Origin of the sequence: Pseudomonas sp. C5pp (genome assembly GCF_000814065.1) — a bacterium.
Lineage (GTDB): Bacteria > Pseudomonadota > Gammaproteobacteria > Pseudomonadales > Pseudomonadaceae > Aquipseudomonas > Aquipseudomonas asiatica.
Genome location: NZ_JWLN01000011.1, coordinates 56,120 through 170,547, shown reverse-complemented (window position 1 = coordinate 170,547; position 114,428 = coordinate 56,120). Strand labels below are relative to the sequence as shown.

Genomic DNA, 114,428 nt, shown 5'->3' with positions numbered 1-114,428 from the left:
AACAAGCAGCTGTCCAATATCCACCGTTACAAGTAACGGCACGGGGGGTGCTGCGCAGCCCATCGCGACACAAGGCCGCTCCCACAGGGATTGCACCGACCTGCGGCACAACGCAATCCCTGTGGGAGCGGCCTTGTGTCGCGAAAGGGCCGCAAAGCGGTCCCAGCGATCTCAAACGGTCTAGCGGCGCACCTTGACCGGAACCGGCTGGGCCACCAGCACGATGCCGGAAAAGCCCAGCACCAGGAAACAGAGCAGCTGCCAACGCTCGCCAACGGAAATACCGTAGCGCAAGGTGTAATACCCCACGCAGGCACCGAAGCCGAGCAGCAGCATCTGGCCGCGGAACTGCCGCCACCAGGCCGACAGGCCGTCCACCCTTGCCAGCACCGCCAGCTGGGTCAACAAGCCAAGCAGCGCCACGCCGATCAACCAGCGGTCGATCTGCCCGGCGACATCCTGCACCAGCAGCGGCGCCAGGCCACTGACCTTGAGCGCGGGCACCAACCCCACGTGAAACACCCACAAGCCGCCGACCCAGAAAACCTGGGCCAGTTGCCAGAGGATCCCCTCGAGGGATGGCGCCCGCAGGCGCCGGTCAGATGTGCTTGACTTCGACAATCTCGTACTCGACCGTACCGTTCGGCGTCTTGACGACAACGGTATCCCCTTCTTCCTTGCCAATGATGGCGCGGGCGATCGGCGCACTGTTCGACAGTTTGCCCTTCTTCACGTCGGCCTCATCCTCGCCAACGATCTGGTAGGTCACCTGGTCACCGGTTTCGGTGTTTTCCAGGTCCACGGTGGTGCCGAAGATGACCTTGCCGGTGTGGGCAATGGTAGTCACATCGATCACCACCGAGTTCTGCAGACGACCTTCGATATCGCGGATACGCGCCTCGACCATGCCCTGCTCTTCACGAGCAGCGTGGTATTCGGCATTTTCCTTCAGGTCACCCAGTTCGCGCGCTTCACCAATGGCCTGGCTCAGGCGCGGGCGCTCGGTCTTGCTCAGGAAGAGCAGCTCCTCTTCCAGGGCGCGAGCGCCCTGGACGGTCATCGGGTACTTGGTAATGCTCATGCTTTCAGTCCTGCATGCAGATCCTGCAGGCGGCGAACGGTCTTTTCCGGACCAAATTTCAGCGCCTCGCAGATGGCTTCACCGGCCGCAATGGTGGTGGTGCAGTAAATTTTGTGCTGCAGCGCATTGCGACGAATCGAGTAGGAATCGGCGATCGACTGGCGGCCTTCGGTGGTGTTGATGATCAGCGACACTTCGTCGTTCTTGATCATGTCGACCACGTGCGGGCGACCTTCGGTCACCTTGTTCACACGGCGCACTTTCAGGCCAGCCGCTTCGATAACCTTGGCAGTGCCGGCAGTTGCAACCACTTCGAAGCCCAGGGCGATCAGGTCGCGGGCAACGCCAGCCACTTGCGGCTTGTCGTCGTCACGCACGCTGATGAATGCGGTACCGCCGGTCGGCAGTACTTCGCTGGCACCCATCTGGGCCTTGGCGAAGGCTTCACCGAAGCTGTCACCGACACCCATGACTTCACCGGTCGATTTCATCTCAGGGCCGAGGATCGGGTCAACCCCCGGGAACTTGGCGAACGGGAAGACGGCTTCCTTGACGCTGTAGAAATTCGGGATGATTTCCTGGGTGAAGCCCAGCTCTTTCAGGGTTTTGCCGGCCATGACGCGGGCCGCGATCATCGCCAGGGAGGTGCCGATGCACTTGGAGACGAACGGCACGGTACGCGAAGCGCGCGGGTTGACTTCGATCACGTAGATCTTGTCGCCCTGCAGGGCCAGCTGCACGTTCATCAGGCCGACCACGCCCAGCTCCAGGGCCATTTTCTTGACCTGTACGCGGACTTCGTCCTGCACTTCCTTGCTCAGCGAATACGGTGGCAGGGAGCATGCCGAGTCGCCGGAGTGAACGCCGGCCTGCTCGATGTGCTGCATGATGGCGCCGATTACCACATCGGTGCCGTCGCACACCGCATCCACGTCCATCTCGATGGCGCAGTTGAGGAAGTGGTCGAGCAGTACCGGGCTGTCGTTGGACACCTGCACGGCTTCGCGCAGGTAGCGCTTGAGCTCGTCCAGCTCGTAGACGATTTCCATGGCACGGCCGCCCAGTACGTAGGACGGGCGCACTACCAGCGGATAGCCGATGCCGCCAGCAGCGCTGATGGCTTCTTCTTCGCTGCGCACGGTGGCGTTTGGCGGCTGCAGCAGGTTCAGGCGCTGAACCATCTGCTGGAAGCGCTCGCGGTCTTCAGCGCGGTCGATGGCATCCGGGCTGGTACCGATGATCGGTACGCCAGCTTCTTCCAGGGCGCGGGCCAGTTTCAGCGGGGTCTGGCCACCGTAGTGGACGATCACGCCTTTCGGCTTCTCGACACGGCACACTTCCAGCACGTCTTCCAGTGTCAGCGGCTCGAAGTACAGGCGGTCGGAAGTGTCGTAGTCGGTGGAGACGGTTTCCGGGTTGCAGTTGACCATGATGGTCTCGTAACCGTCTTCACGCAGCGCCAGTGCGGCGTGTACGCAGCAGTAGTCGAACTCGATACCCTGGCCGATACGGTTAGGGCCGCCACCCAGGATCATGATCTTGTCGCGGGTCGACGGGTTGGCCTCGCACTCTTCCTCATAGGTGGAGTACAGGTAGGCGGTGTCGGTAGCGAATTCGGCAGCGCAGGTGTCGACGCGCTTGTACACCGGGAACACTTCCAGCTTGTGGCGGTGACGGCGCAGGTTCTTGTCGGTGATACCCAACAGCTTGGCCAGACGCTGGTCAGAGAAGCCCTTGCGCTTGAGGCGCAGCATGTAGTCCTTGTCGATCGACGACAGGGCCAGGGTCTTGACCTTCTCTTCTTCCTTGATCAGGTCTTCCATCTGCACCAGGAACCACATGTCGATGCCGGTCAGGTCGAAGATCTGCTCGCAGGTCATGCCGGCACGCATGGCGTCAGCCACGTACCAGATACGCTCGGCGCCCGGTACGGTCAGCTCGCGCTTGAGGATGCTGCTGGCTTCAGGGTTGGCCAGGTCGACTTTCGGGTCGAGGCCGCAGGCGCCGACTTCCAGGCCGCGCAGAGCTTTCTGCAGAGACTCCTGGAAGGTACGGCCGATGGCCATGACTTCACCCACGGACTTCATCTGGGTGGTCAGGCGGGCGTCGGCTTTCGGGAATTTCTCGAAGGCGAAGCGCGGCAGCTTGGTGACGACGTAGTCGATCGACGGCTCGAAGGAGGCCGGGGTGCGGCCGCCGGTGATGTCGTTCTGCAGTTCGTCGAGGGTGTAACCGACAGCCAGCTTGGCAGCGATCTTGGCGATCGGGAAGCCGGTGGCCTTGGAGGCCAGCGCCGAGGAACGCGAAACGCGCGGGTTCATCTCGATCACGACCATGCGGCCTGTGTTCGGGCAGATACCGAACTGAACGTTGGAACCGCCGGTTTCAACACCGATTTCACGCAGCACCGCCAGCGAGGCGTTGCGCATGATCTGGTATTCCTTGTCGGTCAGGGTCTGTGCCGGGGCGACAGTGATCGAGTCACCGGTGTGCACGCCCATCGGATCGAAGTTCTCGATCGAGCAGACGATGATGCAGTTGTCCTTCTTGTCGCGGACAACCTCCATCTCGTATTCCTTCCAGCCGATCAGCGATTCGTCGATCAGCAGTTCCTTGGTCGGCGACAGGTCCAGGCCACGGGCGCAGATTTCTTCGAATTCTTCCCGGTTGTAGGCGATACCACCACCGGTGCCGCCCATGGTGAACGACGGACGGATGATGCACGGGAAGCCCAGGCGCTCGAGGACGGCGTTGGCTTCTTCCATGCTGTGGGCGATACCGGAGCGCGGGCACTCCAGGCCGATGTCCTTCATGGCCTTGTCGAAGCGCGAGCGGTCTTCGGCCTTGTCGATGGTGTCGGCATTGGCACCGATCATTTCCACGCCGAACTTTTCCAGAACGCCGTGGCGCTCCAGGTCCAGGGCGCAGTTCAGTGCAGTCTGGCCACCCATGGTCGGCAGCAGTGCGTCCGGGCGCTCTTTCTCGATGATCTTGGCCACCGACTGCCACTTGATCGGCTCGATGTAGGTGGCGTCGGCCATGGCCGGGTCGGTCATGATGGTGGCCGGGTTGGAGTTCACCAGGATGACGCGGAAACCTTCCTCGCGCAGGGCTTTACAGGCCTGGGCGCCGGAGTAGTCGAATTCGCAGGCCTGGCCGATCACGATCGGGCCAGCGCCGAGAATCAGGATGCTTTTGATGTCTGTACGTTTTGGCATGGTTGTCACTCAAATCCGGGGTCAGTCGGCAAGCCGCTTTGAACAATCTGGGTCAGGCGCTTCCGGGCGCGGCGCAAGCCGGCCCGGGGCCTTGAAGCAGGATGCTCAGCGGCGCTTGGCCATGGCATCGATGAAACGATCGAACAGTGGCGCGACGTCGGTCGGGCCTGGGCTCGCTTCAGGGTGGCCCTGGAAGCTGAACGCGCTCTTGTCGGTGCGCTCGATACCCTGCAGGGTGCCGTCGAACAGCGACTTGTGGATGGCGCGGACGTTACCCGGCAGGGTGGCCTCGTCCACGGCAAAGCCGTGGTTCTGGCTGGTGATCATGACCACACCGGTGTCCAGATCCTGGACCGGGTGGTTGGCACCGTGGTGGCCATGGCCCATTTTCACGGTCTTGGCGCCCGAAGCCAGGGCCAGCAGCTGGTGGCCCAGGCAGATGCCGAATACCGGGATCTCGGTCTCGAGGATTTCCTTGATCGCCTGGATGGCGTAGTCGCAAGGCTCGGGGTCACCAGGGCCGTTGGACAGGAACACGCCGTCCGGGTTGAGTGCCAGCACTTCGCTGGCCGGAGTCTGGGCCGGCACCACGGTCACGCGGCAGCCACGGGCAACCAGCATGCGCAGGATGTTCAGCTTGACGCCGTAGTCGAAGGCGACCACGTGGTAAGGCAGATCAGCGGCTTCGATGGTCGGATGGCTGTCGGTCTTCAGTTCCCACACGCTGGAGCGCCACTCGTAGCGTTCCTTGGTGGAAACGACCTTGGCCAGGTCCATGCCCTTCAGGCCCGGGAAGGCGCGGGCAGCGGCGATGGCGGCCTCTTCGCTGATGTTGTCACCGGCGAGGATGCAACCGTTCTGAGCGCCCTTTTCACGCAGGATTCGGGTCAGGCGACGGGTGTCGATGCCGGCGATGGCGACGACGTTGTTGGCCTTGAGGTACTCAGGCAGCGACTGGGTGTTACGCCAGTTGCTGGCCAGCAGCGGCAGGTCACGAATGACCAGGCCAGCGGACCAGACGCGGTTCGACTCGGCGTCTTCCGGGGTAGTACCGGTATTGCCGATGTGCGGGTAGGTCAGGGTAACGATTTGCTGCGCATAGGAAGGGTCTGTAAGGATTTCCTGGTAGCCGGTCATAGCGGTGTTGAATACCACCTCACCAACGGTCTGACCGTCGGCACCGATAGCTTCACCGCGGAAAATACTGCCGTCGGCAAGGGCGAGTATGGCTGGCTTTGTCAAGAAGACCTCCCGTAAATCAAGCATGAAAGGGCGATCGCAGGTTGCAAAAAAGCGGAGTGACGTATGGACACGTCACCCCGCTTTCATGTGCTGAATTCAATTCGCTGCGCGCTTTTAGTGGACACACTAAAGCTGTAGCTTACAGAAAAGTGCGTTTTCGGTCTACCGCGGATGTGTCTCTAAAACACATCAATGCGACAGGCTGACATCTGTGCCGGCTTCTTCGCGGGTAAACCCGCTCCTACAGGTACAGCGTTGCCCTCAGGCATGGCGCTATCCCTGTAGGAGCGGGTTTACCCGCGAAGAAGCCAACACAGTTCAAACTGCTTAACGCAGCTCGAGCACATCCTGCATGTCGTACAGGCCAGGCTCGCGCCCGTCCAGCCACAGCGCCGCACGCACGGCGCCCTTGGCAAAGGTCATGCGGCTGGAAGCCTTGTGGGTAATCTCGACGCGCTCGCCTTCAGCGGCGAACAGCACGGTATGGTCACCCACCACATCACCGGCACGCACGGTGGCGAAGCCGATGGTCTGACGCTCACGTGCACCGGTCTGCCCTTCACGGCCATACACGGCCACTTCCTGCAGGTTGCGACCCAGCGCCTGGGCAACCACTTCACCCATGCGCAGCGCGGTGCCCGATGGCGCATCGACCTTGTGCCGGTGGTGCGCTTCGAGGATTTCGATATCCACATCGTCACCCAGCACGCGCGCTGCGGTATCCAGCAGCTTAAGGCACAGGTTGACGCCGACGCTGAAGTTGGCGGCAAAAACGATCGGGATTTCCTTGCCGGCCTCGGCCAGCAGCTGTTTCTCTTCCGGCGTGAAGCCAGTAGTGCCAATGACCATGGCCTTGCCCGCCTTGCGGCAGAACGCCAGGTTCTTCAGGGTCACCGAAGGGTGAGTGAAATCGATCAGCACGTCGAACTCGTCGACCACCTTGGACAGGTCGTCGGAAATCGGCACACCAATACGGCCCAGGGCCGCCAACTCACCGGCATCAGCCCCAACCAGCGAGCTGTCCGGGCGGTCTATCGCCGCCGTCAGGCCCGCCTGGGGAGCCTGTTGCTGCACGGCCTCGACGAGGGTCTTGCCCATCCGCCCTGCCGCACCCATCACTGCAATACGTCGCATAGCCATTTCCTTGTCAGAGATCGCCGAAGAAGCGCTTCACGCCATCGAACCAGCCACTGGCCTTGGGCGAGTGAGAGCTATCGCCTTCCAGCGAATCACGCAGTTCTTCGAGCAACTCGCGCTGGCGGCGGCTGAGGTTGACGGGGGTTTCCACCGCCACGCGGCACAGCAGGTCACCCGCACCACCACCGCGCACCGGGGCAACACCCTTGCCGCGCAGGCGGAACTGCTTGCCGGTCTGGGTACCTTCCGGGATCTTCAGCTTCACCCGCCCATCGAGGGTCGGCACTTCCAGCTCGCCACCCAAGGCGGCATCGGTGTAGCTGATCGGTACTTCGCAGTACAGGTGCTTGCCATCTCGCTGGAAGATCTCGTGCTCACGCACGTTGATCACCACATACAGGTCGCCGGTCGGGCCACCATGGGTACCGGCCTCGCCCTCGCCCGACAGACGGATGCGGTCGCCGGTATCGACACCTGCCGGCACCTTGACCGACAGCGTCTTGTATTCCTCGACACGGCCTTCGCCGTGGCACGAGGTGCATGGGTCGGTAATGATCTTGCCCTGGCCATGGCAGCGCGGGCAGGTCTGCTGTACCGAGAAGAAGCCTTGCTGCATGCGCACCTGGCCGATACCGCCACAAGTCGGGCAGGTAGATGGGGTCGAGCCCTTCTTGGCACCAGAGCCGTCGCACGGCTGGCAGTTGACCAGCGTGGGCACACGGATGCTGACCGTGGTGCCACGTACCGCTTCTTCCAGGTTCAGTTCCAGGGTGTAGCGCAGGTCACTGCCGCGCTGAGCACCACCACGCGAGCCGCCACGGCCGCCCCCGAAGAAGTCGCTGAACACATCACCGAAGATGTCGGAGAAGTTGGCACCACCGAAACCGGCGCCACCACCACCCATGCTCGGGTCCACACCCGCATGACCGTACTGGTCGAACGCAGCACGCTTGCTGGCGTCAGACAGCACTTCGTAGGCCTCGTTGGCCTCCTTGAACTTGTCTTCCGACTCTTTGTCGCCCGGGTTGCGGTCCGGATGGTACTTCATCGCCAGGCGACGGTAAGCCTTCTTGAGGTCTGATTCGCTGGCGCCGCGCTCGACACCCAATACCTCATAATAATCACGCTTGGACATAGGTCATTTGCACCTTGTTGGGCGTCTGGCATCTGCGCCACGCCATCAGCACCCGCCCTTTGCCCACCAGGGCCACCGACAGATGCTGTAAAAATTCTCGAATTCCAGATACGCCAACGCGGGAGCAAGCCCCCGCGCGGCGACATCCTACCAGCTCACCACCAAACGGCGGTGAACTGGCCGACAACATGCAGGGATTACTGCTTGTTGTTGTCTTTCACTTCTTCGAACTCAGCGTCAACCACGTCATCGTGCTTGGCTTCCGGCTCGGCCTGCTGCGCGCCGCCCTGAGGCTGTTCGGCCGACTGCTCGGCGTACATCTTCTGGGCAACCGGCGCCGAAACCTTGGACAGCTCCTCGACCTTGGCGTCGATGGCAGCCTTGTCGTCGCCTTTGACAGCGGCTTCCAGGGCAACAACCGCAGCCTCGATGGCGGCTTTCTCTTCAGCGGTAACCTTGTCACCAGCGTCAGCGACCATCTTGCGGGTCGAGTGAACCAGCGCATCACCCTGGTTACGGGCAGCGGCCAGCTCTTCGAACTTGCGGTCTTCCTCGGCGTTGGCCTCGGCGTCACGCACCATGCGCTCGATCTCTTCGTCCGACAGGCCGGAGTTGGCCTTGATCACGATCGACTGCGACTTGCCGGTAGCCTTGTCCTTGGCACTGACGTGCAGAATGCCGTTGGCGTCGATGTCGAAGGTTACTTCGATCTGTGGAACGCCACGTGGAGCCGGCGGAATGTCAGCCAGGTCGAACTTGCCCAGCGACTTGTTCTGTGCAGCCTGCTTGCGCTCACCCTGCAGCACGTGAATGGTCACGGCACCCTGGTTGTCGTCGGCAGTCGAGAACACCTGCGACTTCTTGGTCGGGATGGTGGTGTTCTTCTCGATCAGCGAAGTCATCACGCCACCCATGGTTTCGATACCAAGGGTCAGCGGGCTGACGTCCAGCAGCAGTACGTCCTTGACGTCACCAGCCAGCACCGCGCCCTGGATGGCTGCACCCATGGCCACGGCTTCGTCCGGGTTGACGTCCTTGCGCGCTTCTTTACCGAAGAAGTCGGCAACGGCTTTCTGCACCAGCGGCATACGGGTCTGGCCACCGACCAGGATCACGTCGTCGATCTTGCTTGCATCGATACCGGCGTCCTTCAGGGCGATACGGCAAGGCTCGATGGTACGGGCAACCAGGTCTTCGACCAGCGATTCCAGCTTGGCGCGGGAAATCTTCACGTTCAGGTGCTTCGGACCGGTAGCGTCTGCAGTGATGTACGGCAGGTTTACGTCGGTCGACTGAGCGGAGGACAGTTCGATCTTGGCCTTTTCAGCGGCTTCTTTCAGGCGCTGCAGTGCCAGCGGATCGTTCTTCAGGTCCATGCCGGACTCTTTCTTGAACTCGTCGACGAGGTAGTCGATCAGGCGCATGTCGAAGTCTTCGCCACCCAGGAAGGTGTCGCCGTTGGTAGCCAGTACTTCGAACTGGTGCTCACCGTCGACTTCGGCAATCTCGATGACCGAAACGTCGAAGGTACCACCACCCAGGTCATAAACGATGACGGTGTGGTCGCCCTTGGCTTTGTCCATGCCGTAAGCCAGTGCAGCGGCAGTTGGCTCGTTGATGATGCGTTTTACATCCAGGCCAGCGATGCGACCGGCATCCTTGGTGGCCTGACGCTGGCTGTCATTGAAGTAGGCCGGAACGGTGATGACCGCTTCGGTAACTGGCTCGCCGAGGTAGTCTTCGGCGGTTTTCTTCATTTTCTTCAGGACTTCGGCGCTGATCTGCGGCGGAGCCATGTCCTTGCCACTGGCCTGTACCCAGGCGTCGCCATTGCTGGCCTTGACGATCTTGTAAGGCACCAGCTTGATGTCTTTCTGTACAACATCTTCTTCGAAGCGGCGGCCGATCAGGCGCTTCACTGCGAACAGAGTGTTGTGCGGGTTGGTGACCGCCTGACGCTTGGCCGACTGACCAACCAGGATTTCGCCGTCATTGGCGTAGGCCACGATCGAAGGGGTGGTACGCGCACCTTCGGCGTTTTCGATGACCTTGACGTTACCGTTTTCCAGAACAGAGACGCACGAGTTGGTGGTCCCCAGGTCGATACCGATGATTTTACCCATGTTAACTCTCCCGAAACTTGAATTTGGTAGCAGCGACTACTTTGGCCAACTGCGGTAATACTTGAAGGCTTGACACCTAGATGGGGATGCCCGGATGGATTTCAAGCCTTTTCATTGATCGAGGGTTGCGCCGCGCTTGGCGCCTTGCTGACCACCACCATGGCGGGGCGCAGCAGACGACCGTTGAGCAGATAGCCCTTCTGGAACACGTTCAGCACGCTGTTCGGCTCAACTTCGGCGTTTTCCTGCATGGCCATGGCCTGGTGGTGCTCTGGGTTGAACGGCTGGCCGTGCGGGTCGACTGCTTCGAGGTTGTAGCGCTTGAGAGTGTCCTGGAACATCTTCAGGGTCAGCTCGACACCCTCGCGGATCTGCTTGACGTGCTCATCGTCGGCACTGGAGTGCGCCAGGGCCAGTTCCAGGCTGTCGATCACCGGCAGCAGGTCGCCCGAGAACTTCTCGAGGGCAAACTTGTGGGCTTTCTCGACATCCTGCTCGGCACGACGACGAGCGTTCTGCACGTCGGCAACGGCGCGCAGCGCCTGGTCCTTGGCGGCGGCCAGCTGCTCCTCGAGTTCCAGGACGCGGGCATCGGCAGCATTACCTGCACCGGTCTCTTCGACGTTAAGGTCTTTCTCGTTCAGCTGTTCGTCAGCCATGGGGTCTCTCCTGCGCAATTTTGTGGACTGCGAGCCAGGCTCGCCATTGATGTCGGCTATATGGGGCCGGAAAAACCAGCTTCAAGGGGCAAGGTCGTTTTCCCGGCTGCAACAGAATCTGCCAAGGGGCATTGGCAGGCCTGAAAAAAGTACTGTATAAATAACCAGACCTGACTTTCGGGAGCCGCCCCATGCTGGTGCACCTGTCCATTCACAACTACGCCATCGTCGAGCACCTCGACCTCGAGATCGCCCGAGGCATGTCCGTCATCACCGGTGAGACCGGTGCAGGCAAATCGATCATGCTCGATGCCCTCGGTCTGGCCCTGGGCGACCGGGCCGACAGTGGCGTGGTGCGCCCCGGCACGGACAAGGCAGACATCCTCGCCACCTTCGACCTGGTGGACATCCCCGAGGCGCATGCCTGGCTGGCCGAGCGTGACCTGGACAACGACGGCTTGTGCATCCTGCGCCGGGTGATCACCGCCGAAGGCCGCAGCCGCGGCTACATCAATGGCACCCCCTGCCCGCTCGGCGACCTCAAGGCACTGGGCGAGCTGCTGATCGATATCCACAGCCAGCACGAGCACCAGTCACTACTCAAGACCGACACCCATCGCCGCCTGCTCGACGAGTACGCCGGCGCCGTCGACCTGGCCCGTCAGGTACAGCTGGCGGCCAAGCGCTGGAACCAGACCCGCCTGGAGCTGGAGCGCCTGTCCAACTCCGGCGATGAGCAGCGCGCCCGCCATCAGCTGCTGAGCTACCAGTTGGAGGAACTGGACAACCTCGGCCTGGGTGAATACGAACTGGAGCAGTTGGAGCAGGAACACAAGAACCTGACCAGCGCCGAAGCCTTGTTCGGCATCTGCCGCCAGGTCATCGACCAGTGCAGCGAAAGCGATTCGGGCAACGTGCTCAGCGCCCTCACCTCCAGCCTCAACCGCCTGGGTGCCGCCCCCAACTCGCCAAAGGCACTGGGCGAAGCGGCCAACCTGATCGCCAGCGCGCAGATTCAGGTCGAGGAAGCCGTGGGCGAGCTCAACCGTTTCCTCGACAACTTCGACGCCGACCCCATGCGCCTGCAGGCACTGGAAGAACGCCTCGACACTATCTATACGCTGGCACGCAAACACCGAGTGCACCCAACCGAACTGCCCCACCTGCAGCAGCAACTGATGGAAGAGCTGGAGGGCCTGAACGCCAGTGACGAGTCGATCGAGCGATTGGGTGAAGAACTGGCCGCTTTCGCCCAGCATTATAAAGAGAAGGCGCTCGAGCTCAGCGCGCTGCGCCAGCAGGCTGCCCAGCAGTTGGCGGTGGCCGTCGAGCAGGAGATCCAGCGCCTGGGCATGCCTGGCGGGCGCTTCTGTATCGCACTTACACCCAATGAAGGAGCAGACCTTTCGCCCCATGGCCTGGAGCAGATCGAGCTACTGGTCAGCGCCAACCCTGGCCAACCGCTCAAGGGCCTGGCCAAGGTGGCCTCAGGCGGTGAACTGTCCCGCATCAGCCTGGCGATCCAGGTGATTACCGCGCAGACCTCGCGCATTCCCACCCTGGTGTTCGACGAAGTCGACGTCGGTATCGGCGGGCCTACTGCCGAAATCGTCGGCCAATTGCTGCGCCGCCTGGGCGAGCGAGGCCAGGTGCTGACCGTAACCCACCTGCCGCAAGTAGCAGCACAAGGTCATCACCACCTGTTCGTACACAAGGTGCGCAATAGCGACACTACCCACACCGCCGTGGCCAATCTGGGCAAGCGCGAGCGGGTCGAGGAAGTGGCGAGGATGCTGGGCGGCATAGACCTGACCAAGGAATCCCTGGCGCATGCGCGCAAGATGGTGGTAAGCAGCAAGGCCTGAACCCTTCTTTTTCAGGCCCATTCGCGGGTAAACCCGCTCCCACAGGATATTCACCGGACCTGAGCCTGCGCAGTACCTGTGGGAGCGGGTTTACCCGCGAAGAGGCCGGCACAAACGACACCGCTCTCTGCCTCAGAAAGCACAAAGGCGACCCGAAGGTCGCCTTTGCCATTCATAACGATAAGAAATCGTTACTTCTTTTTACGTACGTACAGGACCAGATTGTGATCCACCAGCTCGTAGCCATGCTCGGCCACGATTTCGCGCTGGCGTTTCTCGATCTCGGCATCCATGAACTCGATGACTTCACTGGTCTCCACGTTAACCATATGGTCGTGATGACCGCCATCGGCCAGTTCGAACACCGCATGACCGCCGTCGAAGTTGTGGCGAACCACCAGACCCGCCGCTTCGAACTGGGTCAGTACGCGGTAGACGGTGGCCAGGCCCACGTCCTCGCCAGCCTCCATCAGCGCCTTGTAGACATCCTCGGCGCTCATGTGACGCTGCTCGGTGGAGTCGAGCATCTGAAGGATCTTGACTCGAGGCAGGGTCACCTTGAGACCGGCTTTGCGCAATTCGCTATTTTCAACCATGGTCAGCTTTCTCGCCGATGCTGCTTCGCAGCTTCTCTTAATACGGGTATGATCGGGGTTTACGTTGTCCAGCCAAGATAGTGGAAGTCGCCCACCGATGCAAAACACCAAGCTCTTGCTAACCAGCCTCACCCTAGTGGGACTGCTCGCACTCGCCGGTTGCTCGTTTCCCGGGGTTTACAAAATCGACATCCAGCAGGGCAATGTCGTTACGCAAGACATGATAGACCAATTGCGCCCCGGAATGACCCGCCGGCAAGTAAGGTTTATCATGGGTAACCCGCTAATCCAGGACACCTTCAACACCAACCGTTGGGATTACCTGTACAGCCTGCAGCCAGGCGGCGGCAAACGCCAGCAGGAACGCATGAGCGTGTTCTTCAACGAAAGCGACCAGTTGGTGAGCCTGTCCGGCGACTTCATGCCAGGCGTCAGCCGCGACCAGGAAATCCTCGGTGGCAGCAGCGACACCACGGTCAGCCCGGCCAACAAGCCAGAGCAGCCAACCGTGCAACCTGAAGAAAAACCGGCCAAGCCAGGCTCGGTGGAAGAATCCATCCAGCGCGAAATCGACACCATCGAGACCACCCCGGTCCCGACTCCAGCGCCGCTGGAAACCTCGCCTCAATAAGCGGCGAGCAGATACAAAAAAGCCCGGACCTGGTCCGGGCTTTTTGTTGCCGCTGTTTCAGTCAGGCATTCAGTTGCTTGGCACGCTGGCAAAACGCATCCACCAGCGTATTTGCCGCCTGGTTGAACAGCGGCCCCAAAGTCGCGCGCACCAGCGGGCCAGCATAGTCGAACGAAAGGTCCAGGCTGATCTTGCAGGCCTTTTCACCCAGCGGCTTGAACACCCAAAGGCCATGCAACTGGGTGAACGGCCCCTCCTCCAGGTTCATCTCGATAGACTGCCCCGGCACCAGTACATTGCGCGTGACGAAGTGCTGGCTCATGCCGCCCTTGGCCACTTCGAGCTTGGCACGCATGTGCGTGTCGCTGGCTTCGATCACCGTCGAGGCCGAGCACCAAGGCAGAAACTGCGGGTAGCTGGCCACATCGTTGACCAGATCGTAGAGCGCCTGGGCGGGATACGGCAGCAGGGCGGAGCGTTGAATATGGGTAGTCATCCAGGCATCACTTCCAAGGCTGGGTGGCGGCGCTTCGCAGCGTGCCGAAAACAGGTTCTGTCGCAAAGACAGGGGCTGTATTGTCCGGTATTCATTGCAGTGGCTCAAGCACACCGAAATCCCATAGCCGACGACGCGGCGACTGCCTATAATGCCGCCCCTATGGCTAAACAAAAGAAACATCCGACCGGGACCATCGCGCAGAACAAGAAGGCGCGACACGATTACTTCATCGAACACAAGTTCGAGGCCGGGCTGGTCCTGTCCGGCTGGGAAGTAAAAAGCCTGCGAGCCGGCAAGGCGCACCTGACTGACAGCTACGTGCTGCTGAAGGACGGTGAGGCCTGGCTGTTCGGCAGCCACATCACCCCGCTGACCACGGCCAGCACCCACGTCATAGCCGACCCCATCCGCACTCGCAAGCTGCTGCTGAACAAGCGCGAGCTCGAGCGCCTGGAAGCGGCCGTGGCGCAAAAAGGCTACACCTGCGTGGCCCTGGCGCTGTACTGGAGCAAGCACCTGATCAAGTGCGAAATCGCACTGGGCAAGGGCAAGAAGGAATTCGACAAGCGCGACACCATGCGCGAGCGCGATTCCAACCGCGAGCTGCAGCGGGCTGTGCGGAACAAGGGCAAGGAAGAGTAATACCTCTTCTTAGCCTGTTCCGGCCTCTTCGCGGGCTCGCCCGCTCCCACAGGATTAACACTGAGTTCAGATTCGGTGCGGTCTCTGTGGGAGCGGGTTTACCCGCGAAGAGGCCAGCACTGCCAGTACAAATCTCAACGCCCGCTACGCCGCTCCGCCCGCGCCACTCGCTGCGCTTCTTCATGCGCCTCTTCCAGCACCTCCTGCACATACAGAATGTGCCGGCTGGAAACTTCCCGCGCATCCTCCGCCCTGCCCTCGACTATCGCCAGGTACAGCTCCCGGTGCTGACTTATCAGCATGTCCCGGGTCTCCGTCCGTTGCTGGTACATGCCGCCGATGTTGGTCACCACGTTGCGCTTGAGCAGGTCGAACAAGCCCCGAATGGTGTGCAGCAACACGGCATTATGGCTAGCCTCGGCAATCGCCAGGTGGAAGCGCGCATCGGCCGCGCCTTCCTCCGCCCGAGTCACTTCGTCGGCCCTGGCATAGCAGTCCTGCAGCGCATCGAAGGCCGCCTTGAGGCGCGCCCGGTCCGGCTGGGTGGCGCGCTGGGCCGCGTAGTAGGCGCAGGACGCCTCCAGGGTATGGCGGAATTCGAGCAGGTCACGCTGCGCCTCGGCACTGTGCTCAAGCAGTTGCAGCAATGGGTCGCTGAAAGTGGACCCCAGAGACTCGGCGACAAAATTGCCCCCACCCTGGCGGCTGACCAGCAGCCCCTTGGCCACCAGCTTCTGGATCGCCTCACGCAGTGATGGGCGGGACACGCCGAACTGCTCGGCAAGGACGCGCTCGGCCGGCAGCCGCTGACCAGACGTCAGCGTACCTTCCAGAATCATCCCTTCCAACCGATCGACGATGTCGTCGGACAGGCGCCGTTGGCGGACCTGATCAAAAACCATCACATGCTCTCCACAAACCCCCGGCAGATTTCAGGGGGCGCCTATTCTCGCCGATCCGGGCCTTGCAAACACCCACCAGGCGACGATTTTCCCCGCCCATCAGATGCCCACTCATCGGCACACGACCAAAGTTTTGCACGGGACAAATTGACACACCCACGAAGACGCTTTTAACCTAGCGCCCAGCCATTGTAAATTGGTCTTACCAATTATCCAATGCCAGTGCCTGACCAACAACAATTAGGGGCCACCCCATATGCAAACCTGGCAACAAATCTATAGTCCGCTTGGTAGTCTTGGCCTGTCCGCACTGGCGGCGGTCATCCCCATCGTCTTCTTCTTCCTTGCCCTCGCCGTGTTCCGCCTCAAAGGCCACGTGGCCGGCAGCATCACCCTCGCATTGTCGATCCTGGTGGCGATCTTCGCCTTCCAGATGCCTGTCGACATGGCATTCGCCGCTGCAGGTTATGGCTTCCTCTACGGCCTCTGGCCGATCGCCTGGATCATCGTTGCCGCGGTGTTCCTGTACAAACTCACGGTCAAGAGCGGCCAGTTCGAAGTGATCCGCAGTTCGGTGCTGTCGATTACCGACGACCAGCGCCTGCAAGTGCTGCTGATCGGTTTCTGCTTCGGTGCCTTCCTGGAAGGTGCGGCGGGCTTTGGTGCACCGGTGGCAATCACTGCCGCGCTGCTGGTGGGCCTAGGCTTCAACCCGCTGTATGCCGCCGGCCTGTGCCTGATCGCCAACACCGCGCCAGTGGCCTTTGGCGCCCTGGGCATCCCGATCATCGTGGCCGGCCAGGTTACCGGTATCGACGCCTTCCACATTGGCGCCATGACCGGTCGCCAGCTGCCGCTGCTGTCGCTGTTCGTACCGTTCTGGCTGGTATTCATGATGGACGGCCTGCGTGGCGTGAAGGAAACCTGGCCTGCCGCCCTGGTCGCCGGCCTGAGCTTCGCCGTCACCCAGTACTTCACCTCGAACTTCATCGGCCCGGAGCTTCCGGACATCACCTCGGCCCTGGCCAGCCTGATCGCCCTGACCCTGTTCCTGAAAGTCTGGCAGCCCAAGCGTTCGTTCGCCGAAGCCAAGGGCAGCGTCGGTGCCGCCGTGGTCCAGCCAAGCGGCAGCCAACCAAGCCCCTACAGCTTTGGCGAGATCTTCAAGGCCTGGTCGCCGTTCCTGATCCTCACCGTGCTGGTCACCATCTGGACCCTGAAACCGTTCAAGGCGGCCTTCGCCCCGGGCGGCGCGATGTACAACTTCGTGTTCAACTTCGCTATCCCGCACCTCGACCAACTGGTGATCAAGTCCGCACCGATCGTCGCCGCGCCAACCGCCATGCCAGCGGTGTTCAAGCTCGACCCGATCTCTGCCACCGGCACCGCGATCTTCCTCTCGGCGCTGATCTCCATGGCCGTGCTGAAGATCAACTTCAAAACTGGTCTGACCACTTTCAAGGAAACCTTCTGGGAGCTGCGCTGGCCAATCCTGTCGATCGGCATGGTGCTGGCCTTCGCCTTCGTCACCAACTACTCGGGCATGTCCTCGACCATGGCCCTGGTGCTGGCCGGTACCGGTGCCGCGTTCCCGTTCTTCTCGCCGTTCCTCGGCTGGCTGGGTGTGTTCCTGACCGGTTCCGACACCTCGTCCAACGCCCTGTTCAGCTCGCTGCAGGCCACCACCGCGCACCAGATCGGGGTCAACGACACTTTGTTGGTAGCGGCCAACACCAGCGGCGGCGTGACCGGCAAGATGATCTCGCCGCAGTCGATCGCCGTGGCTTGCGCCGCCACCGGCCTGGTTGGCAAGGAATCCGACCTGTTCCGCTTCACCGTCAAGCACAGCCTGTTCTTCGCCACCATCGTCGGCCTGATCACTCTGATCCAGGCCTACTGGCTGACCGGCATGCTGGTTCATCACTAAAGTGAAAGGGGCCGGGCGCCATCGCGCGCCCGGCAATCCCCACACGCAACGCTGCGAGAATCCATGATCATTTCTGCCTCTACCGACTATCGCGCCGCGGCCCAACGCAAGCTGCCTCCCTTCCTGTTCCACTATGCCGACGGCGGCGCCTACGCCGAGCACACCCTGCGCCACAACGTCTCGGACCTGGCCAGCATTGCCCTGCGTCAGCGCGTGCTGAAGAACATGTCCGAGCTCAGCCTGCAGACCAAGCTGTTCGACGAAACCCTGAGCATGCCGGTGGCCTTGGCCCCGGTCGGCCTCACCGGCATGTACGCCCGCCGTGGCGAAGTGCAGGCGGCACGTGCGGCGGCGGCCCACGGCATTCCGTTCACCATGTCCACGGTGTCGGTGTGCCCGATCGAAGAAGTGGCCCCGGCCATCGACCGGCCGATGTGGTTCCAGCTGTACGTTCTCAAGGACCGCGGCTTCATGCGCAACGCCCTGGAGCGGGCCAAGGCCGCCGGGGTCAAGACCCTGGTGTTCACTGTCGACATGCCGACACCCGGCGCCCGCTACCGCGACGCCCATTCTGGCATGAGCGGCAAGAACGGCCCGCTGCGCCGCGTGCTGCAAGCCATGACCCACCCCGAGTGGGCATGGGATGTCGGCGTGATGGGGCGCCCACACGACCTGGGCAACATTTCCACCTACCGTGGCAACCCCACCGGCCTTGCCGACTACATCGGCTGGCTGGCCAACAACTTCGACCCGTCGATCTCCTGGAAAGACCTGGAGTGGATCCGCGAGTTCTGGGACGGCCCGATGATCATCAAAGGCATTCTCGATGCCGATGACGCCCGCGATGCGGTCAGGTTCGGTGCCGACGGCATCGTCGTGTCCAACCACGGCGGCCGCCAGCTCGACGGCGTGCTGTCCAGCGCCCGCGCCCTGCCGGCAATTGCCGATGCGGTCAAAGGTGACCTGAAGATCCTCGCCGATTCCGGCATCCGCAGCGGCCTCGACGTGGTGCGTATGATCGCCCTGGGCGCCGATACCGTACTGATCGGCCGCGCCTTCCTCTACGCCCTTGCCGTGCACGGCCAGGCCGGGGTGAAAAACCTGCTGGAGCTGTTCGAGAAGGAAATGCGCGTAGCGATGGTGCTGACCGGCGCCAAGTCGATCAGCGAGATCACCCGCGACTCGCTGGTACGCGAACTGGGCGCCTGACCGCCCGCAAGAACGACCGCCTGATTGACCCGGGGCATGGGGCGCACAGACGCCACGGCCCCGCGAGGAGACTGCATGAGCCTGCCCGCCGCGTTCCTGCGTGATGCCGAGCGCCTGATCCCCGCCGAACGCCGCTTCGACGACCCCACCTCCACTTTGGCTTTCGGCACCGATGCCAGCTTCTACCGGCTGATCCCCAAGCTGGTGGTGCGCGTCGAGTCCGAAGACGAAGTGGTCGGCCTGATCAAACTGGCCCAGCGCGAGCGGGTGCCGGTCACCTTCCGCGCCGCCGGCACCAGCCTGTCCGGCCAGGCCATCAGTGACTCGGTGCTGATGGTGCTGGGCGATAACTGGAACGGCCGCGAAATCCGCGGCCAAGGCGAGCAGATCCGCTTGCAGCCCGGCGTCATCGGCGCCCAGGCCAATGCCTGGCTGGCTCCCTTCGGGCGCAAGATCGGCCCCGACCCGGCGTCGATCAACGCCTGCAAGATCGGCGGCATCGTCGCCAACAACGCCAGCGGCATGTGCTGCGGCACCGCGCAGAACACCTACCACACCCTGGCCGGCCTGCGCCTGGTGCTGGCCGACGGCACGCGCCTGGACAGCGAAGACCCGGCCAGCGTCGCTGCGTTCGAGGCCAGCCACGCCGGCCTGCTGGAAGCACTGGCCCGCCTGGGCCGCGAGACCCGCGCCAACACTGCACTCGCCGAGCGCATCCGGCACAAATACCGGCTGAAGAACACCACTGGCCTATCGCTGAACGCACTGGTGGACTACGACCAGCCACTGGATATCCTGCAGCACCTGTTGGTCGGCTCCGAAGGTACCCTGGGCTTCATCAGTGCCGTCACCTACGACACCGTGCCCGACCACCCGCACAAGGCCAGCGCACTGCTGGTTTTCCCCAGCGTGGAAAGCTGCTGCCGCGCGGTGACCGTGCTCAAGCGCCAGCCGGTCTCGGCCGTTGAACTGCTCGACCGCCGCAGCCTTCGCTCAGTGCAGAACATGCCCGGCATGCCATTGTGGGTAAAAGGCCTGTCGGACGACGCCTGCGCCCTGCTGATCGAGTCCCGCGCCGCCAGCCAGAGCCTGCTGCATGAACAGCTGCAACAGGTGATGGCCTCGATCGCCGACTTCCCACTGGAACAGCAGGTGGACTTCAGCGAAGACCCGGCCGTGTACAACCAGCTGTGGAAGATCCGCAAGGACACCTTCCCCGCCGTCGGCGCCGTACGCCAGACCGGCACCACCGTCATCATCGAAGACGTCACCTTCCCCATCGAGCAACTGGCCGAAGGCGTCAACCGCCTGATCCAGCTGTTCGACAAGCATCGCTACGATGAAGCGATCATTTTCGGCCACGCCCTGGAAGGCAACCTGCACTTCGTCTTCACCCAGGGTTTCAACAGCGCAGAGGAAGTCGCACGCTACCAGGCCTTCATGGACGACGTGGCGCAACTGGTCGCGGTGGAGTTCGGCGGCTCGCTCAAGGCCGAGCACGGCACCGGGCGCAACATGGCACCGTTTGTGGAGCTGGAATGGGGCCACGACGCCTATCAACTGATGTGGAAGCTCAAGCGCCTGCTCGACCCCAACGGCATCCTCAACCCTGACGTGGTGCTCAGTGAAGACCCGGACATCCACCTGAAAAACCTCAAGCCGCTGCCCGCTGCCGACGAGATCGTCGACAAGTGCATCGAGTGCGGCTTCTGCGAACCGGTGTGCCCTTCCAAAGGCCTGACCCTCAGCCCACGTCAGCGCATCGTCATGTGGCGTGACATCCAGGCCAAACAGCGCGCCGGCATCGACACCCGGGAATTGCGCCAGACCTACCAGTACCAGGGCATCGACACCTGCGCCGCCACCGGCCTGTGCGCCCAGCGCTGCCCGGTCGGCATCAACACCGGCGAACTGGTGAAGAAACTGCGCAGCCAGGCCGCCGAACACGAAAAAACCGCCGACTGGCTAGCCGATCACTTCCACACCGCCCTGGGCGGCGCGCGCCTGACCCTGACCGCCGCCAATACCGCACGCAAGCTGCTCGGCGCCCCACGCCTGGGCCGCCTGAGCGCCTCGCTGAACAAAGCCAGCAAAGGCCGCCTGCCAAAGTGGACCCCGGCGATGCCACAACCACTGCGCCCACTGGACTTTGGCCCGGCCAGCAACGACGCCCGCCCTCGCGTGGTGTACCTGGCTGCCTGCGTCTCGCGGGTGATGGGCCCGGCCTATGCCGACCGCGAGCAGAGTTCGCTGCTGGACAAGACCCGCGCCCTGCTGGAAAAAGCCGGCTACCAGGTGGTGTTCCCTGACAACGCCGACAGCCTGTGCTGCGGCCAACCGTTCGCCTCGAAGGGCTACCCCGAGCAGGCCGAACACAAACGCCAGGAACTGCTTGCCGCCCTGCTGCACGCCAGCCGCGGCGGCCTCGATCCGATCTACTGCGACACCAGCCCCTGCACTCTGCGCCTGGTGCAGGACCTGAACGACACCCGGCTGGACCTGTACGACCCGGTGCGCTTCATCCGCACCCACCTGCTCGAGCGCCTGGAGTTCACCCCCCAGGACGAACCAGTGGCCGTGCATGTGACCTGCAGCACCCAGCACCTGGGCGAAAGCCAGGCGCTGATCGACCTGGCGCGGCGGTGCAGCAAACAGGTGGTGATCCCGGAGGGCATACATTGCTGCGGCTTTGCCGGTGACAAAGGCTTCACCACCCCCGAGCTCAACGCCCACTCGCTGCGCAGCCTGAAGGATGCGGTGCAATATTGCAGCGAAGGCATCTCCACCAGCCGCACCTGCGAGATCGGCCTGTCCAGCCATAGTGGCATCGATTACCACGGGCTGGTCTACCTTGTAGACCGCGTCACCCGGCCGCGTAGCATATGACCGTTTAACGCAAAACCTGATAGCTGCCGCAATCCCTGTGGGAGCGGGCAAGCCCGCGAACACCGGCGCAGCCGGTGCCATACACCGCGCAGCCTGCTTCGCGGGCATGCCCGCTCCCACAGGGACCGCGCCGGCTTTGGGCCCACGCCGTACCTGTAGGAGCGGCTTCAGCCGCGAACACCGGCAAAGCCGGTGCCATCCCCCGCCAGCATCCGATTGAACCCCCGCCAATCCTCCACAGTCCATCCTTACAGGCCCACCTTCCAGAGGCCCAGAAGGAGACTCCCATGAAAGGTACCGCGCTTTCGGCCCTGTTCGCGGCCGCCACCCTGCTGGCTTCGCCGGTATTCGCCGCCGAAGACCTCTGCACCGCCAACCTGCAAAAGATCGACGACAGCATGGCCACCGCCGGCGCTACCTCCGAAGGCCTGGACAAGGCCATCACCGAGCACGTCGACAAAGCCAAGGCTGCCCAGGCATCGGGGGACACCAAGGAATGCATCGCCATCACCAGCAAAGTCCTGGAGCGGTTGGAAAAAACGGAGAAAGGCAGCGGCACCAGCGGCGGCGGTAGCGGCGCGTGAGCCCAAAAGCGGGCGACCGGACTGGCTGTCGACGTCGCCCGCGCAATGGCGTATACTCTGCCTCACGTACCGTAAGGTGCGTTAGCTTAGAGCTAGTGTGGGGCCGATCAGGATTCGACGCCGGTAGCGAAACTCTAGGTGCATGCCGAGTTGGTAACAGAACTCGTAAATCCACTGTTGCAACTTTCTATAGTTGCCAATGACGAAAACTTCGAGGCGGAGTACGCTCTCGCTGCGTAAGCAGCCGAGCCCGACCTTCTGGTAGCTTCGGCTCCAGCAATCATCAGGGGATGCCTGTAAACCCGAAATGATTGTCATACAGAACAGGATCGTCGTGTAGCACGTTGGGGGCAAAGCGACTAAAACTTACCCAACTCGTCCAAAGCACCCTGCCCGTCGGGCGGCTGCGGATTAACTCAGTAGACACGGCTAAGCATGTAGTACCGACAGCGGAGTACTGGCGGACGGGGGTTCAAATCCCCCCGGCTCCACCAAATTCCAAAGAAGAAGACGCCCTCAGGCGTCTTTTTTTGTGCCTGGATTTTGGGTTGTGCGAGCCCACAAAGTCAGAATCAGGCTTTTCCGCATAGGGCGTTTCCCAAAGATACTCCCTGCGCCGGTTTGCTCTTCACCGGTCTCTCAACCCAAACACGGCTTCCACCACGTGAGTGACAGCAAACGCTGGTCGCCCCAGTTGCCAGGTCGTGATGCCCGCCGCCAGCTTCATGATTGCCTCTCAACCAGCAACACTTCCGGCACGGCCGGCAGCGGCCGGCTCAGCAACACGCCAACCAGCATCGCGAACAGCAGCGCCGCCACACCGGCGACCTGCAACACGGCTTCGAAGCCCCCGATGAACGCCTGGCGGGCCAAGGGTGCCACCGTTTCCCGCAACCTGGGCTCCAGCAACGCCAACGCCGCCTGCAAATCACCCGCGGCAACCCGGGTAGCCATCGCGGAAACCTGGCCCGATTGCCCAGGCGCCACGGCAGCCATGGCCTCATACAGCAACTGCCCACTACGTGCAGCCAGCACACCACCCAACCCACCGATGGCCAGCACGATCGCCCCGAACCGCGTGGTTGTACTCAACCCCGAAGCCATGCCGGTACGCTCACGCGGCACGCAAGCCATGATGTTCTTCTGCGTATCGCCATTCAGCAGCCCGGCACCGGCACCCAGCACCAGGCTTGCCAGGGCGAATGTACCGTAACCGCCTTGCTGAGTGGCCCCAGCACACAGCAGGTTACCCGTCCCGACCAAAACCAGGCCGAGTGCGAATACCTGCGCCGGGCTCCAGTGTGCAGCCAGACGCATGCCCAGGCGTGGCGTCAGCAGCATGGCCACGGCAAACGGCAGCATGCCCGCCCCTGCGGCCAGGGCCGACAGCTGCAGGCCGTTCTGCAAGTAAAGCGGCAGCAGGGTCATCATCACCTGGGCGCAGGCAGCATAGGCAAACATCCCCAGCAAGGCGCCAACGAAGCGCCCGCTGCGCATTAGCCGCAGGTCGATCATCGGCCGTTCCTGGCTGCGCTCGACCATGACGAACAGGCCGAACAGGAAGGCGCTGATCACCAGCCGTCCCAGGGTTTGCGCACTGCCCCAGCCCACCTGGTTGGCATCGATCATTGCCCAGATCAGGTAACCCAGGCTGCCGGCGAAAGTCAGGCTGCCCCATGGGTCGAGCCGGGCCGCAGCGCTGTCACGGGACTCTTCGACACTGCGCAGCACCATCACTGCGAGCACTGCCACCAACGGCAGGTTGATGTAGAAGATCCAGCGCCAGCCAAGGGTGCTGGCGATCAACCCGCCCAGCAGCGGCGCAAAGGTGATGGTGGCGCCCATGCAGGCGCCCCAGAAGGCCCAGGCGCGCATGCGTTCCTGGGGTTGGTGGAAGCGGTTGCCGATCGCGGCCAGGGCCGAGGTCAGCAGCAATGCCGCGCCAACGCCCTTGGCTGCCCTGGCCAGGTCGAGGAACAGCAGGTTGGGCGCCGCGCCACAGGCCAGCGAGGCGATGCCGAAGAGGGCCAGGCCGAGCAGCAACATGCGGCGGCGACCAAAGCGGTCGGCCAGGCTGCCAGCGGGCAGCAGGCAGGCGGCAAAGGCCAGCAGGTAGGCGCTGACCACCCATTCGATATCGGCAAACGAGCCGGACAGGTCGCGGGCGATGCTGGGCAGGCTGACCGCGACGATATTGGTGTCGAGAATGATCAGGGCGCAGACCAGGGAGGCGGTGAGCAGGGTGAAACGCGCAGAGGGCATGGTGAGGCTCCGGATGCAGGGCTGGTTGGTCAAATCGCCGGGGCTGCCCTGCAGCCCATCGCAGGCAAGCCAGCTCCTACAGGGACCGCACCGCCTTCGAGGATTGCGCAATACCTGTACCTGCGATGGACTGCAAAGCGATCCCCTGCAATTCCCAGGCAGCCTTTGCCGCCAAGCCACCAGCCTTGTAGTGTTGGCCTCACCATAACGCCACCAGCCCCCAGGCTTGTTAGCCACGGCGGCTCGCGTCATTACCCTGCAGGTAACACCCATGGAAATCCGCCATTTCCGCTACTTCCTCTGCGTCGCCCGCCACGGTCATTTCACCCGTGCCGCCGAACAGCTGGGCATCGCCCCGCCCACGCTCAGCCGGCAGATCCAGGACATGGAGCGCGAACTGGGCGTGCGCCTGTTCGAGCGCAACCAGCGCGAGGTCAACCTCACCGCAGCGGGCCAGGCGCTGTTGATCGAAGCCGAACATGCCGTGCGCCAGTTCGATGCTGCACAACTGGGCGCGCAACGGGCCGCCCGAGGCGAAAGCGGGCGCATCGAACTGGGCTATGTGGCTTCGGCCGCGTACTCGGGCATGCTCCAGCAGCAAGTCAGCCGCTACAGCGAAACCTGCCCCAGCGTACGCCTGAACATCCGCGAACTGCCGATGGCCGAACTGCCCGGCATGGTCCGCGACGGCCTGCTTGACCTTGCCTATGTGCGCTCGCCGATGGAGCTGCCCGAGGAACTCGAAGCTATCGCCTTGCACCAGGAAGGTTTCGTCCTCGCCCTGCCCGCCAGCTCACGGATAAATGAAGTGCCGCAGATCCCGGCCTCACGCCTGGCCAATGAAACCTTCATCCTGCCCGAACAGATCTCCGGCACGCTGGAGGTGGCCGCACAAGGTGGTTTCGTCCCGAGGCTCGGCCCTCAGCCGGGCAGCCTGGTGGCGGTGATCACCCTGGTGTCACTCGGCCAAGGCATCGCAGTGGTGCCGGAATCGGTGGTGCAGCGCATCAGCCTGCCGCAGGTGCACTACCGGCGTATTGTCGACTGCCAGGCCAGCTCGTGGCTGAGCCTGATCCACCGGCGCTTCGAGAAAGCGCCGGCGGCAATCAGATACATCAAGATGATGAAAGGCTGAAAAAACAAAGGGCACCCATCCACTGGTGCCCTTTGCCCTACCGCCAGGTGAACTCAATCACCCCATCGAACGCACCCCCACAGGTTGCGCATTGCCCCGCGTGGTCACGATCCCAAGGAAGGAAATCACGATCGCCAGGCCCAGTGTCGAGCTCACTTCCGCCCGGTGTTCAGGCGTGAACATCATGACCGCCAGTGCTCCGCCAATGAACAGGATCACCGCCCAGGTCAGGTACGGGAACAGCCACATGCGGAACTTCAGCTCGGTGTTTTCCCGCTCCAGGCGACGGCGCATGCGCAGCTGCGAAATCGCGATGACCATGTACACCAGCAAGGCAATGGCACCGGAGCTGGCCAGCAGGAACTCGAACACACCCTTCGGCGCGAAGTAATTGAGGATGGCAATGGCCGCGCCGATCAACGTGCTGCCGAATACCGCAGCGCGTGGCACGCCGACCTTGGAGGTCTTGTTGAGCATGGCCGGTGCGTCACCGCGCTTGGCCAGCGAGTACATCATCCGCGAGGCAATGTAGATCGAAGAGTTCATGCAGCTGGTCACTGCCACTAGCACCACCAGGTCGACCATGAAGGCCGCGTTGGGGATGTTCATGATCTCCAGCGCACGCTGGTAAGAGCCCACCACCGCCAGCTGCGGGTCGTTCCACGGCACCACCGAAATGATCACGAAGATCGACAGGATGTAGAAGGTACTGATGCGCCAGATCACCGAGCGAGTGGCCTTGGCGATGTTGCGCGACGGGTCGCTCGATTCGGACGCGGCAATGGTCACCGCTTCGGTGCCGATGAAGCTGAACATCACGGTGATGAACGCACCAACCACGGCCGACCAGCCCTTCGGCGCGAAGCCGCCGTGCTCGGCCATCAAGCTGCTCAGGCCACTGACCTCGCGGTTGGGCAGCCAGCCCATAAGTGCGGCGAAACCCAGGCCGATGAAACCGAGAATGGCCGTGACTTTGAGAATGGCGAACCAGAACTCGAACTCACCGTACTTGGCCACGCTGAACAGGTTGGTACCAGCCAGCAGCAGCACCGAAGCCAGGGCAAATATCCAGCTGTCCACCTGCGGGAACCAGGCGTTCAGTACATGCCCGGCGGCCAGTGCTTCGATCGGGATTACCAGTACCCAGAACCACCAGTACAGCCAACCGATGGTGTAGCCGGCCCAGCGGCCGATGGCCTGCTCGGCGTAGGTGGAAAACGATCCGGTGTCCGGGTGTGCCACGGCCATTTCGCCGAGCATGCGCATGACCAGTACCACCAAGGTCCCGGCCACGAAATAGGAGATTATGGTAGCTGGCCCGGCTGCCGCGATGGCGTGGCCAGAGCCGACGAAAAGTCCGGCGCCGATGATGCCGGCGATGGACAGCATCGTTACGTGACGTGGCTTGAAACCTTGTGCAAGGTTGCCATCAGATCCCACGGTGTTCATTGATGTTGTTCTCTTTTTACTGACACAAGGATGGACGGGCAGGTGTAGGCGAAAATATCTCCTTTGAAATCAATAAGTCGACACGTTACTCGCGCTCTGTTGTGGATATTTGGCACGCGTCACAGAGCAACGTGTCAGTGCAGGTCGGGCTTCATTTAAGCCCCGCAGGGCTGTGGGAAATTACACGAGAACGCCCCGGAACTGTTCGATCACGACAGGGCATCCCCATTAACGTCAGAAGTCGCGAATGGCATACCCGATCCCGTCACCAGGCCGTCTGGAGCTTTTGTTTTTCATTTGGGTGTGTTGTGGCTGTACTGGCCCTTTCGCGGGCTCGCCCGCTCCCACAGGTACTCCACGCGCCTCAAACCTGTGGCGTACCTGTGGGAGCGGCAAGCCCGCGAAAGGGCCGGTGCAGCCAATCACTACTTTCTGCCGGCCACAAAAAAACCCCGGTCTCCCGGGGCCTCTGTTGCCAGGCGTCTGCCTACGCCTGCCCGGTACGCTCGAAGCGTCGGGCCAGCAACAGGTAAGCGAGGATCCCCAGCACGCCATGGGCGGCCACGAACCAGAGTGCGTTATGGAACGAGCCGGTGCTGGCCACCACATAACCGATCACCAACGGGGTGACGATACCGGCGATGTTGCCGATGCCGTTGAACACGCCACCGCACAGGCCAACCATCTTCTTCGGCGCCACATCCGACAACACCGCCCAGCCCACCGCCGCCAGGCCCTTGCCGAAGAAGGCCAGGGTCATCAGGGCGATCACCGCGGCATTGCCGTCCACATAGTTGGCCAGCACCAGGCTGGTAGAGAGCCCCATGCCGATGATGAAGGGGGTCTTGCGCGCCCTGGACGGGTGCACGCCACGGCGGATCAGCCAGTCGGACACGAAGCCACCGAGAATGCCACCGGTAAACCCGCAGATTGCCGGCAACGCGGCCACCCAGCCGGCCTCCATGATGGTCATGCCACGGCCCTTGATCAGGTAGATCGGGAACCAGGTGATGAAGAAGTAGGTGAGCGCGGTGATGCAGTACTGGCCCAGGTACACCGCCCACAGGTTACGGCTGGTGAACAGTTGCGCAAGCTCGGCCCGGGTCGGTTTGCTCTTGGCGGTCTTGCGTTCCTTTTCCAGGTCGACCAGGGCGCCGCCTTCACGCATGTAATCCAGCTCTTCGGGGCTCAGCCCTGGCGCACTGTGCGGCTCGTGGTACAAGCGGAACCACGCCACGCTCAGCGCCAGCCCCAGCACGCCCATCCAGATGAACACCTGCTCCCAGCTCAGCGCATGGGTCATCCACGCCATCAACGGTGCGAACACCACCACGGCCATGTACTGCGCCGAGTTGAACAGCGCCGAGGCGGTGCCGCGCTCGCGGGTGGGGAACCAGCAACTGACGATGCGCGAGTTGGCCGGGAAGGCCGGCGACTCCACCAGGCCCAGCATGAACCGCATGGAGAACAGCGCCACGGCGGCGGACACACCAGCCAGGCCCAACCAGCCCACGGTCCCTTGCAGCAGGGTGAACAGCGACCAGAGGATCAGGCTGATGCCGTAGACCCGGCGGGCGCCGAAGCGGTCGAGCAACCAGCCGCCAGGCACTTGGCCCAAGGCGTAGGCCCAGGCGAAAGCAGAGAAGATCATGCCCAGCATGACCGGGTCCAGGCCGAGGTCCTTGAGCACCTCGGTACCGGTAATCGACAGGGTGGCGCGGTCGGCGTAGTTGATGACGGTGATGACGAAGATCAGTGCCAGGACCAGGAAGCGATGGCGACCGATCCCGGCCACGGCCTGCGGTGCGGCGACGGCGGATTTGCTGTTCATGTGGACCCTCTTGCTTCTCGGTGGAAGCGATTGTTCTTGTGCGGAGAAGGTGTGGCCCTTGGGGGCTTGTGTTGCCTGTGCCGGCCTCTTCGCGGCTAAAGCCGCTCCCACAGGGTCAGTGCAGTGTTCAAGGCATGCGCTGTCCCTGTGGGAGCCGGCTTGCCGGCGATGGGGCCTACGCGCAATTCGGGGGAACCTCGCCGCGGAAGCAAGCAGCGAGATTCGATAAAACCATCTGCCCCATTTCCAGCCGGGTTTGCAGCGTGGCGCTGCCTCGATGCGGCTGCAGAACGACCTGATTCAGGTCACGCAGCGCCGGCGGCACATGCGGCTCGTCGACGAACACATCCAACCCGGCCCCGGCAATGCGCTGCTCACGCAACGCCTCGACCAGCGCGTCCTCATCGACCAACTTGCCACGCGCCACATTGACCAGGTACCCCTCCGGCCCCAGTGCATCGAGCACCTCGGCCGTCACCAGCACCTGCCCGCCATCGGCGGCAGCTGCAACCACCAGCACATCCACCGAACGTGCCAGTGCCACCAGGTCGGCCTCAAAGCGGTAGCCGGTTTCTGGTTGTTCGCGCCGCCCGTTGTAGGCAACGCGCATGTCGAATGCAGCGGCACGCCGAGCGATAGCCTTGCCCACCTCGCCAAGCCCGACGATGCCCAGTTCGATACCGCTGACCTTGCGCGCCAATGGCAGATCGACCTTGCCCCACAAGCCATCACGCACCAGCCGCTCACCCTCGCCTAGGCGGCGCAAGGTGCCAATGATCAAGCCCATGGCCAGGTCGGCCACATCGGCGGTGAGCACGCCCGGCGTGGTGGTGACATGGATGCCGCGGCTGGCCGCATGGCGCAGGTCCACGGCATCGGTGCCGATGCCGCTGATAGCGATGATCTCCAGCGCGGGCAGTTGCTCCATCAGCTCATTGGACAGGCCCTTGGCACCGCCTGTAACCACACCACGAATGCGCGGGCCGGCTTCGTCGAGCAACTGTTGCGGGTTGGAATGCTGATACGGGCGATGTACCCGATAGGCGCTGACCAGCCGGGCATCGATGGCCTCTGGTACTGGCTGGGTCAACAGCACTTCGATGGGGTTTTCGTTCATGGTGGGCATCCGGCAGTTCGAAGACATGACTCGATGCTAGGCCGGCATTTGATACAGGTCTAATATAGATTCTGGATCGAATAATTCAGGAATTGAATCATGGAGCTGCATCAGCTGCGCTGTTTCGTGGCCGTGGCCGAAGAGCTGCATTTCGGCCGTGCCGCCACCCGCCTGCACATGACCCAACCGCCCTTGAGCCGGCAGATCCAGTTGCTGGAACATGCCCTGGGCGTGTTGCTGCTCGAACGTAACAACCGCCAGGTGCGGCTGACCCTGGCGGGCCAGAGCTTTCTCGAAGACGCCCGTCGCATCCTGCAAATTGCCGAGTCGGCCAGCCATTCGGCGCGGCGCATTGCTCATGGCGAAGCGGGCCGGTTGACCCTGGGTTTCACCGCAGTGGGTGCCTACAACATGATCCCGCGCTTGCTGGTGCATGCCGGGCAGACGCTGCCGGACATCGAACTGGTGCTCAGCGAACGCATCTCCAGCACCCAGGTGCATGACCTGGAGGCAGGGCTGATCGATGTTGGCCTGGTGCGCCAGGTGCTGCCCAGCGCGCGTGTGGAGTACCTGCCGGTCCACCGCGAACCTTTCATCGCCGCCCTGCCCGCAGGGCATGCGCTGGTGGCACGTGAGCGACTCAGGCCGAGCGATTTCGATGAACAACCATTCGTGATGTACAGCGCCAACGAAGGGCGCTACTTCCATGACCACATCGCCAACCTGTTTGCCCGGCATGAGGTGCAGCCGCGGTACCTGCACCAACTGGGGCAGACTCACTCGATACTGGGGCTGGTCAATGTGGGGCTGGGCTGTGCGGTAGTGCCGGCCTCGGCGCAGGCATTGCGCCTGGAGCAGGTGGTGTTCAAGCCATTAGTGGGGATGGAGCAGCAGGCGGAGATATTCCTGGCGTTCTGCCGGGATAACCCCAACCCGGTGCTGGGGGCATTCGTAGCGATGGCGCGGGCCTTCTTCGAGCAGGGTTAACCTGTTCCGGCCCTTTCGCGGGTAAACCCGCTCCCACTGGGTTTGCATAAACCTTGAGCGATATGCAGTACCTGTAGGAGCGGGTTCACCCGCGAAGAGGCCAGCAGCCTCAACGCACCAGGCAAGGCCGCTTGTTATCGAAGCTCCACCCCGGAATCAGGAACTGCATTGCCACGCTGTCATCCCGCGCGCCCAACCCCATGTTGCGGTAGCACTCATGCGCCTTGGCCAACTGGTCTTCATCCAGCTCCACCCCAAGCCCCGGTCGCGCCGGCACGTGCACATGCCCGTCGACGATGCGCAGTGGTTCGCGGGTCAGGCGCTGGCCGTCCTGCCAGATCCAGTGGGTGTCGATCGCAGTGATTTCCCCCGGCGCCGCAGCCGCCACCTGGGTGAACATTGCCAGCGAGATATCGAAGTGGTTGTTGGAATGCGAACCCCAGGTCAGCCCCCAGTCGTTGCACATCTGCGCCACCCGTACCGAACCCTGCAAGGTCCAGAAGTGCGGGTCGGCCAGCGGGATGTCCACCGATTGCAACTGGATCGCATGGCCCATCTGCCGCCAGTCGGTAGCGATCATGTTGGTGGCGGTGGGCAGGCCGGTGGCACGGCGGAACTCGGCCATCACCTCACGGCCCGAGTAGCCGTTCTCGGCACCGCATGGGTCTTCGGCGTAGGCCAGCACATCGTGCTTGTCGCGGCACAGGGCAATGGCCTCCTTCAATGACCAGGCACCATTCGGGTCGAGGGTGATGCGGGCTTCGGGGAAACGTTCGGCCAGCGCCGTTACCGCTTCCATCTCCTCCTCGCCGCGCAACACCCCGCCCTTGAGCTTGAAGTCGCTGAAGCCATAGCGCGCCTTGGCGGCCTCGGCCAGGCGCACCACCGCGTCCGGGGTCAGGGCCTTTTCGTGGCGCAGGCGGAACCAGTCGTCCTCGGCCTCGGCTTCGTTGCGGTAGGCAAGGTTGGTCTGCTGGCGGTCGCCGATGTAGAACAGGTAACCGAGCATCTTCACCGCCTCGCGCTGCTGCCCCTCGCCCAGCAGTGCCGCCATCGGCACGTTCAGGTGCTGGCCGAGCAGGTCGAGCAGCGCCGACTCGATGGCCGTCACCGCATGCACGGTGATGCGCAGGTCGAAGGTCTGCAGGCCGCGACCAGCCGAGTCACGGTTGGCAAAGGTCTGGCGCATGGCATTGAGCACGCGCTGATAATGGCCGATCGGCTGACCGACCACCAGGCTGCGGGCGTCCTCCAGTGTCTGGCGGATCTTCTCGCCGCCCGGCACCTCGCCCAACCCGGTATTGCCGGCGCTGTCACGCAGCACCACAACGTTACGGGTGAAGAACGGGCCATGAGCACCACTGAGGTTGAGCAGCATGCTGTCGTGCCCGGCGACGGGGATCACGCGCAGATCAGTGACCACGGGGGTGCTGGTGTGAAGGGTCTGCATGTTCATGGTTGTTGTCTCGCAGTCATCAATGGCTCTGACCCAGGGCCGAAGGGGCCTTGAGGTCATCGGAAGGGGCGCCCTTTGGGCGAGTGCGTACGAAGAAGATGGCAATGGCCGCCAGCACCGAGGTCACCGCCAGGCCGTACAGGCCGCCCTGGATCGAACCGGTCTGCTGCTCCAGCAGGCCGAAGGTGGTGGGGGCGACGAAGCCGCCGAGGTTGCCGACCGAGTTGATCAACGCGATCACAGCTGCGGCGATGCGGGTATCCAGGTAGCCCTGCGGGATCGGCCAGAACAGCGACGATGCCGACTTGAAACCGATCGCCGCGAAGCACACCGCGACAAAGGCGAACACCGGCCCACCCGTGGTGGACATGAACATGCCGATGGCAGCGATCACCAGCGCACCTGCGACCCAGGCCTGCTGGAACTTCCAGCGCGCCGAGCCGGCGGCGAAGGCATACATGGCCAGGATCGAGATCAACCACGGGATCGAGTTGAAGAAGCCGACCTGCAGGTCGCTGAGGTCACCCATGCGCTTGATGATGCTCGGCAGCCAGAAGGTGGCGGCGTAAATGGTCAGCTGGATGCAGAAGTAGATCAGGCAGAACAGCAGGATCTGGCGGTCCTTGAGCAGGCTCCAGGCCGATGGCCTGACCGCGCCGACCGCTTCGCGCTCAAGTTGCTCGCGATCGATGGCGGCCACCAGTGCTTCCTGCTCGGCCTGGCTCAGCCACTTGGCGTCCTGCGGCCTGGAGTCGAGCCAGAAGAACACGAAGAAGCACAGCGTCACCGAGGCCATGCCTTCGATGAACAGCATCCACTGCCAGCCATGCATGCCCAAGCCCTGGATCTGCATCAGCGCACCGGCCAATGGCCCGGAAATCAGCGACGCCAATGCCGAACCGCTGAGGAATATGGCAATCGCCTTGCCACGCTCGGCGGCCGGCAGCCAGCGGGTGAAGTAGTAGATCACCCCGGGGAAGAAGCCCGCTTCGGCAACCCCCAGCAGAAAGCGCAGCACGTAGAACTGGGTTTCGTTCTGCACGAAGGCCATGGCCGTGGCCACCAACCCCCAGGTGAACATGATGCGGGTCAGCCACAGCCGTGCGCCGACCTTCTGCAGCAGCATGTTCGAGGGCACTTCGAACAACGCGTAGCCGATGAAGAACAGGCCGGCGCCAAAGCCATAGGCGGCGGCGCTGATGCCCAGGTCGCTTTCCAGATGGGGGCGGACGAAGCCGATGTTGACGCGGTCCAGGTAGTTGACGATGAACATGATGACAAACAGCGGCAGGACGTGGCGCTTGACCTTAGCCACGGCGCTGGCCAGGGCGTCGCCTTCAGTCCGGGCAGACGGAGCGAGGGTATCGTTCACTTGCGGATCTCCCACTAATTGTTTTTGTGCGGGTCGAGGTTGTCTGACATGGCAGTGGGGAGGAGCATATGCGCAGCGCAGTTGTACGACAAGATCAGCAACATCGGTAAAATCACAAAATACAAGCTACCGCCAAGCCTATATGCGTCGATCTTGCAAAAATAGACAAACTACTCGCTGACTTGACCACAGGAAAAATCGGCAAAAAATATTTATATCGATTAACTTGTCGTACAAGCACAACAACAATCGGGTCACACCATGGCCACCGAACAAGCCCACAAACGCGGCCACAGCCGTGCCCATGACCTGGTCTCCAGCCTGACCCAACAGATCTTGCTGGGCACCTTCAAGCCAGGCGACAAGTTGCCCTCGGAGAACAGCCTGGTGCGCGAGCATGGGGTCAGCCGCACCGTGGTCCGCGAGGCCCTGTCGAAATTGCAGGCCTCGGGGCTGGTGGAGCCACGCCACGGTATCGGTACGTTCGTGATGGAGCGCCAGGCCCAGGCCGGCCTGCGCATCGCTGCGGAAAGCGCGGCGAATGTGCGCGACCTGCTGGAGCTGCGCATCGGCCTGGAAGGCCAGGCCGCCGCCTTGGCCGCGCTACGCCGTGACGAGGGGCACCTGACGCGCATGCGCCAGGCGCTGGATGACTACCAGGACCTGGCCGCCGCCGGTGACAGCTGCATCGAGGCCGACCGGCGCTTTCACCTGCTGATTGCCGAGGCCACTGGCAACCTGTACTTCACTGAAATGCTGTTGCAGCTAGGCAACGGCCTGATCCCGCGCAACCGCATGGCCCTGGCCGAACGCAGCGGGGCGAAGCTGGCGCGGCAGGCGTACCTGGCCAACCTCGAGCATGAGGCGATCCTCAATGCCATCCGCCGGCAGGACCCGGACGCGGCGCGGGCAGCGGTGTGCCTGCACCTGTCCAATAGCCGCGACCGGTTGTTGCCGGACTAGGGGCCGATGCGGTCGAGGTGGGAGCTGGCTTGCCAGCGATGGGCTGCAAAGCAGCCCCCAGCCATTACCAGGTCAGGCAGATCTTGCCGAAATGCCGGTTGCTCTCCTGATAACGGAAAGCCTCGACGATCTGCTCCAGCTCGAAATGCTTGTCCACCACTGGCAGCAGGCCGTTGGCATCGATCGCCCGCACCATCGCCTGCTGCTGGGCGCGGCTGCCTACCAGCACGCCTTGCAGGCGTATCTGCCGCACCAGCGCCTGCACCAGCGGCAATTGCCCGGCCACGCCGGTGAGGATGCCGATCAACGACACATGCCCACCAATGCGCGCGGCGATCATCGATTGCTCCAATGTCGCCGGGCCACCCACTTCGATCACATGATCGACGCCGCGGTTGCCGGTCAGCTCGCGCACTTTCTCACCCCACGCCGGGATGCTCTTGTAGTTGATCAGGTGGTCTGCACCCAGGGCCTTCAGGCGCTCCAGCTTGGCGTCGCTGGATGAGGTAGCGATCACCGTCGCGCCGGCCAGCTTGGCAAACTGCAGGGCGAAGATCGATACACCGCCGGTGCCCTGCACCAGCACCGTATCGCCGGGCTTGAGGTGGTCGTCGCACATCAGCGCGCGCCAGGCCGTGAGACCGGCCGTGGTCAGAGTGGAAGCTTCGGCATGGCTGAAGCCCTTGGGCGCCAAGGTGAAGGCGCTGGCACGAGCAGTGACCTGTTCACGGGCGTAACCATCGATACCGTCGCCGGGCACCTTGGCGAAGCCTTCCACATTTGCCTGGCCGTCGAGCCAGTCGGGGAAGAAGGTACTGACCACATTGTCGCCGACCTGGAACTCGGTGACGCCGCTACCCACCGCGACCACTTCGCCAGCGCCATCGGCCATGGGGATGCGCCGCTCGCTCGGGCCCCACATGCCGCTGACAACGGCGAAATCGTGGTAGTTGAGAGAGCTGGCGTGCAGGCGCACGGTGATTTCACCGGCCTGGGGTGCGAGAGCCTCGCTGGTACCGACCTCGACCTTGTCGTAGCCGCCGCCGGGTTTTACGTAGATGGCCTTGCTGGTCATGGGTAGGTCTCCGTTCAGGGAATAGATTGGGGTTCAGCATAGACAGGTCCGGCCTCTTCGCGGGTGAACCCGCTCCCACAGGTTGAGTGCTGGACTTGAGCTCGGCGCGGTCCCTGTGGGAGCGGGTTTACCCGCGAAGAGGCCCGCACAGGCGACACAAAAACTCAGCCCAGCATCACCTTCAATGCCCGGCAATCGGCCGCATGCCAATCCACCAGTTCCGGCCACGGATTGTCCGGCAGGTTCACCAGCACCGTGCGCGCCCCTGCGGCACGCCCACAGTCCAAATCAAACCGGTAATCCCCCACCATCACCAGCTCACCCGGTGTCACACCCCAGGCATTGGCAATCTTCAGCAGCCCATCCGGGCTTGGCTTGGGCGCTGCTTCGTCACGCCCCAGAATGTGCTCCACCGGGAAGCAGTCCGCCAGGCCGATGGCCTCCAGCGTCACATGCGCCAACTCACGGGCATTGCGGGTCAGAATGCCCAGCCGGCAACCACGCTGGGCCAGTTCGCGCACCAGTTCCACCGCCCCGGTGGCCGCCGTGGAGGCAATCGCCAGGTCACGCTCGTGCTCCAGCAGCCAGGCATGTTTGGCCGCCGCCTCGTCCGCCGGCAAGGCTGCCAGGTGGGTGAGGATGTCGTGCTCGGCCGGGATATCCAGCGCCACGCGGATGGCGGCAAAATCGTGCACGGCCACGGTCAGGGTGCCGTCCATGTCGAACACCCAGTTGCGCACCTCGCCCAGGCTCATGCCCAGTCCTTGCGGTGGCGAATCAGGCCTTCCTGGCACGACGACGCCACCAGTTGCCCGGCCTGGTTGAAAATGCTGCCGCGGCAGAAGCCACGGGCATTGCCCGCCCAGGGGCTGTCGGTGGCATACAGCAGCCACTCGTCGGCACGCAGGTTGCCATGGAACCATAGCGAATGGTCGAGGCTGGCGATCTGCATGTCACGCTGCCACACCGATTTGCCATGGGGCAGCAACGAAGTGGTCAGCAGGCCGAAGTCCGAGGCGTAGGCCAGCAGGTATTTGTGCAGGGCGGGGATATCGGGCAGGTTGCCGTCGGCGCGGAACCAGGCGTACTTCACCGGGTCGCCAGCCTGTGGGTTGAATGGGTCGCGCTCGGTGACCGGGCGAATCTCGATCGGCTTGGCGCACAGCACCTTGTCGCGAATGCGCTCGGGCAACTGGTCAGCCATGGCCCGGGCCAGCTCGACTTCAGTGGGCAGGTTCTCCGGGCCGACCACATCGGGCATCTGCGCCTGGTGCTCGAAACCGTCCTCGTCGTACTGGAACGAGGCGCTGCAGGTGAAGATCGGCTGGCCCTTCTGAATCGCAGTCACCCGCCGGGTGCTGAAGCTGCCGCCATCGCGCACGCGGTCCACCGAATACACCACCGGCAGGCTGGCATCGCCAGGGCGCAGGAAGTAGCCGTGCAACGAATGCACATGGCGTGCATCCTCGACCGTCTGGCTGGCCGCCGACAACGATTGGCCCAGTACCTGCCCGCCGTACAGCTGGCGAAAGCCCAGGTCCTGGCTGCGTCCACGGAACAGGTTCTCCTCGATGGACTCGAGGCTCAACAGGTCGACCAGGTCGTCCAACACATGACTCATCGGGGGTTCTCCGTAGGAGCGAGTCTTGCTCGCGATGCGCCGCCCAGGCGGCGCTCGATCTCATAGGCGCTGAACATCTTGCGGCAAGCGCCCTCCATTAGGGAAATGATACAGGGTTTGTCATTCGCGCCGGGCATGGCCATGCATTCAGGCGCGCAGGGTACGCTCCCAGTGTGCGCGATCAATCCGGTACAACACATGCGGGCGCAGCGGATGGCCCACGGGCAGGCGGGGGTGTTCGAAACTGCCATTCAGGTCCTGCTGCATACCGATGGCCTGCATGACCTTCTGCGAGGGCAGGTTGCTCTCGCTAGTGAACGACACCACTTCCTCCAGGCGCAATTGGGCGAAAGCACAGCGCAGGCATGTCCACGCCGCCTCGCTGGCGAAACCCAGGCCCCAGTGGCGGCGTGCCAGGCGCCAGCCGATCTCCACCGCCGGCGCAAAATCGGCATCGAAGCCCACGTGCAGCAACCCGGTCATGCCGATGAAGGCACCACTGTCCTTGCGCTCCAGAGCCCACAGACCAAAGCCGTACTCATTGAAATGCCCGCGTACGCGGCCGATCAGCGCGGCTGCCTCCAGGCGTGTCAGCGGCGCCGGGAAGTAGCGCATCACCTGCGGGTCGGCACACAGGGCGGCGAACTCGCGCAGGTCGTCGTCGTGCCATTGGCGCAGTACCAGCCGCGCGCTTTCCAGTTGCAGGATAGGGGTCATCGGGCGTGCTCCGGTTTTACCGTCTTGCAGTTTACAGCGTAGGCGCGGGTGCAGGTTTCACCCAACCGGCGCGCCCGAATGCAATTTTCACACGCCCTTCACCGCCCCCCGACAGGCCAGTTGGCAGGATGCCAGCCAACACCGCCGCGCCAGCCGCGACCATGCCAACGGAGCAACGCATGCTATCGAGCAACACCCTTGGACACCCTGCCATCCACGCCCGGCGCAAGCGACGCCTGACCCGCAAAGCCCTCGGTGCCGCCCTTGGCCTGTGCATGGTCGTGGCGGCGTTGAGCACCTGGCTGGCGACGAGGACGCACATCGTGGACCTTGGCAACGAACGACAATTGAGTGACAGCGGCCTGCTGCAGGACTGGGCCGACGGTGCGGTGATCGTGATGATCCGCCACGCCGAGCGCTGCGACAGCGCCCCCGGCCCGTGCCTGGACGCCCCCACCGGCATAACGGTGGCCGGCAGCCAGGCTGCCGGGCGTGTTGGCCAAGGGATGCACCAGCTGGGCCTTAACAACGCCGATATGCTCAGCAGCCCGAAACTGCGCACACGGCAAACCGCGCATTTCATCCTTGGCCAGGCGGTGGCCAGTGAGGACTGGCTGGAAAGCTGTGACAGCCAGTTCGCCAGCGAAGCGCTGGCACACAAACGACCGGGGCATAACCTGGTGCTGGTGACCCACAACGGCTGCATCGACCATTTTGCCCGCCAGCAGAAAGTTGCGGGGGGCGAGCGTGAGAGCGGCTATGCCAGTGCGCTGTTCGTTTCGGTGGATGGCAATGGCAAGACGCGCATCCTCGGCCGCCTGAACGAGCCGGACTGGCAGCGGGTGCTGGCCAGTACCACGAAATAACACGCCAATCGTCCAGGTTGTCGCTACTCCGTGTAGGAGCAGCCTTGTGCTGCGAAGAGGCCATAGCCGCCACAGAACATTGTCCTGCATGCCGGCCCTTTCGCAGCACAAGGCTGCTCCTACACGTGATCGGCCAGCAAGCTCATGGCAAGATCAGCACTGGCCCCGATTGCGACCCCACCCATGCCGTTGCCGCTGATCTACCACGAAGACTACAGCCCGGAGTTCCCTGCCGAACACCGCTTCCCCATGGACAAGTTCCGCCTGCTGCACGACCACTTGATCGACAGCGGGCTGACCACCGACCAAGCCCTGCTGCGCCCGGACATCTGCCCCAACGACATCCTCGCCCTGGCCCACGACCGCAGCTACATCGAGCGCTACATGAACGGCGACCTGTCACGCGAGGACCAGCGCCGCCTCGGCCTGCCCTGGAGCGAGGCCCTGGCCCGGCGTACCGTGCGCGCCGTAGGCGGCTCCCTGCTGAGCGCCGAGATGGCGCTGCAGCACGGCATCGCCTGCCACCTTGCCGGCGGCACCCACCACGCCCATTACGACCACCCTGCCGGCTTCTGCATCTTCAACGACCTGGCCGTGATCAGCCGCTACCTGCTGGAGGCTGGCCGGGTACACCGGGTGCTGATCTTCGACTGCGATGTGCATCAGGGTGACGGCACCGCGCGCATCCTGCACGACACACCAGACGCCATCACCGTCTCGCTGCACTGCGAACAGAACTTCCCGGCGCGCAAGGCGCAAAGCGATTGGGACATCCCCCTGCCCCGTGGCATGGGCGACATGGCCTACCTGAAGGTGGTGGACGACGCCCTCAACTACCTGCTGCCACTCTATCGACCCGACCTGGTGCTGTACGACGCCGGGGTCGATGTGCACAAGGACGACGCCCTGGGCTATCTGCAACTGACCGATGCAGGCGTTGCCGCCCGTGACGAAGCGGTGCTGCGCCACTGCCTGGGCCGCGACATCCCGGTGGTGGGCGTGATCGGCGGTGGCTACAGCAAGGACCGCGCAGCCCTGGCCAGGCGCCATGGCATCCTTCATCACAGTGCGGCACGCGTAATCGGTTGTTCACAATGACTGTGGAACCGCTTGTGGATAACCTGCGGGAAAGGCGCTGCAGCCCTTTACAGGCAAGGCCTGCAAAGCTCTGATCATTTTTTGAGCAGTGCTTCCACAGGCCGCGCTGCGCTAGAATGCGCCTCTTTTCCACAGCCTGCTGCCCACCATGCCTGATCTGAGCCCCGCCTCCACTCCCCTCGCAGTCGTCATCGGCGGCGGCCCAGCCGGCCTGATGGCCGCCGAAGCACTGGCCCAGGCGGGCCTGGCGGTCGAGCTGTTCGATGCCATGCCTTCGGTGGGTCGCAAGTTCCTGCTGGCGGGTGTCGGTGGCATGAACATCACCCATTCCGAGCCCTACCCGGCGTTCGTCAGCCGGTATGCCGAGCGCCAGGGCGAAATCGCCGCGCTGCTGCACGACTTCGATGCCGACGCCTTGCGCCAGTGGATTCACGGCCTGGGCATCGAAACCTTCGTCGGCACCTCGGGGCGGGTGTTCCCCACCGACATGAAAGCCGCGCCACTGCTGCGCGCCTGGCTCAAGCGCCTGCGCGACAGCGGAGTAGTTATCCACACCCGTCACCGCTGGTTGGGCTGGAATGCCGAAGGTGCATTGCGGATTGCTTATCCACAAGGCGAGCGGCTGGTGAAGGCCGCCGTGGTGGTGCTGGCGCTGGGTGGCGGCAGTTGGGCGCGACTGGGCTCGGACGGTAGCTGGCAGCCGCTGCTGGCCGAACGGGCTGTGGATATCTCGCCCTTGCAGCCCAGCAACTGCGGTTTTGAAGTGGCAGGCTGGAGCGCGCTGCTCAAGGACAAGTTCGCCGGTGCGCCGTTGAAGAATATTGCCCTTAGCGTTCCTGGCAGCGTGCCGCGCAAGGGCGAGTTCATCCTCACCGCGCAGGGTGTGGAAGGCAGCCTGGTGTATGCATGGTCAGCGCCGGTGCGCGAGGCCATCAACCGTGAGGGCCACGGGGTGTTGCTGCTCGACCTGTTGCCGGACAAGCCTGTGGACAAGATTGCCCAGGCGCTGGCCAAACCACGGGGTTCGCGCTCCATGGCCAAGCACCTGCACAGCCAGCTGGGTATCGATGGGGTCAAGGCGGCGCTGTTGCGCGAGCTGACCGATCAGGCGACCTTTGCCGACCCTGGGGCCTTGGCGAAAGCGATCAAGGCCTTGCCGATCACGCTGGTACGCACGCGGCCGCTGGATGAAGCGATCAGTAGCGCAGGCGGGGTGCGTTTCGAGGGGCTGGATGAGGGCTTGATGGTCAAGGGCATGCCGGGAGTGTTCTGTGCCGGAGAGATGCTGGACTGGGAGGCGCCGACTGGGGGGTATCTGCTGACAGCGTGCTTTGCCAGCGGCTTGCGCGCCGGGCGGGCGGCGGCGGATTGGCTTAAATCCAAAGGTTGACACTATCCCCTGTGGGAGCGGGTTTACCCGCGAACACGGGCGAAGCCCGTGCCATGCACCGAGTCGCATTCTTCGCGGGTAAACCCGCTCCCACAGAGTCCGCGTACACTGCAAATCTACGGCTTACGCTTGCGCGCCCCACCATTGAAGCTCGGCACCTTGCGCACTGCCTTCACCGCCGGCTCCGCACTGCCTGATTCAGCGCTGTCCATCCAGCGCCCCAACCCGCGCTTGGCGCTGTTTTCCTTCGGCTTCTTGGGCTTCTTCGGCTTCTTGATCACCTGGCCACTGGCGTCGGTCATCGGCACCCGGTGGTCAGGGATGAAGTCCGGCTCTTCATGACGCGGCAGGGTCTGCCGCGTCAGCACTTCGATCGCCGCCAGCAGCTGCACTTCATCGGCACACACCAGCGAGATAGCCTCGCCCTTGTTGCCCGCCCGCCCGGTACGCCCGATGCGGTGCACGTAATCCTCGGCAACGATCGGCAGGTCAAGGTTGACCACCAGCGGCAAGTCATCGATATCCAGGCCGCGGGCCGCCACATCGGTCGCCACCAGCACCTGGATTTCGCGGGCCTTGAAGCTGTCCAGCGCGCGCTGGCGAGTGGCTTGCGGGCGGTCACCGTGGATACCGTCGGCATTCACACCCTCGGCCAGCAAGCGCTCCACCAGTTGATCGACGCCATTGCGGGTCTTGGCGAACACCAGCACCTGCTTCCAGCGCTGCTTGCGCAGCAGGTGGCAGAACAGGTCGACCTTGCGTTTTTTATCCACAGGCACCAGCCACTGCTTGACGCTGGTGGCCGTGGCATTGCGCGGGCTGACTTCGATGCTCAGCGGGTCGTTCAGGGCCAGCCCCGCCAGCATGCGGATCTGGTCGGAAAAAGTGGCGGAGAACAGCAACGTCTGGCGCTTGCGTGGCAGCGCGGCGTACACCGACTGCAGCTCTTCGGCAAAGCCCAGGTCGAGCATGCGGTCGGCTTCGTCCAGCACCAGGGTCTGCACCTGGTTGAACTTCACGGCGTTCTGCCGGAACAGGTCGAGCAAGCGCCCCGGGGTGGCCACCAACAGGTCGACACCACGGCGCAGGCGCATCATCTGCGGGTTGATGCTGACCCCGCCATACACCGCGTAGGTGCTCAGCGGCAGGTTCTCGGCATACTCGCGCACATTGTTGTGCACCTGCTCGGCCAGCTCACGAGTGGGCACCAGCACCAGCGCGCGGATCGAGTTGCTGGCCACCTTCTCGCCTTCCAGCGCCAGGCGCTGCAGCACAGGCAGGGCAAAGCCCGCGGTCTTGCCGGTGCCGGTCTGGGCCGCGGCCATCAGGTCGCGGCCGGCCAGCACGGCGGGGATGGCCTTGGCCTGCACCGGGGTCGGGGTGGTGTAGTCCAGTTGCTGCAGGGTGCGCAGCAGCGGTTCGATCAGGCCGAGTTTGGCGAAATTCATGGCAATACCGTCAGGGGGTTCAGCGAAGGCGGCAAGTTTACCGCATCACCCCTGCCTACTTGCAGATTTCGCCTTTCAACGGCTGCGCCGGCTCAGGTGCCTTGCGCCACTGCGGCAGGCCGATCAGCACCACCGCGCCGATGATCACCGCCATGGCCACACATTCTTCGGCACCAATCTGCTCACCGGCAAAGACGATGCCCAGCAGCACGGCCACCGCCGGGTTGACGTAGGCATAGCTGGTGGCAGCTGCGGGGCGCACGTGCTTGAGCAAGTACATGTAGGCACTGAACGCCAGGATCGAACCGAAGAACACCAGGTAGGCCAGTGCCCCCCAGCCGGCAGCGGTCGGCATCTGCGTCATGCGCTCGCCAGACAGCGCGCTGCCGAGCAACAGCACGGCACCACCAACGAGCATTTCCGCGGCGCTGGCCATGGGCCCCTGGGGCAGCGGCAAGGTCTTGCTCCACACCGAGCCGAACGCCCACGACGCCGCCGCAAAGATGATCAGCGCTGCGCCAATCGGGCTTGCCTGAAGGTTGGAGCCCAGGTTCAGCAGGCCGATACCCACCAACCCGAGGGCGATCCCCGCCCACTCCAGCTTCGAATTGCGGTGCCCGAACAGCAGGCCGAACAGCAGCGTGAACAGCGGCACCGTCGCCACCGCCAGCGCAGCGACGCCAGAGGCCACACCAGCATGCTCGGCCACGGTCACGCCACCGTTACCACAGCTGAGCAGCAGGAAACCGATCGCCCCCGCAGCCCGCCACTGCGGCCAGGTCGGTGCCGGCACACCGCGCCAGCGCAAGAAGCCATACAGCAGGCCCCCGGCAATCAGGAAGCGCACCCCGGCCATGAGCATCGGTGGCCAGCTCTCGACGCCTATGCGAATGAACAGGTAGGTGGAGCCCCAGACCAGGTACAAGGCCAGGAAAGCGCCAATGAGCAACAACGGGAAGCGACGGGAGGCAGGCATGGGAAACACTCGAAATCCGTTTACGGGTGGCTTAGTTTAGAAAGGCCATCGTGTAAACTTAAGTTACAAAACAGCTTTAAATTACCCGAACACTTTGCATTGCATGGTTATTCGGATGCTTTTCAATCGAATCGAAACCAGGCAGGAATAACCCATGGACAAGTACGACCGCATGCTGCTCGCCGCCCTGCTCGACAATGGCCGCGCCACCTTCGCGCAACTGGCGCGCCAGGTGAACCTGTCGGCGCCGGCGGTGGCCGAGCGGGTGGCCAAGCTCGAGGCCAGCGGGGTTATCACCGGCTACCAGGCCAAGGTCGACATGAGCAAGATCGGCCTGCCGATCCAGTGCGTGATCGAACTGCGCCTGGCCAGCCACGGCAACCAGCAGGCCTACGAAGCGTTGACCCAGATCCCCCAGTTGACCGAATGCCACCGGGTAACCGGCGACCCCTGCGTCATCATGCAGGCAGCGGTGGGTTCGATGCCGGAGCTGGAAGAACTGATCAACCGGGTCGCGCAGTTCGGCTTCAGCAAGACCTCGATCATTCTCTCCAGCGCTGTGGAGCGGCGGGTGCCGCTGGCGCAACTGGAGAAGAAGCCCTAACAGAACCTGGCCAGGGTTTCACGAACCTTGGCGGCCGGGGTTTTCTGCAGGCGGCAGAGCAGGTCGTGCGAGAGTTGCTGTACACCATGGCCCTGGCGCAGCACGCCAGCCAGGTGTTGCAGCAGGTTGGCGGCCATTTCGGCATCGGCCATGGCCCGGTGCGCGGTACCGGTATCCGGCAGCCCGGCCCAGCGGGTCAGGGTGCCCAGCTTGTGGTTCGGTGCCGCCGGCAACAGGCGCCGTGACAGCAGCAAGGAGCAGGCGAAGGCCTGGCTGCGGCTACGGCCGATGCGGCCCAGTTCGTAGTCCCAGAATTTCTGGTCGAAGGCGGCATTGTGTGCCAGCAACGGGGTGCCACCAACGAACTCGGCCACTTCGTTCATCACCTTGTCCACCGGCGGCGCACTGCGCAGCATGGCGGTGGTGATGCCAGTGAGCCCAGCGACGAATGCCGGTACCGGCACACCCGCGTTCATCAGGCTCTGGTAGCGCTCGACGATGCGCCCGCCCTCCAGCATCACCACCGCCACCTCAGTGGCGCGGCAGCCGGCGCCGGGGCTGATGCCGGTGGTTTCAAAGTCGATGACAGCGATACGTTCCATGAAAAATCTCAGTGTTTGAGCAACAGCGCACCCTCGATGGGCACATAACGGGTGGCGGCACGGATCAGCGACAGTGCGGTAAGCCCGGGCACACCATACACCACTGCCTCGGTGCCATGGCGCTGTATCACTCGCTCCAGCAGCAGGTCGAAATCGCCATCGCCGGAGGCCAGTACCACTTGGTCGACGCGGCTGGCGGCGTCGATCACATCCAAGGTAATACCCACATCCCAGTCACCTTTGGCCGAGCCATCGCTGCGCTGGATGAAGGGCTTGAGGCGCACATCGAAACCGAGGTTGCGCAGGATCTGCTGGAACTGCTGCTGCTTGCTGTCGCCACGGTCGATGGCATAGGCCACGGCCTCGACAATCTGACCTTCGCGGCTGACATCGGCCCACAGGGCGGTGTAGTTGAAATGGCAGCCGTGGGCCTGGCGCACGGTGTAGTAGAGGTTCTGCACATCGGCGAACAGCGCGATCTTTTTCACCTTGGAACCCCTTGGTCGGCCTGGAATGCTGGGGGCTGCTTTGCAGCCCCCCAAATTGCCCGCAGTATGCCAGACCTGTCAGCCGTACGACTGGCTCACCCATGCAACGCCAATGAACAAGGAAGTACTTCAAGCTTCGGCCCGGTCCCGCGCCTTACTACTGTACCCACGCAGAGGGAGCTCACCGCCCTCATTGGAGAACAGTCATGAGTAACAGCATTACCAACTGGATCGCAGAAGCAAAATCTTTCAAGGCGCACATACATTGTCAGTCTACCTGGAAATATTGGGACGACAGCCAAGCCGGGTACAAAGACATAATGACTTTTGACTCTCCGGGGATAGATCAACCAGTCCGGCTGAGCGACGCTTCCGGGCTCGGCCAAGAGGAAGGCTGGCTGATCACGGGACGCCAAGCAGCACCCACCACGTTCAGCATCGAATACCACTCCGAGACAACGGATCGGATCTATGTCTACATCAACGGCACGGGCACCGACAGCGACAGAAAGGTCGAGATCAGCCGCAACGGCTATCTTGGTTTGTACCGAACCAACTCACCGGTCGACCTGATAAAACTCGAACCGCTGGAATGGGGCCCTGACACACTGCGCTGCCGCCTGCGCGACCATACGGGCCGTACCGTGAAAACGCTGTATCACATGCCTCCGGACAGTAATGTCTATCTGAATACGAACGATGGCGACATTGCGACATTTCTCATAACGCGCCGATAGCTGCCAGGCGGCGCCTGCCCCCTGACAGGTTGCCCCTGGAAAACCCGAGGTACAAGGCCATGCGTTGTCATGTACCTCTGGGTTTGGCCCGCTTGGCTTTTCACCTTTCGAAAACCGGACTGGTCAAGTTGCGTCGCGAAAGGGGCGCAAAGCGCCCCCCAAATTGCCAGCAGTATGCCAGACCTGTCAGACGTACGAATCGTCGTCCGAGAAGAACCCGCCATCATCGCTGCCATAACCGCTGTCGGCATAACCACCCTGGTCGCTGCCCCAACCACCGTTGTCAGCTACCTGCTGCTGCGCCCCCGAGTCGTTCCAGCCTCCGCTGTCACTGGCCGGCGCCGGCTCCTCCTTGATCACCTCTACCACCTCTTCCGGCTGCGAGTTGTGGTTGAACAGGCTGCTGATGCCCTGCGCCAGCAACACACCACCCGCAACACCGGCCGCAGTCTGCATTGCACCGCCGAGGAAGCTGCTGGCACCACTGCGTGCCGGCGCAGCGCCAAAACCAGGCTGCTGCGCTTGTGGCTGAGAGAAGCCCGGCGCCGAAGGCTCGCGCCAGCCACCGCCAGATGCCACGGGTGCTGCAGCTTGACGCTGCGGTTGCACGGCCGGGGCCGCATTGCGCCCAGACGAACCAAAGATGCTGGACAGGAAACCACCACCGCCAATGCTCGGCGCGCTACCGGCACGGGCGGCCTCGGCCTGGGCACGAGCCTGCTTCAGTTCGGCTTCCAGTTGCTTGTTCTGCTCGTCGAGGCGCTTGATCGCAGCCTCCTGCACCAGGATCGCCTGGGCCATGTAATAAGGCGCCGCCGGCTGCTGACGCACATGTTCCTCGATGCATGCCTGGGCCTGCGCATCACGTGGCTGGCTCGGGTCCTCGGCTTGCTTGAGGCGGCCGAACAGGCCGTCGATCAGGGTTTGTTCTTCAGTATTCATGGGGCGACCTCGTGGGGTAGCGGACAACGGACAGCGTCAAAGATGGGGCGTACAGGCGTGGGATTCAATCACCGGCGGCGTGAAACTTTTTTCAGCAAGTGACAGCCCCAGGCCTGCTTTGGGCTAAAGTTATGCCCCTGTTTTTACTGCCATGCGATGTAGACTGATGAATCCGCTGAGCGTCCTGCGCGACTCCCTGTACTTCTTCCGCCGCCACCTGCCGAACATCCTCCAGCTGTGCCTGCCGCTGGTGGTTCTGGAAGCCTTGCTCACCCAACTGCTGTACCGGCAGATGGGCGACCAGGCATCGCCGGCCTACGGCATGCTGGTCAGCCTGCTGTTCTACCCGCTGTACAGCGCAGCGCTGATCCTGTACCTCGACACCCGCAGCAACGGCCAGGAAATCGCCAAGCGCGACCTGTTCGCCCGCGCCCTGCAACTGTGGCCACAGCTGGCCCTGCTGATCCTGATCAGCTCGCTGCTGATCATGGCCGGCCTGGCGCTGTTCATCTTCCCGGGCGTGTGGATCATGATCAACCTGGTGTTCGCCGAGTACCTGCTGGTACTGCGTGGCCGGCCGGTGGTGCAGTCGATGCGCGACAGCGCAAGCATGACCACCGGCCATTTCATGCGCATCATGATCTGCGTGCTGGGGGTGCTGGCGCCGATCTGGCTGATCGACGGGCTATTGCTGATGGCTTTTCCCGAACCCTCAGCGGGTGCCCAACTGGCCATGGACAGCCTGAGCGGCTTCCTGCAGCTGTTCAGTACCGTGGTGCTGTATCGCCTGTTCATGCTGCTGGAAGGTGAAGCCGGGGCTTGAGGCATCCGGGAAAATCTTCATTCTGCTCGCATGCCCGACGGTGGCATTAGTGTAAACACACCAATGCCATTAGAGGGAAACGTCATGGACCAAACAATCAGCACTCAATATGCCGAATCGTTTCGAGGCCGGCTTTTAATGTACCTCGACGGTGGTTATGCCAATACTCGGCTTAGTCGTAGTGGCGACAAAACCGATGAGGGTTTCTTTGATTTCGCACCTGGAAATGACTGGTTAATATTGGGCGGACGCACGCTGCCGCCACTGTTGGAGTTCCGTTATATCTCCAAAACCGAAGATCGCCTGCATTATCACATCCACCTTTGGGAACAACCGGACAAGAAGTTGGGTGTCAGCCGCAATGGCTACCTCGGCTTCTACAAGCATGCCGAAGTCACCGATTACTGGATTATCGAACCACTGCATCTGCTCGATGGATCTCTCATCTGTCATCTGCGTGACCAAAGTGGGCAGAGCGTGGGCGCCATTGACTACAAACGAGACGTCGACCGAGAAACGTTAGCCCCGCTGAACGTCAAGAAAGGTCAAATCGTCACCTTCAAGCTGACGAAATATTAGTCCATAGGGAGCACTTCGATGAAGCGCACATCTATTGTGTGCTTCTTTGCCTTCACAAAGTTTCCTTGGCCGAATCTACATGATTCATGAGGATAGCCAGATCCCGATCCCTCTGAATAACGCAACCGATCGGGTTCCTGCTGGCCTGAACATTCAGACCAACATCGCCCGCCCCCAATGGAACATCCGCCTCGATCTGGCTACCGCTCTGCGTCACATTCAGGTGCCGCGCGGCTTCGCCCGCGCGGTCGCTTCGGCCACCAAGGGGTCATCCGGCCAATAGTGCTTGGGATAACGCCCTTTCAGATCCTTCTTCACCTCGGCATACGTCGTGCGCCAGAAGTTGGCCAAGTCCTGGGTCACTTGCACCGGCCGCCGTGCCGGTGACAACAAATGCAACTTCACCTGCTGACGGCCTTGGGCAATGCGCGGAGTATCGGCGAGGCCGAAGAGTTCCTGCAGACGCACGGCGAGAATCGGTGGGTTTTCACTGTAGTCCAGGCGAATGTTCGAGCCGGATGGCACCGCCAGATGCGCCGGTGCCCATTCGTCCAGGCGCTGTGGCAATGGCCAAGGCAGCAGATTGCGCAAGATCGAGGACACATCCAGGGCGGCGAAATGGCTCAGCCGCGAGACCTTGCCCAAGTATGGCTGCAGCCAGTCTTCCAGGGTCGCCAGCAGCGCTTCGTCCCCCAGGTCAGGCCATTCGCTTTGCCCCTCTTTGTCCAGATCAAGCTGACGTAACAGCGCCACCCGCGCTTGCCATTGGCGAAGTTCCGGGGTCCAGGTCAACATGTTCAGGCCCTTGCGCCGCACCAGGCCAAGCAACGCTTTGGCGCGGGCATCGTCATCCAGGTTGGGTAACGGTTCGCGCCCCAGTACCAGCTCGCCGACCTTGATCTGGCGTTCGGCACGCAGCACCTGCTCACGCTCGTCCCAATCAAGAATATCGACCCGCTCGACCTGTTCGGCCAGCACGCCCTCGAACAGCGCCGGATCGAACTCGGCGGCCAGATAGATGCGTTCTTCGCGCTGGCCCTGGCGGCTGCCCAGGTCGGCGATGACCAGCCACGGGCACTTCATCAGTGCATCGACTTCGGCAAACAGCGCCGCCCGGCCGTTGGCCAGCCGGTATTCCGCACCCCCTTCGCGGCGCTGCTGGGCGACGCGGTCGGGGTAGGCCAGCGCCAGCAGCGCGCCCAGCCAGCGCGGGTGATCAGGGTCCACAACCGGCGCGCCTGGTTTGCCACGCAGCAGACCACGGTACTGGCGGGCCAATTGGCGCGCACGCTGCACACCACCGTGGCTGCCACGGGCGGCCCTGCTCTCGCCACTGACCAGCGCCAGCCGGCTGTGCAAGTCGGCGCCACCGCCGCGCTGGATATCCCGCTCGCCCAGCAGCGCAGCCACATCACAGGCCATCTGTGCCAGGCCCAGGGCCTGGCCGCGCAACAGCAAATGCGCAATACGTGGATGCGCGGGCAGCTCGGCCATGGCCAGGCCGTGTTCGCTGAGGTTGTCACGGCTGCCGGGCTTGAAGGCATTGAGCCGTGCCAGCAGGTCCTGGGCCTGGGTGAAGGCAGCAGTGGGGGGCTGGTCGAGCCAGCGCAACTGCTCGGGCGTAACGCCCCAGCGTGCCAGTTGCAGGGCCAGGCCGGCCAGGTCGGCCTGCAGGATCTCTGCGCTGCCGTGGGCGGCCAGCTGGTCATGTTGGGCCTCGGACCAAAGGCGATAACATACGCCGGGCTCCAGGCGCCCGGCGCGGCCGGCGCGCTGGGTAGCACTGGCGCGGGAGATGCGCTGGGTGTCCAGGCGGGTCATGCCGCTGCCGGGGTCGAAACGCGGTACCCGGGCCAGGCCTGTGTCGATCACCACGCGCACGCCGTCGATGGTCAGGCTGGTCTCGGCAATGTTGGTGGCCAGCACCACCTTGCGCAGGCCCTTGGGCGCCGGGTCGATGGCCGCACGTTGGGCGTCGAGATCGAGCTCGCCATGCAGCGGGCAGAGCAGGACCTCGGGGCGCTCGCCCAACGCTTCCTGCAGGCTCTGGTGAACCCGGCGGATCTCGGCCTGACCCGGCAGGAATACCAGCAAACTGCCGGTCTGGTCAGCCAATGCCTGCAACACGCTGTCCACTACCCGAGGCTCGATGAACTCACCCGGCTGGAAAGGCCGCCCCCAACGGATGTCGACGGGGTGCATGCGGCCTTCGCTGCTCACCACCGGGGCATCATTCAGCAGCCGCGAAAGGCGCTCGCCCTCCAGGGTCGCGGACATCAGCAAAACCTTCAGCGGCGGATCGTCCCGCAGCAATTCCCGGCCATTCAGGCTCAATGCCAGGGCCAGGTCGGCATCAAGGCTGCGCTCGTGAAATTCGTCGAAGATCACCAGTCCCACACCCTCCAGCGCCGGGTCGGCCTGCAGGCGTCGGGTGAGGATGCCTTCGGTCACTACCTCGATGCGGGTTTTCGGCCCGACCTTGCTGTCCAGGCGGATGCGATAGCCCACGGTCTCGCCGACCTTTTCGCCCAGCTCGCTGGCCAGGCGCTCGGCCGCAGCCCGCGCTGCCAGGCGGCGGGGCTCGAGCATTAGAATGCTCTGCCCGGCCAGCCACGGCTCGTTGAGCAGCGCCAGCGGCACGCGGGTGGTCTTGCCCGCGCCAGGTGGCGCCTCGAGCACCGCTTCGTCACGGTTTTCCAGGGCCTGGCGCAGGGCGGGCAAGACAGCATCGATCGGTAATGAAATCATGGTGGTCCTCGAACAGTCCCGCGAGTATAACGGCGAACCCAGCCTGCTCTATCATGGTCTTAGCTTCAGGTGCAGGCGCTTCGCTTGCCCTGCTGGATACCTTTTCGGAGATTTACATGCGCATCCCAACCCGCGTCATCGGTGGCGCCCTCATCGTCACCTTGCTGACCCAACTGACCGCCTGCGGCACCATTCTCTACCCGGAACGGCGCGGCCAGATCGGCGGCAAGATCGACCCAGTGGTTGCCGCAATGGATGCTATCGGCATCCTGTTCTACGTGATCCCGGGGCTGATCGCCTTCGGTATCGACTTTGCCACGGGCGCCATCTATTACTCAGGCGGGCGATCCGCCCAGGTTGACCCGGTCAAGCTGCGCGAGGCCGTGACCCCCGATGGCAAGGTCGACAACCTGAAGTTGCAGGCCATTCTGGAAAGCGAACTGGGCCAGCGCCTGCCGCTGAACGACCCACGGCTGATCCAGCATCGCGGCAGCATCGAGCAGTTGGCCAGCCTGGGCCTGGTGCCTGCAGCCTGAAGCACAGGGACACTACCCACGGATGATGACCACCCCGGCTGAACACCAACGCCTGCTACGTCTGGCCACTCGCGCATCGCTGGCGGTGGCCAGTATCCTGGTCCTGAGCAAGGCGTTGGCCTGGTGGCTGAGCGGCTCGGTCAGCCTGCTGGCCGGGCTGACCGACTCGGCACTGGATGCCGTTGCCTCGTTCCTCAACCTGCTCGCCGTGCACTATGCCCTGCGCCCGGCCGACGACGACCACCGATTCGGCCATGGCAAGGCCGAAGCCCTGGCCGGTATGGCGCAGGCGCTGTTCATCGGGGTCAGTGCGGTGCTGATCGGGGTGCAGGCGGTTGAACGCCTGCACACCCCGCAACCCTTGGGCGATACCGCCGTCGGTATCGGGGTAATGCTGCTGTCGCTGGTGCTGACCCTTGCCCTGCTGGCACTGCAACACAAGGTCATCCGCCTGACCGGCTCCACGGCGGTGCGGGCCGACTCCCTGCACTACCGCTCGGACCTGCTGCTCAACGGAAGCATCCTGCTGGCCCTGCTGCTGGCACGCTTTGGCTGGCCGCAACTGGATGCGCTGTTCGGCCTGGGCATCGCTGTCTATATCCTTTGGAGCGCGCTGCAGATCGCACGGGAAAGCACGGCCATCCTGATGGATCAGGAACTGCCCGGCGATGTCGGCGAGGCCATGGCTGCGCTGGTGCTGGCCATTCCCGGGGTCAAAGGCGTGCACGACCTGCGTACACGGGTGTCGGGCAACCAGTGGTTCGTGCAGTTGCATCTGGAGATGCCGGGGCAGTTGCCGCTGCATGAGGCGCATGCCTTGTGCGTGGAGGCCTCGAAGGTGATCCGCCAGCGTTATCCACAGGCGGATGTGATGGTGCATGCGGATCCGGTGTGAATCAGTGAGCGTAACTGTAGGAGCGGGTTTACCCGCGAACACCGGCACAGCCGGTGCCATGCACCGCATGTCCCGCTTTAGTTGATGCTGTAGCCTCGGCCACTGAAGCACGCGCCCAGCGCCCGCCGGTAGTTGTCCGCCACATTGGCCGGCGGCGCATAAGTCGCCGTCGCCGGGTCGAACCCTGACTGGCTCACCGCCCAACGGTGGCACTGGTAACGGTCCTGGTCCTGCTGTTCCTGCCCTTGCCCATACATCGGGTAGGCCACCACGTCATACCCACCGCCTACAGGTGCTGGCGCCGCAACCGGCGGGTTGACCACCACGTACTCGCGGCTGTCGGCCAGGTACTGGTAATAGGTATCGGCCACCAGGAAGAACAGCGCCCCGCCCAACCAGACTTCCCGCGCATAAGGCGGCAGGTAGTCGACCCGCACGCCGTAGGGCGGGCTCACCACGACATAACGGCCACCATGGGGGCGATACCAGTAACCACCGGAGTAGAAGTAGTCATCGCCACGGTAGGGCACTTTCCAGTAGCGGTCCGGGAAATGATCGATGGTGTGCCCAGGGCGATACTGCGGCCCCGGCCCCCAGCCATTGCCATGACCATCCGGGCGCCCTTGCCAGTCACCACCGGGCCGTTGCCCCGGGCCACCGGCTTCCCAGTGGCGGTTATCGCCATGACGGCGGGGAATGTCCTGGTAATAGCCCTGGCGTGGCGGCTGGGTCTGCTGCACTTCGTCACGCGAATTGAGCGAGCGGCCCGGCGCCCCCTCGCCCGGCCCTTCGGCCATGGCCCCAAGGCAGATGCTCAGCCCCAACACACCAACACCTGCCAACTGCCAGATGCGCGACTTCATGCTGTTCCTCTCGGTAGAAAATAAGGCAACCACAGCCAGTCTACCGCGCCTGTCACGCAGGCCAATTAAATTTCCGGACATGAAAAAAGGGAGGCCACAGGGCCTCCCTTCAGGAATTGTCGTCCGTGCTCGGCACTTGTGGCGCCGGCTCACCTCACACCGTCTTCTGGAAGGTGTGTAGCCCGGGGGCCTGCAGATCCTGTTGGATGGCTGGCCGCGACCGCCCGCCTAGGGCGCGTCGCCGTGGACTGATGTCCGGGCAGTGATTCTGTGGATAAAGATACCGGACAGGTTACAGCACAGGATTGCGAAGATTGCTCGGATAAATAGCACTTGCGCAATTTTTCACCCTGGATTGATAATTCGCCGCAATCCGAACAGAAAAGGCATAAACCATGAGCAAACTTGACCGCTACGACCTGAGTATCCTCGCCGAATTGCAGCGCGATGCGCGCATTTCCAACCAGGAACTGGCCGAACGCATCGGCCTGTCGCCTTCGCCATGCTCGCGTCGGGTCAAGCAACTGGAGGACGATGGCTACATCTCGCGCCAAGTAGCCCTGCTCGACCGCAAGAAGCTGGGCCTGAGCCTGACTGCCTATGTGCTGATCGGCATGGACCGCCACACCCCGGAGCGTTTCGAAACCTTCGAGGCGGCCATCCGCAACCTGCCACAGGTGCTTGAATGCAGCCTGGTCACCGGCATGGATGCCGACTACCAGCTGAAGGTGGTGGTGCCCGACATGGACCACTACCAGAAGCTGCTGCTAGGCAGCCTGACCCGCATTGAAGGCGTCACCAGCGTGCGTTCGAGCTTCGTGCTGAACCAGGTGCTGGCCAGCACCGAGCTGCCCTTGACCCACCTGCGTTAATTGCCTGCGCCAGCAGGCGTATAATCGGACGCTCAACCCGCCTGGAGAACACCGATGGATCCCGCCGTATTCGAAGAGTGGATGATGATCATCCTGGTCACCGTGCTGATCGGTTTCATGGGTTTCATCGTCTGGGACCTGGCGAAAAAGTCCAAGGCCGGGCGGTTCGGGACGCTGATCCTGTTCTTCGTGCTGGGGCTGGGGGTGTTGGCCTTTATCATCAAGAGCGTGGTGGTGGGGTTTCTCGAAGGGGTGTAAGGCTCAAGAAAGCCGGGAGCGCTTTGCGCTCCTTTCGCGACACAAGGCCGCTCCTACAGGGATCGCACAATGCCTGAGTTTGCGCTGCACCTGTAGGAGCGGCCTTGTGTCGCGATGGGCCGCAAAGCGGCCCCCTAGCGCTGCAACTTCGCCGGGACTTCTCGCCAGCAGCCCTGTTCCAACCCATCCAGCGCCCAGTCGCCAATCCGCACCCGCACCAGGCGCAAGGTCGGCAACCCCACCGCCGCCGTCATCCGCCGCACCTGGCGGTTACGCCCTTCGCGAATCACCAGCTCCAGCCAGCTGGTCGGCACGCTCTTGCGAAAACGCACCGGCGGGTTGCGCGGCCACAGCGCCGGCTCGTCCAGGCGCCGCGCCTCGGCCGGCAAGGTCGGCCCATCGTTCAGTTCCACGCCATCGCGCAAGCGCCGCAACTGCTCCTCGCTCGGCTCCCCCTCCACCTGAACCCAGTAAGTCTTGGCCAGCTTGTGCTTCGGGTCGGCAATGCGCGCCTGCAGGCCGCCATCGTTGGTCAGCAGCAACAGGCCTTCACTGTCGCGGTCCAGCCGCCCGGCCGGGTACACACCGGGGATGTCGATGTAGTCCTTGAGCGTCGCGCGCCCGTTGCCGTCGCTGAACTGGGTCAGCACGTCGAACGGTTTGTTGAACAGGATCAGGCGCGGCTCGGCCGGTGGCGCCTTGGGCTGGCGACGCGGGCCGGTGGCAGGCCGCGCCTGGGGGCGGCGCGGCTTGGAACGGGGTGGCAGTGACATGGATCCTCAGCGGAACGGCGGCTCATCAAAGCTGCGCAGTTTACGCGAGTGCAGCGAGTTGAGCTCGGTGCGCAGCAGGTCCAGGGCGGCAATGCCGATCTTCAGATGCTGGCTGACCGCCCGGTTATAGAAAGCGTTGGCCGAACCCGGCAGTTTGATCTCGCTGTGCAGCGGCTTGTCGGACACACACAGCAAGGTGCCGTACGGCACGCGCAAGCGGTAACCCTGGGCGGCAATCGTACCGCTTTCCATGTCCACCGCCACGGCACGCGAGAGGTTGATCAGCGGCCGCTCCTGGGCCCAGCGCAGCTCCCAGTTGCGGTCGTCGTAGGTCAGCACAGTGCCGGTGCGCAGGCGCTTCTTCAGCTGTTCACCACGCTCGCCGGTGACCTGCGCAGCGGCTTCCTGCAAGGCCAACTGCACCTCGGCCAGGGCCGGAATCGGGATGTTCGGCGGCACCACCCGGTCGAGAATACCGTCACGGCGCATGTAGGCGTGTGCCAGCACATAATCGCCGATGGTCTGCGACTGCCGCAGGCCGCCGCAGTGGCCGATCATCAGCCAGCAGTGCGGGCGCAGCACGGCCAGGTGGTCGGTGATGTTCTTGGCATTGGACGGGCCGACGCCGATGTTGACCAGCGTGACGCCGTCGCCGTCGGCGGCGATCAGGTGATAAGCCGGCATCTGATAGCGGTGCCAGACCACGCTGGCCACCAGGGCCTGGGTTTCACCATGGTCCATGCCCTTTTCGATCACCACATTGCCTGGCAGGACCATGCGCACGAAGCGAGGGTCGTCACGCAATTGGTCGAGGCCGTGGCTGATGAACTGGTCGACATAGCGGTGATAGTTCGTCAGCAGGATCCACGGCTGTACATGGCGCCAGTCGCTGCCGGTGTAGTGCACCAGACGGCGCAGCGAGAAGTCGACCCGCGCGGCATCGAACAGCGCCAGCGGCAGAGTCTCGGCACTGCCCCAGTCATACAGGCCGTCGGCGATGTTGTCGGTCGCAGCCGACAGGTCGGTGCTGGGGAACACCCGCGCCAGCTGCGCGGCGGTGATGCCGCTGCCGGCCAGTTCGTCGCCCTGATCGACCACGTAGGGGTAAGGAATGTTCTGTTCACTGACGCCGACCTCTACCGTGACGGTGTAGTCGTGCATCAGCGGGCGCAGTTGCTCCAGCAGGTAGCCACGAAAAGCAGCCGGCTGGGTGATGGTGACGCTGTAGGTACCTGCCACCTGAACCTTAGCGTAGGCCCGCGTGGTGGCGGCGACTTCACCATGGCTGTAATAGGTCAGGCGCAGCGCCGGGTAGCGGAACAGGTCGCGCTCTTCGGCGCCCGGCTCGGTACGGTCCTTCAGGTAACGCTTGAGGGCCTGGCTAAGGGCCCCGGTGGCCTGGTCATGCAGGGCCGCCAGACGGTCGACGGCCTGTTCGGGGGTATCAACGACTACAAAAGCTTGGCTCACACTGTGCTTCCTGTCTGGACATGCATGTGAACCATCTTGCCTGCCTTCTTGGCTAAATACACCCCCATTGATCGGTGTTAATCAGCAGGCCAGCGCTGGTCCCTGTAGGAGCGGCCTTGTGTCGCGATAGGGCTGCAAAGCAGCCCCGGCAATTTGTGCATCTGCGCTGATCCCCTGGGGCTGCTTCGCAGCCCTATCGCGACACAAGGCCGCTCCTACAGGTCCTGTGTTGGCGTAGCCCTGGCCACCAATGCCGCCACATCCACACCCCGCGGCAACGCCCCGTAGACGCGCCCGCCCACCGTCAAGCGACTGTCGATAAACGCATCACTGACCACCGCATTGCCCGCCTCCAGCAACAGCTTGGCCTGCAGCGCCAGGGCAATATCCTCGGTCAGCTGCCGCGCGCGGTACTGCATGTCGCCAGTGTCGGCAAACGCCCCCTTGAGGTTGCCGATGTGCGCCGCCAGGCGCGGGTCCCCGTGGCCATCGCCCAGCTCGGCGAACAGCGCATCGAGCACGCCCGGCTCCTTGGACAAGGCCCGCAGCACGTCCAGGCATTGCACATTGCCCGAACCTTCCCAGGTCGAGTTCACCGGCGCTTCGCGGTACAGCCGTGGCAGGATGCTGTCTTCCACATAACCCGCCCCGCCCAGGCACTCGGCGGCCTCGTTGATCATGGCCGGCGCGCGCTTGCAGATCCAGTACTTGCCCACCGCCGTGACCAGCCGGGCGAAATGCGCCTGCTGCGGGTCTTCCAGCTGCTCCAGCGCCTGCCCCATGCGCAGGCTCAGGGCCAGCGCGGCCTCGCTTTCCAACGCCAGGTCGGCCAGCACGTTCTGCATCAACGGCTGCTCGCTCAGCAGCCGCCCGCCGACCTTGCGGTGCGCGCAATGGTGGGTCGCCTGGGTCAGCGCCTGGCGCATCAAGGCGCTGGAGCCGACCATGCAGTCGAAGCGGGTCATGGCCACCATTTCGATGATGGTCGGCACGCCCCGCCCTTCTTCCCCGACCATCCACGCCAGGGCACCGCGGAATTCCACCTCGCTGGAGGCGTTGGAACTGTTGCCCAGCTTGTTCTTCAGGCGCTGGATATAGAACTGGTTGCGGCTGTCATCCGGGCGGTGACGCGGCAGCAGGAAGCAGCTCAGGCCTTTTTCGGTCTGGGCCAGGGTCAGGAAGGCATCGCACATCGGCGCCGAGCAGAACCACTTGTGCCCGACCAGTTCGTAGGGCTGCCCCGGGCCCGCGGCGCCGACCGGATAAGCCCGGGTGGTGTTGGCCCGTACATCGGTGCCGCCCTGCTTCTCGGTCATGGCCATGCCCAGGGTGACCCCGACCTTGTGGCGGTCGCCGACGTTACGCGGGTCGTACTCGCAGGCGAGGATTTTCGGCAGCCAGTATTCGGCCAATTCGGGTTGCAGCCGCAGCGCTGGCACGGCGGCGAAGGTCATGGTCAGCGGGCAGCCGGTACCGGCCTCGGCCTGGCTGTGCAGGTAGGTCATCGAAGCCCGCGCCACATGGGCGCCTGGGCGGGGTTCGGCCCATGGCAGCGACGGCAGGCCGTGCTCGACGGCGGTGCGCATCAGTTCGTGGTAGGCGGGGTGGAACTCGACCAAGTCGATGCGATGGCCGTAGCGGTCGTGGCTGCTGAACTCCGGCTTGTGCGCATTGGCCAGGAAGCCCGCCTGCATCAGCGGGCCACCGGCCAGGGCACCGTAGGCATCGATCCGCGATTCGGCCCAACCCGCACCGAAACGCCGCGACCATTCCTGTAGCGGCAGGTCGAGGCGGTAAAGGTTGGCACCGTCGAGGGGCGGTGGCTGGTTGGTGACTTCGTGGGTTTCAGCGTACTGGTGCAGGTTCATCGGGGGCTCCTGGATCCGGGTAGCTTGAGAGCCCCAGTGAAGCACTCCCCGCGGGTCAGTCAAAGTGACATTAATGACTAAACATGTGGTGGGGGGCGCATGTCAGCCCTAACCCGATTCCCGCACCGTCATCAAAAAGCACTGTTCACCCCCGCGAAAGGGCCGATGCAGCCAAATAAAACTCAACGCATCAAACCCAGCTCGGCATCATCCAGCAGCGCCTTGGCCATTGCTGCGAAGTAGTGTGAAGCCCACATCATTTGCTGGTCGCCATCCATCAAACCGGTAAGCGACAAGTCCCGCGCATAGCCCATCAGTTCCGAGGCCTGCTCACGGGCGCTGCGACAGGGGATGCCCTCGGCAATGCGGAACAGTGGATGGGTTTGGCCTTCGCCTTGGTAGAAGTAGGTAACGCCAGGGGTGGTTTTGGTTTCGTCGTTCATGAGTTCGGCACCATGGAGATATGTGCCACCCGTCTGTTTCCACACATAGGGGTGACAGCTGCACACGGGGTGGAAAACCAGGCATGGTGCGAACCCGGTAGGCCCAAAGGCCTCCCGCGTACAGCTGTCGTAACGACACACACCATAGGTCTTGCCAGGTTTCCACACCCGATCGCTGAACCGTCAGCGACTGGAAAAGCCTAGAGCGCGGGATTTGCAGGAACAATCAGACGCGTGTCGACAGCGGTTGTAGGGTATTTCGCAGGGGATGGAGTTGCCAGTGCTGAAGCGTAGGAAGAGTCTGGCGTTGTTGTCGGAGTGCAGGCGCGGTCAGGGCATGTCCTGGGGGCCGCTTGCGGCCCTTCGCGGGCATGCCCGCTCCCACAGCGATCGCGCATTGCCTGAATTCAGCGCCAAACCTGTGGGAGCGGGCGCGCCCGCGAAGGGCTGCAAAGCAGCCCCAACAAAGCCTGCGAAAACGAAAACGCCTAAAGCGACCGTCGCGTCTGCAGAACATTCGATGCCATCTGCACCTGCGCAATAGCCATGTTCAAACTCAACTCGAACCGGCTCCCCAACCCCCGCGTCGACTCATGCGACAACCGTGCCCCCAGCAATTCCCCCATCTGCCGGCAGATCGACAAACCAATCCCCAGCCCGCCATAACGCCGGGTCATCGAGCCATCGACCTGGAAGAAGCGCTGGTACAGGGTCGCCTGGTCGAGGTCATCGAAGCCGATACCGCTGTCGCTGACCATGAAGGTCAGCGCCAGGTCGTCAGGCCCCACCCGGCGCCCGCGCACCTGGATCATCACCCCGCCCTGGTGGGTGAACTTCAAACCGTTGTCCACCAGACACCCCAGGCAGCGGGCCAGCTTCTGAGCATCGCCCAGCAACCCGTCCGGCACATCGGCCGGGATGTCCAGGCTCAGGTACAAGCCTTTGCCCAAAGCCTGCCCGGCATAACCGGCACGTACGCCCTGCAGCAGGTCACGCAGGCTAAATGGCGCCGGCTGCGCGCGCAGGCGGCCGGCCTGCAGTTCGGACAGGGTCAGGATGGCATCGACCATATCCATCATGCCCTGGGCCGAGCCCACCGCCGTGCGGTGGTACTGGGCCATCTCGGCCTCCATCGGCAGGGTGTGCATCAGCTCCAGCGAGCCGATCACGCCATTCATCGGCGTGCGCAGCTCATGGGTCACGCTGGCCAGGAATTCGTCTTTCAGCCGGTTGCTTCTGGCCAGTTGCAGGTTCAGTTGCTCCAGCGTGCGTCCGGTGTCTCGCAAGGTCTGCGCCTGCTGCTCGCGCAGGCTGTTGATGCGGTCGGCCAGCGCCAGCGACAGCAAGGCCACCTCCAGCGCCGACCCCAGCTGGCTGGCATACATGGTGATGAACACGTTCGGCAGGTAGCCCAGCACCATCAGGGTGTTGACCAGGCCACCGAGCAGGAACGCCGTCCAGGCGATGATGAACCAGCGTGCCACGCGCAAGCCACGCCACCAGGCGTACAGCCCTGCAGCGAAGATGCTCACGGTAAACAGCAACGCCAGCACCGTGGCCATGCGCAAAGCGACACCGTAGCGCATGGTCACCGCCAGCACCATGACCAGCGCGCCACCCAGCATCAGCAACTGCAGCAGCCGGTCGAAACCACGGCTGATGCTGCCCAGTTGCAGGAAATGCCGGGCGAACTGGCAGCCGAACAGGCCAGCGGCACCGATGAACAACGGCGTCGAAGCATTCGCCCACCACGGGCTGTCCGGCCAGAAGTAGGCCACACCGGCGCCATTCACCGACACCTGGTAAAAGCCGAACGAGGCGATATAGAGGATGTAATAGAGGTAGCTGACGTCGCGCACGCTGAGGTAGATGAATAGGTTGTACACCAGCATCACCAGCAACACGCCGTAGATCATCCCCAGCACATACAGGCGCGTGGGCTGCTCCTCCATGTAGGCCTGGGCGGACCACAGCGCCAGCGGCGCCTGCACCGAGCCCTGGCTGTGCAGGCGCAGGTAGGCGGTGGTCACCTGGCCAGGCGGCAGCAGCAGTTCGAACAGGTAGTTGTTCTGCAGGATCTGCCGGCTTTGGTAGGGCAAGGCGTCGCCGGTGCGCCGGGCCAGGCGGTAACTGCCACTGCTGTCGGGCAAGTACAGCTCAAGGTGGTCCAGCGGCGGATAGGCCAGTTCCAGCAGCCATTGCCGTGGGGCGGTGCCGGGCGCGGCGACAGGGCGCAGTTCGACCTTGAGCCAGAACACCGAGGTGGAGTAACCGGCGTTCAGCACGTCTTCATGGTGGGGGCGAAAATGCTTGGCGAACCCAGGGGCACTGACCTGGGCGATGCTGGCGCTGCCATCGAGGTCTTCATAAACCTGCATGGCCTTGCCCAGCGGAAGATGCTGCGTAGCGTCGTCGAAATCGACTGCCCCGGCCAGCACGGGCAGCAAGCCCAGAAGCACAATCAGCAAATAGCGCATACAGCCCCAGCATGGCCTGTCCGGTCGAGTCGCGGTTGCCTCCCATCCGTTTGAGACGACACGATCCGGCAGAACCCGTTTGTAGAGTTATCCGAGCACTCTAGCATAGCTTCGCAACCTGGCAATCGACCATATCCAATCAAAAAGAAAAGGCTCTAAATCAATACTTTCAGAAATTAAACCGGCAAAAATCTGACCTTATGATCAACAAAACTCGTTTGTAGGACGATCCGCCCAAACAGGATTGGTGGTAAGCTCGCCGACCATGAATACCTACAGCTCCCGCCCCGTTGTCCTCTGTCTCTCCGGCCACGACCCCAGTGGCGGCGCCGGCCTGCAGGCAGATATCGAAGCCCTGATCGCCCAAGGCTGTCACGCCGCACCCGCAGTGACCGCCCTGACCGTGCAGGATACCGTCAACGTTTCCGACTTCCGCGTGCTCGACCGCGAGTGGGTGCTGGCCCAGGCCAACGCCGTGCTGGCCGACTCCTCGGTGGCCGCCGTCAAACTCGGCATGCTCGGTTCGATCGAAATGGTCGACACCGTCGCCGAACTGCTGGCGGCCCACCCGCATCTGCCGCTGGTCTGCGACCCAGTGCTGCGTGCCGGTGGTGGTGGTCGCCTGGGCAAGGACGAAGTGGGCTACGCCCTGCGCGAACGCCTGCTGCCGCTGGCGACCATCGCCACGCCGAACCTGCCCGAAGCCCGCATCCTTGCCGAACTGCCCGAAGGCACCGCCGACGAGTGTGCCGAGAAACTGTTGCCGTTCTGTAGACACCTGCTGATTACCGGCGGTCACGGCGACGAAGACGAAATTCACAACCGCCTGTACAGCCGCGACGGCCAGCACCACACCTGGACCTGCCAGCGCCTGCCGGGCAGCTACCACGGTTCGGGCTGCACCCTGGCCAGTGCCCTGGCCGGCCGCCTGGCCCTTGGCGAGCAGCTGGAAAGCGCCGTCCGCAGCGCCCTGGACTACACCTGGCGCACCCTGCGTGACGCCGAACAGCTGGGCAAGGGCCAGTTCGTGCCGCGCCGCCTGCCGCTGGATTTCTGCTCCTGACACGAGGCCTCCAATGAAGCTACGCGGTCTGTACGCCATCACTGACAGCCAGCTGCTCGCTGGCCGTTTCCTGTCCCATGTCGAGGCGGCACTGGAAGGCGGCGTATGCCTGCTGCAGTACCGCGACAAAAGTGACGACGCGGCACGCCGCCTGCGCGAAGCTGAAGGGCTGATGCAGCTCTGCGAGCGCTACCGCACTCAGCTGATCATCAACGACGACGCCGAACTGGCCGCGCGCCTGGGCGTCGGCGTGCACCTGGGCCAGACCGACGGCCCGCTTACCCCGGCCCGCGCATTGCTCGGACGCCAGGCAATCATCGGCTCCACCTGCCACGCCAGCCTCGAGCTGGCCGCGCAGGCTGCCAGCGAAGGCGCCAGCTACGTGGCCTTTGGCCGCTTCTTCAATTCTGTCACCAAGCCGGGTGCACCCGCTGCCAACATCGAATTGCTGGAGCAGGCCCGCGCCCAGGTGAAACTGCCGATCGCGGTGATCGGCGGCATTACCCTCGACAACGCCGCCCCGCTGGTCGCCCATGGCGCCGACCTGCTGGCGGTGATCCACGGCCTTTTCGGTGCCGACAGCGCTCAGGAAGTCACCCGCCGCGCCCGCGCCTTCAACGCCTTGTTCGCATCCTGATTCGAGAGAACCCCCATGTCCCGTTCCGAAGCCCTGTTCGCCCAAGCCCAGAAGCACATCCCCGGTGGCGTCAACTCGCCGGTCCGCGCTTTCAAGAGCGTTGGCGGCACGCCGCTGTTCTTCAAGCATGCCGAAGGCGCCTACGTCGTTGACGAGGATGACAAGCGCTACGTCGACTACGTCGGCTCCTGGGGCCCGATGATCCTCGGCCACGGCCACCCGGAGGTACTGGACTCGGTACGCAGGCAGCTGGAGCACGGCCTGTCCTATGGCGCCCCGACCGCCATGGAAACCGAGATGGCCGACCTGGTCTGCTCGCTGGTGCCATCCATGGAGATGGTGCGCATGGTCAGCTCGGGCACCGAAGCCACCATGAGCGCCATCCGCCTGGCCCGTGGCTACACCGGCCGTGACGCCATCATCAAGTTCGAAGGCTGCTACCACGGCCACTCCGACAGCCTGCTGGTAAAAGCAGGCTCCGGCCTGTTGACCCAGGGCGTGCCGAGCTCGGCGGGCGTGCCGGCGGACTTCGCCAAGCACACCCTGACCCTGCCGTTCAACGACATCGCCGCCGTCGAGAAGACCCTGGCCGAAGTCGGCCAGACCGTAGCCTGCATCATCGTCGAGCCGGTCGCCGGCAACATGAACTGCGTACCGCCGGCGCCAGGCTTCCTCGAAGGCCTGCGCGAGCAGTGCGACAAGCACGGCGTGGTGTTGATCTTCGACGAAGTGATGACCGGTTTCCGCGTTTCGCTCGGCGGCGCCCAGGGCCACTACGGCATCAAGCCGGACCTGTCGACCTTCGGCAAGATCGTCGGCGGCGGCATGCCGGTCGGCTGCTTCGGCGGCAAGCGTGAAATCATGGGCTGCATCGCCCCGCTCGGCCCGGTCTACCAGGCCGGTACCCTGTCGGGTAACCCGCTGGCCATGGCCGCCGGCCTGACCACCCTGAAGCTGATCAGCCGCCCGGGCTTCCACGCCGAGCTGACCGACTACACCAGCCGCATGCTCGACGGCCTGCAACAGCGCGCCGATGCCGCTGGCGTGCCGTTCGTCACCACCCAGGCCGGTGCCATGTTCGGCCTGTACTTCAGCGGTGCCGACGACATCGTCACCTTCGAAGACGTGATGGCCAGCGATGCCGAGCGCTTCAAGCGCTTCTTCCACCTGATGCTCGATGGTGGCGTGTACCTGGCGCCAAGCGCGTTCGAGGCCGGCTTCACCTCCATCGCCCATGGGGACAAGGAGCTGCAGATCACCCTGGATGCGGCTGAAAAGGCTTTTGCAGCCCTGAAGTAATTGTCAGCCTGTACCCGCGAAGAGGCCGGTACAGGCAACAAATACCCATGCACAATCAGCTGACTTCCCCAACCAAGCAGAAATTCGAGTAAAACTTTGTAAGGTTGGCGCTGCTTATCCCATAATGTGCCACCAGAGACATTGGCCGCAGCTTTGCAGAGGTAAGTCGATCCCCATGAACCGCACCGGCCGCGCCCTGACCCTGGGCTGCCTGTTGCTTCTTCAGCCCCTGCTGGCCCTGGCGGAGGGCGGTAACTCGTTGCTCATTCCGGCGACGGGCCGCTGCACCTTGAATGTCCAGCCTGAAGACCTGGCAAACGCCCTCAAGGCTTGTGAGCAGACGGCAACGGCGGGGGATGCCCAGGCGCAATTCGAACTGGGCGAGTACTACTACACGCAAACGCCGAAAAACCTGGGCAAAGCCCTGAACTGGTTCGAAAAGGCCTCGCTGCAAGGCCATGCCGAGGCCCAGTACCGCCTGGGCGCCATGTTCTTCCGTGGCGAAGGGGTCAAGGCCAACAATGTGCAGGCCTACATACTGCTGAAGATGGCCGCGGTCAACGGCGCCGAGGATGCGCTGGACATGGCCGACGAAGTGACCGAGCAAATGCCCCGCGACGAACTGGAGCATGCCACCCAGGTGCTCGGCCAGATCTTCCGCAAATACCTGCTGGAACTGCAGAACGCCGAAGGGCGCACGCCGTTCTCGCCACTCCCCTGAGGGTTACTTTTCCGGCATCGGCATGGGGAACGGCATCACGTTGCCGCCGCCCTTGGCTTCGCTGATCTTCGCCGTGCCCAGGCGCTCCACCTCGTCTATGCGCACGATCGAGTGCATCGGCACGAAGCTGCGGATCACCCCCTCGAACTGGCTCTTGAGCTTTTCCTCGCCAGGGTCAACTACCAGCTGCGAACGCTCGCCGAACACGAACTCCTCGATTTCCAGGAAACCCCACAGGTCGCTCTGGTAGATCTGCTTGGCATACATCTCGAAGACCTGCCCCTGGTTGAGGAAGATCACTTTATAGATGGCAGGTTCACGTTTGCTCATGTTCGTCGGGATAACACATGCGTAAGAAAAGGCGGGCATCATAACAGACAGGTTTGCTGAACTGTGTTGCCTGTCCCGGCCTCATCGCCGGCAAGCCAGCTCCCACAGGTACTGCGCAAGCTTCAGGCCTGTGCAGTATCTGTGGGAGCCCGGCTTGCCGGCGATAGGGCCGGAACAGGCCATACATACCGTTGAACGTTTCAGTGCTTTCGCCACTGCCATTCAAGGGTTATTCTTGAGTTCACATTCATTGCCGTCGAGCGGCTAAAAACGACCTTGAACGCACCCATACAACCCCATCGCTTCATCCTCGAACCTTTCGAGGCCCACCGTTTCGCCAACTTGTGCGGCCAGTTCGACGAGCACCTGCGCCTGATCGAACAGCGCCTGGCCATCGAGATCCGCAACCGCGGCAATCAGTTCGAACTGATCGGCGAACCCAAGACCACCTCCGCTGCCGAACAACTGCTGCGCCGTCTCTACCGCGAGACAAAGGCCAGCGACCTGTCGCCGGAAACCGTGCACCTGTACCTGCAGGAATCGACCGTCGAGAACATCGACAACCCGGCCGTCAACGAGGTCAGCGTGTCGCTGCGCACGCGCAAGGGCAACATCCGCCCGCGCGGGGTCAACCAGCAACGCTACGTCAAGGAAATCCTGGCCAACGACATCAACTTCGGCATCGGCCCGGCCGGTACCGGCAAGACCTACCTGGCCGTGGCCTGCGCCGTGGACGCGCTGGAGCGCGAACAGGTGCGCCGTATCCTGCTGGTGCGCCCTGCGGTCGAGGCGGGCGAAAAGCTCGGTTTCCTGCCCGGCGACCTGGCCCAGAAGATCGACCCGTACCTGCGCCCGCTGTACGACGCCCTGTACGAAATGCTCGGCTTCGAACACGTGGCCAAGCTGATCGAGCGCCAGGTGATCGAGATCGCCCCGCTGGCCTACATGCGTGGCCGCACCCTGAACAACAGCTTCATCATCCTCGACGAGAGCCAGAACACCACGCTGGAACAGATGAAGATGTTCCTCACCCGTATTGGCTTCGGCTCCACCGCGGTCATCACCGGTGACATCACCCAGGTCGACCTGCCCCGTGGCACCAAGTCAGGCCTGGCGCACGTCATCGAGGTGCTGAGGGACGTTCCGGGGATCAGCTTCACCCACTTCCAACCCAAAGATGTGGTTCGTCACCCACTGGTGCAGCGCATTGTCGAGGCCTACGACCGCTTCGATGCCCGCCAGGCCAAGCCCGAGGCGCCCGGCAAAGATGCTTGAACTCGATATTCAACGGGCCACGGATGCTGCCGCCCCGGATGACACCGCCTTTCGCCGCTGGTGCGAACTGGCCCTGCGCCAGCGCAGCGCCGATTCGGAAATGACCATTCGCCTGGTTGACGAAGCCGAAGGCCGCGAGCTGAACCACACCTACCGGCACAAGGACTACGCGACCAATGTGCTGTCGTTCCCGGCCGACGTCCCCGACGACCTGCTCGATATCCCGTTGCTGGGCGACCTGGTGATCTGCGTGCCAGTGGTCGAGCGCGAAGCCGCCGATCAAGGCAAGTCGCTGGAAGCGCACTGGGCACACCTGGTCATACACGGTTGCCTGCACCTGCTCGGCTACGACCACATCGAGGATGAGGAAGCCGAGGAAATGGAAGGCCTGGAACGGGAATTGCTGGCAGAACTGGGTCATCCCGACCCGTACGCCGACGATGAAACCGACACCATCACACACTGAAACACGAAGGATCACGAGAACCGCCATGAGCGAAGATCGATCGAGCAACGGGCAGAAGTCCTGGCTGGGTAAACTGACCCAGGCTTTTGCCCATGAGCCGAAAAACCGCCAGCAACTCCTTGAACTGCTGCGCGAAGCCCATCAGAACAAACTGCTGGACAGCGAAGCGCTGACCATCGTCGAAGGCGCCATCCAGGTGGCCGACCTGCAGGTTCGCGACATCATGGTGCCGCGTTCGCAGATGATCAGCATCAAGGCCAGCCAGTCGCCTCGCGAGTTCCTGCCGGCGGTGATCGACGCCGCGCACTCGCGCTACCCGGTGATCGGCGAAAGCCACGACGATGTGCTCGGGATCCTGCTCGCCAAGGACCTGCTCCCGCTGATCCTCAAGGAGAATGGCGACAGCTTCAACATCAAGGACCTGCTGCGCCCGGCCACTTTCGTGCCCGAGTCCAAGCGCCTGAACGTGCTGCTGCGCGAGTTCCGCGCCAACCATAACCACATGGCCATCGTCATCGACGAGTACGGCGGCGTGGCCGGCCTGGTCACCATCGAGGACGTGCTGGAGCAGATCGTCGGCGACATCGAGGACGAGCACGACGTCGAGGAGGACAGCTACATCAAACCGCTGCCCAGCGGCGACTTCCTGGTCAAGGCGCTTACCCCGATCGAAAACTTCAACGAGTTCTTCGACAGCGAATTCTCCGATGACGAGTTCGACACCGTCGGCGGCCTGGTAATGAGCGCCTTCGGTCACCTGCCCAAGCGCAACGAGACCACCGAGATCGGCCCTTACAAGTTCCGTATTCTCAATGCCGACAGCCGGCGGATACACTTGCTGCGCCTGACACCGATCACCCGTTAAGGACAAACATGCGTTGGATCACCCGCCCCGGCTGGCCCGGTAACCTGCTGGCCCTGGCGGCCGGTGCCTCCACCCTCCTGGCCCTGGCGCCTTTCGACATCTGGCCCTTGGCCGTGTTGTCCATCGCCCTGCTCTACCTCGGCCTGCGCGAGCTCAGCCCGCGCCAGGCCATGTGGCGCGGCTGGTGGTTCGGCTTCGGCCTGTACGGTGCCGGTACCTGGTGGATCTACGTCAGCATGAACACCTACGGCGGCGCCTCGCCGCTGCTGGCGATCCTGCTGCTGCTGGCGTTCTTCGCCGCCCTGGCCTGGTTCTTCGCCCTGCCCACCTGGCTGTGGGCACGCTGGCTGCGCCGCACCGAAGCACCACTGGCCGACGCCTTGTGCTTTGCCGCCCTGTGGCTGCTGCAAGAGGCCTTCCGCGGCTGGTTCCTGACCGGCTTCCCCTGGCTCTACGCCGGCTACAGCCAGCTGGACGGCCCGCTGGCCGGCCTGGCACCGCTGGGTGGCGTGTGGCTGATTTCCTTCGCACTGGCCCTGACCGCTGCCCTGTTGTGCAATGTGCACCGCCTGCGCGCCCGCCCCTCGTTCCTCGCGGTGGGCTGCCTGCTGTTGCTGGCCCCGTGGGTGCTGGGCCTGGCGCTCAAGGGCCATGCCTGGACCAAGCCGGCGGGGGACCCACTGAAAGTGGCGGCCATCCAGGGCAACGTCGAGCAGGACCTGAAATGGGACCCGGCGCACATCGATGCGCAGCTGGCGCTGTACCGTGACCTGAGCTTCAGTTCCAGGCCGGTAGACCTGCTGGTGTGGCCGGAAACCGCGGTCCCGGTGCTCAAGGACCAGGCCCAAGGCTATATCGACGTGATGGGCCGGTTTGCCGCCGAGCGGCATTCGGCGCTGATTACCGGCGTGCCAGTGCGTGAAGTGGTGCATCACCAGCGCCGCTACTACAACGGCATCACCGTCACTGGTGAAGGCGATGGCACCTACCTCAAGCAGAAGCTGGTGCCTTTTGGCGAGTATGTGCCGCTGCAGGACATGCTGCGTGGCCTGATCGAGTTCTTCAACCTGCCCATGTCGGACTTCGCCCGCGGGCCGGAAGACCAGCCGCTGCTGCAGGCAAAGGGCTACCAGATTGCGCCTTACATCTGCTACGAGGTGGTCTATCCCGAATTCGCCGCAGGCCTGGCGGCCCGCAGCGACCTGCTGCTGACCATCAGCAACGACACCTGGTTCGGTACCTCGATCGGCCCGTTGCAGCACCTGCAGATGGCACAGATGCGCGCGCTGGAAGCCGGGCGCTGGATGATCCGCGCCACCAACAATGGCGTGACCGCGCTGATCGACCCGTTTGGCCGTATTACCACACAGGTACCGCAGTTCCAGCAGGCGGTGCTGTATGGCGAGGTGGTGCCGATGCAGAAGCTGACGCCGTACCTGCAATGGCGGTCGTGGCCGCTGGCGATTGTCTGTGCATTGCTGCTGGGTTGGGCGTTGCTGGCAGGCCGTATAGCCAAGACTGTTTAACCAGGCGACGCAGATCACTGTAGGAGCGGCCTTGTGTCGCGATAGGGCCGCAAAGCGGCCCCGGCATTCCCGGCATAGAAGCTGAAATCTGGGGCTGCCATGCAGCCCATCGCGACACAAGGCCGCTCCTACAAGGGATCGCGTAAGCCGGTAAATCAGTAGAACAGCCGATACCCCACCAACCCGGCCACTTCATTGAGCAACTGCCCGCTCTGCCACATCGCCCGGCTCTCCGGCAGCAACCCGCCGAACGGCCGCGCATGATCGCGCCCGAGGAACCCGACTGGCGCCGGCACCACCTCGAACCCCGCCTGCTCGAAGCTCCAGCGCGAGCGCTGCATGTGCCAGGCCTGGGTCACCACGACCACCCGGCGCATCCCCAACGGCTGCAACACCTTGGCCGTTAGCCGGGCATTCTCCCAGGTCGTGCGGCTGCCCTCCTCCCGCCATTTCACCTCGACACCGAAATCTTCACGCAGGCGATCAGCCATCAACCGCGCCTCGCTTGGCGGCGTGCCATAGTGCAACCCGCCACTGGTCAGCACCGGCAAGCCCGAAGCCTTGGCCAGCCGCGCGGCGAAGCGCATGCGCTCCAGCGCCGTGGCCGTGGGCTGGTCGCTACCACCCCAGGCCGGGTCACCTCGCTCACGCCCCGCGCCCAGCAGCACGATGGCATCCGCCCGGCTTGCCAGGCCGGCCCAATCGCTTACCGCCAGCGGCGCTTCCGTCTCCAGCGCACGGGCGGTTTCCTGCACCACCAGCGGCAGGCTCATCAGCCACAGGCCACCAAGGCCCACGGCAAAACACAGCGCTGCCAGCCTGGGCCGGCGGCGACGCAGCCACCACGCCACAAGCAGCAGCAGGAACAGGACGCCTGGCGGCATCAGCCATTGTTTGACGAAGAATCGGATCGGCATTGGCCACACCTCCTTGGCAGGCGTGCAGCCTAGAAGGATCGACGCCGGTCAACAAGGGTGTGGCCGGCGCCAATCGTGAGCTGTGCAAAATTTAAGAACCGGCGCGCGATTGCCTGCGCCTGGCGTCCTGAACGGCTAGCGATGCGGCAGCGTCCTGGATCTCGCCGTGCTGGCGGGGCGTTTCTTGTCCTTGAGCCAGATGATCTTGGCCGATGTCGGCTCCGCTTGTGGGTAACTGCCGACACAGGCATTGTGGCGCTCCGGGAGGGAATCCAGGTAGGCCTTGATCAGTTCGAACTCTGCGTGGCTCAGGCCACGCAACTCCAGCTCGGCTGGCATTTCGTCGCGCAATCGCACCGAGGTCCTGGCCACTTCCAGCGCCAGGCCAAGCCGGTCGATCAGGCGTTCGTATAGCTCCGGTCTGATTGCGGGTAGCTGCGTCTCTCCCATCCGTTCACCTCATTGAAGATAAGAATATCTCCCCCCACACCTGAGCTTAGCGTCGTTGAAAAAAGCAGCCGTGTGCCGCGACCAGCGGGCATTCGCAACGAAGGTTTCCCACGATGCGCGGCGCTGCTGTATGCTACGGCGTTCACTCTAAACGACACCGGAGTGCCGGACGCAGCGAGGTTCCGCTGCCTGGAACAAGGTCTCTTCCCTCTCAGCAAAAAGTAGCCATGCACGAACAATACACGCCCCGTGATATCGAAGCCGCCGCCCAGAAGTTCTGGGACGAGCAACAATCGTTCGCTGTTACCGAACAGCCAGGCAAGGACACCTACTACTGCCTGTCGATGTTCCCGTACCCGAGCGGCAAGCTACACATGGGCCACGTGCGCAACTACACCATCGGTGACGTGATTGCCCGCTACCAGCGCATGCTGGGCAAGAACGTCCTGCAGCCGATGGGCTGGGACGCATTCGGTATGCCCGCGGAAAACGCGGCGATGAAGAACAACGTCGCCCCGGCCAAGTGGACGTACGAAAACATCGACTACATGAAGACCCAGCTCAAGAGCCTGGGCCTGGCCATCGACTGGGCACGTGAAGTCACCACCTGCAAGCCCGACTACTACCGCTGGGAGCAGTGGCTGTTCACCCGCCTGTTCGAGAAAGGCATCATCTACCGCAAGAACGGTACCGTGAACTGGGACCCGGCGGACCAGACTGTACTGGCCAACGAGCAGGTCATCGACGGCCGTGGCTGGCGTTCGGGCGCGCTGATCGAGAAGCGCGAAATCCCGATGTACTACTTCCGCATCACCGACTACGCCGACGAGCTGCTGGAAAGCCTCGACGAGCTGCCAGGCTGGCCTGAGCAGGTCAAGACCATGCAGCGCAACTGGATCGGCAAGTCGCGCGGCATGGAAGTACAGTTCCCGTACGACCTGGCCAGCATCGGCCACGAAGGTACCCTCAAGGTCTTCACCACCCGTCCCGACACGCTGATGGGCGCCACCTACGTCGCCGTCGCCGCCGAACACCCGCTGGCCACCCAGGCCGCCCAGGGCAACCCGGCGCTGCAGGCGTTCATCGACGAGTGCAAGAGCGGCAGCGTTGCCGAAGCCGACATGGCCACCCAGGAGAAGAAGGGCATGGCCACTTCCCTGCTGGTCGAGCACCCGCTGACCGGCGAGAAGCTGCCGGTATGGGTCGCCAACTACGTGCTGATGCACTACGGCGATGGCGCCGTCATGGCCGTGCCGGCCCACGATGAGCGCGACTTCGAGTTCGCCCACAAGTACAACCTGCCGGTCAAGGCCGTGGTGCGCACCAGCGCTGGCGACGAAGTCGGCAGCGAGTGGCTGGCCGCCTATGGCGAGCACGGCCAGCTGATCAACTCCGGCGAATTCGACGGCCTGGACTTCGCCGGTGCCTTCGACGCCATCGAAGCCGCCCTGATCCGCAAGGAGCTGGGCAAATCGCGTACCCAGTTCCGCCTGCGTGACTGGGGTATCAGCCGCCAGCGCTACTGGGGCTGCCCGATCCCGATCATCCACTGCCCATCCTGCGGCGACGTACCGGTGCCGGAAGACCAGCTGCCGGTCACCCTGCCGGAGAACGTGGTGCCGGACGGTGCCGGTTCGCCACTGGCGCGCATGCCTGAATTCTACGAGTGCAGCTGCCCGAAATGCGGCACCGCGGCCAAGCGCGAAACCGACACCATGGACACCTTCGTCGAGTCGTCCTGGTACTTCGCCCGCTACGCCTCGCCGAACTACGAAGGTGGCATGGTCGACCCGAAAGCGGCCAACCACTGGCTGCCGGTCGACCAGTACATCGGCGGTATCGAGCACGCCATCCTGCACCTCCTGTACGCGCGCTTCTTCCACAAGCTGATGCGTGACGAAGGCCTGGTCACCTCGAACGAGCCGTTCAAGAACCTGCTGACCCAGGGCATGGTGGTGGCCGAAACCTATTACCGTGTGGCCAGCAACGGCGGCAAGGACTGGTTCAACCCGGCCGATGTCGAAGTCGAGCGTGATGCCAAGGCCAAGATCATTGGCGCTCGCCTGAAGACCGACGGCCTGCCGGTGGAAATCGGTGGCACCGAGAAGATGTCGAAGTCGAAGAACAACGGCGTCGACCCGCAATCGATGATCGACCAGTACGGCGCCGATACCTGCCGCCTGTTCATGATGTTCGCCTCGCCGCCCGACATGAGCCTGGAATGGTCCGACTCCGGCGTCGAAGGCGCCAGCCGCTTCCTGCGCCGCGTCTGGCGCCTGGCCCAGGCTCATGTAGCCCAAGGCCTGCCGGGCAAGCTGGATGTCGCCGCCCTGGACGACGCGCAGAAGGTCATCCGCCGCGCCATCCACGCCGCCATCAAGCAGGCCAGCACCGACGTGGGCCAGTTCCACAAGTTCAACACCGCCATCGCCCAGGTGATGACCGTGATGAACGTGCTGGAAAAGGCCCCGCAGGCCACTGAACAGGACCGTGCCTTGCTGCAGGAAGGCCTGGAGGCCGTCACTCTGCTGCTGGCGCCGATCACCCCGCACATCTCCCACGAGCTGTGGCAACAGCTGGGCCACCAGCAGGCCGTCATCGACGCCAGCTGGCCAACCGTCGACGAGGCAGCCCTGGTACAGGACACCGTCACCCTGGTGGTGCAGGTCAACGGCAAGCTGCGTGGCCAGGTCGAAATGCCAGCCGCCGCCAGCCGCGAAGAAATCGAAGCCGCCGCGCGCAGCAACGAGAACGTCCTGCGCTTCATCGATGGCCTGACCATCCGCAAGGTCATCGTGGTACCGGGCAAGCTGGTCAACATCGTCGCCAACTGATGGCAACGCCCGCCCGCAGGCACTGCGGGCGGGCGAACAGGCCCACAAGGGAGCAACAACATGATCAAACGCAATTTGCTGGTAATTGGCCTGGCGGTCATGCTCAGCGCCTGCGGTTTCCAGCTGCGCGGCACCGGCTCTACCGAGCTGAGCGTGAAGGAAATGGACGTAAGCGCACGCAACGCCTACGGCCCGACCGTGGTCCAGCTGCGTGAAGTACTGCAGCGTAGCGGCGTCAACGTGCACGCTGGTGCACCTTACCGCCTGGTGCTGACCAACGAGCAGGAGCGCGAGCGCTCGGCGACCTACAACAGCGGTAACCGTACCGCCGAGTACGAGCTGACCACCGTGCTGAACTACAGCATCCAGGGCCTGAACAACCTGGAGCTGATGAGCGACAAGCTGGAAGTGCGCAAGATCTACTTGCGTGACGGCTCGAACATCACCGGCTCCGAGCAGGAAGCCAACCGCGCCCGCGAAGAAATGCGTCGCGACCTGGTCAACGCCATGGTCGTTCGCCTGCAGATGCTGACCCCGTCCCAGCTGGACGAGCTGCAGCGTCAAGCCGACGAACGCGCCAAGGCCGAAGCCGCTGCGCTGGAGGCCGCTCGCCGCCAGCAGGCCGAAACGCCTCAGCAGTCGCCTCTGGAAGTACCGGGCAACTAAGCCCGAGCGGGGTACCTTCGGGTACCCCGCCTGTTTCCCATGAAGCTCGCTCCCGCCCAACTCAACAAGCACCTGCAAGGCGCCCTGGCACCGGTCTACGTGGTCAGCGGCGACGACCCGCTGCTGTGCCAGGAAGCCGCCGACGCCATCCGCAACGCCGCGCGCCAGCAGGGCTTCGACGAACGCCAGGTATTCAGTGCCGACGCCAACTTCGACTGGGGCACCCTGCTCCAGGCTGGCGCCAGCCTGTCCCTGTTCGCCCAGCGCCGCCTGCTGGAATTGCGCCTGCCCTCGGGCAAGCCTGGTGACAAGGGCGCTGCTGCGCTGATGGAATACTGCGCCAACCCTGCCGAAGACACCTTGCTGCTGGTCAGCCTGCCCAAGCTCGACGGCAGCGCGCAGAAGACCAAGTGGGGCAAGGCGCTGATCGAAGGTGCCCACTGCCAGTTCATCCAGATCTGGCCGGTGGATGTGCACCAGCTGCCGCAGTGGATCAACCAGCGCCTGCAGCAGGCCGGCCTGTCGGCACAGCGTGACGCCGTCGACCTGATTGCCGCGCGCGTGGAAGGCAACCTGCTGGCGGCCGCACAGGAAATCGAAAAGCTCAAGCTGCTTGCCGAGGGCAACCAGATCACCGTGGAGACCGTGCAGGCCGCCGTCGCCGACAGCGCCCGCTTCGATGTCTTCGGCCTGGTCGATGCCATTCTCAACGGCGAAGCTGCGCATGCCTTGCGTATGCTCGAAGGCTTGCGCGGTGAAGGCGTGGAGCCACCAGTGATTCTCTGGGCCCTTGCCCGAGAGCTGCGCCAACTGGCGGGGCTGGCCCAACAGTTCAGCCAAGGTGTACCGCTGGACAAGGCTTTCAGCCAGGCCCGCCCACCGGTCTGGGACAAACGCCGGCCACTGGTCAGCAAGGCCCTGCAGCGCCTGTCGGCGCAGCGTTGGGCGCAGTTGCTGCAGGATGCCCAGCGTATCGATGCACAGATCAAGGGGCAGGCCGAGGGCTCGCCGTGGACCGGCCTGGCGCGCTTGTCGCTGCTGATGGCCGGCCAGCGCCTGACACTCCCGCCCGAGTAAATCGTCCTCCAGACTGCCTCAGTGCCCTGTAGGAGCAGCCTTGTGCTTCGAAGAGGCCATAAGTGCCGAAGAAAGTCTTCTGCCTTACAGACCTCTTCGCAGCACAAGGCTGCTCCTACAAGGGCCCTGCCAAATCCATAAGAACCAGGTATTCGGCCATATACACAATCAATTGGCCCCACCCTGCCCCAAGCCCTACAGTGCGCTGCGAAACCCACCCAACCGGGGAACCCCGCCATGAGCAAAAAGCCGAAAAAGCACGGCCCCAACAAGGCCAAGTCGATCATCGCCCAACCGCTGTTCCGCTGCCGCCAGGAACAGCCGAACAAGGGCAAAGGCAGCTACCGCCGCGAAGCCTTCCAATCGAGAGATTGGGAGGCTTCCTACTTTTTGGCTGCATGAAAGCATCGAGAGCGCAGGCATGATATGGTCGTCACCTGACCTGCAATTCTGGATCTGTGAATGCTCCTCAGTCTTCTCCCCCGCTGGAAAACCCGCCAGCTGATCGCGGCCTCCAGTTTCATCCTGCTCGTGGCCTGCGCAGAAAAGCCCACCGCCGCCGACGCCCTGCCGCTGGCCCCCGCCCAGCCCACCCCTGTGGTGACCCTGCCCGGCACGACGCCCGACACCAGCACTGAAATCCAGCCTCTGCAAACCTTCGCGCAATGGCAAGCAGGCTTTCGCCAGCAAGCCCTGCAAGCCGGCATTTCGCAGGATACGTTCGACCGCGCCTTCCTCGGCGTCACCCCCGACATGGACGTGATCAAGGCCGATCGCAGCCAGCCGGAGTTCACCCGCCCCGTATGGGAATACCTCGAAGGCGCCCTGTCGCCTCTGCGCGTGCGCAACGGCAAGAAGCTGCTGGAGCAGAACGCCGAACTGCTGACCCGCATCGAGCAAAGCTATGGTGTCGATCGCCAGGTGCTGGTCGCGGTATGGGGCATGGAAAGCAACTTCGGCCAGTTTCAGGGCAACAAGTCGGTGATCCGCTCGCTGGCTACTCTGGCCTATGAGGGCCGACGCCCGCAGTTCGCCCAGGACCAGCTGATCGCCGCGCTGCAGATCATTCAGCACGGCGACATCCAGCCTGAGGCCATGCGTGGTTCGTGGGCCGGTGCCATGGGCCAGACCCAGTTCATCCCGACCACCTACAACACCCATGCCGTGGACTTCGACGGCGATGGCCGCCGCGACATCTGGAACAGCACGGCAGACGCCCTGGCCTCGACCGCGCACTATCTGCAGAGTTCGGGCTGGAAGCGTGGCCAGCCGTGGGGCTTCGAGGTACAGGTGCCGCCTGGCTTCGATTACTGGCAGGCCGATGGCGCCCTGCGCAAGCCGGTGAGCGAGTGGCTGGCGATGGGCGTGAAACTGCCTGCCGGTACCCAGTTGCCGGTGGGTAGCAACCAGCTGTCTGCCGCACTGCTGCTGCCCGCGGGCGCGCGTGGCCCGGCGTTCCTGGTGCTGGACAACTTCCGCGCCATCCTCAAATACAACAATTCGTCGTCCTACGCGCTGGCAGTAAGCCTGCTGGGTGATCGCTTCACGGGCTGGGGCTTCATTGCCGGCAGCTGGCCGAAAGAAGACCTGCCCCTCAGCCGCAGCGAGCGCATTGAGCTGCAGAACCTGCTGAACAGCAATGGGCACGAAGCCGGCAATGCCGATGGCATCATTGGCGCCAATACCCGCAAGGCGATCCGCAATGCCCAGCAGGGGCTGGGGTGGCCGGCGGATGGGTATCCGACCCACAAGCTGCTCGAGAGCCTGCGCAAATAGTGAGATTGCTGGGGGCGCGTTGCGCCCCTTTCGCGACACAAGGCCGCTCCCACAAGCGATAGCACTTCTCCTGTGGGAGCGGCCTTGTGTCGCGATGGGCTGCAAAGCAGCCCCGGCAATCTCAAGCCTTGAACAAATCCTGCTCCAACACCAATGTCTGCCTCCCGCTATCCAGCATTACCCGAGCCCCCAACGGCAAGCACACATTCGGGTCACAATGCCCACTGCGCCACCCGGCCAGCACCGGCACACCCAGCGGCGCTAAGATATCCTCCAGCAGGGGCGTCAACGCCGCAGTGGTAATCCCGGCAAAGTCCCCCACCAGCACACCCTTCACCCCCTCCAGCTTGCCTGCCAGGCGCAGCTGGGTCAGCAAGCGATCCACCCGGTAAAGCGGCTCGTTGACGTCCTCGATGAACAGGATGCAGCCCTGCGTATCCAGCTCGGCAATCGTCCCCAGGGTCGCGCCCAGCATCGACAGGTTGCCGCCCAGCAGCGGCCCGCTGGCCACCCCATGCAGCACGCTGCTCAATGCGAAGTCAGCAGGGTGCACGATCTGCTCCCCTGCCCGCACATGCCCACCCAGCTGCGCCAGCAACGAAGTCTCGGTTGGCGGCAACTTGGCCCCCAGCAGGTCGGCATTGAGCATCCCGCCATGGAAGGTAAGCAGCCCGGTATGCCGGTAGATCGCCGTGTGCAGCGCGGTGATGTCGCTGTAACCGATCAGCGGCTTGGGGTTGCGCCGGATCAGTTCGAAATCGAGCTGGTCGAGCAGGCGCATGCTGCCGTACCCCCCACGCATGCACAGAATGGCGTCGATAGCCGGGTCGGCAAAGGCATCATGCAGGTCCTGTAACCGCTGCCGGTCCGGCCCCGCCAGATAGCCCTGGGTCTGAAGGGCTCCCGGATAGATGCGGCAGCTGTAGCCTCTATCAACGAACCACTGGTTGACCTTGTGCGTATCCAGCCGCGCCGCGCCCGCCGGGGCGACAATGGCAAAACAGGCATCACGCTGCAGCGCGGCTGGCAGGCTGGGTTGGAAGGTTTCGGCGCAATTCATCGCGGCTCCTTGCAGCGCGTGTGGCACAAACAAAAATGCCGATGCGGCCCTTCGGCGCGCATCGGCATGCGTGGCTCTGTGCTTGGCTCAGAGCTTGATCTTGGCTTCGTGAGCCTGCTGGTCAGCGTGGTACGAAGAACGCACCAACGGGCCGGAAGCGACGTTCTTGAAGCCCATCTTGTAACCTTCCTCGGCGAACCAGGCGAAGGTGTCCGGGTGAACGAAACGCTGCACCGGCAGGTGGCTGCGCGACGGCTGCAGATACTGGCCGAGGGTGAGCATGTCGATGTCATGCTCGCGCATGCGGTGCATCACTTCGATCACTTCCTCGTCGGTCTCGCCCAGGCCGAGCATCAGGCCCGACTTGGTCGGTACGTGCGGCACCAACTGCTTGAACTTCTGCAGCAGGTCCAGCGACCAGTCGTAGTCCGAACCCGGGCGCGCGGCCTTGTACAGGCGCGGTACGGTCTCGAGGTTGTGGTTGAACACATCCGGCGGCTCTTGCGCGGTGATCTCCAGGGCAATATCCATGCGCCCACGGTAGTCCGGCACCAGGGTTTCCAGCTGTACGCCCGGCGACAGCGCACGGATTTCGCGGATGCAGTCGGCAAAGTGCTGGGCACCACCGTCACGCAGGTCGTCGCGGTCCACCGAGGTGATCACCACGTACTTCAGGCGCAGGTCGGCGATGGCGATGGCCAGGTTCTTCGGCTCGTCCAGGTCCAGCGGTTTCGGCCGGCCGTGGCCAACGTCGCAGAACGGGCAACGACGGGTGCAGATGTCACCCATGATCATGAAGGTGGCGGTACCACCGGAGAAGCACTCGCCCAGGTTCGGGCAGGATGCCTCTTCGCATACGCTGTGCAGCTTGTGCTTGCGCAGCAGCTGCTTGATGCGGTCTACCTCGGGCGACACCGGGATACGCACGCGGATCCAGTCGGGCTTCTTCGGCAGCTCTTCGGTGGGGATGATCTTCACCGGGATGCGCGCCACCTTTTCGGCACCACGCAGCTTGACCCCGGCTTCCACCTTCTTCGGCGCTGGGCGCGGGGTGGCATCCTGGGTAGGTATCAGGTTCGGCACGGCTTCTTGCACAGTTGTCATATTCAGTCGATTCCGCCCGTGAGGGTCGTCTGCTCAGCGTAGTCGAGGTGCTTGACCAGCTGTCCGCGCAGCCTTGTCCTGACCTCGTCGAGTTCGATCGGACCTGCCAGGTCGCGCAGCTGGGTCATCGCCAGCCCCGCATAGCCGCAGGGGTTGATTCGGCGGAATGGCGCGAGGTCCATGTCCACGTTCAGGGCAAGGCCGTGGAACGAACGGCCGTTGCGGATTCGCAGGCCGAGGGAGGCGATTTTCGCTCCGTCGACATAGACGCCCGGGGCATCGGGCTTGGCCGCGGCCTGGACATCGTAACTGGCGAGCAGGTCGATGAGGGTCAGCTCGATACGGCTGACCAGCTCACGCACGCCAAAGCCCAGCCGGCGCACATCCAGCAGCAGGTAGGCCACCAGCTGCCCGGGGCCATGGTAGGTCACCTGGCCACCGCGATCGGTCTGCACTACCGGGATGTCGCCCGGCACCAGCAGGTGCTCGGCCTTGCCGGCCTGGCCCTGGGTGAAGACCGCGGGGTGCTCGACCAGCCAGACTTCATCCTGGCTGTCCGGGCTGCGCTGCTCGGTGAAGCGACGCATGGCCTCCAGCACCGGTTCGTAGGGCTGCAGGCCAAGCTCGCGAAAACCGAGGCAGGCGGACATCAGAGCACCATTTTCACGATGCCGGTAGCGCGCAGGGCGCTGTTGATATCGTGCAGCTGGTTCTCGCTTTCGGCAACGATGTGCAATTGCACGGTGGTGTACTTGCCTTCCTTGCTCTGGCGCTCGGCCAGGGTGGAAAGGTCGACCTTCGCGTGCTTGCTCAGGATCTCGATCACCGTGTCCTTGAAGCCGACAACGGTGTCACCGATGACCTTGATCGGGTAATCGTCGCAGGGGAATTCGATCTTGTGCGACTTGACGTCTGGTTCGCTCATGGCGGAAACGGCCTCGTAAGCCGTGGCAACAACAACGCCCCCGCTGGATACGCGGGGGCATGCAGGTCACGTATCAGTTGAACAACCCGTAGAAGAATAGACGGATGCTATCCCACATACGGCGGAAGAAACCACCTTCCTCGACGCCATCGAGGGCGATCAGGTCGGCGCTGTGAACCACTTTCTCGTCCAGTTTGACTTCCACTTTGCCGATCACGTCACCTTTGGCGATTGGCGCGGTGAGCTGCGGGTTCATGGTCATCGAAGCCTGCAGGCGCTTCAATTGGCCTTTAGGCATAGTCAGGGTCAGATCGTTGGCCAGGCCAGCTTTCACTTCGCCAGTCGCGCCTTTCCAGACCGGCGACTTGGTCAGCTCGGTACCCTTCTGGTAGAAGGTCTGGGTTTCGAAGAAGCGGAAGCCATAGGTCAGCAGCTTCTGGGTCTCGGCAGCACGCGACTGCTCGCTGTTGGTGCCGAAGACCACGGCGATCAGGCGCTGGCCATCGCGAACGGCCGAAGCCACCATGCAGTAGCCGGCTTCGTCGGTGTGGCCGGTCTTCAGGCCGTCGACAGTCTTGTCACGCCACAGCAGCAGGTTGCGGTTTGGCTGCTTGATGTTGTTCCAGAAGAACTCTTTCTGCGAGTAGATGGCGTAGTGGGCCGGGTCGACATTGATGATCGCACGGGCCAGGGTAGCCATGTCGTGGGCCGACGAGTAATGGTCCGGGTGCGGCAGGCCGGTCGGGTTCATGAAGTGGCTGTTGGCCATGCCCAGGTCGGCAGCGGTCTTGTTCATCATGTCGGCGAAGGCGTCTTCGCTGCCGGCGATGTGCTCGGCCAGGGCAACCGAGGCGTCGTTGCCGGACTGGATGATGATGCCGTGCAGCAGGTCGCTGACGGTCACCTGGCTGCCCACCTTGATGAACATGCGCGAACCGCCGGTCCGCCAGGCGTTTTCGCTGACGGTAACCGGGTCGTTTTCACCGATCTGGCCGCGACGGATGTCCAGGGTGGCGATGTAGGCCGTCATCAGCTTGGTCAGGCTGGCAGGCGGCAGGCGCTCGTCACCGTTGTTCTCGACCAGCACGTTGCCGCTGGACGCATCCATGAGTACGTAGGACTTGGCTGCCAGTTGCGGTGGCGCCGGCGTCATCTGCTCAGCCGCGAAGGCGGCAGGCGTGATCATCAGCAGTACGGGCAGGCAAAGTCGTTTGGCAAGGTTGGTGATGTTCATCCGTCTCTCGAAAATCGCTAATGGTCTGATGTTCCCTGGGCAAGATCATGTGCCCAGCGCCAGTCAGTCTAGTTTTTGCGGCCGTAGGCCTGGCTCGCAATGTGCGGCTTTATGTCGCTGCGGGCAAAAGCCGACATTGTACATGCCCGCGCCCGTCAATTCATGACAAAACCGACAGTTTGGTGCTGCCTTCTTCGCGGGCGCGCCCGCTCCCACAGGGTTTCGCATGCCCTGCGGGAGCGGGCGTGCCCGCGAAGAAGGCAACGCGGTCAGTCAGCTGTGACCAGCTTGGCCTGCCCAAGGTTCGCCAGGCGGATGCTGTCCTGCGCTTGCTGGATCTCGCCCTGGCTGTTGATCGGCCCGAGGCGCACGCGGTGCAGGGTCTGCTGGTTACGCACGATCGAGCTGATGAACACTGGCGCGCTGACCATGCTGCTGAGCTTGGAGCGCAGCAGTTCGGCGGCGTCCGGGTTGGCGAAGGCACCCACCTGCAGGAAGCTGCCGCCACTGCCGGCCGGCACGTTGTTGCCGGCCACCTGCACCGGCACCACCGGCGCCGCATGCTGCTGGGGCGGCGGGGTCCATTGCTCGACGCGCCCGGTACTGGCCGGGATCGCCTGGGTCTGGGCCACCTGGGGCTCCTTGAGCACCATCGGTGGCGTCTGGCCACGCTGGGCCCACCACTGCTGCGGGTCGATGCCTTCGACGCGCACGTGCGCGGTACCGATCTCGGCATAACCGAGCTTTTTCGCCGCGGCATAGGACAGGTCGATGATGCGGTCCGAATAGAACGGCCCACGGTCGTTCACCCGCAGGATCACGCTTCGGCCGTTGGCCAGGTTGGTCACCCGCACGTAGGCCGGCAGCGGCAGGGTCTTGTGCGCCGCGCTCATGCCGTACAGGTCGTACAGCTCGCCGTTGGCGGTGTTCTGGCCGTGGAACTTGGTGCCATACCACGACGCGGTACCTTCCGCGCGATAATTGCGCGAGTCCTGCATCGGGTAGTAGGTCTTGCCCAGTACCGTGTACGGGTTGGCCTTGTAGTTGCCGGTGTGCACGGTTGGCGTGGCGTCGGGGATCTTGTTCACATCCACGTCCCACCACGGCGCGCCGTCCTTGTGCGCGCGGTTGATGTCCAGGCCCGGCTGGGTGCGCACCACGTTGCCACTGCTTTGCTGGGGCGGGCGGTTGGACGAACAGCTGGCCAGCACCACGCCCACGGCGAGGCAGGTGAGCAGCTTGAAAGACTTGCCAGAGATGATTGCGCGCATTACTTGACGCCCCGTGCTTGAACCAGCTGTTCCGATAGCTGATGCACCGCCATGGCATACATCACGCTGCGGTTGTAGCGAGTGATCGCGTAGAAGTTCTTCAGGCCCATCCAGTACTCGGGGCCATTGTCGCCCTCGAGACGAAAGGCGGTAACCGGCAGATCATCGCGCAACGAATCATGGACCGACCAGCCAAGCGTGCGCAACTCCCCAACGGTTTTTACCGGCTCGATACCGGTGGTCAGGCCTTCGTCGGCGCGCCCACCGTCCACCCAGGCGCGGCTGACCACACCTTCGCCGGCCACCCAGCCGTGGCGCTTGAAGTAGCTGGCCACGCTGCCAATGGCGTCGTCCGGGTTGTTCCAGATATTGATGTGGCCGTCGCCGTCGAAGTCCACCGCGAAGTTGCGGAAGCTGCTCGGCATGAACTGCGGCAGGCCCATTGCACCAGCGTAGGAGCCTTTGAGCGTCAGCGGGTCGAGCTGTTCCTCACGGGCCAGCAGCAGGAATTCGCGCAGCTCCTTGCGGAAGAACTCCGCCCGTGGCGGGTAGTCGAAGCCCAGGGTCGACAAGGCATCGATCACCCGGTAGTTACCGGTGTTGCGGCCAAAGAAGGTTTCCACGCCAATGATGGCAACGATGTACTGCGCCGGCACGCCATACTCCTGCTCGGCACGGGCCAGCACCGCCTCGTGCTGGCGCCAGAAGTCCACACCGCGGGCAATACGCGCGTCAGTGATGAACATCGGCCGGTAGTCCTTCCACGGTTTTACCCGTTCGGCCGGGCGCGAAATGGCGTCGAGTATCGACTGTTTGCGCTGCACCTCCGCGAACACACCCATCAGCTGCTCAGGGGCAAAGCCATGGTCGCGGCTCATTTCGCCAACGAACTGGGCCACCTGCGGCGAGCCCTGATAATCGCCGGCATGGGCCAGCTGTACAGCGCCGAACAGGCCCACCGCGCCGATCCACGGCGCACAACGGGCAGCCCAGTTACGCACTGCTTGCATGAAATTCTTCACCTTATTCAAACCTGAGCGATCCATTTGCGGTGCGTGTGGATCGACATCAGAACGCCAAACGCTGACAGCAGCGTCACCAACGAAGTTCCGCCATAGCTGATGAAGGGCAGCGGCACGCCCACCACGGGCAGAAGGCCGCTGACCATACCGATATTGACGAACACGTACACAAAGAAGGTCATGGTCAGGCTGCCCGCCAGCAGCTTGCCGAACAGGGTCTGCGCCTGGGCGGTGATCATCAGGCCACGGCCGATCAGCAGCAGGTAGACGATCAACAGCAGGCAGATGCCGACCAGGCCGAATTCCTCGCCGAGCACGGCAATGATGAAGTCGGTGTGGCTTTCCGGCAGGAAGTCCAGGTGCGACTGGGTGCCGAGCAGCCAGCCCTTGCCGAACACACCGCCCGAGCCGATCGCCGCCTTCGACTGGATGATGTTCCAGCCAGTGCCCAACGGGTCGCTTTCCGGGTCGAGGAAGGTCAGTACCCGCTGCTTCTGGTAGTCGTGCATGACGAAGAACCACATCGCCACCGCCACTGGCACCGCAGCCGCCAGCACGCTGAGGATCCAGCGCCAGCGCAGGCCGCCCATGAACAGCACGAAAGCCCCGGAGGCGAGGATCAGCAGCGCCGTGCCCAGGTCGGGCTGGCGCACGATCAGGATGAACGGCACGCCGATCAGCACCAGGCTGATCGCCACATGCTTCAGATGCGGCGGCAACGTGCGCTTGGACAGGTACCAGGCGATGGTCGCCGGCATGATGATCTTCATGAACTCCGAGGGCTGGAAGCGGATCACCCCGGGGATGTTGATCCAGCGCGTGGCGCCCATGGCGTTGTGGCCCATCACGTCCACCACCACCAGCAACAGCACCCCGGCCAGGTAGGCCAGCGGCACCCAGCGAGCCATGAAGCGCGGCTCTAGCTGGGCGATGATGAACATCGACACCAGGCCGATGCCGAACGAGGTGGCTTGCTTGAGTAGCAGGTCCCAGTTCTTGCCACTGGCCGAATACAGGACGAACAGGCTACCGGCCGCGAGGGTCAGCAGAATGATCAGCAAAGGGCCGTCGACGTGGATGCGCTGCAGAAAGCTGGCGCGCCGACGCATCACATCCTCGCTGGAGAGCATGCGATCGAAATTGTTCATCACAGGGCTGATTCCTGGGTAACGGTGGCAGGCGCGAACTCGGGCTTGAGCCGGCCGTTTTCGTCGAGCAACCAGGCGTCCATCACCTGGCGCACCACTGGGGCGGCAACGCCCGAGCCGGACTCACCGTTCTCGACCATCACCGAAACCACGATCTTCGGGTCCTCGGCCGGGGCGAAGGCGACGAACAGGGCGTGGTCGCGGTGGCGCTCCTGAAGCTTGTTGCGGTCGTACTTCTCGCCCTGCTTGATTGCCACCACCTGGGCGGTACCACTCTTGCCGGCAATGCGGTACTGCGAGCCAATGGCCGCCTTGCGTGCGGTACCGCGGGCGTTGTGCATCACCTGCTCCATGCCATGGGTGACCTTGGCCCAGTCGGACTTGTCACGCAGCACGATGTTTTCCATGGGGTTGTCGTCCACCGGCGGCTGGCCTTCGATGGTCTTGGCCAGGTGCGGGCGGTTCCACACGCCCTTGTTGGCGATCAGCGCAGTGGCCTGGGCCAGTTGCAGCGGCGTGGCCTGCATGTAGCCCTGACCGATGCCGAGGATCAGGGTTTCGCCGGGGAACCAGGCCTGGCGGCGGGTGGCGCGCTTCCATTCACGCGATGGCATCAGCCCGGCGGATTCCTCGAACATGTCGAGGGAAACCCGCTGGCCGATGCCGAACTTGTTCATGTAGCTGGACAGCCGATCGATGCCCATCTTGTGGGCAAGGTCGTAGAAGTAGGTGTCGTTGGAGCGCATGATCGCGGTGTCCAGGTCGACCCAGCCATCGCCCGAGCGGTTCCAGTTACGGTATTTGTGGTCGTAGTTGGGCAACTGGTAGTAGCCCGGGTCGAACACCCGGCTGCCGGCATTGACCACGCCGCTGTCCAGGCCGGCGATGGCCACCGCCGGCTTGATGGTCGAACCTGGCGGGTACAGGCCGCGCAGCACGCGGTTGAACAGCGGTCGGTCGATCGAGTCGCGCAGTTCGGCATAGGCTTTGAAGCCGATGCCGGTGACGAACAGGTTGGGGTCGAAGCTGGGCTGACTGACCATCGCCAGCACCTCGCCGGTACGCGGGTCGAGCGCCACCACCGCACCACGCCGGCCACCCAGGGCAGCCTCGGCGGCCTCCTGCAGCTTGATGTCCAGGCTCAGCACGATGTCCTTGCCCGGTTTCGGGTCGGTGCGCTTGAGCACCCGCAGCACGCGGCCGCGGGCGTTGGTCTCGACTTCCTCGTAGCCCACCTGGCCATGCAGGTCGGCTTCGTAGAAGCGCTCGATGCCGGTCTTGCCGATGTGGTGGGTGCCGCTGTAGTTCACCGGGTCGAGGGTTTTCAGCTCTTTCTCGTTGATCCGCCCCACATACCCCACCGAATGGGCGAAATGCGCGCCCTGCGGGTAATGGCGCACCAACTGGGCTACCACTTCCACGCCCGGCAGGCGGAACTGGTTCACCGCCACACGGGCGATCTGCTCTTCGTTGAGTTCGAACAGGATCGGCACCGGCTCGAACGGCCGGCGGCCCTGGCGCATGCGCTTCTCGAACAGGGCGCGGTCGTCGGGCGTCAACTCCAGCACTTCGACGATGGTATCCAGCACTTCCTGCCAGTTACCCGCACGTTCGCGGGTCATCGACAGGCTGAAGCTGGGCCGGTTGTCGGCGACGATCACCCCGTTTCGGTCGAAGATCAACCCGCGGGTCGGCGGGATCGGCTGCACATGCACCCGGTTGTTCTCCGACAGCGTCGAGTGATAGTCGTGCTGGATGACCTGCAGGTAGTACAGACGCGCAATCAGCACGCAGATAAGCAGCATGATCGCGACTGCGCCGACCACGACGCGGTTGCGCACCAGGCGGGCGTCTTTCTCGTGGTCCTTGAGACGGATCGGCTGCGACATCGGACTGCTTACAGGCTCATTTATGGTAAGGATGCCCGGACAGCACGGTCCAGGCGCGGTAAATCTGCTCGCCGATGAGTATCCTTACCAATGGGTGCGGCAAGGTCAGCGGCGACAGCGACCAACGTTGCTCGGCGCGCGCACAGACCTCGGGCGCCAGGCCTTCCGGGCCGCCCACCATCAAATTCACCGTGCGCGCATCCAGGCGCCAGCGGTCCAGCTCGGTCGCCAGCTGCTCGGTACTCCAGGGCTTGCCATGGACCTCGAGGGTGACGATGCGTTCCCCTGGCTGAACCTTGCTCAGCATGGCTTCGCCCTCCTGACGGATCAGGCGGGCGACGTCGGCATTCTTGCCACGGGTGTTCAGCGGGATTTCCACCAGCTCCAGCGACAGCTCGGCGGGCAGGCGCTTGGCATATTCATGCCAGCCTTCCTCGACCCACTTCGGCATGCGCGAGCCAACCGCGATCAGGCGCAGACGCACAGCGCTTTCCTTATTCCCGGTCCTTGAGCTTGTCGGAGTACTCGTGGGCATGGTCCGGGCTGTGGTGCTTGCCATCGGCAGCACGGCTTTGCTCGGCACCCTGCCACAGGCGCTCCAGGTCGTAGAACTGGCGGGCAGCGGCGGTCATCATGTGCACGATGACGTCGTTCAGGTCCAGCAGGACCCAGTCGCTGTCGCCCTTGCCTTCTTCACCCAGTGGCTGGGCACCCTTGGCCTTGACCGCTTCGCGGACCTTTTCCAGCATCGCGTTGATCTGGCGGTTGGAGGTACCGGTGGCAATGATCATGTAGTCGGTCAGGCTGTGCTTTTCGCGCACGTCGATGACCTGGATGTCCTGGGCCTTGACGTCTTCCAGCGCTGCCTTGGTCAGGGCGACCAGTTCTTCGCCGTGGATTTTCTGCTTGGTCATATAAAACTCGTTCAACTCGTTGGATGAGGCGCCAGAGGCACCGTCAGTTAGGTGCACGATACAGTTCGTGCGCCTCGATGTAGGCCAGTACGGCGTCCGGCACCAGGAACCTCACCGATTTGCCGCTGGCCAGCAGCTGTCGGATCTGTGTAGCCGACACCGCAAGCGGCGTCTGCCAGACGAACGAAATGTTTCCCGCCGGGCCGGACAAGGCGGTGGGATCGCTCTCCGAGCGCGCAGCCAGCAGGTTGCGCAGCTCGTCAGGGGGTTCTACGTCGGCATCCGGGCGTTGCAGCACCAGGATGTGACAGTGTTGCAGCAATTCTTCCCAGCGGTGCCAGCCGGGCAGGCCACAGAAGGCATCCCAGCCCAGCACCAGGAACAACTGGTCGTCAGCGGCCAGTTCGGCGCGGATCGATTCCAGCGTGTCGATGGTGTACGACGGTTTGTCGCGCGCCAGTTCGCGGGCATCCACGCTCAGGCAGGGCACGCCCTGTACAGCGCCTTGCACCATGGCCAGGCGGTCCTGCGCGGCCACCTGCGGGGTGTCGCGGTGCGGCGGCCGGGCGTTGGGCAGCAGGCGCAGCTCGTCCAGCCCCATGAACTCGGCCACTTCCAGCGCGCTGCGCAGGTGGCCGATGTGCACGGGGTCGAAGGTGCCGCCAAGAATGCCGATACGCCGGACTGCCTGGGCCTTGCTCAACTCAGCAGGACTCCTGGCCGCGCAGCTGGCCATCACCGATCACCACGTACTTCTCGCAGGTCAGGCCTTCCAGGCCGACCGGGCCACGGGCATGCAGCTTGTCGGTGGAAATGCCGATTTCCGCACCCAGGCCGTACTCGAAGCCGTCGGCGAAGCAGGTCGGGGTATTGAGCATGACCGACGCCGAGTCGACCTCGGCCATGAACTGGCGGGCTTCACCCTGGTGTTCGCTGATGATCGAGTCGGTATGGTGCGAGCCATAGTGGTTGATGTGCTCGATGGCCTGGTCCAGCCCATCGACCACGCGAATCGACAGGATTGCGTCCAGGTATTCGGTGTGCCAGTCGGCCTCGGTGGCGGGCTTGGCGTCGATGATCGCCCGGGTGCGCTCGCAGCCACGCAGCTCGACGCCCTTCTCCTGGAAGCGACTGGCCATTTCCGGCAGGAAGCGCTCGGCCACCTGCTGGTCGACCAGCAGCGTTTCCATGGCACCACAGATGCCATAGCGGTAAGTCTTGGCGTTGAACGCCACGCGCCAGGCCTTGTCCAGGTCGGCGTGCTGGCTGACATAGACGTGGCAGATACCGTCCAGGTGCTTGATCACTGGCACGCGGGCATCGCGGCTGATGCGTTCGATCAGGCCACGGCCACCGCGCGGCACGATGACGTCGACGAATTCCGGCATGCTGATCAGCGCGCCCACGGCTTCGCGGTCGGTAGTCTCGACCACCTGCACCACGGCTGCCGGCAGGCCGGCGGCGGCGAGGCCACGCTGGATGCAGGTGGCGATGGCGCGGTTGGAGTGGATGGCTTCGGAGCCGCCACGCAGGATGGTCGCGTTACCCGACTTCAGGCACAGGCTGGCAGCATCGATGGTCACGTTTGGGCGCGATTCGTAGATGATCCCGATCACCCCCAGCGGCGTGCGCATCTTGCCGACCTGGATACCGGATGGGCGGTAGCTCATGTCGCGGATGGCACCGACCGGATCCGGCAGGCCAGCCACCTGGCGAAGGCCGGTGATCATGCCGTCGATACGCGCCGGGGTCAGCGCCAGGCGGTCGAGCAGCGCGGGCTCCAGGCCGTTGGCACGGCCGGCGGCCAGGTCCAGCTCGTTGGCTGCGGTCAGCTCGGCACGAGCGGCGTCCAGTGCGTCGGCGGCAGCTTGCAGGGCGCGGTTCTTCTGCGCGGTGCTGGCACGGCCGATCACCCGGGAAGCCTCACGGGCAGCGCGACCCAGGCGGGTCATATAGTCAAGAACGGACTCAGTCATGGGTTCGGTGTCTTGGCGAAGGGGAAATCGGCTGATTATAACTGGCGCGCAGGTGTACGCCCAGCGGCGGGTGGCGGATGGTAGAAAATGGCTGGGGGCATTGTGTAGGAAAGATGTAACCGGGGTTATCGAAATTTCTATCTCCTGTCAGGGCCTTTTCGCGGGTAAACCCGCTCCCACAGGGATTGCACAAGGCCTGGGACCTCCGAGGTACCTGTGGGAGCGGGCGAGCCCGCGAAAGGGCCGGCACTGCCAACATCCCACTCGATTCAGCCTCGATTAAGCTATTCATTGCTATCATCCCCGCCGTCCCAGCCACGAACCGCCCGCATGCCAGCCTTGCCCGACAGCTTTTTCGATCGCGACGCCCAGACCCTGGCCAAGGCCCTGCTGGGCAAAGTCATCCGCCATCGCCACGGCGACCTGTGGCTGGCCGCGCGCATCATCGAGACCGAGGCCTACTACCTCACCGACAAAGGTAGCCACGCCTCGCTCGGCTACACCGAAAAGCGCAAGGCGCTGTTCCTCGATGGCGGGCACATCTATATGTACTACGCGCGCGGCGGCGACTCGCTGAACTTCAGCGCCCACGGGCCAGGCAACGCGGTGCTCATCAAGTCGGCCTATCCTTGGCAGGACACCCGCTCGGGGCCGAACAGCCTGGCACAGATGCAACTGAACAACCCCGATGCGAGCGGCAACCTCCGCCCGCCCGAGCGCCTGTGCGCCGGCCAGACCTTGCTGTGCCGCGCCCTGGGCCTGAAGGTGCCGCACTGGGACGCCCAGCGTTTTGACGCCGAGCGCCTGTACGTGGAGGATTGCGGCAACATCGTGCCACGGGTGATCCAGGCCGCCCGCCTGGGCATCCCGCATGGCCGCGACGAGCACCTGCCCTACCGTTTCGTCGATGCCGAATACGCCCGTTTCTGCACGCGGAACCCGTTACGTCGCGGCCAAGTCGAAGGCCGCGACTTCTTCATTCTGGAACAAGGAAGCTGAACCATGGGCCAATGGCTCGACAGCCTGACTGGCTGGCTCAGCGCCAACCCGCAGTGGCTTGGCCTGGCGATATTCCTGGTGGCCTGCATCGAGTGCCTGGCCATTGCCGGCATCATCGTGCCAGGCACCGTGCTGCTGTTCGCGGTCGCGGTACTGGCCGGCAGCGGCGCCTTCAGCCTGGGCGAAACGCTGCTGCTGGGCTTTCTCGGTGGCCTGGTGGGCGATGCGTTGTCGTACACGGTGGGCAAGTACTTCCACCAGAACATTCGCAGGCTGCCCCTGCTGCGCCACCATCCGGAATGGATCGGCAGCGCCGAGACCTACTTCCAGCGCTACGGCATCGCCAGCCTGCTGGTAGGGCGCTTCATCGGGCCGCTGCGGCCTATGCTGCCAATGGTCGCCGGCATGTTCGACATGCCGCTGCCGCGGTTCATCGCCGTCAGCCTGGTGGCCGGTGCTGGCTGGGCGGTGGCCTACCTGCTGCCCGGCTGGGCTACCGGCGCAGCCATGCGCCTGCCCTTGCCGGAAGGCTTCTGGCTGGATGCCGGGATCATCGCCGGCACCCTGGCAGTCATCATCGGGCTGAGCCTGAACACCAGCATTCGTGATCAACGCCACGGTACCCGGCTGATCGCCGGCATGAGTTTCCTGGCCTTGGCCGGGGTCTTCCTCGGCTGGCCCTACCTGCACGAGTTCGATCAGGGCGTGATGACACTGGTGCAGGAGCACCGCAGCCAGGCCATCGATGGCGCCGTGGTGCTGGTGACCCGGCTGGGCGATTTCCGCACCCAGTTATTCCTCGGCGGGCTGCTGACGGGCCTGCTGCTGCTTGCCAGGCAGTGGCGGCATGCCATGTTCGCTGCGGGCGCACTGATGGGTACGGCGTTTGCCAACGGCACGCTGAAGTGGCTGTTCGCCCGGGCCCGCCCGGAAGTGCTGAGCGACCCGCTGACCAGCTACAGCATGCCCAGTGGGCACAGTTCGGCGTCGTTTGCGTTCTTCCTGGTAATGGCAGTGCTGGCCGGTCGCGGTCAGCCGCCGCGGATGCGCCTGACCTGGGTGATGCTGGGCTGCATTCCGGCGCTGGCGATTGCCCTGTCACGGGTGTACCTCGGGGCGCACTGGCCGACCGACATCCTCGCCGGGGCCTTGCTGGCGTGCTGTGTGTGCGCGCTCAGCCTGGCACTGGCGCAGCGTCACCAGACCCTCCCGGCCTTGCCGCTGCGGGTGTGGTGGCTGGTTTTGCCGGCGTGTGTCGCGTTGCTGGCGTTCTTTGCCATGCATGCGCTGCCGCAGGCTTTGCTGCGATATCAATATTGATGTCGCCTGTACCGGCCTCTTCGCAGCACAAGGCTGCTCCTACAGGGCTCTCGTCAGCCTGCAGGAGCAGCCTTGTGCTGCGAAGAGGCCGGCACTGGCAACACATCACTATCAGGCAAACAACTCACCCTGAATCCGCTCCAGCAGCTTCTGGATTTCCCCCAACCGCTCCTGTGGCGAGTCGAGGGTCAGCAGATCCAGCTTGTCCTCTTCCATGAAGGGCAGCAGGTAAGCCAACTGGTTGGCCAACGTCTGCCGCCCGTCCACAGGCCGCGGCATGTCCAGGGCTTCGACCATCGGGTGTTCACCCAGGGCCACCAGCAGCGCCAGCAGGTCTTCGTCCGCCTCGAGCAACGGGCTGTCCGCCTGCTCCGGCAGCCATTGCACCTGCCCCACCAGCAACTGGTCCTTCTGCACCTCGGTGCTTTCCAGGTTGAAGCGCCGCACGCCTTCGACGCGGATACCCAGCAAGCCGTTATCCTGCTGCACGAAGTCACGGATCACCGCCTCGCAGCCGATCGAGGCGACCACCGGCGGCGCCTTGCCGACCTGCTCGCCTTCGAGGATGCACACCACACCAAAACCTTCGCCCCGCTTCATGCAGCGCCCGATCATGTCCAGATAGCGTGCCTCGAAAATCTGCAAATCGAGGAAACAACCAGGAAACAGCACGGTATTGAGAGGAAACAGCGGTAGCGTCATCACAAGTCCTCAAGCCACCAGGCTGACCGCCAGCGGCAGGAACACCGCCGTGGCCACCCCCATCAGGCTCATCGCCAGCGCGGCAAAGGCGCCGCATTCGTCACTTTCCTGCAGGGCCACCGAAGTGCCCACTGCGTGCGCGGTCACGCCCAAAGACATGCCACGGGCCTCGGGGCTATGCACGCCAAAACGGCTCAGCAACGCCGGGCCGAAGATTGCCCCGATAACCCCGGTAATCAGCACGAACACCGCCGCCAAGGCAGCCACGCCGCCAATCTGCTCAGCCACCAGCATGGCGATCGGCGAAGTGACCGACTTCGGCGCCATGGTCATCAGGATCATGTGCTCGGCACCGAACCACCAGCCCAGCAACAGGCAGCACAGCGTGGCGAACAGGCCTCCGACTACCAGCGTAGTAAATGTGGGCCAGAACAGCTGTCGGATACGCCGCAGGTTGAGGTAGAGCGGCACAGCCAGGGCTACGGTGGCAGGCCCCAGCAGGATGTTCATGATTTCGGTGCTCTTGCGATATTCGCTGTAGTCGATGCCACACACCAGCAACACGCCGATCACCAGCAGCATCGAGACCAGTACCGGCTGCAGGAAGATCCAGCGGGTCTTCTCGTAGGCCGCCAGCACCACCTGGTAGGCACCAAGCGTGATGCCGATACCGAACAAGGGATGATGAACGACCGCATCCAGTGCGCCTTGCCAGTCGAGCATCATGGCTGCTCCTCGCTCCGGCCCTGACGGTGGATGAGCTTTTGCATCAACACGCCGACGAACACCAGGGTCACCAGGCAGGAGATCAGCAAGGCACCGGCAATGGCCCAGAAGTCGGCGGCGATATCCCTGGCATACACCATCACCCCCACCGCTGGTGGCACCAGCAACAGCGGCAGGTAACGCAGCAGGCTGCTGGCGGCCTCGTTCAGCGGCTTGCCCACCTCACCACGGGCCATGAGGAAGAACAAAAGCAGCAACAGGCCGATGATCGGCCCCGGCAGAAACGGCACCAACAGATGGTTGATTGCCGTCCCCAGCAGCTGGAATAGCACCAGCCAGGTCAAACCACGCAACAGCATAAGCATCTCCCTCGGGCATGGCCGCCATTATAAGCATGTGCCGTCATATACCGATATTCGTCGAAAAACGTGCAACTTGACTGAAACGGTTCGCCGTGCTGATCTTGCACTTTCGTACCAACTGACAACCCGGAGAGTCCGCGATGCCCCATGTACCGGTTACAGAGCTTTCGCAGTACGTTGGTAAGGAACTGGGCCGCTCGGCCTGGCTGAAGATCGACCAGCAACGCATCAACCTGTTCGCCGAAGCCACGGGCGATTTCCAGTTCATCCATGTTGACCCGGAAAAGGCGGCAAAAACCCCGTTCGGCTGCACCATCGCCCACGGTTTCCTGACATTGTCGCTGATTCCCAAGCTGATCGAGGACATCCTGGTTCTGCCGGAAGGGCTGAAGATGGTGGTGAACTATGGGCTGGACAGCGTGCGGTTCATCCAGCCGGTCAAGGTCGACAGCCAGGTACGGCTGAAGGTGGACCTGGCCGAGGTGACGGAAAAGAGACCGGGGCAATGGCTGCTAAAGGCGATTGCCACGCTGGAGATCGACGGTGAAGAGAAGCCTGCTTATATAGCTGAGTCGCTTTCCCTCTGTTTTGTCTGATGCATTCCGGGGGGCGCTTCGCGCCCTATTCGCAGCACAAGGCTGCTCCTACATGGGTATGTGATCTGTTGTAGGAGCAGCCTTGTGCTGCGAATGGGCTCACAGCAGCCCAGATCCACAAATCCCCCGCACTCGCGTAAACTGCCAGCCTTCGCGCAGCCTAGGGCTGCCCCTGTCGATTTACCAAAGGTGCCCGCCATGCCCTGGCTGCAAGTACGCCTGGCCATCAGCCCGGAACAAGCCGAAACCTACGAAGATGCCCTGCTCGAAGTGGGTGCCGTCTCGGTCACGTTCATGGACGCCGAGGATCAACCGATCTTCGAGCCAGACCTCAACACCACTCCGCTGTGGTCGCACACCCACCTGCTGGCCCTGTTCGAGGCCGATGCCGACCCTGAGCAGGTATTCGCCCACCTGCGCCTGCTGACCGGCGCCGAGCTGCCCGAGCACCAGGCCGAGGTGATCGAGGACCAGGACTGGGAACGCAGCTGGATGGACAACTTCCAGCCGATGCGCTTCGGCCGCCGCCTGTGGATCGTGCCCAGCTGGCACGAGGCCCCGGAACAGGACGCGGTGAACCTGCTGCTCGACCCGGGCCTGGCGTTCGGCACCGGCACCCACCCGACCACCGCCCTGTGCCTGGAATGGCTCGACGGCCAGCAACTCGAAGGCACCCAAGTACTGGACTTCGGCTGCGGCTCGGGCATTCTGGCCATCGCCGCGCTGCTGCTGGGCGCCCGTGAGGCGGTCGGTACCGACATCGACGTGCAGGCCATCGAGGCTTCGCGCGACAACGCCCAGCGCAACGGCATCGCCGATGAGAAGCTGGCGCTGTACCTGCCCGAGCACATGCCGGCCATGCAGGCCGACGTGCTGGTCGCCAACATCCTCGCCGGCCCACTGGTGTCGCTGGCACCGCAGCTGTCCGGCCTGGTCCGCCAAGGTGGCCTGCTGGCGCTGTCGGGCATCCTCGCCGAGCAAGGTGAGGAAGTGGCCGCAGCCTATGCCGCCGACTTCGAACTGGACCCGATCGTCGTGCGCGACGGCTGGGTGCGCATCAGTGGTCGCCGCCGTTAAGCGGGCCTAGAATACTTTTCTGCACAGCTCCCGGATTGCCGCATGACCGACAGTTTCGTCACCCAGTGCCCGCATTGCCAGACCAGCTTTCGCGTCACCCACCACCAGTTGAGCGTGGCCCGCGGTGTAGTGCGCTGTGGCCACTGCCTGCAGGTGTTCAACGCCGCCAAGCAGCTGCTGGAGCAGAACCGCGCCGGCGGAGCCAGCGCACCTGCGGTGCCGGCACCGATGCCTGCCGCCCCTGCCGAGCCGCTGGCCGAACCGGTGATCGCACCCGAGCCTGTCGCAAGGGAATCCGGCACCACCCCGGACGAGGACTGGGCGCTCACCAGCCAGGCGCTGGACGCGCTCGACCTCGACATGGAACTGGAGCGCCTGGAGCGCCGCGGCCAACCGGCCTCGGCTCGCCCGGCAAGCCAGGATGACGGCCTGCAGGCGCGGCGTGACGAACTGCACCCGGACGAACATGCCGACGACCTGTTCGGTACGGCAACCGATGAGCCGTTCGAGCCGCAACAGGCGGTAGAACCCACGCCCGTGCTGCGGGAGCCGGAGCCCCTGGAGCTGGATCTGGAACCCGCCCCTGGCGAGCGTACCGAGCCGACGTTAGGTGGCAAACTGGACCTGGACATCGACGACGAGCCACCGGTACACCGCGCCGCCGAAATCGATGACCACCCCAAATTCAACGAACCGCTGCGGGCCAGCGATGATGAGGCCCCTGTACGGGGCCTGAGCGCCCGGGACGACGAGCCGCTGGAGCTGCGCCTGTCAGCGCGCGACGACGAACCTGTCGAGCCGCTTCCCGACGAACGCCTGGAACCAGGCCTTGCCGGCAAAGCCGAGCGCCCGGCGCGCAAGGAGCCGCTGGTAGATGTGGTCGACGACCCACTGCAACTGGGCTGGGAACAGCCCGCGCCCAACTGGGGCAAGCGCTTGTTGTGGGGTTTCCTGACACTGCTGGCCGCTGGCTTGCTTGCGTTCCAGTATGTCTGGTTCCATTTCGACGAAATGGCCCGCCAGGACCAGTACCGGCCGCTCTTCCAGCAAGTCTGCCCGCTGGTCGGCTGCGAAGTGCCGACCCGCGTCGATATCGCTCGAATCAAGAGCAGCAACCTGGTAGTACGCAGCCACCCGGACTTCAAGGGCGCACTGATCGTCGATGCGATCATCTACAACCGCGCGCCGTTCGCCCAGCCGTTCCCGCTGCTGGAGCTGCGCTTCGCCGACCTCAATGGCCAGCTGATCGCCAGCCGTCGCTTCAAGCCCAGCGAATACCTGTCCGGCGAACTGGCCGGGCGCGGCGAAATGCCAAGCCAGACCCCGATCCATATCGCCCTGGACATCCTCGACCCAGGGCCGAAGGCCGTTAATTACAGCCTGAGCTTCCGTTCGCCGGAATAACCAGCAGCCCTGTGGGAGCGGGCGCGCCCGCGAACACGGGCGAAGCCCGTGCCATCCATTGCGCCGCCTGCTTCGCGGGCAGACCCGCTCCCACAGGGGCCGCGCAAGGTCTTGGATCCTCACCCATACCAAAAGTCATAAGCCGACAACTGTTCAGATTTTATCCAAATCCATCTTTATCCGGTCACCGAGAGCGGGTATCATGCCAACCCTTTTTCGAACTCCAAGATTCGGCCCCACAACAGGGATCACCTATGTCGGCGGTACGCATCGGCCCATACACACTACGTAACAACCTGATCCTCGCGCCCATGGCCGGGGTCACGGACCAGCCTTTCCGTACACTTTGCCAGCGCCTGGGCGCCGGCATGGTGGTGTCGGAAATGGTCTCCAGTGACATGAGCCTGTGGAACAGCCGCAAGTCGAGCCTGCGCCGCATCCATGAAGGTGATCCCGAGCCACGCTCGGTACAGATCGCCGGTGGTGATGCGCAGATGATGGCAGCGGCGGCAAAGGCCAACGTCGATGCAGGCGCCCAGATCATTGATATCAACATGGGCTGTCCGGCAAAAAAAGTCTGCAACAAAGCCGCAGGCTCTGCTTTATTGAGAGATGAAGCCTTGGTCAGCGAGATTCTCCACGCCGTGGTCGGCGCCGTGGACGTCCCGGTGACCCTGAAGATCCGCACCGGCTGGGACCGGGCGAACAAGAACGGCCTGAACGTGGCGAAGATTGCCGAGCAGGCCGGCATCCAGGCGCTGGCGGTGCATGGCCGCACACGCGCCGACCTGTACACCGGCGAAGCCGAATACGACACCATCGCTGCCATCAAGCAGGCGGTGTCGATCCCGGTTTTTGCCAACGGCGATATCACCTCGCCAGAAAAGGCCCGGGCGGTGCTGGACGCCACCGGGGTCGATGGCCTGTTGATCGGCCGGGCCGCCCAGGGGCGGCCATGGATCTTTCGCGAGATCGAGCATTACCTGCGCACTGGCGAACACCTGCCAGCGCCGCAGCTGGAGGAAGTGGAACGCATCCTGCTGGAGCACCTGGCCGCGCTGCATGCCTTCTATGGCGATGTGATGGGCGTACGTATTGCCCGCAAGCACGTTGGCTGGTACCTGGCAACACGACCCGGCGGCAAGGAGTTTCGCTCCCGGTTCAACGCTTTGGAAGACACACAAGCGCAGTGCGCCAACGTTCGCGCGTTTTTCAGCGAACGTCGACAGAGCCTTGAGACAGAGGACGGACAAGGGGTGGCCGCATGACGATGATGACCGAGACATTTGTGAGTGGAACAACGCCCGTGAGCGACAACGCCAACCTGAAACAGCACCTCAACACGCCGAGCGAAGAGGGCCAGACCCTTCGCGACAGCGTCGAGAAGGCGCTGCACAACTACTTCGCCCACCTGGAAGGCGCGACCGTGACGGACGTGTACAACCTGGTGCTCTCCGAAGTCGAGGCGCCCCTGCTCGAAAGCGTGATGAACTACGTGAAGGGCAACCAGACCAAGGCCAGCGAGATGCTCGGGCTGAACCGAGGCACCCTGCGCAAGAAGCTCAAGCAGTACGACTTGTTGTAAGCCAGAATCCCAACCAGAAAAGGCGGCTCCCTGAACAGAGGCGCCTTTTTTGCTGACTCCACCGCGTTATTGGAACCCGAAATGACCGACCAGACTACCCGCCTGCCAGTCCGCCGCGCCCTGATCAGCGTCTCCGACAAGACCGGTATCCTCGAATTTGCCCGTGAGCTGCAGCAGCTCGGTGTCGAGATCCTGTCCACCGGCGGCACCTACAAGCTGCTCAAGGACAACGGCGTCAATGCGGTGGAAGTGGCCGACTACACCGGCTTCGCCGAAATGATGGATGGCCGGGTCAAGACCCTGCACCCGAAAATCCACGGTGGCATCCTCGGCCGTCGCGGCACCGACGACGCCATCATGAACGAGCACGGCATCAAGCCGATCGACCTGGTAGCAGTCAACCTGTACCCGTTCGAAGCCACCATCTCCAAGCCTGGCTGTGACCTGCCGACCGCCATCGAGAACATCGATATCGGCGGCCCGACCATGGTCCGCTCGGCTGCCAAGAACCACAAGGACGTGGCCATCGTGGTCAACGCCAGCGATTACGCCGGCATCATCGAAGGCCTCAAGGCCGGTGGCCTGACCTACGCCCAGCGCTTCGACCTGATGCTCAAGGCGTTCGAGCACACTGCTGCCTACGACGGCATGATCGCCAACTACATGGGCACCATCGACCAGGCCAAAGAAACCCTGAGCACTGAAGGCCGCAGCGAGTTCCCGCGCACCTTCAACAGCCAGTTCGTCAAGGCCCAGGAAATGCGTTACGGCGAAAACCCGCACCAGAGCGCGGCGTTCTACGTAGAAGCGAAGAAAGGCGAAGCCAGCGTTTCCACCGCCGTCCAGCTGCAGGGCAAGGAACTGTCGTTCAACAACGTGGCCGACACCGATGCCGCGCTGGAGTGCGTGAAGAGCTTCGTCAAGCCGGCCTGCGTCATCGTCAAGCACGCCAACCCGTGCGGCGTGGCCGTTGTACCTGAAGACGAAGGCGGCATCCGCAAGGCCTACGACCTGGCCTATGCCACCGACACCGAGTCGGCGTTCGGCGGCATCATCGCCTTCAACCGCGAACTGGACGGCGAAACCGCCAAGGCCATCGTCGACCGCCAGTTCGTCGAAGTGATCATCGCCCCGAAAATTTCCCAGGCTGCCCGCGAAGTGGTTGCCGCCAAGCAGAACGTACGCCTGCTGGAGTGCGGCGAGTGGCCAGCCGAGCGCGCTGCCGGTTGGGACTTCAAGCGCGTCAACGGTGGCCTGCTGGTGCAGAGCCGCGATATCGGCATGATCACTGCCGATGACCTGAAGATCGTCACCAAGCGTGCACCAACCGAGCAAGAGATCAACGACCTGGTGTTCGCCTGGAAAGTGGCCAAGTTCGTCAAGTCCAACGCCATTGTCTACGCCAAGCAGCGCCAGACCATCGGCGTCGGCGCCGGCCAGATGAGCCGCGTCAACTCCGCGCGCATTGCTGCAATCAAGGCCGAGCATGCCGGCCTGCAGGTGCAGGGTGCAGTCATGGCGTCGGATGCGTTCTTCCCGTTCCGTGATGGCATCGACAATGCGGCTAAAGTGGGTATCAGCGCCGTGATCCAGCCAGGTGGTTCGATGCGTGATGCCGAGGTGATTGCTGCCGCTGACGAAGCCGGCATCGCCATGGTCTTCACCGGTATGCGCCACTTCCGCCACTAATCAAGATGGCCGGCCGATCCTAGGCCGCTGTGGGAGCGGGTTCACCCGCGAATGCGATGTTGGATTCACCGCCGCATTCGCGGGTGAACCCGCTCCCACAGGGTACGAGGATTGCCGCCAAACAGAGGTTTTGACATGAAAGTTTTGATCATCGGCAGCGGCGGCCGTGAGCACGCCCTGGCCTGGAAAGTCGCCCAGGACCCACGCGTGGAGAAAGTCTTCGTTGCCCCGGGCAACGCCGGCACCGCCATTGAAGCCAAGTGCGAGAACGTCGCCATCGACGTGTGCGCCCTGGAGCAACTGGCTGACTTCGCCGAGAAAAACGTCGACCTGACCATCGTCGGTCCGGAAGCACCGCTGGTCATCGGCGTGGTCGACCTGTTCCGCAGCCGCGGCCTGGACTGCTTCGGTCCGACCAAGGGCGCGGCCCAGCTGGAAGGCTCCAAGGCCTTCACCAAGGACTTCCTGGCGCGTCACAAGATCCCGACCGCCGACTACCAGAACTTCACCGAAATCGAGCCGGCGCTGGCCTACCTGCAGGAAAAAGGCGCGCCGATCGTGATCAAGGCCGACGGCCTGGCCGCGGGCAAGGGCGTGATCGTCGCCATGACCCTGGAAGAAGCCGAAGCCGCCGTGCGTGACATGCTGGCCGGCAACGCCTTCGGCGATGCGGGCTCCCGCGTGGTGATCGAGGAGTTCCTCGACGGCGAGGAAGCCAGCTTCATCGTCATGGTCGACGGCCAGAACGTGCTGCCCATGGCCACCAGCCAGGACCACAAGCGTGTCGGCGACCAGGACACCGGCCCGAACACCGGCGGCATGGGTGCCTACTCCCCTGCCCCGGTAGTCACCGCCGAAGTTCACCAGCGCGTGATGGACCAGGTGATCTGGCCGACCGTGCGCGGCATGGCCGAGGAAGGCAACGTCTACACCGGCTTCCTCTACGCCGGCCTGATGATCGACAAGGCGGGCAACCCCAAGGTCATCGAGTTCAACTGCCGCTTCGGCGACCCAGAAACCCAGCCGGTCATGCTGCGCCTGGAGTCGAGCCTGGTACTGCTGGTAGAGGCCGCCTTCGCCAAGGCGCTGGACAAGGTAGAAGCACAGTGGGATCCGCGCCCGAGCCTGGGCGTGGTACTGGCTGCCGGCGGCTACCCGGGCGACTACGCCAAGGGTGACGTGATCAATGGCCTGGACGCTGCTGCGAAGATCGAAGGCAAGGTGTTCCATGCCGGTACCGCACTCAAGGATGGCAAGGTGACTACCAACGGCGGGCGCGTGCTGTGCGCCACCGCCATGGGCAGCACCGTTGCCGACGCGCAGCAGCAGGCTTACCGCCTGGCCAAGGAAATCAGCTGGAACGGCAGTTTCTACCGCACCGATATCGGCTACCGGGCCATCGCCCGCGAACGCGGTGAGCACCAGCAGTAAGTTGTACCGGACGTCCGCAGCGCGCCCCAGCACCTTGCGCCTGCGGCATCCGGCTCGTCGACAGGGCCCCAAGGGGCCTTGCCTTCGACTTGGCGCGCCGCGCATAGTTAATACCCGGCACCTAGGCTAAGAAGGGATTTCGTAGTGCGTCGGCTTCGGATTGCCTCAGCTCTGATCGTCAGCTTGCTGACCTTGCTCTGCATGTTCCCGGCGGCGGCCGAACATGACGGAGGCTGGGCCGTTATGCTCGACGAACAGGCCAACCTGCAACTGAGCGACGTGCGCTCCGAACGTTACCGCAACCAGTTCAGCCCGCTGGTACTTGCCGACCTGGATGCCGCTCCTGCGGAACAGGCCCTGTGGCTGCACTACCGCCTGGAGCCCGGCGAGCAGGAAAAACTGCTGCGGGTTTTCGCCCCAGACCTTTCTGGCCTGGACCTCTACGCCCTCGAGGGCGACAAGCTTCTGCGTCAGCTGCACCACGGGCGCCAGGCAGGCAATGCCAGCCCGACCCTGCGTGGCAGCGACCATGTACTACCCCTGCCCAACAGCAAGCAACCCCTGGATATCTACCTGCGCCTGGTTTCCGAGCACCAGTTGCGCCCGGCCATCAGCCTGGAGCCTGCGGCCGTGGCAGCCTCCGACCAGCGCCAGCCACTGCTGTTCGGCATGCTGTTCGGCGGCTTGGTGATGCTGATCATGCACAACCTGATCCGTTTCCTCTACAGCCGCTCCAGCACCACCCTGATCCTGGCGCTGTACCACGGCCTGATGCTGCTCAGCGGCCTGATCCTGCTGAACCTCAGCGGCCCCTGGTGGCACGTTTGGCATAGCGCGCAAACACCCGCCGCATACCTGACGCTGGTCCTGGCCGGCCTGGCGGGGCTGGGTTTCACCCAGCATTTCTTCTCGCCATGCAACTCGCCACGGCTAAACCGTCTGCTGCAGGGCGAGATGCTGCTGGTCGGGGTGAGCGGGTTGGTGCTGCTGTTCGTCGACACCCTGCCCCTCAACCTGATGACCTACGCCCTGATGGCCCTGGGCAGCGTGAGCATGCTGCTGGTCAGCAGCTACCATTGGTACAAGGGCTATGCGCCCGCACGTCTGTTCAGTCTGGCCATGGTGGTGTTCAACCTCGGTGGCCTGGTGCTGCTGCCAGCGCTACTGGGCTTGACCCGTACCTCGACGCCCTGGCTGCTGTGCATCCTGCTGGGCCTGACCGTGGCCAGCGGCCTGCTTCTCAACCTGGCCGTCAGTGAACGCCTGCGGCGCATTAGCGAGGAGCGCTTCAGCGCCAGCCGCGCACTGGCCGCCAGCGATGCCGAAATCAACGCCAAGGCCGAGTTCCTGGCCAAGATCAGCCACGAAATCCGTACCCCCATGAACGGTGTGCTGGGCATGACCGAGCTGCTTCTGGGCACGCCGCTGTCGGTCAAGCAACGCGACTACGTGCAGACCATTCACAGCGCCGGCAACGAACTGCTGACGCTGATCAACGAGATTCTCGACATTTCCAAGCTGGAATCCCGGCAGATCGAACTCGATGACGTGCAGTTCGACCTCAACGCGTTGATCGAGGATTGCCTGAACATCTTCCGCGCCAAGGCCGAACAGCAGAACATCGAACTGATCAGCTTCACCCAACCGCAGGTACCACGGGTGATCAGCGGCGACCCGACGCGCCTGCGCCAGGCCTTGTCGAGCCTGCTGGAGAATGCCCTGAAAAACACCGACCAGGGCGAGATCCTGCTGGTAGTGGCGCTGGACCAGCGCGGCGAGGTACCGCGCCTGCGCATCGCCGTGCAGGACAGCGGCGAACCGTTGCCGGCCGCTGACCGCGAAGCCTTGCTGCAGGCCGAGTTGCACAGCCACCACTTCCTGTCCAGCAACAAGCTGGGCGGCCACCTGGGGCTGGTCATCGCCAAGCAGCTGATCGGGCTGATGCAGGGCGAGTTCGGCATCAAGAGCAGCACCGGCATGGGCAATACCCTGTGGCTGACCCTGCCGCTGGACCCTTCGCGCCTGGAACAGCCACCGGCCGACCTCGACAGCCCGCTGCGTGATGCTCGCGTACTGGTGGTGGACGACAACGACACCTGCCGCAAGGTGCTGGTACAGCAGTGCAGCGCCTGGGGCATGAACGTCAGCGCGGTCCCGTCGGGCAAGGAAGCACTGGCCCTGCTGCGCACCAAGGCCCACCTGCGCGACTACTTCGATGCCGTGCTGCTGGACCAGAACATGCCAGGCATGACCGGCATGCAGCTGGCCGCCAAGATCAAGGAAGACCCGAGCCTGAACCACGACATCCTGGTGGTGATGCTCACCGGCATCAGCAACGCGCCGAGCAAGGTAATTGCGCGCAACGCCGGGGTCAAGCGGATCCTCGCCAAGCCGGTGGCCGGCTACACGCTGAAAACCACCCTGGCCGAAGAACTGGCCCAGCGCGGCCGCGAGCAAGCCGTACCAGCCAGTTTGCCCGGCATCCCCCAGGCACTGGACCTGCCCGGCGATTTCCGCGTGCTGGTCGCCGAGGACAACAGCATCTCGACCAAGGTGATCCGCGGCATGCTTGGCAAGCTCAACCTCGAGCCCGACACCGCCAGCAATGGTGAAGAGGCCTTGCAGGCGATGAAGGCGCAGCGCTATGACCTGGTGCTGATGGACTGCGAAATGCCGATACTTGACGGTTTCTCGGCCACCCAGCAGCTGCGCGCCTGGGAAACCGCCAACCAGCGCCAGCGCACCCCGGTGGTGGCGCTGACCGCGCACATACTTGCCGAACACAAGGAACGCGCCCGCCTGGCGGGCATGGACGGGCACATGGCCAAACCGGTGGAACTGTCGCAGTTGCGAGAGCTGATCCAGTACTGGGCCAATCACCGGGAAGCCAAGGTGGATCCGGTGCATAGTTCCTGATCTGAGGCGCCTGTGCCGGCCTTTTCGCGGGTGAACCCGCTCCCACAGGTACTGCATAAGGCCTGAAGGCAATGCTATCCCTGTGGGAGCGGGTTCACCCGCGAAAAGGCCGGTACAGGCTATCAATAGAATCTGCTGATAAACTCTGCCCAGCCATAACTGCCTGGACTAGCCCCCATGCTCCATGAGTTGTTCAGCGTCTACCTGAAAATGCTCGTGCTCTACAGCCCGTTCTTCGTGCTGTCGTGCTTCATCAGCCTGACCCGCGGCCATTCCAGCAAGGAGCGCAAGCAGCTGGCATGGAAGGTGGCCATCGCCGCACTCATCGCCAGTGTCTTGCTGTACCTGTTCGGTCGGGCGATCTTCGGCATCTTCGGCATCACCGCCGACGCCTTCCGCATCGGCGCTGGCAGTGTGCTGTTCATTTCGGCACTGGGCATGGCCCAAGGCAAGTCTGCGGTACAGGCCGACAACGTGCAGCAGGATGTCACCATCGTGCCGCTGACCATCCCGCTCACCGTCGGCCCGGGCACCATCGGTGCACTGCTGGTAATGGGCGTCGGCCACCCGCACTGGGACGACAAGCTGTTGGCCATCATCAGCATCGCCCTGGCCAGCTTCACCGTCGGCCTGGTGCTGTACCTGTCACACCGTATCGAGCGCATCCTCGGCGACCAGGGGCTGCAGATCGTCAGCCGGCTGATGGGGCTGTTCGTCTGCGCCCTGGCTGCGCAAATCATCTTTACCGGTATCAAAGGCTACCTGGCGCCATAGCCATTGCCTAATGCAGGTCGAACCGATACTCCCCTTGTGCATCCTTGGTTTTCATCAATGCCTCCAGCTCATCTCGCTGGTATTGGAAACGCCCGTTATCCAGCTGCAAGGAAACGCCATTGAACCCGGCTTCACCCTCCAACGCCTTTTCGACCAGCAGCATGTCCTGGGGTATGCCGGCGATCGGTGCGTCGAATTGGAAGGTGATACTGCAAAGATCGAGGGTCGGGCCCGGCTTGAGCAAGCCAAGCTCGATCACCAGTTGCGAACCCTGCGTGCTGAACTTCAGTTGGTGACGAAAACCTTCGATCGATCGGCCCAGGCCACTTCTTACTGCAGCCAGCACAGCCTCATGACGGATCGAGCGCATCTTCAGCCACGCCTCGAGTGGCTGTATCTGCGCGCTGGGCGCGGGCTGCCCCAGCTGTTTCAAGTCATGCGTACTGGCCAGCTTGATCCAGCCCAGTTGCCGGTATGCCTCGCGATAGGCGTCATACCATGCTTCATAGTTGTCAAAGCGTGACCCCGCATTCCTGTTGGCCACCAACTGGGCGTAAAGGATGGAGTCGAAAGCAGCCTGGCGTTGAATCTGGCCAGCGTCCGCGCGATACAGTAATGCAGTCCCGCCAATCAACATCAGTTGTTCAGCTGTTCTGTCCATTGCATTGCCTCGTCACAAAGAGCCGAACAAGGCGGCGTTGCAACAACGCCGCCCTGCAATCAGAAGTCGTACTGGAGAACGTTCTCGACGCTGCGCACGCCGAGTTTGTTTTCCACGGTTTCGCGGACCTTGTCGTAGACGAAAGTGTTGAGGGTGAGCACAGCCATGCCGGCGTAGTACTCGGTCTTTTCCAGCTTCCACTGGATACCCAGGATGTCATCCTCCAGTTTGGGGGCAGAGGCCTGGATGCAGCTCACCACCATGACCACATCGTTGTTGTCGGTTTCGACGCAGGCGGCCATCCCGACCATGCCCCTGACCTTGTTCTTGCGCTTGTGATCGACCACCTTGACGTCATTTTCGACGGTGGTGAGTTTGTCGAAAGCCGCCTTGGCCAGCACACCCAACTTGGTACCACCCAGCACTGCATTGCCGACCGCACCGATCGCCCGTATAGCGACAGCGCCCACGGTGACAGACAACTCGGCAGAGGTTTCCAGCTCGAAGGTGCGACGAGGGATGGTAAAGCCAAGATCACGCATGACATCGATGAACCGGTCGTACCACTCCCTGCTCTGTTTTTCGGCATCGAAGGACTTGTCAGCCACCAAGGTGGCAAAGTGGAAGGCGTTCTTTACGTCATGACGGCTTTGCGAAGACATGCCTGCGCCGCAGGCCAGCAGGTTGCCTTCGACCAGGATGGCTGTGTCGGTCGCAGTGACTTGTGTTTCTGTGGACATGTGGAAACTCCTAGATGGTTGCCCCCCGAGTCAGGGGCGACCACCTTAGCCAGCGCGCCCAGGATGCAGCGCGCTGAAGGGTTTCCGGTGCAACTAGTCAGCCGACGGGTACCAACGCGGGGTGTAGGCCCACACCCCACCCGAGAGACGAGGAAACACGCAGGTTGTAGATGAACCCACCAGCACCATGGTGCGCATGTCGACCATTTCCGGCAGCAGCTCGGCCAATGTGACGACCTTCAGCGTTTGACCCGGCCTACCGATGTCACGGCCAAGGACTACAGGCGTGTTCCCCTCGCGGTGCCGGCGCACGACCTCCAGCGCTACCCCAAGCTGGTGCGGCCTGGCCTTGGAAATCGGGTTGTAGAATGCCAGCACCAGGTCGGCCTGGGCCGCCAGGTCCAGGCGCTTTTCAATGATCGACCACGGCTTGAGGTTGTCGGACAGCGACATCACACAGAAGTCATGCCCCAGCGGCGCGCCCGCCTGGGCGGCCGTCGCGAGCGAGGCCGACACCCCTGGCAGGATCTCGAGATCCACCCGGTGCCAAGCCGGGTCCGTGGACTCGTGCAGCGCTTCAAGTACCGCAGCCGCCATGGCGAACACCCCCGGGTCTCCCGACGAAACGACCACCACCGAACGGCCCTGGGCCGCGAGTTCGAAGGCATGCCGGGCACGCTGCATCTCTTCACGGTTGTCGGTGCAGTGCAGTACCTGATCGTCACGGAACGGGCCGGCCATGCGCACGTAGGTTTCGTAACCGAGCACATCCTCGGCCCGTGCAAGCTCGGCCTTGACCGCCGGCACCATCAGCTCGGCTGCACCAGGCCCCAGGCCGATGACCGCCAGGCGACCCCGACGACGACCGATCTGCGCCACTTCGACCGGGGCAGGCGCCACCGCGATGACCACGTCTGCCACCTCGATCAGCTGCGCAGCAGGCAATGCCGCGGCAACCATGCTGGCGAGATCATGCGTCCTGGCAGCAAAGCGCAAGGCAACCCCCAGGGCCTGTGCGGCCTCGTACAGGGCGCTATCGGCCATGGCTTGCTCGTCGGCCAGCAGGCAGGCCACTGCCGGCTCGGCGATGCCGGCCTGCTGCAATGCCGACCGGATACTGGCCAGGCTACCGCCAGCAACACCCACCACCACCGAACGCGGGTGGATCAGCAGCTCGTCGCGGCTGGCCGGGCGCGCCTGGTGCCCCACATGGATGGTACGCCGGGCCGCCTCGCTGGCAGGCAGCTGCGCCTGCTGCAGCCACGGCGCGTCACCTTCGATGCGCACCGCCTCGCCAGCCAGCAGGTCGGAGACGAAGCGCTTGCCTTGCTCGATATCCGCCAACGCGTAACCTTGCGGTGGGTTCAGCAGACAGGTGCCGAAACGCAACTCGCCGCTGGTGGTAATCGCCGCAGCAACGCCCAGTGCTTCAGCGATTTCGCGCGCCATCACGTTCACACCGCCAAGGCCACCGAGCAACGGCACTACCGCGCTGCCGTCTTCGGCCACGGCCAGTACTGGCGGCTCGACACCTTTCTCGCTGAGCAGGCTGGCGAGGCTGCGGATGACGATACCCGCCGCGCACAAGGCAATGATCGGAGTGTTCTGCTGGTACAGCCCACGCAGGGTATCGCCGAACGCGGTGTAGCAAAGGTCGGCACCCTCGACCCGTCCTTCCAGCCCATGGATCGATGCTTGTGGATAACACTGCTGGATACGCTGCGCCGTGGCCAGGCTGCCCTGGCCAAGGATGACGATCGCCGGTGCCTGGTGCATGTTCAGCCCTGCCATTTTTCACCCGGCACGATAATCAGCGAGAAGTACGGCGACGACTGTGGGTCGACCTGGTCCAGCGGCACGATTTTCTGGTTGGCCATGGTCGCCCGCTCCACATACAGCGCGCGCCCGTCCAGGCCCAGTTCGGCCAGCACTTCGCGCACCTTGGGGAAGTTGCGGCCAAGCTTCATGATCACCGCCGCGTCGGCATCGGCCAAGCGACGCTTGAGCTCTTCGGCCGGCAACACGCCAGACAGCACCGACAGGCTCTGGTTGCGGTACACCAGCGGCGCGCCCAGTACCGAGGCGCCACCGAGCATCGAGCAGACGCCGGGGATCACTTCGGCCTCGTAGCGCTGCGCCAGGCGGTCGTGCAGGTACATGTAGGAACCATAGAAGAACGGGTCGCCTTCACAGATAACCGCCACGTCGCGGCCGGCATCCAGGTGCTCGGCCACCTGCACGCTGGCCTCGTCGTAGAAGTCGCTGATCACCTGTTCATAGGACAGCGGCGCTGGCAGCGCTTCGGTGGTTACCGGGTAGACCAGCGGCAGCAGGGTCTGCTCGGGCTGCAGGTGCGCCTCGATGATGCCGAAGGCGTTGCCGCGCTTGCCCTTGGCCACGAAGTAGCCAACCACAGGCGCTTCACGCAGCAGGCGCAGGGCCTTGAGGGTAATCAGTTCTGGGTCGCCAGGGCCCACACCCAGGCCCAGCAGACGTCCACGCGGCGCCATCATTCCACCTCCGTGGCCAAGGCGTTGACCGCAGCTGCGGCCATCGCGCTACCGCCCAGGCGGCCCTGCATGATCACGAACGGCACGCCACGGCTGTCGGCGGCGAGCATCGCCTTGGACTCGGCGGCACCGACAAAGCCGACCGGGAAGCCGAGGATAAGTGCTGGTTTCGGGGCGCCGGCGTCGAGCATTTCCAGGAGGTAGAACAGTGCGGTAGGCGCATTGCCGATCACCACCACACTGCCTTCCAGGTACGGTCGCCACAGCTCCAGGGCCACGGCGGAACGGGTGTTGCCGGCGTCTTTCGCCAGGCCCGGTACGCTCGGGTCGCGCAGGGTGCAGATGACCTTGTTGTCGGCGGGCAGGCGGGCGCGGGTAATGCCTTCGGCGACCATGTGCGCATCGCACAGGATCGGCGCGCCGTTCAGCAACGCCTCGCGCCCGGCCCGGCCGGCGCCTTCGGAGAACTGCAGGCCATCGATGGCGTCGACCATGCCACAGGCGTGGATCACGCGCACGGCGAGCTTTTCGAGGTCTGCGGGGATCCGCTCGAGTCGGGCTTCCTCGCGGATGATCCGGAAGGAATTGCGATAGATCTCCTGACCATCGCGGATGTAGTCAATCATCAAGGTGCTCCGTCGGCAGGTCGAGCATGGCGCCTGCTTCATTCAAGGTAAGGTCGGTGGCGCGCAGGGCGCCGAAGCCCGGCTGGCGCGCATCACGCAGGTACAGGTCGTAACGGCCCGGCGCGCGCGCCAGCAGGGTGGCCGGGGCAACATGGGCCACGGCGCAGGATCGGGGGCAACCGGAGAGGTGCACGCTGCCGGGCACGCCAGGGCCGAGCAGTGCAGCCAGGGTGACGGCGTCGGCCTTGGTCTCGCCCAGGGCCTTGGCACAGCCACTGGCGCCGGTACAGGCGCTTATGCGGGCCAGTGGCTCATGGTCATGGCATAGCAGGCCCAGTGCGGACAACCCGGCCTGGGCGTGGTCGATGTGTTGCGCTTGCAGGTTGGTCAGCACCAGGCTTTGCCAGGGGCTCAGCCGCAGGCTGCCATCACCATGTTCACGGGCAACGCGCGCAGCGCCACGCAGCATGGCCGGGGTCAGGCGCCCCTGCGGCGGGGCAACGCCCAAGGCGACGCCCTGCGCCTGGGGCAGGACGCCCAGCCACGAGACGCTGCGCGGTTCACGCCGCCACGCGAGCACGGCGGCATCGCGGCGGATGGCCAGGCCGAGCCCGTCGATGAAATCGGTTGCCGAACATACCTCGAGCAACTGGCGCATGCGCGACTGTGCCGAGGTGGCCAGGTCGAGGAAGCGCTCCAGCACCGCACGCACCAGTGCCAGGCCTTGGTCCGCCGGCACAGCACCGAGCACCTGGCCGTCTGCCGGGCAACCCGCCAGGCCAAACGCCAGCCAGGTCTGCTGCCCCAGGCGCAGGGCCGACAGCCACAGGTCATGGGGGTGTTCGAGCATGGCCAGGTTTTCGCCGGCATCCAGCTGCACGGCGAACTTGGCCGACAACTGGTGAAAACGCGGAGTGCCTTCCAGCAGGTCGAGGATCTGCCCGGCCAGCGGCCGAGCGTCCAGCAGCATCGCCGGGTCATGCCCGGCCAGCGGGCTGAGCATCAGGTTGCGCACATCGTCACCGGCGGCATCACGTGGGCCCAGGCCGGCAGCGAGCAGTGTCTCGACCAGGCCGCGATGCTCGCTGCCGATGCCGCGAATCTGCAGGTTGCCGCGGTTGGTGGCCTCGATCACGCCACCAGCGAAACGCTCGGCAGCCTCCGCCACTGCGTCGGCCTGGTCGGCCAGCAGCAGGCCGCCCGGCAGCTTGATACGGCAGATGCCGCCATCACGGGCACTGACGATGCGCCACAACCCCGGGCAGGCCGAGGGACGGGGCGATACATGGGAGGCATGGGCCTGGGTCAAAGGGGCGTCCGGCAATCTGTGAAAATGCGCTTGAGTGTAGAAGGCGCGGTATTATGCCTGCTTTGTCCGGCGGCATGAAAAGCCGGTGGTCGAGCATCATCGACGATCGAGTAGAAATTAAGGACCGCGTCGCCTTCCTTCGCGGGCATGCCCGCTCCCACAGAATCACCGCTGCCCTCAACGGCAGCGCTGTACCTGTGGGAGCGGGCGAGCCCGCGAAGGGGCGCGCAGCGGCCCCAAAAATGGCGGAATGAAATACATGGCACCCTGGCTGACAGTAGTAGGTATCGGCGAAGACGGCTTCAGCGGCCTGGGCAAGCAGGCCCGGCGCGCGCTGCTGGGCGCTGCGCGGATCTTCGGCAGCCCGCGCCAGCTGGCCTTGCTGCCACGCTGCGTGGCCGGCGAACGGCTGGGCTGGCCAAGCCCGTTCTCGCTGGCCCCGGTCCTGGCTCTGCGCGGTGAGCCAGTATGCGTGCTGGCCAGCGGCGACCCCATGTTCTACGGCGTCGGCGCCAGCCTGGCGCGCCAACTGCCCGCCGCTGAAATACGCGTGCTGTCGATGCCCTCCTCCTGCGCCCTGGCCGCCGCCCGCCTGGGCTGGCCACTGCAGGACGTGCAGGTGGTATCGCTGGTCGCTCGGCCCCTGGCAGCGCTCAATGCCCATCTACACAGCGGTGTGCGCCTGCTGGTGCTGAGCAACGACGGCGACAGCCCGGCAGCAATTGCCACGCAGCTGCGCGAGCGGGGCTTCGGGCCAAGCCGCCTGCGAGTCTTCGAACACTTGGGTGGCGTGGACGAACGTGAGTTGGCCGGCACCGCCCAGGACTGGCCGCACAGCGACGTCGCCGCGCTCAACCTGGTAGCCATCGAGTGCCTGGCCACGCCCGAGGCGCCGCGCCTGCACCGGCTGGCCGGGTTGCCGGACAGCGCCTTCCGGCATGACGGCCAGCTGACCAAGCGCGACGTCCGCGCCATTACCCTGGCCCGCCTGGCACCACAGCCCGGCGAACTGCTGTGGGACGTGGGCGCCGGCTGCGGCTCGATCGGCATCGAATGGATGCGCGCCCACCCGGCCTGCCGCGCCTTGGCCATCGAGGCCGACGAAGGCCGCCAGGGCTTCATCGAACACAACCGCGATGCGCTGGGTGTACCCGGCCTGCAACTGGTCCGCGGCAAGGCACCAGCGGCGCTGGAGGGCCTGGAGCAACCGGATGCTGTCTTCATCGGTGGCGGCGTCACCCGCGAAGGTGTGCTCGACCTGTGCTGGGCAAACCTGCGCCCCGGCGGCCGGCTGGTAGCCAATGCGGTGACCCTGCAAAGCGAACTTGCCCTGGCGCATTTCCGTGAACGCCACGGTGGCGAGCTGACCCGCATCCATGTCGCCCATGCCCAGCCATTGGGCGCGTTCGACACTTGGCGCCAGGCGCTGCCGATCACCTTGCTGGACGTGGTGAAACCCGCCGATGCGTGAAGAAACCCGCGAACAGCCCGCCCCCCTGCGCAGCGGCCTGACCACCGGCAGCTGCGCCACTGCCACCAGCCTGGCGGCAGCGCGCTTGCTGCTGGGAGGCGAGAGCAGCGACGCCGTCAGCATCACCCTGCCCAAGGGCAAGGTGGTGCAGATGCGCCTGGAGTTCTGCCGCCTCATCAGCCAAGGTGCCGAAGCGGGCACGCTCAAGGACGCCGGCGACGACCCGGACGTGACCCATGGGGCCCTGCTCTATAGCCAGGTGCGCCTGCTGGCCGAACCGGGCATCCGTTTTGTCGCCGGCACCGGCGTCGGCACCGTGACCCGCCCGGGGCTGGTGCTGGCGGTGGGTGAGCCGGCCATCAATCCGGTGCCACGGCGCATGATCAGCGAACACCTGCAACGCCTGGCGGACGAATGCAGCTACCCCGGCGGCTTCGAGGTGACGGTCAATGTGCAGGGCGGCGAGCAACTGGCCCTGAAGACCATGAACCCGCGCCTGGGCATTCTCGGCGGGCTGTCGATCCTCGGCACCAGCGGCATCGTGCGGCCGTTTTCCTGCGCGGCCTACATCGCCTCGATCCACCAGGGCATCGATGTCGCCCACACCAACGGCTACACGCATATCGCTGCATGCACCGGGAACGCCAGCGAAGACACCATGCGCCGCGTCTATGGCCTGCCGGAAATAGCCCTGATCGAAATGGGCGACTTCGTCGGTGCGGTGCTCAAGCACCTGCGCAAAGTACCGGTGCCACGCCTGACCCTGTGCGGCGGTTTCGGCAAGATCAGCAAGCTGGCTGCCGGGCACATGGACCTGCACAGCCGTCATTCCAGCATCGACCTGCCGCAACTGGCCGGCTGGGCGGCGGACATCGGCGCCGACGCAGCGCTGCAGGCATCGATCATTACTGCCAACACCAGCCAACAGGCCCTGGCACTGGCCCATGCGGCCGGCATTCCCTTGGGTGACGCGGTGTGCGCCCACGCCCTGGCCTTCGCCCGCAGCGT

106 protein-coding genes and 1 other RNA gene (2 of these 107 running past the window's edge) are annotated in these 114,428 nt (G+C 63.8%); 49 read left to right on the top strand and 58 right to left on the bottom strand.

The genetic code is table 11. From position 1 onward, the window contains the following. Positions 1-36, top strand: the 3' portion of a protein-coding gene (gene yhbY, locus RR51_RS11710; protein ID WP_003249945.1) for a ribosome assembly RNA-binding protein YhbY. Its footprint begins 273 nt before the window's first position; only the last 36 of its 309 coding nucleotides appear in the window; its start codon lies off the left edge, out of view; it ends in the stop codon at positions 34-36. Between the two features lie 144 nt (positions 37-180). On the opposite strand, the gene RR51_RS11705 is transcribed toward yhbY, so the two are convergent. The 8 genes from RR51_RS11705 to grpE all read right to left on the bottom strand — a co-directional run bounded on the left by RR51_RS11705 (position 181) and on the right by grpE (position 10,595). Then, positions 181-621 (bottom strand): hypothetical protein, encoded by a 441-nt coding sequence (locus RR51_RS11705; RefSeq protein ID WP_052261053.1) that lies wholly within the window; start codon positions 619-621, stop codon positions 181-183. Continuing rightward, a complete protein-coding gene (gene greA / locus RR51_RS11700; protein ID WP_003258067.1) occupies positions 599-1,081 on the bottom strand; it encodes a transcription elongation factor GreA in 483 nt (160 codons plus the stop codon). The genes RR51_RS11705 and greA overlap by 23 nt, the downstream gene beginning before the upstream one ends. Then, positions 1,078-4,299, bottom strand: coding sequence for a carbamoyl-phosphate synthase large subunit (gene carB, locus RR51_RS11695; RefSeq protein WP_015271865.1), 3,222 nt, complete (start codon positions 4,297-4,299; stop codon positions 1,078-1,080). Before carB ends, greA begins: the two co-directional genes overlap by 4 nt. Before the next feature lie 105 nt (positions 4,300-4,404). Then, positions 4,405-5,541 carry a glutamine-hydrolyzing carbamoyl-phosphate synthase small subunit gene (gene carA, locus RR51_RS11690; RefSeq protein ID WP_013974294.1) on the bottom strand — a complete coding sequence of 379 codons (1,137 nt, stop codon included), beginning with the start codon at positions 5,539-5,541 and terminating at the stop codon, positions 4,405-4,407. A 327-nt stretch (positions 5,542-5,868) separates the two neighbouring features. Next, the gene (gene dapB / locus RR51_RS11685) at positions 5,869-6,675 is read right to left on the bottom strand and encodes a 4-hydroxy-tetrahydrodipicolinate reductase (protein ID WP_015271866.1); all 807 of its coding nucleotides are present in this window, start codon (positions 6,673-6,675) and stop codon (positions 5,869-5,871) included. Positions 6,676-6,688: 13 nt separating this feature from the next. Further along, complete coding sequence (dnaJ, locus tag RR51_RS11680; RefSeq protein ID WP_013974296.1) at positions 6,689-7,813, bottom strand: molecular chaperone DnaJ; 1,125 nt, start codon at positions 7,811-7,813, stop codon at positions 6,689-6,691. A 197-nt stretch (positions 7,814-8,010) separates the two neighbouring features. Beyond that, a complete protein-coding gene (gene dnaK, locus RR51_RS11675; protein ID WP_015271867.1) occupies positions 8,011-9,936 on the bottom strand; it encodes a molecular chaperone DnaK in 1,926 nt (641 codons plus the stop codon). A 101-nt stretch (positions 9,937-10,037) separates the two neighbouring features. After that, the gene (gene grpE / locus RR51_RS11670; RefSeq protein ID WP_003258073.1) at positions 10,038-10,595 is read right to left on the bottom strand and encodes a nucleotide exchange factor GrpE; all 558 of its coding nucleotides are present in this window, start codon (positions 10,593-10,595) and stop codon (positions 10,038-10,040) included. Positions 10,596-10,786: 191 nt separating this feature from the next. Between grpE and recN the strand changes: the two genes are divergently transcribed. Beyond that, entirely contained in the window at positions 10,787-12,460 is a 1,674-nt protein-coding gene (gene recN / locus RR51_RS11665) for a DNA repair protein RecN (protein ID WP_039613587.1), read from the top strand. A 191-nt stretch (positions 12,461-12,651) separates the two neighbouring features. Here the strand turns inward: recN and fur are convergent, their stop codons facing one another. Beyond that, positions 12,652-13,056 carry a ferric iron uptake transcriptional regulator gene (gene fur, locus RR51_RS11660; protein ID WP_015271870.1) on the bottom strand — a complete coding sequence of 135 codons (405 nt, stop codon included), beginning with the start codon at positions 13,054-13,056 and terminating at the stop codon, positions 12,652-12,654. Between the two features lie 97 nt (positions 13,057-13,153). Between fur and RR51_RS11655 the strand changes: the two genes are divergently transcribed. After that, positions 13,154-13,687, top strand: a complete 534-nt coding sequence (locus tag RR51_RS11655) for an outer membrane protein assembly factor BamE (protein WP_039613586.1) — start codon at positions 13,154-13,156, stop codon at positions 13,685-13,687. A 61-nt stretch (positions 13,688-13,748) separates the two neighbouring features. Here RR51_RS11655 and RR51_RS11650 read toward each other — a convergent pair whose 3' ends face one another. Continuing rightward, positions 13,749-14,183 (bottom strand): type II toxin-antitoxin system RatA family toxin, encoded by a 435-nt coding sequence (locus RR51_RS11650; protein WP_003258078.1) that lies wholly within the window; start codon positions 14,181-14,183, stop codon positions 13,749-13,751. Between the two features lie 162 nt (positions 14,184-14,345). Between RR51_RS11650 and smpB the strand changes: the two genes are divergently transcribed. After that, positions 14,346-14,828, top strand: a complete 483-nt coding sequence (gene smpB / locus RR51_RS11645) for an SsrA-binding protein SmpB (protein WP_013974300.1) — start codon at positions 14,346-14,348, stop codon at positions 14,826-14,828. Between the two features lie 134 nt (positions 14,829-14,962). Here smpB and RR51_RS11640 read toward each other — a convergent pair whose 3' ends face one another. Beyond that, positions 14,963-15,730 carry an FCD domain-containing protein gene (locus tag RR51_RS11640; RefSeq protein ID WP_013974301.1) on the bottom strand — a complete coding sequence of 256 codons (768 nt, stop codon included), beginning with the start codon at positions 15,728-15,730 and terminating at the stop codon, positions 14,963-14,965. Between the two features lie 256 nt (positions 15,731-15,986). Between RR51_RS11640 and RR51_RS11635 the strand changes: the two genes are divergently transcribed. The 5 genes from RR51_RS11635 (at position 15,987) to ssrA (ending at position 22,830) form a co-directional block, all read left to right on the top strand. After that, positions 15,987-17,657, top strand: coding sequence for a lactate permease LctP family transporter (locus RR51_RS11635; RefSeq protein WP_013974302.1), 1,671 nt, complete (start codon positions 15,987-15,989; stop codon positions 17,655-17,657). Positions 17,658-17,720: 63 nt separating this feature from the next. Further along, positions 17,721-18,866, top strand: a complete 1,146-nt coding sequence (lldD, locus tag RR51_RS11630) for an FMN-dependent L-lactate dehydrogenase LldD (RefSeq protein WP_013974303.1) — start codon at positions 17,721-17,723, stop codon at positions 18,864-18,866. A 75-nt stretch (positions 18,867-18,941) separates the two neighbouring features. Further along, on the top strand, positions 18,942-21,752 hold the full coding sequence (locus RR51_RS11625; protein ID WP_039613585.1) for an FAD-binding and (Fe-S)-binding domain-containing protein: 2,811 nt from the start codon (positions 18,942-18,944) through the stop codon (positions 21,750-21,752). A 287-nt stretch (positions 21,753-22,039) separates the two neighbouring features. Further along, positions 22,040-22,336, top strand: a complete 297-nt coding sequence (locus tag RR51_RS11620) for a hypothetical protein (RefSeq protein WP_013974305.1) — start codon at positions 22,040-22,042, stop codon at positions 22,334-22,336. A 99-nt stretch (positions 22,337-22,435) separates the two neighbouring features. Continuing rightward, positions 22,436-22,830: a transfer-messenger RNA gene (ssrA, locus tag RR51_RS28670) on the top strand. Positions 22,831-23,059: 229 nt separating this feature from the next. Here ssrA and RR51_RS11610 read toward each other — a convergent pair. Continuing rightward, on the bottom strand, positions 23,060-24,598 hold the full coding sequence (locus tag RR51_RS11610) for an MFS transporter (RefSeq protein WP_039613584.1): 1,539 nt from the start codon (positions 24,596-24,598) through the stop codon (positions 23,060-23,062). A gap of 271 nt (positions 24,599-24,869) precedes the next feature. Between RR51_RS11610 and RR51_RS11605 the strand changes: the two genes are divergently transcribed. Then, positions 24,870-25,733 (top strand): LysR family transcriptional regulator, encoded by an 864-nt coding sequence (locus tag RR51_RS11605; RefSeq protein ID WP_039613583.1) that lies wholly within the window; start codon positions 24,870-24,872, stop codon positions 25,731-25,733. Between the two features lie 57 nt (positions 25,734-25,790). On the opposite strand, the gene gabP is transcribed toward RR51_RS11605, so the two are convergent. The 3 genes from gabP to RR51_RS11590 form a co-directional block, all read right to left on the bottom strand. Next, entirely contained in the window at positions 25,791-27,182 is a 1,392-nt protein-coding gene (gene gabP, locus RR51_RS11600; protein ID WP_003258117.1) for a GABA permease, read from the bottom strand. A gap of 487 nt (positions 27,183-27,669) precedes the next feature. After that, a complete protein-coding gene (locus RR51_RS11595) occupies positions 27,670-29,013 on the bottom strand; it encodes an MFS transporter (protein ID WP_039613582.1) in 1,344 nt (447 codons plus the stop codon). Between the two features lie 175 nt (positions 29,014-29,188). Further along, the gene (locus RR51_RS11590; protein WP_039613581.1) at positions 29,189-30,130 is read right to left on the bottom strand and encodes a 2-hydroxyacid dehydrogenase; all 942 of its coding nucleotides are present in this window, start codon (positions 30,128-30,130) and stop codon (positions 29,189-29,191) included. Between the two features lie 99 nt (positions 30,131-30,229). Between RR51_RS11590 and RR51_RS11585 the strand changes: the two genes are divergently transcribed. Further along, positions 30,230-31,117, top strand: a complete 888-nt coding sequence (locus RR51_RS11585; protein ID WP_082044684.1) for a LysR substrate-binding domain-containing protein — start codon at positions 30,230-30,232, stop codon at positions 31,115-31,117. 109 nt (positions 31,118-31,226) lie between these two features. On the opposite strand, the gene gudD is transcribed toward RR51_RS11585, so the two are convergent. Together gudD and RR51_RS11575 are read right to left on the bottom strand one after the other, a co-directional pair. Next, the gene (gene gudD / locus RR51_RS11580; protein WP_039613579.1) at positions 31,227-32,573 is read right to left on the bottom strand and encodes a glucarate dehydratase; all 1,347 of its coding nucleotides are present in this window, start codon (positions 32,571-32,573) and stop codon (positions 31,227-31,229) included. 19 nt (positions 32,574-32,592) lie between these two features. Continuing rightward, a complete protein-coding gene (locus RR51_RS11575) occupies positions 32,593-33,945 on the bottom strand; it encodes an MFS transporter (RefSeq protein WP_039613578.1) in 1,353 nt (450 codons plus the stop codon). A gap of 261 nt (positions 33,946-34,206) precedes the next feature. Here RR51_RS11575 and RR51_RS11570 point away from each other — a divergent pair, with 261 nt between their 5' ends. Continuing rightward, on the top strand, positions 34,207-34,908 hold the full coding sequence (locus tag RR51_RS11570; protein WP_039613577.1) for a FadR/GntR family transcriptional regulator: 702 nt from the start codon (positions 34,207-34,209) through the stop codon (positions 34,906-34,908). 64 nt (positions 34,909-34,972) lie between these two features. On the opposite strand, the gene RR51_RS11565 is transcribed toward RR51_RS11570, so the two are convergent. The 4 genes from RR51_RS11565 to RR51_RS11550 all read right to left on the bottom strand — a co-directional run bounded on the left by RR51_RS11565 (position 34,973) and on the right by RR51_RS11550 (position 38,321). Continuing rightward, entirely contained in the window at positions 34,973-35,983 is a 1,011-nt protein-coding gene (locus tag RR51_RS11565; protein ID WP_039613576.1) for a zinc-dependent alcohol dehydrogenase family protein, read from the bottom strand. A 164-nt stretch (positions 35,984-36,147) separates the two neighbouring features. Then, positions 36,148-36,738, bottom strand: coding sequence for an HAD family hydrolase (locus RR51_RS11560; protein ID WP_013974314.1), 591 nt, complete (start codon positions 36,736-36,738; stop codon positions 36,148-36,150). Next, positions 36,735-37,604, bottom strand: a complete 870-nt coding sequence (gene tesB / locus RR51_RS11555; protein ID WP_039613575.1) for an acyl-CoA thioesterase II — start codon at positions 37,602-37,604, stop codon at positions 36,735-36,737. The genes RR51_RS11560 and tesB overlap by 4 nt, the downstream gene beginning before the upstream one ends. A 147-nt stretch (positions 37,605-37,751) precedes the next feature. Then, positions 37,752-38,321 carry a GNAT family N-acetyltransferase gene (locus tag RR51_RS11550; protein WP_013974316.1) on the bottom strand — a complete coding sequence of 190 codons (570 nt, stop codon included), beginning with the start codon at positions 38,319-38,321 and terminating at the stop codon, positions 37,752-37,754. Positions 38,322-38,500: 179 nt separating this feature from the next. Here RR51_RS11550 and RR51_RS11545 point away from each other — a divergent pair, with 179 nt between their 5' ends. The 3 genes from RR51_RS11545 (at position 38,501) to RR51_RS11535 (ending at position 41,675) form a co-directional block, all read left to right on the top strand. Further along, on the top strand, positions 38,501-39,187 hold the full coding sequence (locus tag RR51_RS11545; protein ID WP_039613574.1) for a histidine phosphatase family protein: 687 nt from the start codon (positions 38,501-38,503) through the stop codon (positions 39,185-39,187). Positions 39,188-39,370: 183 nt separating this feature from the next. Next, positions 39,371-40,285, top strand: a complete 915-nt coding sequence (locus RR51_RS11540; protein WP_015271914.1) for a histone deacetylase family protein — start codon at positions 39,371-39,373, stop codon at positions 40,283-40,285. 148 nt (positions 40,286-40,433) lie between these two features. Then, a complete protein-coding gene (locus RR51_RS11535; protein ID WP_039613573.1) occupies positions 40,434-41,675 on the top strand; it encodes a TIGR03862 family flavoprotein in 1,242 nt (413 codons plus the stop codon). A 116-nt stretch (positions 41,676-41,791) separates the two neighbouring features. On the opposite strand, the gene RR51_RS11530 is transcribed toward RR51_RS11535, so the two are convergent. Continuing rightward, positions 41,792-43,123, bottom strand: coding sequence for a DEAD/DEAH box helicase (locus RR51_RS11530; protein ID WP_013974320.1), 1,332 nt, complete (start codon positions 43,121-43,123; stop codon positions 41,792-41,794). A 55-nt stretch (positions 43,124-43,178) separates the two neighbouring features. Further along, positions 43,179-44,099 (bottom strand): drug/metabolite exporter YedA, encoded by a 921-nt coding sequence (gene yedA / locus RR51_RS11525; protein ID WP_015271917.1) that lies wholly within the window; start codon positions 44,097-44,099, stop codon positions 43,179-43,181. Positions 44,100-44,253: 154 nt separating this feature from the next. On the opposite strand from yedA, the gene RR51_RS11520 reads away from it, so the two are divergent. Continuing rightward, positions 44,254-44,703 (top strand): Lrp/AsnC family transcriptional regulator, encoded by a 450-nt coding sequence (locus tag RR51_RS11520; RefSeq protein WP_015271918.1) that lies wholly within the window; start codon positions 44,254-44,256, stop codon positions 44,701-44,703. Here the strand turns inward: RR51_RS11520 and RR51_RS11515 are convergent. Together RR51_RS11515 and RR51_RS11510 are read right to left on the bottom strand one after the other, a co-directional pair. Then, entirely contained in the window at positions 44,700-45,305 is a 606-nt protein-coding gene (locus RR51_RS11515) for a 3'-5' exonuclease (protein WP_039613572.1), read from the bottom strand. The genes RR51_RS11520 and RR51_RS11515 overlap by 4 nt on opposite strands. 8 nt (positions 45,306-45,313) lie before the next feature. Beyond that, positions 45,314-45,793, bottom strand: a complete 480-nt coding sequence (locus tag RR51_RS11510) for a LabA-like NYN domain-containing protein (RefSeq protein WP_004576858.1) — start codon at positions 45,791-45,793, stop codon at positions 45,314-45,316. Positions 45,794-45,999: 206 nt separating this feature from the next. On the opposite strand from RR51_RS11510, the gene RR51_RS11505 reads away from it, so the two are divergent. Further along, positions 46,000-46,530 (top strand): hypothetical protein, encoded by a 531-nt coding sequence (locus RR51_RS11505; protein WP_052261052.1) that lies wholly within the window; start codon positions 46,000-46,002, stop codon positions 46,528-46,530. A 186-nt stretch (positions 46,531-46,716) separates the two neighbouring features. Here RR51_RS11505 and RR51_RS11500 read toward each other — a convergent pair whose 3' ends face one another. Next, the gene (locus RR51_RS11500; RefSeq protein WP_039613571.1) at positions 46,717-47,472 is read right to left on the bottom strand and encodes a DUF2076 domain-containing protein; all 756 of its coding nucleotides are present in this window, start codon (positions 47,470-47,472) and stop codon (positions 46,717-46,719) included. Between the two features lie 166 nt (positions 47,473-47,638). Here RR51_RS11500 and RR51_RS11495 point away from each other — a divergent pair, with 166 nt between their 5' ends. Next, a complete protein-coding gene (locus RR51_RS11495; protein ID WP_039613570.1) occupies positions 47,639-48,295 on the top strand; it encodes a YciC family protein in 657 nt (218 codons plus the stop codon). Between the two features lie 84 nt (positions 48,296-48,379). Then, a complete protein-coding gene (locus RR51_RS11490; protein ID WP_039613569.1) occupies positions 48,380-48,874 on the top strand; it encodes a hypothetical protein in 495 nt (164 codons plus the stop codon). Positions 48,875-49,093: 219 nt separating this feature from the next. On the opposite strand, the gene hrpB is transcribed toward RR51_RS11490, so the two are convergent. Then, complete coding sequence (hrpB, locus tag RR51_RS11485; protein WP_039613568.1) at positions 49,094-51,622, bottom strand: ATP-dependent helicase HrpB; 2,529 nt, start codon at positions 51,620-51,622, stop codon at positions 49,094-49,096. A gap of 116 nt (positions 51,623-51,738) precedes the next feature. Between hrpB and RR51_RS11480 the strand changes: the two genes are divergently transcribed. Both RR51_RS11480 and RR51_RS11475 read left to right on the top strand, forming a co-directional pair. After that, positions 51,739-52,158 (top strand): hypothetical protein, encoded by a 420-nt coding sequence (locus RR51_RS11480; protein ID WP_039613567.1) that lies wholly within the window; start codon positions 51,739-51,741, stop codon positions 52,156-52,158. Between the two features lie 22 nt (positions 52,159-52,180). Continuing rightward, complete coding sequence (locus RR51_RS11475) at positions 52,181-53,053, top strand: cation diffusion facilitator family transporter (protein ID WP_013974329.1); 873 nt, start codon at positions 52,181-52,183, stop codon at positions 53,051-53,053. Between the two features lie 77 nt (positions 53,054-53,130). Here RR51_RS11475 and RR51_RS11470 read toward each other — a convergent pair whose 3' ends face one another. After that, on the bottom strand, positions 53,131-53,916 hold the full coding sequence (locus tag RR51_RS11470) for a DUF6515 family protein (protein WP_039613566.1): 786 nt from the start codon (positions 53,914-53,916) through the stop codon (positions 53,131-53,133). A 395-nt stretch (positions 53,917-54,311) separates the two neighbouring features. On the opposite strand from RR51_RS11470, the gene RR51_RS11465 reads away from it, so the two are divergent. Further along, positions 54,312-54,788 carry an Lrp/AsnC family transcriptional regulator gene (locus RR51_RS11465; RefSeq protein WP_003249795.1) on the top strand — a complete coding sequence of 159 codons (477 nt, stop codon included), beginning with the start codon at positions 54,312-54,314 and terminating at the stop codon, positions 54,786-54,788. A gap of 54 nt (positions 54,789-54,842) precedes the next feature. After that, positions 54,843-55,046 (top strand): DUF2788 domain-containing protein, encoded by a 204-nt coding sequence (locus RR51_RS11460; RefSeq protein ID WP_013974331.1) that lies wholly within the window; start codon positions 54,843-54,845, stop codon positions 55,044-55,046. A gap of 134 nt (positions 55,047-55,180) precedes the next feature. Here the strand turns inward: RR51_RS11460 and RR51_RS11455 are convergent, their stop codons facing one another. The 5 genes from RR51_RS11455 to RR51_RS11435 form a co-directional block, all read right to left on the bottom strand. Then, positions 55,181-55,819 carry a pseudouridine synthase gene (locus RR51_RS11455; RefSeq protein ID WP_039613565.1) on the bottom strand — a complete coding sequence of 213 codons (639 nt, stop codon included), beginning with the start codon at positions 55,817-55,819 and terminating at the stop codon, positions 55,181-55,183. Positions 55,820-55,825: 6 nt separating this feature from the next. Next, complete coding sequence (gene amn / locus RR51_RS11450) at positions 55,826-57,289, bottom strand: AMP nucleosidase (RefSeq protein ID WP_015271928.1); 1,464 nt, start codon at positions 57,287-57,289, stop codon at positions 55,826-55,828. Positions 57,290-57,504: 215 nt separating this feature from the next. After that, on the bottom strand, positions 57,505-59,157 hold the full coding sequence (locus tag RR51_RS11445) for an acyl-CoA dehydrogenase family protein (protein WP_039613564.1): 1,653 nt from the start codon (positions 59,155-59,157) through the stop codon (positions 57,505-57,507). Between the two features lie 182 nt (positions 59,158-59,339). Continuing rightward, a complete protein-coding gene (locus tag RR51_RS11440; RefSeq protein WP_003257593.1) occupies positions 59,340-59,600 on the bottom strand; it encodes a DUF3077 domain-containing protein in 261 nt (86 codons plus the stop codon). A gap of 488 nt (positions 59,601-60,088) precedes the next feature. Continuing rightward, positions 60,089-62,077, bottom strand: a complete 1,989-nt coding sequence (locus RR51_RS11435) for a sensor histidine kinase (RefSeq protein ID WP_039613563.1) — start codon at positions 62,075-62,077, stop codon at positions 60,089-60,091. A 265-nt stretch (positions 62,078-62,342) separates the two neighbouring features. On the opposite strand from RR51_RS11435, the gene RR51_RS11430 reads away from it, so the two are divergent. From RR51_RS11430 to RR51_RS11415, 4 genes are all read left to right on the top strand, one after another. Next, entirely contained in the window at positions 62,343-63,140 is a 798-nt protein-coding gene (locus RR51_RS11430) for a hydroxymethylpyrimidine/phosphomethylpyrimidine kinase (protein WP_024087784.1), read from the top strand. Positions 63,141-63,153: 13 nt separating this feature from the next. After that, positions 63,154-63,777: a thiamine phosphate synthase gene (thiE, locus tag RR51_RS11425; protein ID WP_039613562.1), complete on the top strand. Its 624-nt coding sequence runs from the start codon at positions 63,154-63,156 to the stop codon at positions 63,775-63,777. A 15-nt stretch (positions 63,778-63,792) separates the two neighbouring features. Continuing rightward, entirely contained in the window at positions 63,793-65,076 is a 1,284-nt protein-coding gene (gene hemL / locus RR51_RS11420; RefSeq protein ID WP_013974339.1) for a glutamate-1-semialdehyde 2,1-aminomutase, read from the top strand. A 175-nt stretch (positions 65,077-65,251) separates the two neighbouring features. Further along, positions 65,252-65,797 (top strand): tetratricopeptide repeat protein, encoded by a 546-nt coding sequence (locus RR51_RS11415; protein WP_003257587.1) that lies wholly within the window; start codon positions 65,252-65,254, stop codon positions 65,795-65,797. Positions 65,798-65,800: 3 nt separating this feature from the next. Here RR51_RS11415 and RR51_RS11410 read toward each other — a convergent pair whose 3' ends face one another. Continuing rightward, complete coding sequence (locus RR51_RS11410; protein ID WP_039613561.1) at positions 65,801-66,127, bottom strand: DUF1820 family protein; 327 nt, start codon at positions 66,125-66,127, stop codon at positions 65,801-65,803. Positions 66,128-66,403: 276 nt separating this feature from the next. Here RR51_RS11410 and RR51_RS11405 point away from each other — a divergent pair, with 276 nt between their 5' ends. From RR51_RS11405 to lnt, 4 genes are read left to right on the top strand one after another with little or no spacing between them, the layout of a single operon-like run. Further along, positions 66,404-67,402 (top strand): PhoH family protein, encoded by a 999-nt coding sequence (locus RR51_RS11405; RefSeq protein WP_039613560.1) that lies wholly within the window; start codon positions 66,404-66,406, stop codon positions 67,400-67,402. Continuing rightward, a complete protein-coding gene (gene ybeY, locus RR51_RS11400; protein ID WP_013974343.1) occupies positions 67,395-67,868 on the top strand; it encodes an rRNA maturation RNase YbeY in 474 nt (157 codons plus the stop codon). Before RR51_RS11405 ends, ybeY begins: the two co-directional genes overlap by 8 nt. Before the next feature lie 25 nt (positions 67,869-67,893). Further along, complete coding sequence (locus RR51_RS11395) at positions 67,894-68,733, top strand: HlyC/CorC family transporter (RefSeq protein ID WP_003257584.1); 840 nt, start codon at positions 67,894-67,896, stop codon at positions 68,731-68,733. Between the two features lie 8 nt (positions 68,734-68,741). Then, the gene (gene lnt / locus RR51_RS11390) at positions 68,742-70,259 is read left to right on the top strand and encodes an apolipoprotein N-acyltransferase (RefSeq protein ID WP_013974344.1); all 1,518 of its coding nucleotides are present in this window, start codon (positions 68,742-68,744) and stop codon (positions 70,257-70,259) included. 155 nt (positions 70,260-70,414) lie between these two features. Here the strand turns inward: lnt and RR51_RS11385 are convergent, their stop codons facing one another. Both RR51_RS11385 and RR51_RS11380 read right to left on the bottom strand, forming a co-directional pair. After that, entirely contained in the window at positions 70,415-71,176 is a 762-nt protein-coding gene (locus tag RR51_RS11385; RefSeq protein WP_039613559.1) for a YdcF family protein, read from the bottom strand. Between the two features lie 135 nt (positions 71,177-71,311). Continuing rightward, the gene (locus RR51_RS11380; protein ID WP_003257582.1) at positions 71,312-71,626 is read right to left on the bottom strand and encodes a hypothetical protein; all 315 of its coding nucleotides are present in this window, start codon (positions 71,624-71,626) and stop codon (positions 71,312-71,314) included. Positions 71,627-71,853: 227 nt separating this feature from the next. Between RR51_RS11380 and leuS the strand changes: the two genes are divergently transcribed. From leuS to RR51_RS11355, 5 genes are all read left to right on the top strand, one after another. Then, on the top strand, positions 71,854-74,460 hold the full coding sequence (gene leuS, locus RR51_RS11375) for a leucine--tRNA ligase (protein WP_039613558.1): 2,607 nt from the start codon (positions 71,854-71,856) through the stop codon (positions 74,458-74,460). Between the two features lie 60 nt (positions 74,461-74,520). Beyond that, positions 74,521-75,126 (top strand): LPS-assembly lipoprotein LptE, encoded by a 606-nt coding sequence (locus RR51_RS11370; protein WP_003257580.1) that lies wholly within the window; start codon positions 74,521-74,523, stop codon positions 75,124-75,126. A gap of 39 nt (positions 75,127-75,165) precedes the next feature. Next, positions 75,166-76,203, top strand: a complete 1,038-nt coding sequence (gene holA, locus RR51_RS11365) for a DNA polymerase III subunit delta (protein WP_039613557.1) — start codon at positions 75,166-75,168, stop codon at positions 76,201-76,203. Between the two features lie 237 nt (positions 76,204-76,440). Continuing rightward, positions 76,441-76,605, top strand: coding sequence for an alternative ribosome rescue factor ArfA (gene arfA / locus RR51_RS11360; RefSeq protein ID WP_003257578.1), 165 nt, complete (start codon positions 76,441-76,443; stop codon positions 76,603-76,605). A 60-nt stretch (positions 76,606-76,665) separates the two neighbouring features. Beyond that, positions 76,666-77,979 carry a lytic murein transglycosylase gene (locus RR51_RS11355; RefSeq protein WP_039613556.1) on the top strand — a complete coding sequence of 438 codons (1,314 nt, stop codon included), beginning with the start codon at positions 76,666-76,668 and terminating at the stop codon, positions 77,977-77,979. 121 nt (positions 77,980-78,100) lie between these two features. Here RR51_RS11355 and RR51_RS11350 read toward each other — a convergent pair whose 3' ends face one another. The 13 genes from RR51_RS11350 to RR51_RS11290 all read right to left on the bottom strand — a co-directional run bounded on the left by RR51_RS11350 (position 78,101) and on the right by RR51_RS11290 (position 90,522). Continuing rightward, the gene (locus tag RR51_RS11350) at positions 78,101-79,039 is read right to left on the bottom strand and encodes a S66 peptidase family protein (RefSeq protein ID WP_039613555.1); all 939 of its coding nucleotides are present in this window, start codon (positions 79,037-79,039) and stop codon (positions 78,101-78,103) included. 87 nt (positions 79,040-79,126) lie between these two features. Continuing rightward, positions 79,127-80,143: a lipoyl synthase gene (lipA, locus tag RR51_RS11345; RefSeq protein ID WP_003257574.1), complete on the bottom strand. Its 1,017-nt coding sequence runs from the start codon at positions 80,141-80,143 to the stop codon at positions 79,127-79,129. Positions 80,144-80,145: 2 nt separating this feature from the next. Beyond that, positions 80,146-80,793, bottom strand: coding sequence for a lipoyl(octanoyl) transferase LipB (gene lipB, locus RR51_RS11340; protein ID WP_039613554.1), 648 nt, complete (start codon positions 80,791-80,793; stop codon positions 80,146-80,148). Next, positions 80,793-81,068, bottom strand: a complete 276-nt coding sequence (locus RR51_RS11335; RefSeq protein WP_003249736.1) for a DUF493 domain-containing protein — start codon at positions 81,066-81,068, stop codon at positions 80,793-80,795. The genes lipB and RR51_RS11335 overlap by 1 nt, the downstream gene beginning before the upstream one ends. Before the next feature lie 73 nt (positions 81,069-81,141). Next, positions 81,142-82,302, bottom strand: a complete 1,161-nt coding sequence (locus RR51_RS11330) for a D-alanyl-D-alanine carboxypeptidase family protein (protein WP_013974353.1) — start codon at positions 82,300-82,302, stop codon at positions 81,142-81,144. Between the two features lie 269 nt (positions 82,303-82,571). Continuing rightward, positions 82,572-83,573, bottom strand: a complete 1,002-nt coding sequence (locus RR51_RS11325; RefSeq protein ID WP_013974354.1) for a septal ring lytic transglycosylase RlpA family protein — start codon at positions 83,571-83,573, stop codon at positions 82,572-82,574. Continuing rightward, positions 83,573-84,583 carry a lytic murein transglycosylase B gene (gene mltB / locus RR51_RS11320; RefSeq protein ID WP_039613594.1) on the bottom strand — a complete coding sequence of 337 codons (1,011 nt, stop codon included), beginning with the start codon at positions 84,581-84,583 and terminating at the stop codon, positions 83,573-83,575. The genes RR51_RS11325 and mltB overlap by 1 nt, the downstream gene beginning before the upstream one ends. Positions 84,584-84,600: 17 nt before the next feature. After that, entirely contained in the window at positions 84,601-85,704 is a 1,104-nt protein-coding gene (rodA, locus tag RR51_RS11315; RefSeq protein ID WP_015271941.1) for a rod shape-determining protein RodA, read from the bottom strand. Positions 85,705-85,742: 38 nt separating this feature from the next. Then, positions 85,743-87,632, bottom strand: coding sequence for a penicillin-binding protein 2 (gene mrdA, locus RR51_RS11310; protein ID WP_015271942.1), 1,890 nt, complete (start codon positions 87,630-87,632; stop codon positions 85,743-85,745). Positions 87,633-87,648: 16 nt separating this feature from the next. Beyond that, a complete protein-coding gene (rlmH, locus tag RR51_RS11305; RefSeq protein ID WP_003249722.1) occupies positions 87,649-88,116 on the bottom strand; it encodes a 23S rRNA (pseudouridine(1915)-N(3))-methyltransferase RlmH in 468 nt (155 codons plus the stop codon). A 10-nt stretch (positions 88,117-88,126) separates the two neighbouring features. Next, on the bottom strand, positions 88,127-88,546 hold the full coding sequence (rsfS, locus tag RR51_RS11300) for a ribosome silencing factor (protein WP_013974359.1): 420 nt from the start codon (positions 88,544-88,546) through the stop codon (positions 88,127-88,129). A 43-nt stretch (positions 88,547-88,589) separates the two neighbouring features. After that, positions 88,590-89,282 carry a nicotinate-nucleotide adenylyltransferase gene (gene nadD / locus RR51_RS11295; RefSeq protein ID WP_052261051.1) on the bottom strand — a complete coding sequence of 231 codons (693 nt, stop codon included), beginning with the start codon at positions 89,280-89,282 and terminating at the stop codon, positions 88,590-88,592. After that, on the bottom strand, positions 89,251-90,522 hold the full coding sequence (locus tag RR51_RS11290) for a glutamate-5-semialdehyde dehydrogenase (protein ID WP_003257568.1): 1,272 nt from the start codon (positions 90,520-90,522) through the stop codon (positions 89,251-89,253). Before RR51_RS11290 ends, nadD begins: the two co-directional genes overlap by 32 nt. Positions 90,523-90,852: 330 nt before the next feature. On the opposite strand from RR51_RS11290, the gene RR51_RS11285 reads away from it, so the two are divergent. Both RR51_RS11285 and RR51_RS11280 read left to right on the top strand, forming a co-directional pair. Further along, positions 90,853-91,521 carry a DNA-3-methyladenine glycosylase gene (locus tag RR51_RS11285; RefSeq protein WP_039613552.1) on the top strand — a complete coding sequence of 223 codons (669 nt, stop codon included), beginning with the start codon at positions 90,853-90,855 and terminating at the stop codon, positions 91,519-91,521. Positions 91,522-91,524: 3 nt separating this feature from the next. Next, entirely contained in the window at positions 91,525-92,841 is a 1,317-nt protein-coding gene (locus RR51_RS11280) for a bifunctional DedA family/phosphatase PAP2 family protein (protein ID WP_039613551.1), read from the top strand. Positions 92,842-92,952: 111 nt separating this feature from the next. Here RR51_RS11280 and RR51_RS11275 read toward each other — a convergent pair whose 3' ends face one another. Genes RR51_RS11275 through RR51_RS11265 form a run of 3 tightly spaced genes read right to left on the bottom strand, consistent with a single transcriptional unit; the run spans position 92,953 to position 94,628 of the window. Beyond that, positions 92,953-93,543: an LON peptidase substrate-binding domain-containing protein gene (locus tag RR51_RS11275; protein WP_039613550.1), complete on the bottom strand. Its 591-nt coding sequence runs from the start codon at positions 93,541-93,543 to the stop codon at positions 92,953-92,955. Positions 93,544-93,552: 9 nt separating this feature from the next. Next, complete coding sequence (locus RR51_RS11270) at positions 93,553-94,269, bottom strand: LrgB family protein (RefSeq protein WP_013974365.1); 717 nt, start codon at positions 94,267-94,269, stop codon at positions 93,553-93,555. Then, positions 94,266-94,628 (bottom strand): CidA/LrgA family protein, encoded by a 363-nt coding sequence (locus tag RR51_RS11265; protein WP_003257558.1) that lies wholly within the window; start codon positions 94,626-94,628, stop codon positions 94,266-94,268. Before RR51_RS11265 ends, RR51_RS11270 begins: the two co-directional genes overlap by 4 nt. A 143-nt stretch (positions 94,629-94,771) precedes the next feature. Between RR51_RS11265 and RR51_RS11260 the strand changes: the two genes are divergently transcribed. The 9 genes from RR51_RS11260 (at position 94,772) to RR51_RS11220 (ending at position 106,103) form a co-directional block, all read left to right on the top strand. Then, on the top strand, positions 94,772-95,227 hold the full coding sequence (locus tag RR51_RS11260; protein ID WP_039613549.1) for a MaoC family dehydratase: 456 nt from the start codon (positions 94,772-94,774) through the stop codon (positions 95,225-95,227). A gap of 198 nt (positions 95,228-95,425) precedes the next feature. Next, positions 95,426-96,304, top strand: coding sequence for a 50S ribosomal protein L11 methyltransferase (prmA, locus tag RR51_RS11255; protein ID WP_039613548.1), 879 nt, complete (start codon positions 95,426-95,428; stop codon positions 96,302-96,304). A 42-nt stretch (positions 96,305-96,346) separates the two neighbouring features. Then, positions 96,347-97,708 carry a DUF3426 domain-containing protein gene (locus RR51_RS11250; RefSeq protein WP_039613547.1) on the top strand — a complete coding sequence of 454 codons (1,362 nt, stop codon included), beginning with the start codon at positions 96,347-96,349 and terminating at the stop codon, positions 97,706-97,708. 254 nt (positions 97,709-97,962) lie between these two features. Beyond that, complete coding sequence (dusB, locus tag RR51_RS11245; RefSeq protein ID WP_013974369.1) at positions 97,963-98,976, top strand: tRNA dihydrouridine synthase DusB; 1,014 nt, start codon at positions 97,963-97,965, stop codon at positions 98,974-98,976. Next, positions 98,973-99,293: a DNA-binding transcriptional regulator Fis gene (fis, locus tag RR51_RS11240; protein WP_012274390.1), complete on the top strand. Its 321-nt coding sequence runs from the start codon at positions 98,973-98,975 to the stop codon at positions 99,291-99,293. The genes dusB and fis overlap by 4 nt, the downstream gene beginning before the upstream one ends. A gap of 81 nt (positions 99,294-99,374) precedes the next feature. After that, positions 99,375-100,982, top strand: coding sequence for a bifunctional phosphoribosylaminoimidazolecarboxamide formyltransferase/IMP cyclohydrolase (gene purH / locus RR51_RS11235; RefSeq protein WP_013974371.1), 1,608 nt, complete (start codon positions 99,375-99,377; stop codon positions 100,980-100,982). A gap of 135 nt (positions 100,983-101,117) precedes the next feature. After that, on the top strand, positions 101,118-102,413 hold the full coding sequence (purD, locus tag RR51_RS11230) for a phosphoribosylamine--glycine ligase (RefSeq protein ID WP_013974372.1): 1,296 nt from the start codon (positions 101,118-101,120) through the stop codon (positions 102,411-102,413). 144 nt (positions 102,414-102,557) lie between these two features. Further along, positions 102,558-105,329: a hybrid sensor histidine kinase/response regulator gene (locus RR51_RS11225; protein ID WP_039613546.1), complete on the top strand. Its 2,772-nt coding sequence runs from the start codon at positions 102,558-102,560 to the stop codon at positions 105,327-105,329. A gap of 177 nt (positions 105,330-105,506) precedes the next feature. Beyond that, positions 105,507-106,103 (top strand): MarC family protein, encoded by a 597-nt coding sequence (locus RR51_RS11220; protein ID WP_013974374.1) that lies wholly within the window; start codon positions 105,507-105,509, stop codon positions 106,101-106,103. A 7-nt stretch (positions 106,104-106,110) separates the two neighbouring features. On the opposite strand, the gene RR51_RS11215 is transcribed toward RR51_RS11220, so the two are convergent. The 6 genes from RR51_RS11215 to cobG form a co-directional block, all read right to left on the bottom strand. After that, complete coding sequence (locus tag RR51_RS11215) at positions 106,111-106,764, bottom strand: hypothetical protein (protein WP_039613545.1); 654 nt, start codon at positions 106,762-106,764, stop codon at positions 106,111-106,113. Positions 106,765-106,823: 59 nt separating this feature from the next. After that, on the bottom strand, positions 106,824-107,504 hold the full coding sequence (locus RR51_RS11210; protein WP_023662437.1) for a hypothetical protein: 681 nt from the start codon (positions 107,502-107,504) through the stop codon (positions 106,824-106,826). Positions 107,505-107,597: 93 nt separating this feature from the next. Further along, positions 107,598-109,295 (bottom strand): precorrin-3B C(17)-methyltransferase, encoded by a 1,698-nt coding sequence (gene cobJ / locus RR51_RS11205; RefSeq protein WP_082044683.1) that lies wholly within the window; start codon positions 109,293-109,295, stop codon positions 107,598-107,600. Beyond that, on the bottom strand, positions 109,283-110,017 hold the full coding sequence (locus RR51_RS11200; RefSeq protein ID WP_016712210.1) for a precorrin-2 C(20)-methyltransferase: 735 nt from the start codon (positions 110,015-110,017) through the stop codon (positions 109,283-109,285). Before RR51_RS11200 ends, cobJ begins: the two co-directional genes overlap by 13 nt. Continuing rightward, positions 110,014-110,640, bottom strand: coding sequence for a precorrin-8X methylmutase (locus RR51_RS11195; protein ID WP_039613543.1), 627 nt, complete (start codon positions 110,638-110,640; stop codon positions 110,014-110,016). Before RR51_RS11195 ends, RR51_RS11200 begins: the two co-directional genes overlap by 4 nt. Beyond that, a complete protein-coding gene (gene cobG, locus RR51_RS11190; protein WP_177328654.1) occupies positions 110,633-111,964 on the bottom strand; it encodes a precorrin-3B synthase in 1,332 nt (443 codons plus the stop codon). The genes RR51_RS11195 and cobG overlap by 8 nt, the downstream gene beginning before the upstream one ends. 244 nt (positions 111,965-112,208) lie before the next feature. Between cobG and RR51_RS11185 the strand changes: the two genes are divergently transcribed. Together RR51_RS11185 and RR51_RS11180 are read left to right on the top strand one after the other, a co-directional pair. Next, complete coding sequence (locus RR51_RS11185) at positions 112,209-113,420, top strand: bifunctional cobalt-precorrin-7 (C(5))-methyltransferase/cobalt-precorrin-6B (C(15))-methyltransferase (protein WP_039613541.1); 1,212 nt, start codon at positions 112,209-112,211, stop codon at positions 113,418-113,420. Continuing rightward, positions 113,413-114,428 carry the 5' portion of a cobalt-precorrin-5B (C(1))-methyltransferase gene (locus tag RR51_RS11180; RefSeq protein ID WP_039613540.1) on the top strand. The gene runs 79 nt beyond the window's last position, so only the first 1,016 of its 1,095 coding nucleotides appear in the window; its start codon is at positions 113,413-113,415; its stop codon lies beyond the right edge, outside the window. The genes RR51_RS11185 and RR51_RS11180 overlap by 8 nt, the downstream gene beginning before the upstream one ends.

Coding starts and splice junctions, on each gene's coding strand:
- greA (WP_003258067.1), bottom strand. CDS start 1,081: ATGAGCATTACCAAGTACCCGATGACCGTCCAGGGCGCTCGCGCCCTG.
- carB (WP_015271865.1), bottom strand. CDS start 4,299: ATGCCAAAACGTACAGACATCAAAAGCATCCTGATTCTCGGCGCTGGC.
- dapB (WP_015271866.1), bottom strand. CDS start 6,675: ATGCGACGTATTGCAGTGATGGGTGCGGCAGGGCGGATGGGCAAGACC.
- dnaJ (WP_013974296.1), bottom strand. CDS start 7,813: ATGTCCAAGCGTGATTATTATGAGGTATTGGGTGTCGAGCGCGGCGCC.
- dnaK (WP_015271867.1), bottom strand. CDS start 9,936: ATGGGTAAAATCATCGGTATCGACCTGGGGACCACCAACTCGTGCGTC.
- grpE (WP_003258073.1), bottom strand. CDS start 10,595: ATGGCTGACGAACAGCTGAACGAGAAAGACCTTAACGTCGAAGAGACC.
- recN (WP_039613587.1), top strand. CDS start 10,787: ATGCTGGTGCACCTGTCCATTCACAACTACGCCATCGTCGAGCACCTC.
- fur (WP_015271870.1), bottom strand. CDS start 13,056: ATGGTTGAAAATAGCGAATTGCGCAAAGCCGGTCTCAAGGTGACCCTG.
- RR51_RS11655 (WP_039613586.1), top strand. CDS start 13,154: ATGCAAAACACCAAGCTCTTGCTAACCAGCCTCACCCTAGTGGGACTG.
- RR51_RS11650 (WP_003258078.1), bottom strand. CDS start 14,183: ATGACTACCCATATTCAACGCTCCGCCCTGCTGCCGTATCCCGCCCAG.
- smpB (WP_013974300.1), top strand. CDS start 14,346: ATGGCTAAACAAAAGAAACATCCGACCGGGACCATCGCGCAGAACAAG.
- RR51_RS11640 (WP_013974301.1), bottom strand. CDS start 15,730: ATGGTTTTTGATCAGGTCCGCCAACGGCGCCTGTCCGACGACATCGTC.
- RR51_RS11635 (WP_013974302.1), top strand. CDS start 15,987: ATGCAAACCTGGCAACAAATCTATAGTCCGCTTGGTAGTCTTGGCCTG.
- lldD (WP_013974303.1), top strand. CDS start 17,721: ATGATCATTTCTGCCTCTACCGACTATCGCGCCGCGGCCCAACGCAAG.
- RR51_RS11625 (WP_039613585.1), top strand. CDS start 18,942: ATGAGCCTGCCCGCCGCGTTCCTGCGTGATGCCGAGCGCCTGATCCCC.
- RR51_RS11620 (WP_013974305.1), top strand. CDS start 22,040: ATGAAAGGTACCGCGCTTTCGGCCCTGTTCGCGGCCGCCACCCTGCTG.
- RR51_RS11610 (WP_039613584.1), bottom strand. CDS start 24,598: ATGCCCTCTGCGCGTTTCACCCTGCTCACCGCCTCCCTGGTCTGCGCC.
- RR51_RS11605 (WP_039613583.1), top strand. CDS start 24,870: ATGGAAATCCGCCATTTCCGCTACTTCCTCTGCGTCGCCCGCCACGGT.
- gabP (WP_003258117.1), bottom strand. CDS start 27,182: ATGAACACCGTGGGATCTGATGGCAACCTTGCACAAGGTTTCAAGCCA.
- RR51_RS11595 (WP_039613582.1), bottom strand. CDS start 29,013: ATGAACAGCAAATCCGCCGTCGCCGCACCGCAGGCCGTGGCCGGGATC.
- RR51_RS11590 (WP_039613581.1), bottom strand. CDS start 30,130: ATGAACGAAAACCCCATCGAAGTGCTGTTGACCCAGCCAGTACCAGAG.
- RR51_RS11585 (WP_082044684.1), top strand. CDS start 30,230: ATGGAGCTGCATCAGCTGCGCTGTTTCGTGGCCGTGGCCGAAGAGCTG.
- gudD (WP_039613579.1), bottom strand. CDS start 32,573: ATGAACATGCAGACCCTTCACACCAGCACCCCCGTGGTCACTGATCTG.
- RR51_RS11570 (WP_039613577.1), top strand. CDS start 34,207: ATGGCCACCGAACAAGCCCACAAACGCGGCCACAGCCGTGCCCATGAC.
- RR51_RS11565 (WP_039613576.1), bottom strand. CDS start 35,983: ATGACCAGCAAGGCCATCTACGTAAAACCCGGCGGCGGCTACGACAAG.
- RR51_RS11560 (WP_013974314.1), bottom strand. CDS start 36,738: ATGAGCCTGGGCGAGGTGCGCAACTGGGTGTTCGACATGGACGGCACC.
- tesB (WP_039613575.1), bottom strand. CDS start 37,604: ATGAGTCATGTGTTGGACGACCTGGTCGACCTGTTGAGCCTCGAGTCC.
- RR51_RS11550 (WP_013974316.1), bottom strand. CDS start 38,321: ATGACCCCTATCCTGCAACTGGAAAGCGCGCGGCTGGTACTGCGCCAA.
- RR51_RS11545 (WP_039613574.1), top strand. CDS start 38,501: ATGCTATCGAGCAACACCCTTGGACACCCTGCCATCCACGCCCGGCGC.
- RR51_RS11540 (WP_015271914.1), top strand. CDS start 39,371: ATGCCGTTGCCGCTGATCTACCACGAAGACTACAGCCCGGAGTTCCCT.
- RR51_RS11535 (WP_039613573.1), top strand. CDS start 40,434: ATGCCTGATCTGAGCCCCGCCTCCACTCCCCTCGCAGTCGTCATCGGC.
- RR51_RS11530 (WP_013974320.1), bottom strand. CDS start 43,123: ATGAATTTCGCCAAACTCGGCCTGATCGAACCGCTGCTGCGCACCCTG.
- yedA (WP_015271917.1), bottom strand. CDS start 44,099: ATGCCTGCCTCCCGTCGCTTCCCGTTGTTGCTCATTGGCGCTTTCCTG.
- RR51_RS11520 (WP_015271918.1), top strand. CDS start 44,254: ATGGACAAGTACGACCGCATGCTGCTCGCCGCCCTGCTCGACAATGGC.
- RR51_RS11515 (WP_039613572.1), bottom strand. CDS start 45,305: ATGGAACGTATCGCTGTCATCGACTTTGAAACCACCGGCATCAGCCCC.
- RR51_RS11505 (WP_052261052.1), top strand. CDS start 46,000: ATGAGTAACAGCATTACCAACTGGATCGCAGAAGCAAAATCTTTCAAG.
- RR51_RS11500 (WP_039613571.1), bottom strand. CDS start 47,472: ATGAATACTGAAGAACAAACCCTGATCGACGGCCTGTTCGGCCGCCTC.
- RR51_RS11495 (WP_039613570.1), top strand. CDS start 47,639: ATGAATCCGCTGAGCGTCCTGCGCGACTCCCTGTACTTCTTCCGCCGC.
- RR51_RS11490 (WP_039613569.1), top strand. CDS start 48,380: ATGGACCAAACAATCAGCACTCAATATGCCGAATCGTTTCGAGGCCGG.
- hrpB (WP_039613568.1), bottom strand. CDS start 51,622: ATGATTTCATTACCGATCGATGCTGTCTTGCCCGCCCTGCGCCAGGCC.
- RR51_RS11480 (WP_039613567.1), top strand. CDS start 51,739: ATGCGCATCCCAACCCGCGTCATCGGTGGCGCCCTCATCGTCACCTTG.
- RR51_RS11475 (WP_013974329.1), top strand. CDS start 52,181: ATGATGACCACCCCGGCTGAACACCAACGCCTGCTACGTCTGGCCACT.
- RR51_RS11470 (WP_039613566.1), bottom strand. CDS start 53,916: ATGAAGTCGCGCATCTGGCAGTTGGCAGGTGTTGGTGTGTTGGGGCTG.
- RR51_RS11465 (WP_003249795.1), top strand. CDS start 54,312: ATGAGCAAACTTGACCGCTACGACCTGAGTATCCTCGCCGAATTGCAG.
- RR51_RS11460 (WP_013974331.1), top strand. CDS start 54,843: ATGGATCCCGCCGTATTCGAAGAGTGGATGATGATCATCCTGGTCACC.
- RR51_RS11455 (WP_039613565.1), bottom strand. CDS start 55,819: ATGTCACTGCCACCCCGTTCCAAGCCGCGCCGCCCCCAGGCGCGGCCT.
- RR51_RS11445 (WP_039613564.1), bottom strand. CDS start 59,157: ATGAACCTGCACCAGTACGCTGAAACCCACGAAGTCACCAACCAGCCA.
- RR51_RS11440 (WP_003257593.1), bottom strand. CDS start 59,600: ATGAACGACGAAACCAAAACCACCCCTGGCGTTACCTACTTCTACCAA.
- RR51_RS11435 (WP_039613563.1), bottom strand. CDS start 62,077: ATGCGCTATTTGCTGATTGTGCTTCTGGGCTTGCTGCCCGTGCTGGCC.
- RR51_RS11430 (WP_024087784.1), top strand. CDS start 62,343: ATGAATACCTACAGCTCCCGCCCCGTTGTCCTCTGTCTCTCCGGCCAC.
- thiE (WP_039613562.1), top strand. CDS start 63,154: ATGAAGCTACGCGGTCTGTACGCCATCACTGACAGCCAGCTGCTCGCT.
- hemL (WP_013974339.1), top strand. CDS start 63,793: ATGTCCCGTTCCGAAGCCCTGTTCGCCCAAGCCCAGAAGCACATCCCC.
- RR51_RS11415 (WP_003257587.1), top strand. CDS start 65,252: ATGAACCGCACCGGCCGCGCCCTGACCCTGGGCTGCCTGTTGCTTCTT.
- RR51_RS11410 (WP_039613561.1), bottom strand. CDS start 66,127: ATGAGCAAACGTGAACCTGCCATCTATAAAGTGATCTTCCTCAACCAG.
- ybeY (WP_013974343.1), top strand. CDS start 67,395: ATGCTTGAACTCGATATTCAACGGGCCACGGATGCTGCCGCCCCGGAT.
- RR51_RS11395 (WP_003257584.1), top strand. CDS start 67,894: ATGAGCGAAGATCGATCGAGCAACGGGCAGAAGTCCTGGCTGGGTAAA.
- lnt (WP_013974344.1), top strand. CDS start 68,742: ATGCGTTGGATCACCCGCCCCGGCTGGCCCGGTAACCTGCTGGCCCTG.
- RR51_RS11385 (WP_039613559.1), bottom strand. CDS start 71,176: ATGCCGATCCGATTCTTCGTCAAACAATGGCTGATGCCGCCAGGCGTC.
- RR51_RS11380 (WP_003257582.1), bottom strand. CDS start 71,626: ATGGGAGAGACGCAGCTACCCGCAATCAGACCGGAGCTATACGAACGC.
- leuS (WP_039613558.1), top strand. CDS start 71,854: ATGCACGAACAATACACGCCCCGTGATATCGAAGCCGCCGCCCAGAAG.
- RR51_RS11370 (WP_003257580.1), top strand. CDS start 74,521: ATGATCAAACGCAATTTGCTGGTAATTGGCCTGGCGGTCATGCTCAGC.
- holA (WP_039613557.1), top strand. CDS start 75,166: ATGAAGCTCGCTCCCGCCCAACTCAACAAGCACCTGCAAGGCGCCCTG.
- arfA (WP_003257578.1), top strand. CDS start 76,441: ATGAGCAAAAAGCCGAAAAAGCACGGCCCCAACAAGGCCAAGTCGATC.
- RR51_RS11355 (WP_039613556.1), top strand. CDS start 76,666: ATGCTCCTCAGTCTTCTCCCCCGCTGGAAAACCCGCCAGCTGATCGCG.
- RR51_RS11350 (WP_039613555.1), bottom strand. CDS start 79,039: ATGAATTGCGCCGAAACCTTCCAACCCAGCCTGCCAGCCGCGCTGCAG.
- lipA (WP_003257574.1), bottom strand. CDS start 80,143: ATGACAACTGTGCAAGAAGCCGTGCCGAACCTGATACCTACCCAGGAT.
- lipB (WP_039613554.1), bottom strand. CDS start 80,793: ATGTCCGCCTGCCTCGGTTTTCGCGAGCTTGGCCTGCAGCCCTACGAA.
- RR51_RS11335 (WP_003249736.1), bottom strand. CDS start 81,068: ATGAGCGAACCAGACGTCAAGTCGCACAAGATCGAATTCCCCTGCGAC.
- RR51_RS11330 (WP_013974353.1), bottom strand. CDS start 82,302: ATGAACATCACCAACCTTGCCAAACGACTTTGCCTGCCCGTACTGCTG.
- RR51_RS11325 (WP_013974354.1), bottom strand. CDS start 83,573: ATGCGCGCAATCATCTCTGGCAAGTCTTTCAAGCTGCTCACCTGCCTC.
- mltB (WP_039613594.1), bottom strand. CDS start 84,583: ATGCAAGCAGTGCGTAACTGGGCTGCCCGTTGTGCGCCGTGGATCGGC.
- rodA (WP_015271941.1), bottom strand. CDS start 85,704: ATGCGTCGGCGCGCCAGCTTTCTGCAGCGCATCCACGTCGACGGCCCT.
- mrdA (WP_015271942.1), bottom strand. CDS start 87,632: ATGTCGCAGCCGATCCGTCTCAAGGACCACGAGAAAGACGCCCGCCTG.
- rsfS (WP_013974359.1), bottom strand. CDS start 88,546: ATGACCAAGCAGAAAATCCACGGCGAAGAACTGGTCGCCCTGACCAAG.
- nadD (WP_052261051.1), bottom strand. CDS start 89,282: ATGGCCAGCTGCGCGGCCAGGAGTCCTGCTGAGTTGAGCAAGGCCCAG.
- RR51_RS11290 (WP_003257568.1), bottom strand. CDS start 90,522: ATGACTGAGTCCGTTCTTGACTATATGACCCGCCTGGGTCGCGCTGCC.
- RR51_RS11285 (WP_039613552.1), top strand. CDS start 90,853: ATGCCAGCCTTGCCCGACAGCTTTTTCGATCGCGACGCCCAGACCCTG.
- RR51_RS11280 (WP_039613551.1), top strand. CDS start 91,525: ATGGGCCAATGGCTCGACAGCCTGACTGGCTGGCTCAGCGCCAACCCG.
- RR51_RS11275 (WP_039613550.1), bottom strand. CDS start 93,543: ATGACGCTACCGCTGTTTCCTCTCAATACCGTGCTGTTTCCTGGTTGT.
- RR51_RS11270 (WP_013974365.1), bottom strand. CDS start 94,269: ATGATGCTCGACTGGCAAGGCGCACTGGATGCGGTCGTTCATCATCCC.
- RR51_RS11265 (WP_003257558.1), bottom strand. CDS start 94,628: ATGCTGTTGCGTGGTTTGACCTGGCTGGTGCTATTCCAGCTGCTGGGG.
- RR51_RS11260 (WP_039613549.1), top strand. CDS start 94,772: ATGCCCCATGTACCGGTTACAGAGCTTTCGCAGTACGTTGGTAAGGAA.
- prmA (WP_039613548.1), top strand. CDS start 95,426: ATGCCCTGGCTGCAAGTACGCCTGGCCATCAGCCCGGAACAAGCCGAA.
- RR51_RS11250 (WP_039613547.1), top strand. CDS start 96,347: ATGACCGACAGTTTCGTCACCCAGTGCCCGCATTGCCAGACCAGCTTT.
- dusB (WP_013974369.1), top strand. CDS start 97,963: ATGTCGGCGGTACGCATCGGCCCATACACACTACGTAACAACCTGATC.
- fis (WP_012274390.1), top strand. CDS start 98,973: ATGACGATGATGACCGAGACATTTGTGAGTGGAACAACGCCCGTGAGC.
- purH (WP_013974371.1), top strand. CDS start 99,375: ATGACCGACCAGACTACCCGCCTGCCAGTCCGCCGCGCCCTGATCAGC.
- purD (WP_013974372.1), top strand. CDS start 101,118: ATGAAAGTTTTGATCATCGGCAGCGGCGGCCGTGAGCACGCCCTGGCC.
- RR51_RS11220 (WP_013974374.1), top strand. CDS start 105,507: ATGCTCCATGAGTTGTTCAGCGTCTACCTGAAAATGCTCGTGCTCTAC.
- RR51_RS11215 (WP_039613545.1), bottom strand. CDS start 106,764: ATGGACAGAACAGCTGAACAACTGATGTTGATTGGCGGGACTGCATTA.
- RR51_RS11210 (WP_023662437.1), bottom strand. CDS start 107,504: ATGTCCACAGAAACACAAGTCACTGCGACCGACACAGCCATCCTGGTC.
- cobJ (WP_082044683.1), bottom strand. CDS start 109,295: ATGGCAGGGCTGAACATGCACCAGGCACCGGCGATCGTCATCCTTGGC.
- RR51_RS11200 (WP_016712210.1), bottom strand. CDS start 110,017: ATGATGGCGCCGCGTGGACGTCTGCTGGGCCTGGGTGTGGGCCCTGGC.
- RR51_RS11195 (WP_039613543.1), bottom strand. CDS start 110,640: ATGATTGACTACATCCGCGATGGTCAGGAGATCTATCGCAATTCCTTC.
- RR51_RS11185 (WP_039613541.1), top strand. CDS start 112,209: ATGGCACCCTGGCTGACAGTAGTAGGTATCGGCGAAGACGGCTTCAGC.